Here is a 114166-nt window from a genome sequence, read left to right as displayed (position 1 = left end):
CTGACGCTGGACAAGACCGCGCCCAGCGAAGATCCGTGGAGCATGCCCGATTCCGCGCCGGAGGCCTTGCGCAAAGCGACGGTCGAGGCACGTGCGCATTCGCAGTTGGTCGATTTCGTCAGTCCGTCGTTGACGGCTTTCTGGGGGCGCCCCATTCATCTGCTGGGCCGCGTGCTGTTGCCGCCCGGTTATGACGCCGCTTCCAGCCAGCGTTATCCGACCGTGTATTACACACATGGTTTCGGCGGCAATAACGATCGATTCGCTGGTGTCATGGCTTATGTCGAAGCGGGCATGGCAAGCGGAAAGATGCCGCCGATGATCTGGGTGTTCCTCGACGAATCCAGCGCCACCGGGACGCACGAGTTCGCCGATTCGGTCAACAACGGGCCCTGGGGCCAGGCGCTGACGACCGAGCTCATCCCTTATCTGGAATCGCATTACAAGATGGATGGCGATGCGAAGGGACGCTTCCTCAATGGCCATTCGTCGGGTGGCTGGGCCACTCTTTGGCTGCAGACGAGATATCCGAAGATTTTCGGCGGCACGTGGTCGACATCGCCCGATCCAAGCGATTTCCACGACTTCACCGGGCCCGATCTCTACGCACCGCATGCGAACGTGTACCACAAGCCGGACGGTACGCCGTGGCCGCTGGTACGCGATCACGGCAAGGTTCTCGGCACCTTCGAGCAGTTTGCGAAAATGGAGCGCGTGCTCGGGCCGTACGGCGGTCAGATGGCTTCGTTCGAATGGGTGTTCTCGCCGCGTGGCAAGGATGGGCGGCCCGAACCGATGTTCAATCGCGATACGGGCGAAGTCGATCCCACGGTGGTCGCCTATTGGCGCGATCACTACGACATCGCCTACCGCCTGCAAAACAACTGGCCGGCATTGAAGCCTGATCTGGACGGCAAGATCCATCTGTTTGTCGGCACGGCCGACACCTTTTACCTGGACGGTGCGGCCCATCGGCTGCAAGCCGTGCTGGACGAGTTGAAGGCGCACTCCGAATTCCGTTTTATTCCCGGGCGCACCCACTTCGATTTGTATAAAGAGGGTGATGACCGCCACGGGTTGCTCAAGGACATCAGCTGGGCCATGTACGCGGTGGCCCGTCCGGACTCCAAGTTGAAGCCAAGCCTGAACTAGTCCTCAAAATCCTGTAGGGATTTTCCTTACCAGCGTGTCGGCATGATGGTTTTTCAGGCATAGTTACCGCCGCAGACGCTGTAGGTGACAGGCGTTTGGGAGTGCCGTCCCAGGTGGCGGCGGCACAGCGGGAACCCCGTTCATCAAGGACGGCGAGCTTCCTGTATCGGGGCACTCAAGCTGGAGGGAATCACGATGAAATCATTTGGGTTGATCGCAGTATTGGCGGCCGCGTTCATGGCTGCCCCTGGCGTGTATGCGCAGTCCGCCGCGCCGGCTGCCGGTAGCAGTAGCATGACGGTAACCTGCAAGGACGGTACGACGCAGACGGTCACCACCACCAAGGGTGCGTGCCACGGTCACAAGGGCATCAACAAGTCGGCGACGAGCGGTTCCTCCAGCTCGGGCAGCAGCGCAGCCAGCAGTTCGGCCGCCGCCGCCGCGCCTGCGGCAGCCGCTCCGGCAGCTGCCAGCAAGTCCACTTCCATGAGCAAGTCCGCTCCTGCCGCTACCCCGGCAGCCGGCGGTGGCCCGGGTCAGGTGTGGGTCAATACCTCGTCCAAGACCAAGGCTTATCACTGCCAGGGCAGCAAGTGGTATGGCACCACCAAGCAGGGCAAGTACATGAGCACGGCCGATGCGCAAGCAGCCGGCTACCACGCCGCCAAGGGTGAGAAGTGTTCGTAATACCCCGTTTCAAATAGGTAGATTCCGACAACGGGCCGGCCCATGCCGGCCCGTTTTTTTATTCAAGGCACCTGCCAGGGATCGTAGCTGCCGAACCACCACAGGTGGCCCTCCGGGTCGCGGCAACCGTAGCCTGCGCCGCCGTACTCCTTCTCCGCGTATTCGTCGAAGATGACGGCGCCAGCCGCCTTGGCGCGCTCATAGTGCGCCCTGCAATCGGCGACGGTAACGGCGGCGCACTGGGTCTCGCGCCCCTGAACTTCATCCGGCTGTGCCAAATACTGGCCGAAGCCATCGGGACTTGCGTCGCTGAGCATCACCATGCCCGCGCCAAGCGTCAGCTGGGCGTGCACCACGCGGCCCTGGTCGTCTTCGTAGACCGCGTGCTTTTCAAAGCCGAACGCTTTGCACAGCCAATCGATGGCTGCATGAGCGTTGCGGTAGCGCATGCAGGGGATGATGGTGCTGCCGCGTACGTGTGTGGTCATGAAAGGGCATCTCCGTGGCTGGTGGGAACAGCCTAAGGCCGCCTGCGGCGCCAGTCTTGTAGATTTTCTTGAGCCGGGGCGCGTATCGGTCTCAGAGCGGCAAGTGATTGAGGTATGGGCCGCGCTGGGCGGCGAATTCGGAAGGCGTGATGCCGGCGAAGCGGCGGAATTCGTGGCTGAGGTGCGCCTGGTCGCAATAGCCGCCCTCGACCGCAAGCGCGGCCCAATCCAGTCGCTGCATCGGATAGGCTGCGTCGACGATGCCCCGGAAGCGCATCAGCCTGGCGTATTGCTTGGCCGTCATGCCGACGTGACTGCGAAACAGCAAGGCAAAACGATGCGCCGAATAGCCGCTTTCGCGTTGCAGCTTTCCGATCGAAGGTACGTCCGGAGCGCGAGCCAGTACGCCGATCGCGTGCATGATGGCGGGATCCCACGTCGGCTCATTGGTCAGCCGTCGCAACCATTGTTCCAACAGCGCCAGCCGATGCGCTGGCGCGGATGTTTCCAGCAGGCGTTGACGCAACAGGCGCGCACCGGCGCCGAACAGATCTTCCAGATCGATATCGCGCAAGGCGAACTCGCAAGCATTCAGGCGCAGAAGCGCATGCGCGCCGCCTGGCCGGAAATTCACACCCATCACGCGCACCTGCTCGGCGGTATCGATGATCCAGCTTTGCCGATAGGGGCCGCCGATCACGCTGCCGGAAGAGCGCGTGCATTGGCGCGTTTGGTCGTCCCGGTAAACCCGGGTTTCGTCTTCCAGCAGATTGATGACCAGGCCGGTGCAGGGATCGGGCAGGATGCGCTCGTAGCGAAATTCCCCCGCCGGCATGTCCCAGTCCCAGATGGCCTCGATCGCGGAAGCCAGTGGCGGGGCAGGGACGATGCGCAGCAGGCCCATGGCGATCAGCCGGGAGCGGCCGGGCTGTCTTCGCCCAGCGGGCCGAGGTTGCGCACGATCATGCTCTGCGGCGTGGACAGCGGCAGCTGCGCTTTTTCCAGCCGCGCCAGCAGATCGAACAGCAGATCGCTTTTTACCGCCGACGCATCGCGCGGGCTGCGCACGTAGGCGACGCCGGAAAACGTCATGGCGCTGCCAGTGACGTCGTCCAGTCTTACGTAGGGGGCTGGCGTTTCGAGCGTGGACTCGTTGTCGTTGAGGGCCCCCAGCATGATCTCGCGCATCTTGGCGGCGTCGGTGCCCAGCGGCATCGGCAGGCTGACTTTGACTCGGCCCAGAGCGTTGCCGTGAGTGACGTTGCGCAGGTTCTGCGTGATGAACTGCGAGTTCGGCACGATCATGGTGGAACGGTCCCACAGCTGGATCTCGGTGGCGCGCACGTTGATGCGTTTCACGTCGCCTTCCACGCCGGACATGCTGACCCAGTCGCCGACTTTCACCGGCTGCTCGGCCAGCAGGATCAGGCCGGAAATGAAATTCGATACGATCGCCTGCAAGCCGAAGCCGATGCCCACCGACAAGGCACTGGCAATCCAGGTCAGGCTTTGCAGGCTGACGTCGGCGGTTTTCAGCGCCAGTGCAAAAACGATCACCACCGCGACGTAATTGAGCAGGGTGACGATCGACATCTGCATGCCGACGTCGAACTTGGTCTTGGGCAGCAGCTCTTCGGACAGCCAGCGCTTGATGACGCGCACCACCAGCAAGCCGGCGATGAACACCAGCAGCGCATTGAAGATGGCGCCCGGCTTGATGGTCAGTTCGCCTACCTTCAGCCCGACGAATACGTTGCCGATGTGCGAGAACAGATCGTTCGGGCCGCCGCCGAACGGCATCAGCAGGGTGCCGACTGCCACCAGCAACAGCAGTACCCGGCATACGGCTGAAAGAACGGTCGAGGATTGCTCCAGCGTGCCGGGCGAAATATTGAAGGCCGTTTGCAGCCGCTGTCCGCTGCGCCCCTTGGGGCTGAGCAAGGTCTCGAACAGGTCGTGCTGCAGATGCGTGAGCATGTACAGCGAGGTCACGATCATGCCGATCCAAAGCATCTGCCACGAAATGAAGAAGGCGAACGCAACGTAGCCGGCGAATACCGCGATCCAGGCCACGATCACTCCTGCCGTGGCGAGGCCGGCCAGGGCACCCACCCACAACGCGTGTTTTGTCTGCCGGTGTTCGTGATCCTGACTGCGCTTGATGCGCTTGACCCGCAGCAGCGCAGCGCCGATCAGGCCGCTGATGAGCAGCGCCAGCGCGGCGCGCGTGCACACGGCGGCGGGCAGGCTGCTGCCGGCGATGGCGTTCAGATGCTCGAGCGTGATGAGCAACAGGAAGGCGCCGCCGAGCAGCCACGGAAACCAGCGGAGCACCTTGGCGGTGGCATCCATCAGGTTGGGCAGGCGCCACGATGGATGATGGAACGAGATCAGTGCGCGGCCCAATCCGGCGACGAAGGCGGCGAAGAATGCTGCGCGGATGAGGGCCAGCATCAGCGCATCGATATCTTCGTCCAGCGTGCCGTTCCAGTTGAGCCCTTGATAGATCAGCCACACGGCCACGCCGATGGACAGCGTCACCGAAAGGGTGAACATCACCGCCAGTGCACTACGGCGGAAGTGCCCTTCAGGCATGTAGCGCAGTACCAGGGCAAATATCAGGCGTTCAATCAGTTTGCGTCCGGGCACGATCAGCAGCGCCGCACCAAGCATGCACAGGACGAACGGCATGCGGTTTTCCGCTTGCCACGCATCGGCAAAGCCGTCGGCCAGCAATCCCCGGATGCGCTTCAGGCGCGTACTGTCATCGGGAAAAGCGTGCGCAAGGTCCGACCAGAATTTGATGCTGAGCGGTGAGGCCGTGCGCGTGGCCAACTGCATCTGGAACTGCTCGCTGCGTGTCTCGGCGATTTCCGTAGTGAGTTTGGCCGCATCCTGGTTGAGCAACTGCGCCTGCTTGATCTCGCCGTCCAGCTTGCCCTGGTCGCGCGTGAGTTGGCGGCGCTGCTGGCTTACCGCGGCGGTTTCCGGCGGGGCGCCGGCGGTTGGCGGCGGTCCCAGCACGGTCAGGCGCGATTGCACGCTGTCCAATTGTGGCGTCAGGGTTTCCACCCATTGGCTTGCCTGCTGCTGCAGCGTGCCGGCCTGGGTGCGAAGGTCATTGAGCGGGGTGCCGTCGCTGGCCTTGGTGTTCAACGTGGTCTTGATGCTGTCGAGCTGTTTGCTGAGCGCAACCAGGGCCTGGGCCGGGTCTTGCGTGGAACTTGCGCTGGCCGGTGTCGCCGTGCTTGATGAGGGGCTTTGCGCACGTGCGGGCAATACGCCAAGGCCGAGCAGGGTCAGCGTGAGCGAAAGGGCAAGAAACGGTCTAGGAAAGGTTCGCATGGCGCGAATGATCCGAATGGCGCACCGGATGGTCAATGACCAGGGCCTTTATTGGCCTTTGAAGGGGAGTCGGCGTTCAGCCAACCCGTGCATACGAAAGGGCCGCGAAGAATTGTCGGTCTCAGCGAAACTTGTATAGTGGCCCGGCTCGACCCCATCCCCGATGGCCCGCAGGCGGGCAGGACGCCATGATATTCCGCTGGTTCGAATCGCTGATCGACGCCTTCAAGGAGCCGGTCGACAGCATGCCGCCCTCATCCGTGGGCCGGTTCTACGTGTTCTACTTGCGCCAGGTCTGGCCGGTTTTCGCCACTGCGATCGTGGTGGGCTTCGGCGTGGCGCTGGTGGAGGTGTCGCTGTTCGGCTTCATCGGCCGCATCGTGGACATGGCCAAGGGCGAACCCGGCAAGGCCTTTTTCCAAATCCACGGCCGAGAATTGTTGTGGATGGGGTTTGTGGCGCTGGTGTTGCGGCCGCTGTTCATCGGCATACACGATCTGCTGGTGAATCAGGCGGTGGTGCCCAACCTGACCAATCGGATTCGCTGGCAAAACCATCGCTACGTGATCCGGCAGAGCCTGGGTTTTTTCCAGAACGACTATGCCGGGCGCATTGCCAACCGCATCATGCAGACGGGCGCGTCGTTGCGCGAGTCGGCGGTGCAGATCGTTGATGCGATCTGGTACGTGGCGATCTACACCGGCAGCGCCATCGTGATGTTTGCGCAGGCCGACCTCTGGCTGGCAGCTCCCCTGGTGGTATGGCTGTTTGCCTATGTGGGCACCTTGTATTTCTTCATCCCGCGTACGCGCCAACGTTCCTGGCTGGCTTCCGAAGCGCGCTCCAAGTTGATGGGGCGCATCGTGGACGGCTACAGCAACGTGCTGACACTCAAGCTGTTCGCGCACACCCAGCGCGAAGAGGCGTACGTGGCCGAAGCGATGGAGGAGCAGACCGCCAAGCTGCGCAGCATGACCCGCCTGACCACCGGCATGGATACCACCATCACCACGCTCAATGGTTTCCTGATCGTGGGCACGTCGGCATTGGCCGTGTGGCTGTGGAGCGAAGGCAGGGTGACGGTCGGCGCCATTGCGCTGTGCACCGGCCTGGTGATTCGCATCAACAACATGTCCGGCTGGATCATGTGGGTGGTCAACGGCATCTTCGAAAACGTGGGCACCGTGCAGGACGGCATCACCACCATTTCCCAACCCAGGACGGTACAAGACCGTGAAGGCGCCTTGCCGCTGGCGGTGGTGACCGGCGAAGTGCATTTCGAAGATATCCATTTCCATTACGGCAAGCAGGGTGGCGTGATTGCCGGCTTGAACCTGCACGTGCGGCCCGGGGAAAAGATCGGCCTGGTCGGTCCTTCCGGTGCCGGCAAATCCACCCTGGTGAACGTGTTGTTGCGCTTGTACGACCTGGAGGGCGGCCACATCCGCATCGATCGGATGGATATTGCGCAGGTCACCCAGGAAAGCCTGCGTTCGCAGATCGGCGTGGTAACCCAGGACACTTCGTTGCTGCACCGTTCGGTGCGCGACAACCTGCTTTACGGCCGGCCCGAGGCGAACGAAGCGCAGTTGCTGGAAGCGATGCGCAAGGCGCGCGCCGACGAGTTCATTCCCAATCTGGTGGATGGCGAAGGACGCCGTGGCCTGGACGCGCACGTCGGCGAACGCGGCGTGAAATTGTCGGGCGGCCAGCGCCAGCGCGTGGCCATTGCACGCGTACTGTTGAAAGATGCGCCGATCCTGGTGCTCGACGAAGCGACGTCGGCGCTGGATTCGGAAGTGGAAGCGGCGATCCAGGAAAGCCTGGAGCTGCTGATGGAGGGGAAAACGGTGATTGCGATCGCCCACCGTCTATCCACGATTGCCCGGATGGATCGCCTGGTAGTGATGGACAAGGGGCAGGTGGTGGAGACCGGAACGCATGCGGAGTTGATCGCACGCGGTGGGCTTTACGCGCGGCTGTGGCAGCGGCAGACGGGGGGATTTGTCGCTGCGGACGATGCGTTGGCCTGAATGTGTGGCGTTTTGCTTCAGGGCTCGAGGGCCTGAACTTGCTTGGTGGTCAAGCATCGCCGCGATGAAGCAAACGGCATCTGCCGGCTAACAAAAACGCGAGAGCAAACCGCTCTCGCGCCGGCGGGCCGACCGCCACAAACCTTGCAACGCCATTTAACCGATCAGGAAGCCATCGCTTTCTTGCCCAGATGCCTGGACGCTTCGCGTGCTTCTTTCAGCCTTCGGGCATGGGCTGCCAGCAGATCTCCGCGCGTGATAATGCCGACCATGCGCTGCGATGCATCGCCGCTGACCACGATCAGGCGGCCGACTTCCGACTCCACCATGTGATCGGCGGCTTCGCGCAGCGTGTGGTCTTCGCGCACCACCAGGGGCGGCCGCGTCACCAGCGACTTCACCAGGGCGGTGCCGGCCAGCGAGTTGTCATAGAGCTGGCGGCGCGTCACCACGCCCAGCAGTTGCCCGTGGCTGTCGAGCACGGGAAAGCCCTGGTGCTTGGTCGCGGTGCAATCGGTGCCGAGCCAGGCGCGGGTTTCCGTGATGGTCTGGTCGCCGCGCAGGCTGACGAGGGCGCGGCTGCAGGCGTCGCGCACGAAGATCTGATCCAGATAATCGGCAGCGTAATCGGAAGGAACGCGTACACCACGGCGCACGATCTTCTCGGTCATGATCGTGTTGCGCATCATCAGGCCGGAAATCAGGTAAGCGGCTGCGCAAGCGCCCAGCAACGGCAGCAGGCCGTGCGGTTGCTGCGTGGTCTCGAACGCGAACACCACCGAGGTGAGGAAGGCACGCGAAGCGCCGGCAAAGATCGCCGCCATGCACACCAGCGCCGCCATGCGCGGATCAACCTGCAGCCAGGGCGCGGCGCTGGCCAGGAAGAGCCCGATCACCCCGCCAAGCGCACCGCCGATGGTGAACAGCGGCGCCAGGGTGCCGCCGGATGTACCGCTGCCCAGTGCCACCGACCACGACAGCAGCTTCAGCAGGCACAGCGAAAGCATGGCGGCCAGACCGATTTTTCCGGCCAGCACGGCAGCGATATTGGTGTAGCCCACGCCGAGCGTAAGCGGCATGAAATAGCCGACGATACCCACCACGATGCCGCCGATTGCAGGCCACCACATCCAGTGGATGGGGAGCTTCTCGAAGGCGTCTTCGATGGCATAGGTGATTTTGGTGATGCCGACGCTGACCACGCCGACGATCAAACCCATCACGATGTAGGCAACCAGGGCGATCAGGCTCGGGGTGGCGATGTCCGGCATGGGGAACATCGGCTGGTTGCCTTCCAGCAAATAGCGAAAGCCGGTGCCGACGGTGGCGCCCAGCGCGACCGGGATCAGCGAGCGTGCACGGCGTTCGAACAACAGCAATTCGATCGCCAGCAAGACGGCGGAGATCGGTGCGGAGAACACCGCCGCCATGCCGGCCGCGGCGCCCGCGGCTAGCAGCGTTTTACGCTCGTCGGCGGTGACGTGCATGAGCTGGGCGATCAGCGAGCCCAGCGCACCGCCGGTGGCGATGATCGGACCTTCTGCGCCGAACGGGCCGCCGGTACCGATGGCAATGGCCGAGGAAACCGGCTTCAGCCAGGTGATGCGCGGCGGAATGCGGCTCTCGTTGAGCAGCACCTGTTCCATGGCTTCGGGAATGCCGTGTCCGCGGATGGCGCGGGAACCCCAGCGGGCCATGACGCCGACGATCAAGCCGCCGATGGCCGGCACCACGATGACCCAGGCACCGAGGTGATTGCCGGCCGGGCTGCTGAAGTCATAGCTCCAGCGGCCGTGGAACGACAGGTTGGTGATCAGGCCGATCAGCGCGGTCAGGACTTTGGCGACCACCGCCACCACCGCGCCCAACAGCATGGCGACGAAACTGATCCACAGCACCCGGCCGTCGAGGGGCCGGAACTGCCGCGGCATGTGCGCGGCGGCGAGGGTGGGGTCCAGGGAGGGGGCTAACGGCAGGGATGCTCGTGTGTGTTGCTCGTTCTTTTCGGTCTGCACTGCCTTGGGTCCACCCTGATTGGTCGCGAAAGATTACTGGGATGGCGACATAATAGCTGGCTGGAAAATGAACGGCCGAAATTCACAGGGCGGACTTATCTGCTATAGAAGGGAGTTCCCTTGCCGGGAAGCATGGCGAAATTTCTTCATTCCTCGAACGGCAGGGCCGTTTGCCCGTCGCCGCGCATGCCAAACACGTTGAGTGTCATGGCCACCATGGCGTAATAGCCGAGCAGGCCGGTCAGGCCGACCGTGGCCGCCAGGCCGAATCGCTCAACGGCTTTTCCGTAGGTGGCATCCGACACCCGCCGCTGGTCGTAGAGTTCGCTAGCAAAGGCATGAACCAGCGCGTCGTCGTCCTGTTCGAACACGGGTACCCGGCCGGTGCGGATCGATTCGGCGGTCTCGGCCGGCAAGCCGGCTTCCAGGGCGATGGGGTGGTGGATGTACCACTCGGCCTGCGAACGCCAGCGCGCCGCGGTGACGAGAATGGCCAGCTCCGACAGGCGCAGCGGCAATCCGGTGCGATAACGACAGACGGCCCCGAGCCGTTGCGCATGCTGGGCGAGTTCCGGATGATGGATCCAGCCCAGGAACGGGCCGTTCAAGTTTCCGCGCGGTCCGCTGAGGATTTCGTCGAGCACCGCGCGCTGTTCCGGCGAGGCCTGGTTCGGGTCGAAGGCGGGCAGGCGGGACGGCTGCATCATCGCGCGCTCCCAACGGTGTCGATGGATGACAGGGCTCCGGCCAGTGCACGGTCGAATCGCTCGACGATTCTTTCGATGTCGCTTTCGCTGCAGATGAAGGGCGGGGCAAGCAATACGTGATCGCCGTGCACGCCGTCGATCGTACCGCCCATCGGATAGACCATCAGGCCATGCGCCATCGCTTCGCGCTTGATGCGTGCGTGCAATTTGAGCCCGGGCTCGAACGCCTGTTTGGTTTCGCGGTCGGCCACCAGTTCGACGCCGATGAACAGGCCGCGCCCGCGGATGTCGCCGACGTGCGGGTGCGATGCATGGCGCTCGCGCAAAAGCGTGCGCAACTGCTCGCCGCGCGCGCGAACGTTGTCCAGCAGGCGGTCTTCTTCGATGACGTGCTGCACTTCCAAGGCAGCGGCACAGGCCGTGGCATGACCGATGTAGGTGTGTCCATGCTGGAAGAAGCCCGAGCCGTCGACGATGGTGCGATAAATGCGATCGTTGACCAAGGTGGCGCCGATCGGCTGATAACCGCCACCGAGACCCTTGGCGATGGTGAGAAGGTCGGGCGCGATGCCGTCCTCGGTGCACGCGAAAAGATAACCGGTGCGACCCATGCCCGACATCACCTCGTCGAGAATCAGCAGCACGCCGTATCGGTCGCAAACCGCACGGATTTTCTTGAAGTATTCGCGCACCGGCGGCACGGCCCCCGCCGTCGCGCCGACCACCGTTTCGGCCACGAAGGCTGCAACCGTTTCCGGCCCCAGTTGCAGGATTTTCTGCTCCAGTTCGTCGGCAAGGCGTTGCGCGAACGCTTCTTCGGTTTCGTCGGCACGCTGTTCGCGATAGGCATAACAGGGGCTGACGTGATGGGCTTCGATGAGCAGCGGCAGAAACGGCTCCCGGCGCCACGCATTGCCGCCGATGGCGAGCGCGCCCAGCGTATTGCCGTGATAGCTCTGGCGACGCGCGATGATGTGCCTGCGCGAGGTTTCGCCGCGTTCGACAAAATACTGGCGAGCGAGCTTCAGCGCCGCTTCGACGGCCTCCGATCCCCCGGATACGAAATACACGTGGTCCAGGCCCTGCGGTGCACGCGCGCTCAGCCAATCGGCCAATTCCTCGGCCACTTGCGTGGTGAAGAACGAAGTGTGCGCATAGGCAAGTTGTTGCGCCTGCCGGGTAAGTGCGGCGACTACGCGCGGGTGGCCGTGGCCCAGGCAGGATACGGCCGCACCCCCGCAGGCATCGATATAACGCTTGCCGGCAGCGTCGATCAGCTCGATTCCGTCGCCGGAGACGGCAACCGGCAAGGTTTGTTTGGGAAGGCGATGGAAAACGTGGCTCATGGTGGTCCCGGCGGGTAGTGCGCAGTGTTACGCGCGTAACGGCCGCAGTTTATGGCAGGAATTTCCTATAACGTCATGTTTGTCATAGAAAAATAAGTAAATTTTGTAGGGCGATGCTGACATTGCCTAGGGGCTGCACGAGTGCTTGACTCTGGACCTTAATCAAGGCTCTAGACTTTACGCATGACCACCCAAGCCCCCTCCCTGACCATCGGCACTGTCGCCAAGCGCGCCGGCGTTCCCATCGACACCATCCGCTATTACGAGCGCGAGGGCTTGTTGCCCGCGCCGCTGCGGCGTGCTTCGGGCTACCGCAGCTACGACGAATCGGCCATCAGCCAGTTGCGTTTCATTCGGCGTGCCAAAGAGCTCGGTTTCACGCTGGAAGAAATCCGGGATCTGCTGGCCTTGTCGGCGGATCGCCACAGTGGCGTCAACGGCGTGAAGCAACGTGCGCAACAGCGCCTGGCCAGCATCGAGGCGCGCATCGCCGAATTGAACCGCATCCGCCACGGCCTGGAACAATTGATCGAAGCCTGTCCGGGGCACGGCGATCCGGAGCAATGCCCGATTTTGCGTGCACTCGCCGATGAGGAGCCGCAGGCATGAGCAGTTGCTGCCAGGCGATGAATGGCGAGGCGCGCGATCCGATTTGCGGCATGCAGGTTGATAAAGCCCAAGCCAGGCATCGCAGCGATTACCAAGGACGTACGTTCTATTTCTGCTGCGCCGGCTGCAAAGCCAAGTTCGATGCCGAGCCGGGGCGCTACGTGTCACCGCCGAACGTTACGGCGGGGCCTGGTCTGCATCGGATGCCGCTTGCCGCGCACGTGCATGGCGCGGACTCCGCGACGGTTGCCAAAGATCCCGTATGCGGCATGACGGTCGACCCGGCCGCCACGCCGTACCACGTCGAACGCGAAGGGCACGTCCATTACTTCTGCGCGGCAAGCTGCAAGCAAAAATTCGTGGCGCATCCTGCGATGTATTTGCAGGAGCGTCGGATGCCGGCGCCGGCAGTGCCCGGCGCCACGTACACCTGTCCGATGCACCCGGAAATCCAGCAGGAGGGGCCGGGCGATTGCCCCAAATGCGGCATGGCGCTCGAGCCGATGATGCCGAGCCTGGATGTGGACGACAGTGTGGAATTGCGCGCCATGCAGCGTCGCCTGTGGTCGCTGGCGGGATTGACCCTGCCCGTGTTCGTGCTCGCGATGCTGCCCCACGCGGGTATGCGCTGGCCAATGGCGTGGACGGCTGCTGTCGGGTGGATCGAAGCGGTGCTCGCCAGCATCGTGGTGCTGTGGGGCGGCGCTCCTTCCTTTGCGCGCGGCTGGCGTTCGTTGCGGCCGTGGCAACCGAACATGTACACGTTGATTGCGGTCGGCACCGGCGTAGCCTGGCTCTACAGCACGCTGGCGTTCCTGCTGCCGGCGCTGTTTCCATCCGCATTTCGCGACGGGCACGGGCAGGTGGCGGTGTATTTCGAATCCGCCGCCGTGATCGTCACCCTGGTGACACTGGGCGATTTTCTCGAATGGCGTGCACGCAGGCGCACTGGTGCGGCTCTGCAGGCATTGCTGGGCCTGGCACCGAAAACGGCGCGCCGCATATCGGGCGATGCAGAGCGCGACGTGCCGGTAGATGACGTGCACGTCGGCGACGTGCTGCGCATCCGTCCCGGTGAAAAGGTGCCCGTGGACGGTGTCGTGTTGAGCGGCAACAGCCAGGTGGACGAATCGATGCTGACCGGCGAGCCTATGCCGGTGGAAAAGGAAAGCGGCGATGCGCTGACGGGCGGCACGCTCAATCGCGACGGTGCCTTGACCATGCGCGTGGAAAAAACCGGTGCGTCGACCATGCTTGCGCAGATCGTGGCGCAGGTGGCGCAGGCACAGCGCAGCAAGGCGCCGCTGCAACGTGTAGCCGACCAGGTCGCTGCCTGGTTTGTGCCCGGCGTGATGGTCGTGGCCGCATTGGCTTTTGCGGCCTGGGCTTGGCTTGGGCCGGAGCCGCGGTTCGCGCATGCGCTGATCGCCGCCGTCTCGGTGCTCATCATTGCGTGCCCCTGTGCACTGGGGCTGGCGACGCCGATTTCGATCATGGTGGCCAGCGGCCGCGGTGCGCAGCAAGGCCTGCTGTTCAAGGATGCGGCAGCGATCGAGGCGATGCGCGAGGTCGATACGCTGGTGCTGGACAAGACCGGCACCTTGACGGAGGGCAAACCGTCGCTGGCAGCGATCGTCCCGCTGGGTGGACACAGCCGCAGCGAATTGCTGGCATTGGCTGCAAGTCTTGAGCGGTCGAGCGAGCATCCGCTGGCGAAGGCGATTTTGCATGCTGCCAAGGACGAGCAATTAGAAATCGTCGATGCTGCCGATTTCCGCGTGCTTGCCGGCGGTGGCGTGAGTGGACGCGTGGGCCAGCAGCACGTGGCTTTCGGCAATGCGCGCCTGATGCAAGAACTCGACATCGAATGGGATCAGGCGACCCAGGCCAAGGCCGATACCCTGCGCAGCGATGGCGCGACCGTCATGGCGCTTGCCGTCGACGACAAGCTGGCTGCGCTGTTTGCCGTGAGCGACAGGATCAAGCCGGATACGCCCAAGGCCATCGCCGGGCTCAAGGCCGCAGGCATGCGCATCGTGATGCTCACCGGCGACAATGCCATCACGGCACAAAGCGTGGCGCGCGCCCTGGATATCGACGAGGTGCACGCCGACGCGTCACCCACGGCGAAGGCAGAGGTCATCGCATCCTTGCGCAAGCAAGGGTTGCGCGTAGCCATGGCTGGCGATGGCATCAACGATGCGCCAGCGTTGGCTGCTGCCGATATCGGCATCGCCATGGGGCACGGTACGGATATCGCCATGGAAAGCGCGCAGCTGACGCTGGTGAAGGGGCGGCTGAGCGGCATCTTGCACGCGCGCAGCTTGTCGCAGGCGACGGTGCACAATATTCGGCAGAACCTGTTCTTTGCATTCGCCTACAACGCGCTGGGCGTGCCTGTGGCGGCAGGTGCGCTGTATCCGTTGTTCGGCATGACGTTGTCGCCGATGATTGCCGCACTGGCGATGAGCCTGTCATCGGTATCGGTCGTTAGCAATGCGTTGCGCTTGCGTAAAGGTGAGCGCGTGGCCGGCTAAGCAGGCGCGGGCCGCGATGCTTGGGCGTAATATCCGTTTCACGGCCGCCGCGCGAGGCAGCTGTCTGGTGATGATGTCGGCCGGGAGGCCTGTGTCATGTCACGGCGAGGATGGATCGTCTGGAGCGTTGCCGCGCTTGCGGTAATGACATTGGCGTGGGTGTCGCCCACGGTCGAAGCGCCCGTCGTTTCCAGCGCGCCGTTCGTTGCGCGCATCGAATTGAACGGGCCGATCGGTCCGGCTGCGGCGGAATATGTGCAGGGTGCCATCCGCCGGGCAAGCGACGACGGGGCGAAGGCGATCGTGCTTCAGCTCGACACGCCGGGCGGCTTGATCGAATCCATGCGCGGCATCGTGGCGGCCATTCTGGCCGCCAAGGTACCGGTACTCGGCTATGTTGCGCCGGCTGGCGCGCGGGCCGCCTCTGCGGGTACCTACATTTTGTATGCCTGCCCGTTGGCTGCGATGGCGCCGGCCACCCACCTGGGCGCTGCAACGCCGGTGGATTTGGGTGGCGGTACGCCCATGCCGTCACCGCTTGGCCATGCCGCGCCTGCTTCGGGTTCGACGAACAGGCCTGCGCCAAGTGTTGTGCCGGCCGGCGATGCGGAAGCCAACAAGGTGCTCAACGATGCGATCGCGACCATCCGTTCGCTGGCGCAGATGCATGGGCGCAACGCGGCATGGGCGGAGGAATCCGTGCGCGGCGCCGCCACGCTGACCGCCAGCGAAGCGGCGGCCCAGCACGTGATCGACTTCGTTGCTGCCGATCCGCAAGCCTTGCTGGCGCAAGCCGATGGACGCGTCGTGCGAGTAAACGATGCGACGGTAACACTGGCCGTGCGCGATTTGCCGATCCGCGATTATCCGCCCAATTGGCGTGCGCGCTTCCTGGGCGTCATTACCAATCCGACCATTGCATACGTCTTGCTGCTGGCGGGTGTCTATGGCTTGATCATCGAGGCGTTTCATCCCGGCAGCTTCTTTCCCGGCGTTACCGGCGGAATCTGTCTGTTGATCGGCCTGTACGCACTGCAATTGCTGCCGGTGAGTTATGCCGGCCTGATCCTGATGGCGCTGGGCGTCGCGCTGCTCATGGCGGAAGCTTTCATGCCTACGGCGGGTGTGTTGGGCATCGGTGGCGTGATTGCCTTCGTGCTCGGTTCGATCATGCTGTTCCGCACCGACGTACCCGGCTATACGGTGAATCTTGGCGTGATTGCCGGTATCGCCTGTTGTGCCGTAGTGATACTCGGGTTGTTGTTGCGCCTGGTCATGCGCGCGCGCCGTGCACGCGCTTTCAACGGCAATGAGCAGATGCTGCAAAGTACGGGCGAACTGCTCGATGCCATAGCGGCTGGCGGGCAGGGCTGGGCGCGCTTCGGTGGCGAACGCTGGCGCGTGCAATGCGAGGCGGCGCTTCCCGCCGGCGCTCCGGTACGCGTCGTCAGTCGCCACGGTTTGCTGTTGCAGGTGGCGGCAATGCGTATGGGCCAAGGAGAATCCTCATGATGGGCTTTGCTGGCGTCGTCGTATTGATCGTGATTGCGCTGCTTTTTTCGTCGATCAAGGTATTGCCTGAATATCAACGCGGCGTCGTGCTCACGCTGGGGCGGTATACCGGCACCAAGGGGCCGGGCCTGGTGGTGCTGGTGCCCATGGTGCAGCGGATGACGCGGGTGGACCTGCGCGTGACGGTCATGGATGTGCCGCCGCAGGATGTGATTTCGCGCGACAACGTATCGGTGCGCGTCAATGCAGTGGTGTATTTCCGGGTGGTGGAGCCGGACAAGTCGGTGCTGCAGGTGTCCGACTTTTTCCAGGCCACCAGCCAGCTCTCGCAGACTCGCCTGCGCTCGGTGCTCGGCCAGCACGAGCTGGATGAGATCCTGTCCCAGCGCGACTCGATCAATCACAGCCTGCAACAGATTCTGGACGAGGCCACCGACCCCTGGGGCATCAAGGTCACCAACGTCGAGATCAAGGATGTCGATCTCAACGACACCATGGTGCGCGCCATCGCCCGCCAGGCCGAGGCTGAACGCGAACGCCGGGCAAAGGTGATTCACGCCGAAGGCGAACTGCAAGCCGCGGAAAAGCTGCGCGATGCCGCCGGCATGCTTGCCCAGCAGCCGCAGGCTCTGCAGCTGAGGTACCTGCAAACCCTGGCCAGCATGTCCAGCAGCGGGCAATCCAGCACCATCGTGTTCCCGCTGCCGCTGGATCTGCTGAAGCCTTTGCTGGATAAGTGACGCTTGTCAGATGCGAAGGATGACGCCTGCGCCTGCCGCCCCGGAGGCTATCGGACGATGATTTCTCCCGCACCACCAAGGGTGCGGGAGGACAAAGCCATGAACGCCGTAAACGACACTCGCAGCACGTTCGAAAAATACCTGCCGCTGTTGGCTGGCGTGCTGATCGCTTTCCTGGCCGGCAAGGCGCTGAAGCGCATTTTCTGGACCTTGTTCGCCATGTATTGGGCCGTGCACGCCTCGGGGATGCATTTCTAAAGAAGACGGCATTTCCAAAGGATTGTGCGACGGGCTTGATGCCCGTATGGTGCGCGGGCCTGAATCGGGAGTCTCGCGTGAAACCAAGCACCCTTGCCGAATGGTTGGATTACCAGCAGCGCGTCCACGCGCTAGGTGTCGACCTGGGCTTGGAACGGGTACACGCCGTATGGGAAAGCATGAATGCCCCCAGGATCGCCCGCCACGTCATCACGGTGGGCGGCACCAATGGCAAAGGCTCCACGGTCGCCTTCCTGGAGGCGATGTTGACGGCGGCGGGGCAGAAGGTGGGTTGCTATACCTCGCCGCACCTCATCCGCTACAACGAACGCATCCGCATCGGCGGCGTCGACGCCGACGATGCGGAACTGATCGAAAGCTTCGAGCGCATCGAATTCGCTCGTGGCGAGATCCCCTTGACCTATTTCGAATTCGGCACGCTCGCCGCGTTCGATCTGTTTGCGCGTGCGGATCTCGATGTCGCCGTGCTGGAAGTAGGGCTTGGCGGGCGCCTGGATGCGGTCAACCTGATCGACGCCGAGGCGGTGATTGTGACCACGGTGGATCTCGACCACGTGGAGTGGCTCGGGCCGGATCGCGACAGCATTGGGCGGGAGAAGGCGGGCATCGCCCGCCGCGGCCGGCCGGCTATCGTCGGCGAGCTGCTTCCGCCAGCTGGCTTGCTGCAAGCGCTGTCTTCGCACGGGGCTGCGGTGGAACAGGCGGGGCTGGATTTTCACGTCGAACGCACCTCGCCAGGCTGGCGATGGCAGCATCGCGACGGCACGGCATTGAACCTCCCCGATCCCGAGCTTGCCGCACCGGTGCAATACGCGAATGCGTCGGCGGCCATCGCCGCGCTGCATGCGCTTGATCTGCTCGACCCGACCGAGCTTGAGCGCGTCGCGGCAGCCGGCATGCACCTGCCTCGTGCGCCGGCACGCTTGCAGTTCCTGGGCGGCGATCCGGCCTTGATCGTCGATGTGGGTCACAACCCGCAGGCGGCACGGGCCTTGGCCGAGTGGCTGGATGCTCAGCCTGGCCGGCGGGTGCATGCCGTGTACGGCGCACTTTCCGACAAGGATGTCGGGGGGGTGATGACGGCGTTGGGGACACGCATCGCACATTGGCACCTGGCCAGCCTGGAACAGGACACGCCGCGCGGATTGCCCGCTTCGGTGCTGGCGGGCGTGCTGCACCAGGTGTTGCCGCGGGCCGCCTGCGATACGCATCCCAACGTACAGCACGCACTTGCCGCCGCACGTGCCAGTGCCAGGCATGGCGACCGCATCCTGGCATTCGGATCTTTTTTCGTCGCGGCGGCCGTGCTTGAGGAATCGGCTGGCTGAACTTCTGGCCTATTTCCGTCATGTAGGGCGACCGGGACAGGTATAATCGCCGCCGTCACGCACAAGCTGGTTGTCTGGAGTCCATCTTGAATACCCGTCTGTTGGGAGCTGCCGTCCTCGTTGCTCTGGCCATACTGTTCGTGCCGATGATGTTCTCCAGCAAGCCGCCGTCGACCAGCGCCGCTACGGATCAATCGGTCAGCCTGGCCATTCCTGCCGCTCCCGACCGCGATCTGCAGACCAAGACCGTCAGCCTCACCGGCCAACCCGCCGCGGCAGGCAGCACGGTCGCACCCGCGACCACGGCAGCCCCCACTGCCAGCGGCATGTCCGCGGTAAATACAGCCAGCCAGCCTGCGCCGGCCTCGACCGCCCCGCTGATCCCGGCGCCAGCGCCGCAGCCTGTCATTCCCGCCACGCCTCCGAAAGCGGTCGCCGCGGCCAGCCGTCCTGTCATTGCGCCGCCGCCGACCACTCCGGCACCGGCGCTGCCGCCGGCCACGGCCGCGCGCGGCATCTACAGTATCAACCTCAGCGCCTACGCGCCGGATGGCGCCAATCGCCTCTCACAGCGGGTGCGCAGCCTGGGTTATCCGGTTCGCAGCGAGTCGATCCAGCGTGCCGGCAAAAGCCTGACCCTGGTCAGCGCGGGCCCGTTCGAGACCCGTGCCGCGGCGGAAGCCGCACGCCTGAAGATCGTGCAGACGGTGCCCGGCGTGCCGGCCCGGCTGGAAAGCGGCGCCACCACGCCCCAGGGCGACGTGCCTGCGCCTGCGGCTGGCAGTCCGGCGCGGGCCGGCGGCTGGGCGGTGCAGGTTGCCGCCATGGGCAGTCAGGCTGACGCGGTGGCGCTGCGGGACAAGTTGCGCGCCAGCGGGTTTGACGGTTTCGTAGATTCGGTCAACGCCGGCGGCAAAAAACTCTGGCGCGTGCGTGCGGGCCCGCAAACGCAGCGCAGCGATGCGGTGAGCCTGCGCGACCAGATCAAGACCAAGCTTGGGCTCGACGGCAACGTCGTCAGCGCCAACTGAGCTGCCGGACGAGCCCCAGGGGATGAACGCGGTCGACCTGATCATCATCGCGATACTGGGGCTTTCGGTCCTTGTGGGACTGTGGCGCGGCCTCATATCCGAGGTACTGGCGCTGGTCACCTGGGTGGCGGCGTTCTGGGTGGCATGGCGGTATGGTCCGATGGTGTCGGCCCATTTCGACCGGAGCGTCGAAAATCCGATACTGCGGCTGCTGATCGGCTACGGCATCTGTTTCATCGCCGTACTGATTGTCGGCGCACTGCTGCGGTTTGTTCTGCATCAGTTGGTGGATGGTACCGGCCTGGGCGGCACGGATCGCCTGCTCGGTATGATTTTCGGTTTTGCGCGCGGTGTATTGCTGGTGACGCTGGTGGTTTTTCTGGTGAACCTCACGTCATTCGCGCGTGAGCCGATGTGGCAACAATCGAGTTTGCTGCCGCAGTTCCAGGGCATGGCCGCCTGGCTCGAGCAGGAGATGCCGCCCAATGTGCGTGAGCACCTGCGGCCAGGCAATCTCCCGGAGCATCTGCAAAATCTGCAAAACGTGCTGCCGGCCGGATTGCCGCCCCACGAATCGAATTCTCCGGCTGCAGCTTCGAGCGCGGCCGGCGCAAGGCATTAACAGTAACGGGTAGCAACACCATGTGCGGAATCATCGGTATTGTCGGCACCACTGAGGTGGCATCGGCGCTTTATGACGGACTGACCGTCTTGCAGCATCGCGGGCAGGATGCAGCGGGCATTGCCACCGTGGATGGCGCGCGGCTGCGGCTGCACAAGGACAACGGCCTGGTGCGCGACGTGTTCAACCAGGCCTCGATGAGTCGCCTGCGCGGCCGCATCGGCATCGGCCATTGCCGTTATCCCACCGCCGGTTCGGAAGGGTCTTCCGAATCGCAGCCGTTCTATGTGAATTCGCCGTACGGCATTGCCTTCGCGCACAACGGCAACCTGGTGAACACCGAAACCTTGCGCCGCGAGATGTTCGAGGACGATCGCCGGCACATCAACACCGATTCGGATTCCGAAGTGCTGCTCAACGTGCTTGCGCACGAACTGCAGATCCAGGACCGCATGGCGCTGACGCCGGATCACATCTTCAAGGCGGTTGCCGGCGTGCACGCGCGTGCGCGCGGCGGCTACGCCTGCCTGGCCTTGCTGCTGGGTTACGGTTTGCTGGCATTCCGCGATCCCAACGGCATTCGCCCGCTGGTCCTGGGCGAGCGCATCACGCCGGAAGGCCGCGAATACGCCGTCACTTCCGAATCGGTGGCACTGGATATCCTCGGCTTCAAGCGCCTGCGCGACGTGGCGCCGGGCGAAGCGGTGTTCATCACCGACGACGGGCAGTTGCATACCCGCATGTGTGCCGACGCTGCCGTGCACGCACCGTGTATCTTCGAATACGTATACCTGGCCCGTCCCGATTCGATGATCGAGAATGTGTCGGTGTACAAGGCGCGTTTGCGCATGGGCCAGAAGCTGGCCGAAAAAATTCTGCGCGAACGCCCGGACCATGGCATCGAGGCTGTCATCCCGATTCCCGATACTGCGCGCACCGCAGCCAGCGCGCTAGCCGAGGCGCTGGGTGTGCCGTTCCGCGAAGGCTTCGTTAAAAATCGCTACATCGGCCGCACCTTCATCATGCCGGGGCAGGGCGAACGCGTGAAGTCGGTGCGCCGCAAGCTCAATCCGGTGGAGCTGGAATTCCGCAAGAAGAACGTGCTGCTGGTGGACGATTCCATCGTGCGTGGCACCACTTCGCGCCAGATCATCCAGATGGCGCGCGATGCCGGTGCCAGAAACGTGTTTTTCGCTTCGGCCGCGCCGCCGGTGCGCTATCCCAATGTCTACGGCATCGACATGCCGGCAGCTTCCGAACTGGTGGCCGCCGGCCACACCGTCGGTGAAGTGGAGAAGATGCTGGGCGCCGACTGGCTGATCTACCAGGATCTGCACGATCTGGTCTGGGCCGTGCAGGATGGCAATGAAAACCTGAAGCATTTCGATACGTCGTGCTTCAGCGGCGAATACGTGACCGGCCTGGATCAGCATTATCTGCAGCAGATCGAGATGCTGCGCTCGGATGATGCCAAGGCTGCACGCCGCAGCGCTTGATCTTCGCTTTTCCCCTCTCCCTTCGGGGAGAGGGCAGGGTGCGGGGCCGCTCTCGCGATAACTTCCATGACCGACCTCCACACCGCCGCCAAACGCTGCCTGGACGCCTGCGATCCCGCCGAAAAACTGCGCCTGACGCATGCCACCTGGGCGCTGCTGCAAGCAGGCGAGCTGCATCCCGATCCCGGCTCACCAGCATCCGAAACGATCGGCGCTCCCGGCCGCCCAGAACGTCCGCAACTCGTTCCGCAACGCCAGGTTCCACACCGCGGTCTCGGCACGCCCGAAGGCCGCGCTGCACTGGTGCACGCGGTAGCGCACATCGAATTCAACGCCATCAACTTGGCGTGGGACGCGGTCTACCGTTTCCGCGGCATGCCCGCCGACTACTACCGCGACTGGGCCAGTTGCGCCAACGACGAAGCCCGTCACTTCGCCTTGCTATCCGACCGGCTGGCCGAACTCGGCCACGCCTACGGCGATTTCGACGCGCACAACGGACTGTGGGAAATGGCCGAGAAGACCGCCCATCACGATACCGCGCGCATGGCACTCGTACCGCGCGTGCTGGAGGCGCGCGGGCTCGATGTCACTCCCGGCATGATTGAACGCCTGCGTGCCGTCGGCGATGAGCGGACCGTTGAGATATTGCACGTGATCCTGCGCGAGGAAGTCGCGCACGTCGCAGCCGGCACGCGCTGGTTCCGCTGGTGCTGCGAACGCGATCGCCTCGATCCGCGCGAGACCTTTCTCGACTTGTTGCGCGATTACATGGGGCGCAATCTGCGCGGGCCGTTCAATCGTCCCGCGCGACTGGAAGCAGGTTTTGACGAAGAAGAACTGGACCGGCTCACCGCGCTGGCCGCCGCGCTTTGATAGCCTTGGCGGCAGCCGGGTTCACAGCGGCTTGCGGAACTTGTAGATGAACTTGTCCGTGTGGCCTTTGATCGACGGGTCGAAGATCGCCTTGGTGTGGTCGTCCGCGGGATTGCTCAACACGTCGCTTTCGCCCACGAATTCGAAGCCGGCTGCAGTGACTTCCGCCTTCACGGCGGCCGGATCGATGCGATGCAGGCTGTCGGTCTTGGACGTACCCGTTCCAGCCGCAGCGGCGTGATCAAGCACGATATAAACGCCGCCCGGTTTCAATGCGTCGTAGATCGCCTTGTTAATACGTGCCATATCCGGCGAGCCCATGAACGGATCGTGCAGATCGTGGTAATTCTGCGAGGTCCAGACCATATCCACGCCCTTGGGCAGATTCAGTTGCGCAATCGGCGGCACCGTGACCGTCACGTTGGGATAGATCGAGGTGCCCGCAAAGCTGCGCAGTTTGGGCAGATTCTTCGGCGCGGCCTTGTCCATCTCGATCGGCTGCACGGCATATACGGCACCGTTGGTGCCCACCACCTTGCTGAACAGGCGCGTGTAATAGCCCGCTCCCGGCATCAGGTCGACCACCTTCCAGCCGCGCGTGATGCCGGTGAAATTCAAGACTTCGACTGGTTTGCGCTCAGCATCCTGTGCCCGTTGATCGGCAGGCCGATTCGGATCGGCCACGGCAAGCGCGGTATAGGAAGGGAGTGCCGGTACGGCGTTGGCGGGCACGCCGGCCAGGACGACCAGCGCAAAAGTGGCAGCAAACAGACCGTGGAGCTTCATCGGGGACCTCCTTAACCGTGGCAATGCAGATTGGCGTTCCGGGCGTATCGGGCGCGTGAGTGTCGGAGGCCTTCCTGGTGAACAAAGGAGTGCTGCCAACGCTGAAAATCGACCATCTTGCGCTGCGCGAGTTCAGCCGGGATCAAAGATTTTTGGTCAATAGACGTAGTTGACTGCCACGGCTGGCGTCACCGTATCGACCGAATGGTGACCGCCGAACGTGACACGCGTGCCGAGCAGCACGCCGATCGCCGACGACCAGTTGTATTCGACTGCCGGCGCCAATCCAAAGGCCGAGCTGGAGCCGGAATTCAGCCGCATATTTTGTGGGTAGGGAATGGCGCCGGCCGGATCAACCAGTTGTTCGCCCGCCGTGAGCGTGTTGGCATCGTGGCTGTAGGTAGCGTCGAGCGCCAGCACCCATCGTTCGGTAAGGCTGTATTCGAATGACAAATCGGCGAACGACGCGTTGCCGGGTTTGACATTGCCCTGGAAGTTCTGGCCGGTACCGTACACGCTCACGCCTTGAACGCGTGCGTGATTGGAAAACGCCTCCGATACATCGAAGCGCATGCGCAAAATGCGGCCATTCGGCAGCCAGAAATACATTTGTGAGTTGATCGCCAACGTGGTGGTGTAGGTGCCGCTGCCCAGGCCGTCGGCAGGGCGATCGCCCAGTTGATCGTACTTGCCGGTGGGCAGGGTTTCCTGCAGTTGAATGGCTGTCGTGGGGATCCACTTGCCCGGCTGGAATTCCGTCAGCCGGTATTGCGCTTGCAAGGTGATGTCGCCAACACCGACGCTGGAACTGCTCGGTCCGTTGCCGAGGCGGTTGTAGCCGAAGACGGGAATCAGCCCGACCGAGAGCCGGTTGGCCAGGCCATAAAGGATGTAGGTGCGCGAGCCGAAGCTGTCGGTATTCGGGCTGCGCACATCGTAGAGATAGGGCTCGAACAAAAAGTGTCCCGGCGGCAGGGTTTCGGCTGAATTGGCCAGCATCGGCCCCGTCCACCACGCATCGCTCATCGATTCCTCGGTGACCGAAGCGGGCGGCGTCGCTGGCGCTGTCTGCGCGAAAGCGGGGAATGACCACACGAGGCAGCCATGCAGACTCAGCAGACTTGCGATACCAGCGCGCCGCCTCGCATTCATCGCGAGATACGCGTCAGGTTGGCGACGAAGTTCGGTTCCCAGGTTTTGCCGTGGTCATCCGAATACGCTATCTCGAAGCGTTGCGAGTCGGGTTTGATGTCCGACCATGCGTTGCGGACCAGGATCGTGCGGCCGTTAAAGGGTTCCTGGTCGATCAGCTCGCCACGTCCGTCCTTGAACTCGCCGATCGCCGGCGTTTCCAGCGTGCCATCGCTTGTACTGGCAAAGGTCTGGCTCCATTGGTGCGATTGCGGGTTGTACAGAAACAGCGTCAACCCCTGCAAATGCCCACTGGGGCCACTGGCGTCGATTTCTTCCAGTTCCGCCTTGCCATCCATGATCTTGCGCACCGTTACCGTGCCATCGAGTTCGGTCCAGTCGTGGGAGCCGGAGAGCGGATGCTGGAGTGTCTTGATGTGCGTGCGCCAGGTGCCGACGTGGAAATCGAAATCGTGCGAGCCGTCGCGATAGCTGGGAGCGGCGGGCTTATTGCCAGTCTGGGCGTCGGTGGGGAGGCTGACGCAGGTCGTTCCTGCCATCGCCAATGCCGCGCACAAAAGAACCTTGCGAAAGCTCGTCATCGCAGAACCTCCTGAAAGCGGCCAGGGCGCCGCCTGCGATAAAAGTTAGGCCGGTCAGTGGTTGGCGAAAATAGCCACTTCGGTATGATTGGGCATGACCACTTTGGAGTTGCCACGTGAAACGGATCTCTGCTGGTTTCCTTCCGCCGGTCGTGCTCGATGCTGCTGGCAGCACGCCGATGTACGACCAATTGTCCGAATGGTTCCGGCGGGCCATCGTTGACGGCCGCCTGCGCCCCGGGCAGCGGGTGCCCTCCACGCGCAGTCTCGCCAAGGAGCTGAAGATTTCGCGCGTGCCGGTGCTCAGCGCTTATGAGCAACTGTATGCAGAGGGGTATCTGGAGACCTTCGTCGGAGCCGGGACCTGCGTGGCGCGTTCGATACCCGGCCAGGCTACCAAAACGGCCGGTGCCGCGGAGCGCCAGCCGCCAGTCGAGGTCACGCCATCCGCACCAAGAAAAATCGCCCGGCGCGTCGCCGGCATGCGCGGCCTCGTACAGACCTGGGCAAATAACCACGGGGCATTCCGGGTCGGGCTGCCGGCCATCGATCACTTTCCGATGACGGTCTGGTCCAAGCTCATCCAGCACCACGTACGCAAACCGCCGATCGAACACCTGGTGTACAGCGGTTCCATGGGATATCTGCCTCTGCGCGAGGCCATTGCGGAATACCTCGGCACGGTGCGCAGCGTGCGCTGCGATGCCTCGCAGATACTCATCACGACCGGCTCCCAGCAAGGCCTGCAGATTTGCGCGCATGCTCTGCTGGATGCAAACGATCGGGTGTGGATCGAAGACCCTGGGTACCCTGGAGCTCGCCAGGCGCTGCGAACGATGGGTGCGGAGATCGTTCCGGTGCCGGTCGATGAAGACGGCCTGATCGTGGAGGAGGGGATTCGTCTTTGCCGCAACGCACAGGCTGCCTATATTTCCCCTTCGCATCAATTTCCGCTTGGCGTCACCATGAGCGCCGCGCGACGCATGCAACTGCTCAACTGGGCTTCGCACAGCGGCGCCTGGATCATCGAAGACGACTACGACAGCGAGTTCCGTTTCGGCGGCCGTCCGCTTGCATCTCTGCAAGGCATGGATGCCGACGATCGGGTGGTTTATGTCGGCACCTTCAGCAAGGTGATGTTTCCGGCTTTGCGAGTGGGTTACGTGGTGGTGCCCAGGGATCTCGTTGCCGCCTTCGCCACGGTTCGGGATGCCCTCGATACGTTTTCTTCCACGCTTTATCAGGTGGCGCTCACCGACTTCATCCGCCAAGGACATTTCGCCAGGCACATACGCCGCATGCGCGCGCTGTACCTGGAGCGGCGGTCGGCTTTGCTGCAGGCCATCGACCAATACGTGGGCGACCGGCTCGACGTGATCGGCACCCAGGCGGGCATGCAATTGGCGGCCTTGCTCCCAGCGGGCGCAGATGATGTGGCGGTGTCGATCAAGGCAAAAGAGCAGGGTATTTCAGCCAGGCCGCTGTCCCAGTGCTATGTTGAGTCGCCTGGGAGAAGCGGCCTCATCCTTGGGTATTCCGGGGCGAATGTGCACGAGCTCCGCGAAGGTGTGCGCAAGCTCAGTACGTGCATTTAGAGTCGTCGATGGCCTTTCGCCATCGACGGCTGAACCGGTATCCGAGTTCCTTCCCTGTGATGGGTTTTCTTTATTGCCTGGGCTTTCTTTGCCAGGCGGGCGGCTCGTTGCGAATGTCCTTGTCTGTCATGCGCAATGCGCGAAGCTGGCCCCAGTAAGTGATGCCATGATCAAAAAGCAGGGCTTGCCCGTGTGCGGGATTTTCTTTCGCCAGGATCAAGGGCTTTTCGGTCTTCAGTAAATAAAGGAATTGGTTTTCATACGTAAAGCCGGCTTTCTTGTCGTCTTTGACGAGAACGGATTGCGGCATGGGGTCGAAATCGTCGGGGAAGCGCACCTCGACGAAATAGAAGAATTTTTCGAAATTGCCCTTTGAGACCTGAGTGAACAAGTTGCCGCCCAATTCTTCGAGGCCTAGATATTGGGCGTCGAAAAAAGGATCCAGCGAGCCAAAGTAAATGCCCTTTCCAAAATGAGTGTGCTCTTTTCCTTCTTGTGTCGAAGGAATGAGCATCATGGACTGAATGATCTTTTCGTAGCTCTCTTTGGTCGTGTAGTGATAGAGGTGTAGTGGCATGACGCGTTATTCCCTTGGGTCGTCCGTTTTGCTTCCTGGGTGTGCTGCCGCGCCCTGGGTCGAGCACAGGCAGTCATCGCCATCTCGTCAATCCAACGATGCGGCAGATGAAAGCCCGGTGAAAATCGGCACGCATGGATCGCGAATGGACAGTTCATTGTGCAGCTTGTGATTTCGCTCACGCCCGTCACCTCGTTGAAATAGTCACGGATGCAGGTCCCTGGGCAGCCTGGGCATTGGCGGCCGGGATTGATGGCGCGTGCCCGGGGGCAAAGAAGGGAGACGAGCAGATCCTGGCATCTTGAGCTTTTGGCCGGCCGATCCCTAAACCCGCTTGCCGAGCCGGCGTGACGTGGTTTCCAGGCGTTCGAATCGCACGGGAAGGGGGCGTGATTCGCAAATTGATACTGCGGTCGCGCTGGCCGCGGTGTTGCTCGTGACGGGTTGCATGGCTTTTTTGCAATAGGAGGCTGCTTCAAGACCGATGCCGGCGTGTATGCCCTGCGAAGACCCTGTACGATGCGGCCACGCGCTGAGGGATGAACGCCTCGCGTTTTCCGGTGAGCCCGAAGGTTACGATATGAAGAATGCGGTGGTTGTCGTTCCCGTCTACAAGACCGACCTCAACGACAATGAACTGTTATCGCTGAAGCGCTCGCTGCAGGTGCTGGCGAACCATCCTTTTGCCATTGCATGTCCCGAAGGCCTGGATCTTGGCCCGCTGCTGCCTCTTTTCGAGTCAGTCGACTATGCCGTGCGGCGTTTCCATCCCGATTTTTTCAAAGGACTTTCCGGCTACAACCAGTTGATGTTGTCGGAGGTTTTTTATCAGGCCTTCCAGAATTACGCATACATCCTGATCTGCCAGATGGATGTTTTCGTTTTCGAAGACAAGCTCGATGACTGGTGTGGGAAGGGTTACGACTATATCGGTGCGCCGTGGATGGCATCCAGGCAGACCTTTTTGAATCGTCTGTTCCTGCGTATCAACAACGCGTTCAAGAAGCGCAAAAAGAATACTGAACACTATTTCAAAGTGGGCAACGGCGGCTTTTCCTTGCGCAAAACCGAAACGATGCTGCGCGCCGTGCGTTGCCGCAAGGAGAAGTTGGACGGCGCGTCGCCGGAACTTGCCCGCTGGCATCCGCAGAATCTGTATATCGAAGACCTGTATTTTTCATTGGTCGCACCCACGCTGACCCACGTGAGCATTCCCGGATACGTTGAGGCGGTGGATTTTTGCGTCGACCGCAAGCCCGAGGCGGCCATAAAACTCAATTGCGGCCAACTGCCCTTCGCCTGCCACCGCTTTTACGATCCCAAGGTCGGTGCGTTCTGGCGACCGATCATTAGCAAGTATGCGGCCGGCCCGAGCGGCAGCTGAGCTGGCTTCGCGCCGTTCGATTTCGGCGTTCAGCGACTGCCGGCCAACAAAAAGGCCGGCGCAAGGCTGGCTTTTTCACAAAGCATTGGTCGGGGAGACAGGATTTGAACCTGCGACTTCTACGTCCAGCAACCTGTATACCTTGGGCTTATCGATAGCCCCGTCAAATTGACAGGGGGCAATCTGGCAGGGGAGCCCCTGACACCTGTGACAGGAGCCCCCTGTTACGGGTGTCACCGCATAGAACCACCATTACTAACCATCACCCATAATCCCCAAAGCCCGGTCAATGCCGCGCTACGTGGTGTGCGGCCACGTGGGTACTACACCCCTACAGGCTTGGTTGCGCGAGGCGCTTTTGGGGCCGCTAGTGAAGCCAAAAGCGGGTTTGGCGGGGAGGAGTGAGGTGAGTCGCTGGGAGTGTCCAGCGCAGCCCGCGGGAGCGGGCTGGGTGAGGCGTGCGGCGTCACCGACAGCAAAAGGGCGTATCCGCAGGGGCTTCGCCCCCACGCCCCCGCATGGCCAGGCGCGGTCAAGCACACTGAACACGTGAAAGCCGCCGTACGTTCCAAGGTGGAGCATCCGTTCCGCGTGGTGAAGCGGCAGTTCGGCTACCGGAAAGTGCGCTTCAAGGGGCTGCTCAAGAACAAAGCCAAGATACTGACGCTGTTCGCGCTATCGAATCTGTGGATGGCACGACGAACGTTGCTGGCCTCGACAGGCGGGTGCGCCTGTGAGGCAGAAAATCGAGGTGATTCGGGGTGCATCGACACGGCGGTGGCGGCGACCCACCTTCAAGGTCGCCCTTGTTTTCGTGGTAAGTTCAGCGCTTTCTCGCGGACGTCTGGATGGCTATTTCGAAATCAATAAATCAGAGCATCCCTAGTGCCAAATGAAGTTTCGCAATGCTCAAAAAGCCCTGACTACGTGTAACCATGCCCGCGCGGAGCTGCGCTTGCCGAGCAATGCGGGTGTGGCACCCACCGGCGTGGCCAGTTGCACCTGCGCCTGCCAATGGCGGGTGCCGACCCAGCTGAAGCCGATGCCGGCGCTATCGAGGTCGAATTGATTGCGGCTGGTGGTCCACGGGGAGGCATTAACGCTCAGGCTGCCATGGTCGACAAAAAGGCTTCCTTCGCAGTGGTCGGCACAGTTCCAGTCGAGGTCGTGGCGCAGTTCGATCGTGCCGAGCCAGCCGCTGGCGCCGGCGATGCTGGAGACGTCGTAGCCGCGCACGCTGTTCGGTCCGCCCAGCAAAAATTGTTCGGAGGAGTCGAGGTTGCGGTTGCTGTGCTGGCCGCCGAAGCTGACGTAGAGGCGGGTGGCGACGCTGAGGTTTTGCAGGCGGGCGAGACTGGCGTTCCAATGGGTGTAGCTACCTTGCGTGCGTGCGGTGGCAGCGTCGGCGGCCGCTGCCGCAGCGTCGTCGAAGCCGAGCCGGCCGTGGCCGACGCTGAGGCTGGCGCTGGTCAGGCCGCCACCGGCCCAGTCGTCGCCGTGCTGGCCGACGAGGCTGGCGGTCCAGTCGTTGCTGTGACGATCGTTGCGCAGGGCGGTGGTGTCGATGCGGTCGCTAAGCTGTTTGCGATCGAATTGCAGACGGACGTCCAGACGGCTGTTGCGCGTGCGCGCCAGCGGTTGCGCCAGCCACAGGCTGGAAACTCGCGCGGTGCCGTGCGCGTCCAGTGCATCGAGCGGGCCGCCCAGCGCATAGGCCAGCATCGAATACGCCGCGCCGAGGAGGGTGCCGTGACCGTTCAAGGTGAATTGATAGCCCAGTCGGCCGTAGCGCATGCCATCGCCGGAGGTGAGCGTATCCAGGCTGAGCTGGTCGCCGTGGTGCATCGGATTGTTGATGTCGAGATAGGCTCCCACGCGCAGGCGGCCGGTATAGCGGCTGCCTGCGGTGTCGGCGACCAGTTGGCCTTGCAGGGTGGGTTCGGCGTCGGCGTGCACGTCGAGGGTCGAGGTGCCGGCCTGTGTGCCCGGGCGCAGGGTGGCGTGGGGATTCACTCCGGGCAGATCGCCGAGCAGCAGCAGGCTGTTGTCGAGCGTGGCCTGGGTGACCGGCGCGCCGGAGCGTAGCGGCGCCAGCGTGGCGCGCAGCAGGCCGTCGCCGATGTGGCTGCGGTTGTCCAGTGTGATCTGGTCGTAGCGCGCCTCGACGATCTGCAGGCGCACGGTACCGTCGCTCAAGGTCTGCGCTGGCACGATCGCGCGGGCCAGCGGGTAGCCGTGGGCGTGGTAGTAGTCGGTGATGCGTTGGGCCAGTGCGTTGAGCTGGGTCAGGGTCTGTGTCTTGCCTTCGCCGTCGGCGACCAGCGCATGCAGGGTGGCGCTGTCGAAAGCGGTATTGCCTTCCAACTGCAACCGCGTCACTGCGAACGCCGTGGCGTCGTTCGTGGCGGCGGTGGTCGGCGATTCGATCGTCAGGCCGGGTTCGACAGGGGGTTTCTCCGTCGGTTTCGCCGGTACCTGCTGCAGGATCTCGCCGCTGTTGGGGATCGTCTGCGCCGGCGTGGTCAGTGGCAGGGCGAACAGCGCCAGCGCGAGCGGGGCGAGGCGGAGCGATGACGGCATGCGGCGATCCTTGAACGGGTTGTGCGGCGTGTGGCTCACGTGGTTCACGGCAGGCGCACCCCGCCGTTGACGATGTGCACATCCGGGGCATACGGCGCACGGGGCTTGCCGCTGTCGTCCGATTGCTGCAGCCCTGCGACGGTGCTGACGACAAGGCGTGGCGCACTGCCGTCGATCACTTGCAGCGCGGTGGCGTTGCTCGATGCCTGCACGAACACGTAGTTGTGCGCCGACAAGCCGCTGCCGTCGATGGCATACGCTCCGGCCGGGCTGGTCGCGGTGGCCGGCGTCTGCCATGCCAGTGTGCCGTCGGTGGCCGCGTCCAACGTATCGCCACCGACCAGCCCGGTCACGACGCCGCTCAAATCGCCCGGCATCTGTCCGATCTTGAAATGGGCGGTATCCGCACGGTATGTCAATGTCGCGGGGGTGATGTCGGCGGTCGTGGTCGCGCTGGTGTTGAAGCTGTAGTTGCCGGCGTCGATACCCGTGGCGGTGATGCCGCTGACGCTGACCGCCTTGCTAGTGCCGACATTCTTGTCGGCGAAGGCGCCGGTGCCGCGGAAGGCTACAGTGTCGCCGGTCAGGATGCCGCTGCTAGCCAGATTCACCGCGTCGACGGTGGTGCCGTCGTAGACGCGGTTGGTGCCAGTGGCATCGACGGTGATGCTGAGCGGGCTGATGTCGGCCGTCGTGTTCGCCGTGGTGTTGAAGCTGTAGTTGCCTGCATCGGCACCGCTGGCGGCGATGCCGCTGACGCTGACCGCCTTGCCGGTGCCGACATTCTTGTCGGCGAAGGCGCCGGTGCCGCTGAAGATCACCGTGTCACCGGCAAGGATGCCGGTGCTGGCCAGTTTCACCGCATCGGCGGTGGTGCCGTCGTAGACGCGGTTGGTGCCGGTGGCATCGACGGTGATGCTACGCGCGGTGATGGTGCTGCTGGTGTTGTCGACGTAGGTGACGGCATAGTTGCGGCCGCCGTTGCCATCGCTCACGGTGACGCCGTTGACGGTTACGTGCTTGCCAGTGCCGACGTTCTTGTCGGTGAAGGCGAAATTGCCGCCGCTGAGGGTGTCGCTGCCGAACAGCGTGCCGCCGCTCACTACCGCTGTGCCGATCGCGCTCAGGCCGCCATCGTAGGTTTTACTGACGTTGCTGCTGCTGATTTCCAGCGTGGCCTGATCCACCGTGAGGTTGCCGTTCTTGTAGGTGATGGCGTAGTTGCCGGCGGTGAGTCCGTCAGGAGTGATCGTGTAGCCGCCCGCGTTGATCGCTCCCTGCGAGTCGCCGGTATAGCCGAGCGTGCCGCCGAGTACCGAAGAGGTCTCGCCGTTGACGAAGCCGCTATAGGTGACGCCGTGGCCGCCCGCGTAAGCGAGGCCGTCGTAAGTCTTGCTGTCGTTGTTGGCTGTGATTGTCAGCGTGGCCGGGCTCACCGTCAGTGCGGTGGCGTTGCCTGCCGCTTGCGTGAACGTGTAGTTGCCGTCGTTCGCGGTCAAGCCGTTGCCGTCGATGGCGTAGTTGCCGACGTTGCTGGTGGCTGTGGCGCCGGTGGTGAAACTGGCCGTGCCAGTCGTGGCGTTGGCCAGGGTCTGGCCGTTGACGAAGCCCGTCACGGTGCCGGTCAATCCACTCGGCGTGCTGCCGTAGGTGCTGCTGGCCGATGTTGCCTGATAGGTCAGCGTGGCCGGGCTCACCGTCAGTGCGGTGGCGTTGCCTGCCGCTTGCGTGAACGTGTAGTTGCCGTCGTTCGCGGTCAAGCCGTTGCCGTCGATGGCGTAGTTGCCGACGTTGCTGGTGGCCGTGGCGCCGGTGGTGAAACTGGCCGTGCCGGTCGTGGCGTTGGCCAGGGTCTGGCCGTTGACGAAGCCCGTCACGGTGCCAGTCAATCCACTCGGCGTGCTGCCGTAGGTGCTGCTGGCCGATGTTGCCTGATAGGTCAGCGTGGCTGGGCTCACCGTCAGTGCGGTGGCGTTGCCTGCCGCTTGCGTGAACGTGTAGTTGCCGTCGTTCGCGGTCAAGCCGCTGCCATCGATGGCGTAGTTGCCGACGTTGCTGTTGGCTGTGGCGCCGGTGGTGAAACTGGCCGTGCCGGTCGTGGCGTTGGCCAGGGTCTGGCCGTTGACGAAGCCCGTCACGGTGCCGGTCAATCCACTCGGCGTGCTGCCGTAGGTGCTGCTGGCCGATGTGGCCTGATAGGTCAGGAGGGCTGGGGCGATGATCAGCGTGCCCGGCGTGAACTCGATGTCGTAACCCATCTGGCGGGAATACAGGTTGGCAGCCAGCGCGTAGCTGCCGGCGTTGGTCGCCGGGGTGCTGGTACTGGCGTTGGCGTCGCCCAGAATCAGGCTCGTATCCACGTTGTTCGACGGCAGCCAGTAGCCCGGCGTCAGCGTGCCGAAGATCAAGTTGCTGCTGCCAGCAAAGGCGGTGCCGTTGTAGATCGTGCCGAGATTCATGGCGGTGACCGTCAGGCCTACCATGAAGGTACGCAACAACGGCGCGGTGTCACCCGCGTAGATACGCCAGGTCGCGGAGCTGCCGCCGATTGCACTGATATCCATGCCCCAGGCCGCAAAACTGGCAGGGTCCATCATCTGCGCGGTGGTCAGGCCGGTGCCACCGGCGCTGGTGGATTGGCCTGTGGTTTGTGTGTCCCAGTAACTGTCGATGATGGTGTTGCCGGCCCCGACCCCGACCAATCCACCGAAATAGCTGCCGCCGCCGCTGACCGCCCCGGTGGCATAGGTGTTTGCGATCGTGCCGCCCGCGTCGAGGTAGCCAACCAAGCCGCCGACGTAGATGCTGCCGTTTACCGCTCCGGTGGCATAGGCGTTTGTGATCGCCCCAAGGTTGTCTCCGGCCAGGCCACCGACATACTCGCTGCCGTATACCGCTCCGGTGGCATAGGCGTTTGTGATCGTGCCTCCCGCGTCGTTGTAGCCAGCCAAGCCGCCATAATAGACGTCGTTGGCGCCGCTACTGTCGACCTCCCCTGTGGCATAGGTGTTCGTGATCGTGCCGCCGTTGTCTCCGACCAGACCGCCGACATAGCCTCCGCCGCTGACCGAACTGGTGACATAAGCCCGACTGATCGTGCCGTTGTTGTAGCCGACCAGGCCGCCGACGTAATTCTGGCCCGTAATCGATCCGCCGAGCAGACCGAGGTTGCGGATCGTGCTGCCGTTGCCGGTGATGCCGAACAGACCGACATAATTGGTGAGTGGTCGATTGATAGTCAGGTTGTCGATGGTGTGGCCAAGGCCATCAAAGACGCCGGTGAACGGTGCGCCTGGGCCGCCAATCGGCGTGAAGCCGTTGTCGAAGTGGGGCTTGCCGTTGGCGTCAAACTCCACGCCCTCCCATCCGAGCGTGGCGCTGGCGTCAATGTCGTTGCCAAGCACATAACGACCGGTGAGGCCGGTGCTCACGGCTTGCAACTGGTTCACATCCAGGATGACGGTGTAAAGGTTGGGCTGGTTGGTGCGCGTCACGGCGCCTATGGGCAGGTCATTGGTGTTGAATACCTGATTGCCGGACATGCCCAGCAGATATGGCGTGGTCTGGTTGCTTACGTTGCCCCAGCTGGCGGCCGTGAAACCTCCAGGCAGCGCTGCGATCAGTGCCTTGGTAGTCAGCCCCGTGCCGCCACCGATGCCGTCGTTGCCGCTGGTGGACTGACCGGTGGTTTCCGTGTCCCAGTAGCTATTGGTGATCGCGCCAGCAGAATTGGCCCCATCGAGTCCTCCGACGAAATTGCCGCTGCCGCTGACCGCACCAGTGGCATAGGCTTGGTCGGTCGTGCCGCCGTTGTCTCCGACCAGACCTCCGACGAAACTGCCGCTGCCGGTGCCGCTGACCGCACCGGTGGCATAGGCTTGGCTGATCGGGGCTGCAATGTTGTATCCGAGCAGGCCGCCGACGTCCTGGCTTCCGCTGACCGTACCGGTCGCATAGGCTTGGCTGATCGGGCCGCCGTCGTTGATCCCGATCAGACCGCCGACATCACCGCCGCTGCTGCTGACCGTAGCGGTCGCATAGGCTTGATTGATCGAGCCGCGGTTGTTGTACCCGATCAGGCCACCGACAGTGCCCGGGCCGCTGACCGCACCGCTGGCATAGGCTTGGCTGATCCGGGCGCTGTCGTTGAATCCGACCAGGCCGCCGGCGTTGGCACCGACGCCGTTGCCGTTGATCGCACCGATGGCGTAGGCCTGACTGATCGTGCCGTAGTTGTACCCGACCAGGCCGCCGACGTCGCTTTCGCCCTCGATCGATATGCCGACCAGGCCGACGTTACGAATCGTAGCCGTGGTGCTGGTGTAACCGAACAGGCCAACATTGTCGGAGCCGGGCAGGTTGATGGTGAGGCCACTGATGGTGTGGCCGAGGCCGTCGAAGGTACCGGCGAACATATTAAAATCGGTAGGGTTGAACTGGTGACCGATCGGCACGAAGCCGGAGCCGATTTGGGAGCCGAAGGCGGAGTTCCCCCAATTGGCCGTGGCGCTGGCGTCGATATTGGCGCCCAGCGCGAAATAGCAAGCGCAGTTGAGGGCGCCGTTGATGCCTTGCAGGTCCGTTCCGGTCGTGCTGCCGGGGGCACCCAGCGTAGTGATGATGGTGTACGGCTGGCCATTGATTTGCAGTGTATTGCTGCTGCCGGTGAAATCCACCCGGCCACCCTGGCCCGGCATGGCATCGACCATGTTGACCTTGACGGTGCCGCCGCCTATCGCCGCATCGCCGCCGTTGGCGGTGCTCGGGTTCAGCGCGAGGCCGGCGCTGCCGGCGGCCGTCATCACGGCGTTGATATCGACATCGTGCGCGGCGGTGAGCGTGAGCGTGTTGGCGCTCCAGGCCACTGCATCGTTGATGATGATGTCGCCGCTGCCGCTGGCGTTGGCGCCTTTGCTGGACAGGATAGTGATATTGCCGCCGAGCAGTTGGCTGGACAGTGTGTTGCCGCTCATGTCGCCACCGCTGACGGCGATGGTGAAATCGTGCGGATCGATCAACCAGGTGCCGCTGTTTCCCGAGGCGGACAGGGTGGAGATCTTTGCGTCGTCGGCTACATGCACGTGGGCCGCCGAGGTTTCGATGAAGCCGCCATCTCCGCCGTTCGGCGCGCTGGCATCCAGCGTGCCGGCCGTCTGCGTGGTGCCCGCTTCCATGCCACCGAGCAGCACGATTTTTCCTGCACGGTTTTCGACCGTCTGCGCCTGGATTGTGCCGGTGTTGTTGACCACGCTGGCCAGCAGGGAATCCTTCGCGCCGGCGCTCATCAGCACCTGGCCGCCATCGGCGACGATCAGCTGCTTGTTCTCGGCCAGCGCGTTCATGGTGCTGGCGTCGATCTGCATGTCGAGCAGATGGTTGCCGTCGAAACTCAAGGTGACCGCGCTGCCGCCGGCCAGCGCCACGCTGCCGGCGGGCACGTGGATCGCCCCCTGATTGGACACGGCGTGGCCGAGCAAGGCCACGTAGCCGCCGGGCGCGGCGGTGATTGTGGCTCGATTGGTCACGCTGCCGCCGCTCGCGCCGGCAAAATGCAGCGTGCCGCGACCCAGCTCGTCGTCGCTGACGTCGAGCGTGCTGGCGACCAGCCCGCCTACGTTGACCTGCGCGCCTTGTCCAAACAGCACGCCGTTGGGATTGATCAGGAACACCTGGCCGTTCGCGTTCAGGTGGCCGAGGATCACGCTGCCGTTGGGGTCGGCGATGCGGTTGACGGCGATCGCCTGCGCGTTGGGCTGTACGAAATTGACCGTATCCTGCGCGCCGATGTTGAAGCTCAACCAGTTTAGCGACAGGTTCTGGCTGTGCTGTTGGATGGTGGTGAGGTGATCGCCGTAGTCGATACTTCCGCTACCAGCGGTGACCTGGCCTTCGGTGGGATGGGCTGAAGAAGCTACCGACGCGATGACCGTTGGCGCGAGCGCAGGGCCCGCGGCGACGATCGCCGCAGTCGGACGGGCGGTATCGATCGCCGTGATGCCGGCCGGTGCGGCAGCGAGGGCCAGCATGGGGAGGCTCAGGGGTAGTGCGGCCCACCAAGCCGAACACGCGCGGCGCGGGGTCAATGTACGCCCTGCCTTGCCGCGACCGCGGGCGAGTTCGGACACGACCAGCCAAGTGCGACGAAGCTGGCTCCAGACCAACCTGTAGATGTGATTCACGCGATTCCCCTGTGGTGCAACGCAGACATCCCCGGCCCAAGCTCTTCGTGGGGAGGCTCGGATTACCGGGTTGGTTAGCGGAGAATTTTGCGCGTGAAAGCACAGGAGACTTGATCGACCGTCTCACTTGAGAAGGGAGGGAATCTCGAATAACAGCAATTTGATCGTCATTCCCGCGAAGGCGCGCTGCTGTCCGGAATAAATCCCGTGGTCAGTGGTTCGCTCAGCTTCACGCCGAACGGGTTCATACGAACAGCCCTGGCCGCCACGGTTCGCCAGTGCAGGCGGATCTTCGTCGCTCGCCGCGTCTGCGTCGACGTGCTTCGGGGGTGTAGCCCCCCAACCGTTGGCTGCAACGCTTCTCTCTTCCTCGGCTGAATTTATTCCGGACAGCAGTGCGCCTTCGCGGGAATGACGATATGGGGGACGAGGTTTTTCGTGGGCAAGACGGCAGGCGGTAGCTAGCCGGCACGCCGGGTCTGGCGCTAGCTCGATCCGCCAGCAAGCCTGGGGCCAGCGCGAGAGGTGGTTACGACAGGCGGCGACAAGAGGGGATAAAAGCGGGCGCACGTCCTGTAGCATGGGCGCGAGCGGAGGGAGCCCGGGATGACCAGTAGCAATACAAGCCATGTCGAAGTAGAGGCAAACGCTTCCGGGCCGATCCACCACCATTTCGGCACATGCGACATCGCACGAACGCAGCAACTGGTGGCGTGGCGCGATCGGACCTCCTCCTATCTCGACATCGCGGTTTCGCACGCGCAGGTGGCCGATGGGTTTCGCGCCACGCTCGACCGTTACCGGATCGATGGCATGACATTTCTCCACGCCTGCACCGACCCGATCACGCAGGCCCGCACGGTGGCGCGCATTTCAACGGACAGCATGCGCGATTATGTTTTCCACGTGCTGGTGGAGGGGGGCATCGAAACCGCGACGGGCCTGTATCCGCGGCGCAAGGCGCGGCAATCCCGGCCGGGCATCCTGGTTCTGGACATGAACCAGCCGATGCGCATGGAGCGGGAGTGCAGGAGCCAGGTCATGGCCTTGTTCCTGCCGCGCGCCGTGGTGGAATCGGTGCTGCCGGATGCGGAATCGTTGCATGGCCGCGTGATCGACTACGGATCGCCCCTGGCGTGCATGTTTCTCGGCGAACTGGAGGCGCTTGCCGGCAGCATCGGCACGATGAGCGGGGCTGAAGCCCGCGGCGCGATGGCCGCGTGCGGGCATCTGATCGTCGGGGCCTTCGCCAGACAGTGCGGCCTGAGTGGCAACGCGCGCGCCGCAGTTCGCGCGACGGTGTTCGGCAGCGTACGACGGTATGTGGAGCAACACCTGCACGAGCCGGAGCTGTCGATGGAAAACATCATCGGCGCGTCGCGACTGTCTCGCGCCACGTTGTACCGCATGTTCGAGCATGAGGGCGGCCTGGTCACCTATATCCGAAACCGCAGGCTGCGCGAGGCCGCGCACGAACTCATCCGATTCCCGCAGGCACCGGTCGTGGAGATCGCCTACGGGCTCGGGTTCAGGAGCGCGGTAGACTTCAATCATGCGTTCCGCCGCGCGTATGACATGCCACCCCGAGACTTCCGCGCCCTGGCCGGCTCGCGCGAAAGCCAGGCATCAGGCCAGTAGTCCGTCGCTTCCATCACGCCGCGAATGGCAAGGGCCCGACACTTGCGGGCCGACGGACATGCGTCGCCCTGCCAGTGGCGGGCGACGCCCAGCGACTTCCTGAAATGGCGCACGGTGCATGCCTACTTCCAGATATGGAGCGAAGTGGATGAGGACGTCCAAGACCTTCCGCACCAAAGCCGAGGCTGAAGCCTGGGGGGCAAGCAAGGGACGGGACGTTCACCGCCGCCAGCAGCGCGACTGTCGCACAGCCGAAAAGCTGCTGTTCCGGAATTTGCTCGAACGGTACGAACGGGAGAAGGCCAGCACCTTGAAATCGGCCGAGGTGCTGCACAACCACCTTGCCCGCTTGCATGAAGACTTCGGCCATCTGCGCTTCGCCGCACTGACGCCGGAGACGTTGACGGCCTGGCGCGACGAACGCCTGCGAGCGGTGCGGCCGCCACGGTACGCCGCGAGCTGCAGACGCTGGGCGGTGTCATCACGTGGGCACGGAAGGATCTCCTGATCGCGTTGCCGGAGAATCCGGTGGCCGCGATCCGGTTACCACTGCCCAGCAAGGCCCGTGATCGCCGGTTGGATGCCGACGAGGCGCGCGGCGTCACCGACAGCAAAAGGGCGTATCCGAGGGGGCTTCGCCCCCACGCCCCCGCATGGCCAGGCGCGAGCAGGCCAACTTCAGGCCGCACACGCAGACCATCCGCAGTGATGTGGAGAAATGCGGAAAAATCTGTAGGCCAAATCTAGGCCACTCCGTTACGAAAAAGGCCCGCTTTTGACGGCAGGCCTGTTTCGTAACTCTTTGAGTTTGGTCGGGGAGACATGATTCGAACATGCGACTTCTACGTCCCGAACGTAGCGCTCTACCAGGCTGAGCTACACCCCGTGGGAGCCGCGTATCTTAACGGGGCTTGATGGGCTTGGCAACAGGTTCGCTCGCCGGATTTGGTGGGAAATCGTACCTGCCGGCCCGGCGGGCCGCACCGGCCCATCTGTTACGCTATGCGGCTGCCGAGACACGGCTTTTTTCCATTCGCTCAAGAGGATTCCATGGCGCTTACCCAGGCCCGCACCATGCCCGGCGTGCTCGAGCTGCTGCCGCTCGATCAGATCGCTTTCCAGCGCATGCTCGACGTGATCCGTCGCAATTACGAGCGCTTCGGTTTCCTGCCGGTGGAGACGCCGGTGATGGAATATTCGGACGTGCTGCTGACCAAGACCGGTGGCGAGACGGAGCGCCAGGTGTATTTCGTGCAGTCGACCGGCGCGCTGGAGCAGGGCGAGAAGCCCGAGCTGGCCTTGCGCTTCGATCTCACCGTGCCGCTGGCCCGCTACGTGGCCGAGCACGAGCACGACCTCAGCTTTCCCTTCCGCCGCTACCAGATGCAGCGCGTGTATCGCGGCGAGCGCGCCCAGCGCGGCCGTTTTCGCGAGTTCTACCAGTGCGACATCGACGTGATCGGCAAGGACAATCTGTCCATCCGCTACGACGCCGAGCTGCCAGCGGTGATCTACAGCGTGTTCCGCGAGCTGAACATCGGCGCATTCACCATCCAGCTGAATAACCGCAAGTTGATGCGCGGCTATTTCGAGAGCCTGGGCGTGACCGACCCGGAGTTGCAGACCCTGGTGCTGCGTGAGGTGGACAAGCTGGACAAGCGCGGTGCCGATTACGTGCGCGAAACGCTGACCGGCGACGCCATCGGCATGACGAAAGAGGCCGCACAGAAGGTGCTCGACGTCGTGCAGGTGCGCTCCACCTCCTTGCAGGATGCCTACGACAAGCTCGATGCGCTGGGCCCTGGCCCGGAGTCGATGGAGCAGGGTCGGGTGGAACTGAAAGAGGTGCTTGGCCTGATCCATGCCTATGGCGTGCCGGAAAGCCATTACGTGCTGAACCTGTCGATCGCCCGCGGCCTGGATTACTACACCGGCACCGTCTACGAGACCACGCTGAACGACCATCCGCAGATCGGCTCGATCTGCTCCGGCGGCCGTTACGAGAACCTGGCCGGCCAATACACCAAGTCGCATCTGCCGGGCGTAGGTATCTCCATCGGTCTTACCCGCCTCTACTGGCAGCTGCGCGATGCTGGGCTGGTCGGCACGGCACGCAGCACCGTCGATGTGCTGATCACCCAGATGGACGCGGCGCAACTGCCTGCCTACCTGGCCCTGGCCGGCGAGCTGCGCGCAGCGGGTATCGCTACCGAGGTGGTGCTGGACGGCGGCAAGCTGGGCAAGCAGTTCAAGTACGCCGATCGCGCCGGCATTCGCTTCGTGATCGTGCTGGGCGAAGACGAGCTCGCCAAGGGCGTGGTGACGGTGAAGGATCTGCGCCGCGAGGATCAGTTTGAAGTGTCGCGTAGCGAGTTGATCAAAACGCTTCGCGTCGAACTGGCGCAGGCTGAAATCAGCACCTGAGCGCCATGCACGGCATTCAGGATTTCGAATAACCTCATCCGCCTGTTTGGCGGGTGAGAGCAGGGATGCAACGCATCGACAACGGGCTCCGGCGTGCGCCGGAGCGACTGCGTCACCGGTTTTCGTGGCACGCGTCGCCGTCCCCACCGGCAACGTGATTAGCAACCAGAATGCCCTCAAGGGCACGGAGTACGCATGACTGCCAATTCGATTCTGCTGGATGGCAACAGCCTCAGCCGTCAACAACTCGTTGCGGTGGCACGCCAGGGTTACGGTGTTCGCCTCGATCCCGAGCAGCTCAAGCGCGTGCAGCGCGCGGCGGATTTTCTGGCCGACAAGGTAAGCTGCGGCGAGCCGACCTACGGCGTCACCACCGGCTTCGGCAGCAACGCGGACAAATTGCTCGGCGCCTACCGCTTGCGTGACGAACTGCCGGGCGGCAATCCGCACAAGCCGGAAGGCACGCTGCTGGAAGAGCTGCAGCACAACCTGATCACCACCCACGCGGTGTGCGTAGGCAAGCCGTTCTCCGCGGAAGTGGTGCGCGCGATGTTGGTGATCCGCATCAATACGCTCATGCGCGGCCATTCGGGCATTCGCATCGCCACCCTGGAAGCGCTGACGGCGCTGCTCAATAACGACGTGATTCCGGTGGTGCCGGAGAAGGGTTCGGTGGGCGCCAGTGGCGACCTCGCGCCGTTGTCGCACCTGGCCATCGTGCTGCTTGGCGGCGGCGAAGCGTTCTACCAGGGCGAGCGCCTGCCTGGCGCCGAAGCGCTGAAGCGCGCCGGCCTGCAGCCGATCCGGCTTTCCTTCAAGGAGGGCCTGGCGCTCAACAACGGCACGGCGCAGATGCTGGCCACGGCAGTGCTGGCGCTCGATACGCTGGGATACCTGCTCGACACGGCCGACCTGGCTGCCTCGATGACCCTGGATGCGTTCGCCGGCCGTAGCGGCGCGCTGCGTCCGGAAGTGCACGCGCTGCGTCCGCATCCCGGGCAGGTGCAGGTAGCCGGTCACGTGCGCGAGCTGTTGAGCAGCTCCACGCTGGTCGATATTCCCTATCACCTGGTGCCGCGCTTCAAGCAGTGGAGCGCCGAGGCGTGGAGCACGCCGGAAGACCAGGCGCTGAGTTTCGATATCAGCTGGGACTGGGTGCCCGCCAACCAGCGCCACGGGCGCGAGGCGTTCTACAACCGCTTCCTGCCGTTCAAGGGCGGCAAGAAGCATCAGCCGCAGGACGCCTATTGCCTGCGCTGCATGCCGCAGGTGCATGGCGCAGTACGCGATGCGTGGGCGCAGGCTTGCCGCGTGATCGACGTCGAGCTGAATGCCGTCACCGACAATCCGCTGATCTTCCCCGATAACGCCGAGGCTGAGCACATCGAGGAGCAGGTGATTTCCGCCGGCCACTTCCACGGCATGCCGCTGGCGCTGGCCATGAGCTATGTGAAGGCGGCCATTCCGGTGCTGGCTTCGATTTCCGAGCGTCGTCTCAACAAGCTGGTCGATCCGGCCACCAACGATGGCCTGCCGGCGTTTCTGACGGGCAACGAAGACGGTACCGATTCCGGCTTCATGATCGTGCAGTACACCGCAGCAGCGCTGGTCAATGACCTGGCTACTCGCGCGCATCCGGCCAGCGTGTATTCCGTGCCGACCAGTGCGAATGCGGAAGATCACGTCTCGATGGGCGCCAACGAGGCGCGCCACGTGCTGGAGATGGTCGAGGATCTCAGCCACGTGCTGGCGCTGGAGTTGTACACCGCTGCGCAGGCCCTGGATTATCGCCAGGAAATGCTCAATGCCGCCCGTCGCCTGGCTGCGCGCGGCAACTGGCAGGCGCTCGCTTCCAAGGTGGCCAATGCGCCGCGCGAAGACAGTCCGCATTACGCCCAGTTCGTGGAAGAGGTGAAGCAGCTCACCGCGGCGTTGGCCGGGGTGGGCGATTTCCACGCGGGCGAGGCCGTGCGCAAGGCGCATGCGGCGCTGCGCGAGAAAATCGGCTTCATGCATCGCGACCGTGCGATGGACGGCGAAGTGCACACCATGTGCGAGCTGGTGCAAAAGCGCGCATTTGCCGGATGACGCGCGAGGTTGCCCCGGATCGAGTCCGGGGCAATCCGTCCTATGGAATGCGGCGGCCGGCCACGCGGAGATGGCGCGCGGCCCAGCCCAGCCACAGCAGAATCAGCACGATCGCCAGTTTTTCCATCAGGCCGTTCGGCAATCCCTTCACGAGCACCTGAAACCACAAGACCAAGGTAGCCACCCAGGCCAGCAGCAGGCCGGGCTGGTTGCCATGTTTCAGGCGAGCATCGCGCCGCCAGCGGTCGCACAGCAGCAGCATGCCGAAACTCAGCCACAGGAACGTGGCCGGGGCGCAGATTTTGTGCGTCATGCGAGCCAGTTCTTCGTACCGTGTGCCGTGGAACAGCTCGGTCAGCGCCACCACCGGCAGGGCCGTACCGGCGGCCGCGAATAGCGCCGAGCCCAGTACCGTTCTTTGCGTGGGGGCGGTGGCGGCGAAACTTGCCCAGGCAAAGCCGAACAGGGCGGCAGCCATCAGGTAATAGACCCCGCGCACGTAGGCGCCGCCCGGGCCGAACAGGTAGGTGCTCAAAGGAATCGCCATCCAGTTCAAGTCGTTGCGCCAGAACTGCGCGGCGGTGCAGACGCCGATAAAAGCAATTACGGCGATCGTCATCAGGTGGCAAAGCTGGCGGACGAGCGGTGAGCAGTTCATGGGGCGCCGGATTCCTTGGGCGGTGAAATCGACATTGTACGGGCGCGGACGGGCTTGCCGTGGGCGTCAGCGTCGCGTATGATCCGATCCATTGTATTAACGCATTAGTACATTATGAAGCGCCGATCGATCGATCCAGAGATGCCCGACGAGTCCGCCAAGGCCAGCCTGTGCCGTGCGCTGCTCTCGCTGAAGAACGCCGAGGAAATGGACGCCTTTCTCAACGACCTGTGCACGCCGGCCGAGTTGGAGGTGCTGGTGGATCGCTGGCGCGTGGTGCCCTACCTGCTGGAAGGGGTGTCTTACCGCGAGATCCACGAGCGCACTGCGGTAAGCATCACCACCATCGGCCGCGTCGCCCGTTATCTGAATCAAGGCAATGGCGGCTATCTGGCGGCTGCTGCCCGCGCATCGCGCAACCGCGCCGCTGCAAAAAGGACCAAGGCATGAAACCTCGCGATCGCCTGCGTATCGCCATGCAGAAGTCCGGACGGCTGACCGAGCCGGCGCTGGATGTGCTCAAGCGCTGCGGCCTCACTTTCCGCCAGAGCCGCGACAAGCTGTTCTGTTTCGGCGAAGGCGAGCCGGTGGACTTGCTGCTGGTCCGCGACGACGACATCCCCGGGCTGATCGCGCAAGGCGTGTGCGATCTGGGCATCGTCGGCCGCAACGTGTTGGACGAATTCAAAGGCGTTGCCGGCGATGCCGCTGCTGCGCTCACCGAATGGCGTCCGTTGGGGTTCGGCCGATGCCGCCTGTCGATTGCCGTGCCGCAAGACGTGGATTACACCGTGCCGAAGGATCTCGACGGCTTGCGTATCGCCACTTCGTATCCCGGGCTGCTTGGTCAATGGCTGCGGCGCAACGAGGTGGATGCGGCCGTGGTGACCTTGGCCGGCTCGGTCGAAATCGCGCCCAAGCTGGGGACGGCCGATGCCATCTGCGACCTGGTGCAGAGCGGCGGCACGTTGGTGGCCAACCAGTTGCGCGAGACCGACGTGTTGCTGCAAAGCGAGGCGGTGCTGGCCGGTCCCGACACACTGCCCACCGATGAGCGCGGCGACATGATCGAACTGCTGCTCAAGCGCCTGGACGGCGTGATCCAGGTGCGCGAATCGCGCCTGCTGTTGCTGCAAACCTCGCGCACCTCTTTGGACGCCGTCACCCGCTTGTTGCCCGGCGGTCCGCAACCGACCTTGTTACCGGTCGCCGGGCAGCCCGATCAGCTGATGCTGCAGGCGTTGTGCGCGGGCGAAGTGAGCTGGCGTCAATTGGAAGAAATCAAGAAGGCCGGCGCGCGCGAAATGTTCGTCTTGCCGGTCGAAAAAATGCTTGCGTAAAGAGTGGCCTGGAATGAAGCGAATCGATTGGAACACGCTTGGTGAAACCGAACGCGATGCCGCGCTCGCACGGCCTGCACAGGCGCGTGCACAGGAGTTGCGCGCAGGTGTCGAGCGAATCATTGCCCAGGTGCGCAGCAAGGGCGATGCGGCATTGCGCGAATTGTCCGCGCGTTACGACCGCTGCACCCTGCAAGTCATTGAAGTCGACGAGGCAGAGTTTGCCGAGGCCGAGGCCAGGCTCATGCCGGAGCTCAAGGCCGCCATCCGCGAAGCGGCCGCACGTATCGAGGTTTTTCACCGCGCCGCCGCGCCGCAGCCGGTTGGCGTGGACACGGCTGAAGGCGTGCGCGTTGAGCGCATGCTGCGGCCCATTCAGCGCGTAGGACTCTACGTACCTGCCGGCAGCGCTCCGTTGCCGTCCACGGCTTTGATGCTTGGTGTGCCGGCGCACATCGCCGGCTGTCGTGAAGTGGTGCTGTGCTCGCCCGCGCGTGCCGACGGCACCTGCGACGAAGCCGTGCTGTTTGCCGCGCGGGTGGTGGGTGTGCATCGCGTGTTCAAGCTGGGCGGCGCGCAGGCGATTGCCGCGATGGCCTATGGCACCGGGAGCGTGCCCCGCTGCGACAAACTGTTCGGCCCGGGCAACGCGTGGGTGACCGAAGCAAAGCTGCAGGTATCGGCCGATCCCGGCGGTGCTGCCATCGACATGCCGGCCGGCCCGTCCGAGGTGCTGGTGATTGCCGATGCGCAAGCCAATGCCGCCTTCGTCGCCGCCGATCTGCTGTCGCAGGCCGAGCATGGGCCGGATTCACAGGTGATCCTGGTCAGCCCATCGCCTGCGTTGCTGGATAAAGTTGCTGCCGAAGTCGATCGGCAATGTGCGGAGTTGCCGCGTGGCGCGATTGCAGAACAGGCACTGGCACAGAGCCGGCTGATCGAAGTCGACTCGTTGCCGCAGGCCGTCGAAGTCAGCAATCGCTACGCGCCGGAGCATCTCATCCTGCAGGTGGATGCCGCGCGCGATCTGCTCGACGGCGTCGAAAGTGCGGGGTCGGTGTTCGTCGGCGCCTGGACCCCCGAATCCGTCGGGGACTATTGCAGCGGCAGCAATCACGTACTGCCGACCTACGGTTATGCGCGCAGCTACAGCGGAGTATCGGTGGCCAGCTATCAGAAACAGATCACGGTGCAGGAACTCAGCCCTGCGGGCTTGCGTGCGATCGGGCCATGTACGGCTACCCTGGCGGCCGCCGAGCAGCTTGAAGCGCACCGGCGGGCGGTAACATTGCGCCTGGCAGCGCTGGAGGATCGGACGTGAGCGTGCTCGATCTCGCCCGGCCGGAAATCCGCAGCATGCAGCCGTATTCGTCCGCTCGAACCGAAGCCGGCGGTGGCCAGATCATGCTCAATGCCAACGAGTCGCCGTGGGCACCGAATGGCGACGAGGGACTTGGTTGCAACCGTTACCCGGACCCACAGCCGGAGGCCTTGTTGCAGACCCTGGCTGCACTGTATGGCGTAAGGCGCAACCAGTTGTGTGTGGGCCGCGGCAGCGACGAGATGATCGATCTGCTGATACGTGCGTTCTGCCGGGCGGGTGAAGACGCCATCGTGATTCAGCCGCCGACGTTCGGCATGTACTCGGTGTGCGCACGCATACAGAATGCGGCCGTGATCGAGGTGCCACTGGCCGAGGATTTCAGCCTGGATGTGGATGCCTTGCTGGCAGCGGTAACGCCGGCCGTCAAGCTGGTGTTCCTGTGCACGCCCAATAATCCCAGCGGCCGCTCGATTCCGCGCGCCGAGATCGAGCGTGTCGCGCAGGCTCTGGCTGGCAGGGCCTTGTTGGTGGTGGATGAGGCCTATGTGGAGTTTTCCGATCAGCGCAGCGTGGTCGATTTGATCGACCGTTACGAACACCTTGCGGTATTGCGCACGCTGTCCAAGGCCTGGGCACTGGCCGGTGCGCGCATCGGTAGCCTGCTCGCCAATGCTGAAGTGATTGAGCTCATTCGCCGCATCATGCCGCCTTATCCGCTGCCTTTGCCCTGCGTGGCAGCAGCATTGGTCGAACTATCCCCGACGGGGCAGGCGTCGGCCAACGAGAAGATCGGCATCGTGCGCGCGCAGCGCCTGCTGATGAGCAAAGCCTTGGCGCAGGTTCCCGGTGTGCGCGAGGTGCTGCCTTCGGCTGCCAATTTCCTTGCCGTGCGTTTTGACGATGCTGCATCGGTTTACCGGCAATTGCAGCAGGCGGGCATCGTGGTGCGCGACATTCGTCGCTATCCCAACTTGCACGACGCGCTGCGGATAACGCTTGGCACGCCTGCCGAGAATGCCCGCGTCCTGTCCGTTTTGAAAAGTCCGGCCGTGGATGGCCGGGGTGTTGCCGATGGATCGGCATAATTTGAAAAGTCCGGCCATGGATGGCCGGGATCTTGCCGATGGATCGGCATAAGGAACCTTACCCATGAGCCGCAAGATTCTCTTTGTCGATCGCGATGGTTGCCTGATTCACGAGCCGGCCGACGAGCAGATCGACAGCTATGAAAAGCTCGACCTGCTTCCGGGCGTGATCGCCGCCTTGCTGCGCATCGTCGGAGCCGGTTACGAGCTGGTGATGGTCACCAACCAGGATGGCCTGGGTTCGGAGCGTTTCCCGCAGGAGCATTTCGATGGTCCGCACGATTTGCTATTGCGCATTTTCGCTTCGCAGGGCATTCGTTTTCGCGAGGTGCTGATCGACCGCAGTTTCCCGCAGGACGGATTGGACACGCGCAAGCCGGGTGTTGGCATGATGCGCCAATATCTCGCTGACGACGGTTGGAGTCGTGCCGCCTCGGCCATGGTGGGCGATCGCGAGACCGATCTGCAATTTGCCGCCAATATTGGCGTGCGCGGCTTTCGTGTCGGAGCGCAGGGTATCGGCTGGGATGAGATCGCTCATCAGTTGTTGGATCGTCCGCGTATTGCCGAAGTGGTGCGCAACACCAAGGAAACCCGGATCAAGGTTCGCGTGGATCTGGACCGTGCAGCCGAGCCGGTCGTGCATACCGGGTTGGGTTTTTTCGACCACATGCTGGAACAGATCGGCAAGCACGGCGGCTTTTCCCTGCAACTGGAATGTCACGGCGACACCAAGGTGGACGAGCATCACACCATCGAGGATTGCGCTCTCGCGCTGGGTCAGGCTTTGCGTCAGGCCATGGGCGACAAGCGCGGCATCGCTCGCTACGGTTTCACCTTGCCGATGGACGAGGCACAGGCCAGCGCGGCACTGGATTTGTCCGGACGCCCTTACTTCGTCTTTGAAGGACACTTCCCGCGCGAGCGCGTAGGCGACGTGCCTACCGAGCTGGTGCCGCATTTCTTCCACTCGCTGTGCGACACCCTGGGCGCGAACCTTCACCTGGCTGTCAAAGGCGAGAATGCCCATCACGAGGTGGAAGCCTGCTTCAAGGTGACGGCGCGCGTATTGCGCCAGGCCATCCGTCGCGAAGGCGATGAGTTGCCGAGCACGAAGGGAGCCTTGTAATGAGCGTGGTGCTGGTCGATGCCGGTGGCACCAATATCGGCTCTGTGCGCTATGCCTTGCAGCGCTTGGGTGTGGATGCCGCGCTGACCGCGGATGCTGCGCAAATTCGTCAGGCCGACAAGGTGATCCTGCCCGGCGTCGGCGCAGCCGCGCCGGGCATGGCGCGGCTGCGCGAGTTGGGCCTGGTCGAGGTGATCCGTTCCTTGACGCAACCGGTACTCGGCGTATGCCTGGGCATGCAGTTGCTTTGCGAGCACTCCTCCGAAGGAGACACGGCGTGCCTTGGCGTGGTTCCGGCGCAGGTTCGCCGTTTTGAGGAAGCCCCCGATCGCTGCGTGCCGCACATGGGTTGGAACCGTTTGACGCCCGTGGTGGAGCACTCTTTGCTGAAAGGTTTGCAGGAAGGCGATTGGGCCTATTTCGTGCATAGCTACGCTGTGCCGCTTGGTGCTTACACCCTGGCCAGCAGCGATTACGGCGACGGCTTTTCGGCCGTCATCGCCAAGGACAATTTTCACGGCATGCAATTTCACCCCGAGCGCTCGGCGAGTGTCGGGGCCAAGCTATTGAAGAATTTTCTCGAGCTATGACGATAGAAATCATCCCGGCGATCGATCTGCGCGGCGGCCAGGTGGTGCGCCTGAAGCAGGGTGACTACGCGCAGGAAACCCGCTACGCCAGCGATCCGCGCGAATTGGCTGCGCGCTACGCCGGTGCCGGTGCACGCTGGCTCCACGTGGTGGATCTGGACGGTGCGAGGGCAGGCGACCTGGCCAACCTGGGCGTTATCGAAGCATTGGCCAGGGCCGGCATGCAGGTGCAGGCGGGCGGCGGCGTGCGTTCCGAAGACGATGTGCAGCGCCTGTTCGACGTGGGTGTGGTGCGCGTGGTGGTGGGCAGTGTGGCGATCCGAGCACCGGAACAAGTGGCAGGATGGTTGAAGGTTCATGGCGCCGAGCGCTTCACGATTGCGCTCGATACGCGCCTGCGCGACGGGCGCTGGACCTTGCCCAGCGCCGGCTGGATCGAAGAAGAGGCGCGTACGCTGGACGAGCTTGCGCCCTGGTACGCCCAGCGCGGTGCGCGCCATCTTTTGTGTACCGATATCGAACGCGACGGCATGCTGGCGGGGTTCAACCTCGACTTATACCGGCATCTGGCGCAGACCGTGCCGCAGCTTGCGGTGCAGGCGTCGGGCGGAGTGCGTTCGCTTGAAGACATTCGTGCCGCCGGTGCTGCGGGTGCCCGTGGCGTGATTCTCGGCCGGGCCCTGCTCGAAGGCCGCTTTACCCTTGAAGGGGCGCTGGCATGTTGAGCCGCCGCATCATTCCCTGCCTGGACGTGCGCGAGGGCAAAGTCGTCAAAGGCGTGCGTTTTCGCGATCACGTCGTGATGGGCGAGATCGTCGACCTGGCCTTGCGCTATCGCGATGAGGGGGCCGACGAGCTGGTGTTCTACGACATCACCGCCAGCCCCGAGGGGCGCAGTGTGGACCGGACGTGGGTAGAGCGCGTAGCAAGGGTCATCGATATTCCATTTTGCGTGGCGGGCGGCATCCGTTCGGTCGAGGAGGCGCGGCAGGTGCTGCATGCCGGCGCCGACAAGATTTCGGTGAACTCGCCGGCGCTGGAGCGGCCGGAACTGATCGACGAGCTGGCTGCGGCATTCGGGGTGCAGTGCGTGGTCGTGGGGATCGATTCGATGCGCGATGCCGACGGCGAATGGCGTGTCCGCCAATACACCGGAGACCCCTCCAAAACGCGATCGCTGGCGCGCCGCACGATCGATTGGATGGTCGAGGCGCAGCGGCGCGGAGCCGGTGAGATCGTGCTCAATTGCATGGACAGTGACGGTGTGCGCAAGGGTTATGATCTGGTGCAGTTGGGCGAGGCGCGCAAGGTATGTACTGTTCCCTTGATTGCTTCGGGCGGTGCCGGTTCGATGGAGCATTTTCTCGACGCTTTCACCTGTGCGCGGGTGGATGGTGCATTGGCAGCCAGCGTTTTCCACAGTGGTGCCATCGCGGTGCCGGAGCTCAAACGTTACCTGCAGCGGCAGGGCGTGGTGGTTCGCCTGCAAGAGAGTGACAACCGTGACTGACGCAAATACAACGGCAAGCCGAACCGACCTCAGCCGACTCGATTGGAGCAAGTCCGGTGGATTGCTGCCGGCAATCGTGCAGCACTGGCTGACCGGCGAAGTATTGATGCTCGGCTACGTCAATGCCGAGGCGCTGGCGCAAACGGAAGCGATCGGCAAGGTAACGTTCTACAGCCGCAGCAAACAGCGCTTGTGGATGAAGGGCGAGAGCTCCGGCCACGTGCTGGACGTGAAATCGATCCGGGCGGACTGCGACTCGGATACGGTATTGATACTGGCCAACCCGCAGGGGCCGACCTGCCACCTGGGAACCAGCAGTTGTTTTGGCGACGACGTACGGCCGCCGCTAGGCTTTCTGGCCGAGCTGGATGCGCTGGTGGAGCAGCGCAAGGCGTTGCTGCCCGAAGGGAGTTATACGACACGCCTGTTCCAGGGCGGCACGCGCCGTATTGCGCAGAAGGTAGGAGAGGAGGGCGTCGAAACGGCGCTCGCCGCCGTGGCGCAGGGTGACGAGGAATTGCTCGGTGAAGCCGCCGACCTGATTTTTCACCTGACCGTGTTGCTGCGCGCGCGCGGTTACGGGCTTGCCGATGTCGCGCGTGTGTTGGTCGAACGGCACGGCTGATCCAGCCCGCGTTTATTGTGAGCTGGCCGGCGCGCTGTTGGTGGAAGGCGGCGGAGGCGTGAACGGCACGGCCGGACCGGGTTTCACTTCCTTGCGCCAGCTTGCCAGTTGCTGCGCAATGCCTTCGCCGATATCGATCTGCGGTTCGGAAGGCGTCAACTTCTGGTCGTTTTCCCAGCCGGCAATGTCGTCCTTGGCGAGCTTGAACGCATCGACGAAGTTGTCGGTCTTGTTCAGTGCATCAACCAGCCAAGCTTTGCCGAAATACGTGATGTCGGAGTCGCTGCCGCAGCCGAAGGAGCTGCGATCGGCTCGCGCGGCGGTCAGCACCAGCGTGCCGGGACCTTTCACGTCCGGCACGAATCCGCCGGAGTAGCACGCGTTCACCACCACCACTTTCCACTTGAACGGTCGCTTCTTCAGGATGCCGGCCAGATCGGATGCGCCGATCTGATCCAGCGGCAGAGGGTCCATATCGACCAGCAGGTTGTGGTCTTCGTCGCCGTGCGAGGTGACGTAAAGTACCAGGATGTCCTCATCGGGCTTCATCACGCCGGACAACTGGCCGAGGGTGTCCTCCAGGTTGCTCCAGTTGGCCAACGGATGCGATTGCAGCGTGCTGGGATTGTTTTCCAGCACCACGGCGTGTGCCGTCGGTCCGAACCGCTTGGTGAACAGTTGCGCAGCGTATTCGGCCTCGTTGCGGAACACATCCTCGCCGCCATCGCCGGCAAACGTGACCAGATACAGATTGGTCTTGCCGGCTTCGCGGGGCGTCAGATGGGCAATGGCCTGGCGCACCATTCCCGGCTGGGCGTAGATGACTTGCTCGGGCGACGGGGCCTGGTTGGGCCAGCTGTCGCCATCGTCGCCGTCGTCGCCGTCGCTGCTGCTCGCGCTGGCCGGGGCGGATGTGCTGCTGGATGCCACGCTCGGGGGAGCTTGCTGGGGTTCAGACGGGCGTGGGTGTCGGACCAGCAGCAGCATGAGCAACACGCCGGCGGCGAAAGCGAGCAGGGCAGTCAGTACGGTGCGCATGCGTGCTGGGCTCAGGGCTGGATAGTGTCGAAGCTGGCGTGGGCCGGGTGCTTGGGGTGCGCCGGCAGGTCAAGCGGCGGGCGTAGCAACCAGGCGGTTTTGAAGCCCGCGGCGCTGGCGGCGTCCAGTTCTTCCGCGATATCGGAAAGGAACAGGATGTGCTCGGGGCGTTCGCCGATGGCTTCGGCAATGAGGCGATAAGACTCCGTCTCGCGCTTGGGGCCTGTCTCGGTGTCGAAATAGCCGGCAAACAGCGGGGTGAGGTCGCCCGATTCGCTGTAGCGGAAAAAAAGCTTTTGCGCGGGTACCGACCCGGAGGAATACACGTACAAGTGCAGTCCCTCGCCGCGCCAGCTGTGCAGGCGTGCAGCGACTTCCGGGTATACGTGGGCGCGGTATTCGCCCTCCTCGTAGCCGTCCTTCCAGATCATGCCCTGCAAGGCCTTCAGCGCCGTGGATTTGCGGTCCTCATCGATCCAGCGCAGGAGCAGTTCGATCACTTCCTGGCGGCTGGCTTCGATCAGTCCCGCTTCTTTCGCGGCCTCATGCAGCCAGTGCTGCACCTCGGGACGATCGGCGTGAGTCTCGACGTAGGCCGGCATGCGCTTGCGCGCATAGGGGAACAGCACGTCCTTGACGAAGCTGATCGAACTGGTGGTCCCTTCGATATCGGTGACGATGGCGCGGATGGATGTCATGTGAGTGCTGGGGAGATCGGGCTCCCAAGCTTAACCTGACCCCGGGCGCACGCAAGCGCCCAAGTCGTTGAAATGTGTGAAAAGCTCCGCACCGGTGTGGTCGACGGAGCGGAGCAGGGAGGGACAATCAGGCGGCGGTGAAGGCCAGGGGCTGCATGCGGGGGAAGTGCTGGGCGATGTCGGAGCCGGTGAAGTTGGCAACCCATCCATCCTTGTTGGTGAACAGGCGGATGGCAACGAAGTAGGGCGCCTCGCTCATGTCGAACCAGTGGCGGGTGCCGTCGGGCACGCCGATCAGGTCGCCCTGTTCGCACAGCACGTCGTAGACCGCATCCCCGATGTGCAGGGTGAACTGGCCCGCACCGGCCACGAAGAAGCGCACTTCGTCTTCGCTGTGCGTGTGTTCGCTGAGGAATTTCTGGCGCAGGGCGGCGCGATCGGGGTGATCGGGCTTGAGGCTGATCACGTCGACGGCCTGGTAGCCTTCTTCGCGCATCAGGCGGTCGATATCGCTGCGGTAGGCGGCGATGACCTCTTCCTGGCTGGCGCCGGGCGCCAACGGCTGGTTGGCTTCCCATTGTTCGAATCGCACGCCCACCTTGGCCAGTTCGCGCGCGATGTCCGCATGCTCCTGGTGAATCGAGGGCGGGGTCTGCGGTTGTTCCGCGTTGAAGATGCGCAGGCGGCTCACGAGGTCAGTCTCCGTAGGTCAAGCTCGCAAGCGAGCAGGAATTCCAGCGCTTCCAGATGGCGTCGCGCCTCGGCCATGTCTCGTCCCCACGTATAGATGCCGTGGCCGTTGATCAAGTAGGCGTGGAGCGGCTTGCCGCCATCGATCCAGGCATCGACCTGGGCGACCAGTTCGGGCATGTGCTGGGTATTGGGGAAGACCGGAAGGTCGAGCACGTCTTCGTGCGTGGTGTGGCCGCGAATCGCCTTCTGCAGTTCCCAGCCTTCGAGCTTGATGACGCCGTCTTTGGCAAACAGGCGCGAAGCAACGCTTTGCGTCCGTGAATGCGTATGCAACACCGCGTTCACGTCCGGCCAACGTCGATAAACCTGGGTGTGCAGTTCAGTTTCGGCGCTGGGACGCGACGCCGTGCCGACGGCCTTGCCTTGCATGTCCACCAGCATGATGTCGGCGCGTCCGAGCTTGCCTTTGTCGCGACCGGAAATGGTGATGGCCGCGTGATCGGCATCCACCCGCATGGAGAAATTGCTGCTGGTGGCAGGTGTCCAGCCATGCTGCGCGAGTTCGCGCGCTGCATCGGCAATGGCATCCGCACGCTCGTTGAACAGGGCGGCGGGAATGTTGGCGGGCAATTGTTGGCTCATGGTAAATGGACGTCCAAACGATGTGAAACTATAGCATGCGGTTAAATGCGAGTAATTCGCGAAAAGGACCGAGACCGTCCCGCCGGAGTAGGATGCGGGGGAATTCGTCGCATTCGGCGGCGGACACCCGCGATGAGGATGGTTATGTCTGGGCATGAAGATATCGAGTCACGCCGTCGCTTTCTGAAACTTGCGGCCGGTACCGCTGCCGCAGCGGTGGTGATTGGCGGCTTGCCGCGCGTCGCGCGTGCGGACGATCTGCCGCATTTGTCAGATGCCGACCCCACGGCCAAGGCGCTGGGTTACGTCGAAGATGCATCGACCACCAAAGATCCCAAGCACAAGGCCGGCGATGCGTGTTCCAACTGCCAATTCTATTCCGGCGGCGCGACGGGTTTCGGCCCATGCCAACTGTTCCCAGGCAAAGCGGTGAGTTCGAAGGGCTGGTGCATTTCGCACACGCCGAAGAAAGCTTGACACGCCGTATCGCGTTTTGCGGAGGCCGGCCTTGCGCCGGCCTTTTGCTGTGCGGCGTTCAAAAAAAACGCCTGCATCTGCAGGCGTTTGATGAAAACGAAGGGGTATTGCTGAAAAGTGCTACCCGGACGCGTCAGGCTGAGGAGCTGACTCGCCTGACGCGCCGGGTCGCGATCCGGGGCCCACTGCCAAGTGATCAACCCACGGGCCATGGATAATACTCCGGTTGTTCGAAGTGGGGCGAACCGCGACGGGAAATTTCTGAGAGTGAAATTTTATCTATATAAAAATCAATAAGTTAAAGCGAAATCTCAATGTGCTACGTTCGAAACATTAAAAGTCCGTTTACGGCAAGATTTTGACTGTTCGATGCCGTTGTCGGATTTTTGACGGAGATCGCTGAAGATCATGGCTTTGCGGAGCGATTGGCAAGACGCAGGTGACTATGCCGAACTCCATAGGTGAAATAAATCGCAAAGCCGATCAGGGTCCAGGCCCCCATCAGGGCCCAGTTGAACCAGTCCATGGTGGATAGCAGGGCGAGGCAGCTCAGTACGCCGCAGGTGCAGATCACCGGCGCCCACGGCACGCGGAAGGTGCGCGGCAGCTCCGGCGAGGTGTAACGCAGGATCAGCACGCCGGCGCAGACGGCGACGAAAGCGATCAGCGTGCCCATGGAGGTGAGGTTGGCCAGCAAATCGAGCGGAAAGATCGCGGCGAGTATCGCGATGCCGACACCGGTGATGATGGTGTTCAGATGCGGGGTGCGGTGCTTGGGGTGGATGCGGTTGAACACCTTTGGCAACAGGCCGTCGCGAGACATGATCATGAAGATGCGCGGCTGCGCGATGATCATCACCAGGATCACCGAAGACAGTCCGATCAGCGCGCCGACCTCCACGATCAGGCGCAGCCAACCCAGCTCCGGATGCGCCTTGATGGCGGTCACCACTGGTTCGTCAGTGCCCAGCTGTGTGTATGAGATCAGGCCGGTCAGCACGGCAGCCATGGCCAAATAGAGCACCGTGCAGATCACCAGGGACACCAGGGTGCCAAATGGAAGATCGCGCTGCGGGTTTTTACATTCCTGCGCAGCCGTGGAAGTGGCCTCAAAACCTATGTAGGCGAAAAACACCATGGCGGCACCGCGCATGATGCCGTCCCAGCCGTATTTGTGATTGCCCTGTGCGGCAGGGATGAACGGGTGCCAGTTGGCCGGATCGATATAGCGATAGCCGGCGACGACGACAATTATGATCAGACCGACCTTCAGCGCCACCATCATGAGGTTGATGCCAGCTGATTCGCGGATGCCGACATAGCAGAGCCAGGTAAGCGCGAGCACGATGGCGACGGCGGGCAGGTTGATCAGGTGTCCTGTCGCGACCAGTGCGCCATTGGTATACGCAAAGGGGGCGTCGGTCAGGGTGACAGGCAGGTGAATGCCCACGTGGTCGAGCAGGCTGGTGAAGTAGCCGGTCCAACTGGCAGCCACGGCAGAGGCGGAGATACCGTATTCCAGCACCATGTTCCAGCCGATGAACCAGGCCACCAACTCACCCAGCGTTGCATAGGCGTAAGAGTAGGAGCTGCCGGAAATCGGAATCAGCGTGGCGAATTCCGAGTAGCACAGCGCGGTAAAGCCACTGCAGATAGCCGCAAGAATGAAGGAGATCAATACCGCGGGCCCGGCGTGGTCCGCGGCGGCCTGGCCCGTGACGACGAAGATACCCGTGCCGATCACCGCGCCGATGCCTAGCGCGGTAATCCCCCACGGTCCAAGCGTGCGCCGCAGACTGGGGCCGTGTGCGCCGTCTTCGTTATCGGAAAAATCGGTTTTGACCGCGAATAACTGCTTCAGCATAGGTTTCCCTGAAATAAAGCCGGCACGGTGTGGGCACCGTGCCGGACAGGATTCACTCGTTCAGCGCGGCGCGCAACCTCAGGCGGGTTCGGTGCCGTTGGCCAGGTGGCTCTTGCGGTGACCGTATAGGTAGTAGACGACCAGGCCGACGACGCCCCAGCCGAAGAATACTTTCAGCGTCACGGGCGGCAGATTGATGAACAGCAGCAGGCAGCCCAGTACGGCCAGCGGGCACACGATCCACACGGCTGGCGTGCGGAACGGACGCTTGCGGTCCGGTTGCGTCACGCGCAGCACCATCACGCCGACGGCCACCATCATGAAGGCGAACAGGGTGCCGGAGTTCGTGATGTCGGCCAACTGGCCCACCGGATACAGCGCGCCGAAAATGGAAACGAAAACACCGGTGATCAGCGTAATCACGTGCGGTGTATGGAAGCGCGGATGGATTTTTGACAATCCGCTGGGCAGCAGGCCATCGCGCGCCATGGTGAAGAAGATGCGCGTCTGACCGTACGTCATGGTCAGAATGACTGAAGGCAGTGCGATACCGGCAGCAAGTCCGATCAGATTGCCCAGCTCGTTGTGGTTGAGTACGCGCAGTACGTGCGCCAAAGCTTCCCGGCTGCATACGAGTGCTTCGGATGCTTTGCATGCGGCGGCCATTTCCGGCGTGCCGGGTTGCAGCGCGACGCCGTTGGGGCCGAGCATGGGCTGGCTGCCGATCGAGCCGATGGCGCTGTAGCTGACCAGCAGGTAGTAGATGGTGCACACGCCGAGAGAGGCGATCAAGCCGATCGGGATGTTGCGATTGGGATTCTTGGTCTCTTCGGCGGCGGTGGATATCGCGTCGAAACCAACGTAAGCGAAGAATATGGATGCTGCGGCGCCAAGCACGCCGATGCCTCCCATGGGGCTGCCCCATCCGGTTGGCATGAACGGTTTGAAGTTCGGATCCTTGACGGCTGGGAACGCCACGAAAATAAAGGCCGTCAACGCGAGCACTTTGATGATCACCAGTACGGTATTCACCTTGGCTGATTTCGAGGTGCCTATCACCAACAGGAAGGTGACGGCCATGCCGATCAGAAAGGCCAGGAGGTTGAAGGTGCCTCCGTCCATCGGGCCAGTGCGAAGAAAATCAGGCAGGCCGTATCCAGCGTGCGCAAGCAGGCCGTTGACATAGCCGGACCAGCCCACGCAAACCGTGCTGGCCGCAATCGTGTATTCCAATACCAGCGCCCAACCGACCACCCAGGCCATGCCCTCGCCGAGAACACCGTACGTATAGGTGTATGCCGAGCCGGCTACGGGAACCATGGCCGCAAGCTCGGCGTAGGCCAGCGCGGCCAGCGCGCAGACGATGGCCGCGATGACGAAGGAAATCATCATGCCTGGGCCGGCTTTCTGTCCCGCTTCAGCGGTGAGTACGAAAATGCCGGTGCCGATGATGGCGCCGATACCCAACATGGTGAGCTGGAACGCGCCGAGCTGTCGGGTGAGTGCCTTTTTTTCGGCTGTGGCCAGAATCTGGTCGAGTGGCTTGACGCGCTTGAATAGCATTGAGTGCTCCCCGTGAGAACTGACGTTTCGCTCATCGAGGTTGCGACAAAGTGGACGCGACGAGCTAACGCATCAGCCAACCATAGCCTAGCGGCGGGCGAGGGGACAAGCTGCATTGCGGGCAAACGGCCGGATCTAGGAAAGATCCGGCCGTCTTGGGTCTTGGAGTCATCTTTTTACGAAGTCGGATGGCACTTGCAGGAGCCGGCTTTTTCCCCGGCGGCTTGCTTAGAACACCATGTTGAATGCGGCCATCGGCGTCACGAAAGCATCGTTGTTGCGTCCGGCAAAACTGAATTGCACGCCGCCAATCAGGCCGAAGCGATCGTTGAAGTTGTATTCGACTGCAGGTGCAAGGCTGTAGACGTTGCGCGACGGACTGCGCTTTTCGAATGCGGCGGGCGCATCACCGCTTTCCCGCACCCCCTTGAGTTGGGAAGCGCCAGTGCGATCGTAGGCCAGATCCATCGCAAGCACCCATTGCGGGTTGATGCTGTATTCGACGGACGTGGAGATGCCGAACGCGTTGCCCAGTCGAACATTGCCGCGGAAATCCTGCGGCGTGCCATAGGCGCTGGCCCCCTTCACGTCGACACGGCCCGGCGGAAGGCTGTAGGAGGCGACCGCGCGGAAACGCAACGGGCGACCGTTCGGCAGCCAGACGTATTGCTGCGCCATCAGCGAGAACTTGTCGACATTCGCACCGCTGCCGATGGCATTGAGCGGGGTCTCGTTGAGGCGATCGTAGGTGCCGGTCGGAAATCGGTGCGAATAGTTCAGCGAAACTGCCGGGCCCTTGCGATCCGCACCGGGCGACAGCAGCAGATATTGAGCGCCGAGGGTGGTGTCGGTAACGCCCCAGCCGTCGGTGCTGGCGCCGCCCGACATCGCATGCGCCGCACCGAACGTGGCCTGCACCTGAAAGCGGTCAGTGACGCCGTAGAACATCGGCACCAGTGTTTGCCATTGGCGCACGCCTGGTTGGGAGGTCTGCTCGTTCCCCTGGCTGTCGTAGGCGGAATCGCTCTTGTAGTACATCAAATAAGGTTCCACGACGAGCGTGCCCTGGGGTACGGTCATGGGGTTGGGTGTAAGCAGTGGTCCGGTAAAATTGGCCGTGGAATCGGTCGCCATCGCCTGGCTGCACCATAGTGCGGGAGCCAGCAGCAAGGCCAGTGCGCTGAATTTGCGGTTAGAGCGTGTCATGGGAGCGCGCCTTAATCGAGTCGAGGGAAAAGGTGTCGACTCGATCAGGGAGAGCCGACACGCACGACTCAAACTAATCACCGCCTGGGATGCGATCTATCGTATAAATCTTAAAACTGTGGCTTAGTCCATTCGCGATGGTTTGTTTTCAGTGATCTAAAAGATTTGTTCAATTTTTCCGCCGTCTTTCCCGCGGCTTTTCTGATGCTCAAGCAGGTATCCAGGAGTTCTTTTGTGAAGTTGCACGACTCGCTGCATCGTTACGCCGACCGTTGTGGTTCTGATCCCCACGTCGTCGCCTGCCTCGCTTTTTTGTGCGAGGCGGAGCGTCCTTTTGAGCGCGAGCAGAAGGACGGCCATTTCACCGGATCCGCCTGGCTGGTCGATGCCGATGGCGAACGGGTTCTGCTTACCCATCACCGCAAGTTGAACCGCTGGCTGCAATTGGGCGGGCACGCGGACGGCGATAGCGACCTGGCGGCCGTTGCGCTGCGCGAGGCGGGCGAAGAATCCGGCCTCGCCGGCCTGGTGGTTGAGTCCGATATTTTCGACGTGGACAGACACTGGATTCCGGAGCGTAAGAGAGAGCCGGGGCATTGGCATTACGATGTGCGTTACGTCGTGCGGGCGGGCAAGGGCGATGCCTTCGTCATCAGCGAAGAGTCGCTGGAGTTGGCGTGGGTGTCGATCCGGAGCATTGCTGGCGACGATGGAGCGGATGAATCGCTGCGCCGCATGGCGCGCAAATGGTTGGCGCGCGGCTAACCGTAGCGCGCCGGTGCAGGATTGAGGTGGCCGCAAGCGCTGCAAGTTCGCTTGTCACGTGAGGCATAGAAGCGGTCGAAAACCGGGGGGAAGTCCGTTTCGATGCTTTGCAGGGTGAAATATTCTTCGTAAAGCTTCTGGTTGCATTGTTCGCAAAACCACAGCAGGCCATCCTTTTCGTCAGGAAGGCGGCGGCGCTCGATAACCATGCCGACGGAGTTGGGCATGCGTTGCGGGGAGTGCGGAACGCGCGGCGGCAGGTAGAAGATTTCGCCGGCGCGGATCGGGATGTCCTTGGCGACGCCATCGTCCTGCACTTTCAGCACCATCTCGCCTTCGATCTGGTAAAAAAATTCCGGACCTTCGTCGTGATGATAGTCGGTGCGCGCATTGGGCCCGCCTACGATCATGATGATGAAGTCGCCGTCGACGATGCACTTGTTGCCGACCGGCGGCTTGAGCAGGTGCCGGTGTTCTTCAATCCAGCGCTTGAGGTCGAACGGCGGCAGCAGGGACATGTGGCGGGTCCGGCAAGCAGGAGGTGCCATCCACGATAGCGCCGGCGGCACGTCAATGAAAGCGCGGGGCGCCTATGAGGCGTCGGTGATGACACCGAACAATCGGTCGAAACTCAAACTTTGATCTTGCGCGACGATGGCATTGGATGCCGGCAGTGGTTGCCCTTGGGCGACCGCGCGTTGCATCAGCAGCCGCAAAGCAATTTCAACGTTGCGCGTCGCGTTGTAGACCTATTGGGCATCGAGTCCGTTGATCGATTGGAAGTTGCGGCGTCACGCGATGATCGACAGCGCGAGCAGTGGCTGCGAGCGTTTCTTCATGCCGAGCCATACCATCCATGGATGTGAAAACGCGCCTCCCGGAGGCGGCGCGTGCATGGATGGTATGTCAGTGGTGCGGCTCAGCTTTTGTCTTCATTGAAGGCAAAGGCTGTCAGACTTCCAGTGTGGCGAGGTCGCCTTTTTCTTCCAGCCAGCTCTTTCGGTCGCTGGAGCGCTTCTTGGCCAGGAGCATGTCCATCAGCTTGGCGGTGCCTTCGCTGTCTTCCACCGTCAGCTGCACCAGTCGGCGCGTATCCGGATAAATGGTGGATTCGCGCAACTGGGAGGGGTTCATTTCGCCCAGGCCCTTGAAGCGCGTGACGGTGACCTGGCCCTTGATCTTTTCACGCTCAATGCGTTGAAGCATGGCGGCCTTTTCGTTTTCATCCAGGCAATAGAACACCTGTTTGCCCACGTCGACGCGGAACAGCGGCGGCATTGCCACGAAAATGTGGCCTTCGCGCACCAGTGCAGGGAAGTGGCGCAGGAAGAGCGCACTAAGCAAAGTGGCGATGTGCAGGCCGTCGGAATCGGCGTCGGCCAGGATCACGACCTTGCCGTAGCGCAGGCCGGTCAAGTCGTCTTTGCCCGGATCGCAGCCGATCGCTACGGCGAGATTGTGTACTTCTTCCGATGCGAGCACCGAAGTGGATTCCACTTCCCAGGTGTTCAGGATCTTGCCGCGCAACGGCAGGATGGCCTGGAATTCCTTGTCGCGCGCCTGCTTGGCGCTGCCGCCGGCCGAATCGCCCTCCACCAGGAACAGCTCGGTGCGGGTAAGGTCGGTAGCCGTGCAGTCGGCGAGCTTGCCGGGCAGGGCGGGGCCTTGGGTGATCTTCTTGCGCACGACCTGCTTGGCGGCTTTCAGGCGCGCGCTGGCGCGCTCGATCGCCAATTGCGCGATGCGCTCGCCCAGATCCACGTGCTGGTTCAACCACAAGCTGAAGGCATCGTGCACCACGCCTTCCACCAGGGCGGCGGCGTTGCGCGAGGACAAGCGTTCTTTGGTCTGTCCGGCAAACTGCGGGTCTTGCAGCTTGGCTGAAAGCACGAAAGCGAGGCGTTCCCACACGTCTTCCGGCGCCAGTTTCACGCCGCGCGGCAGCAGGTTGCGGATGTCGCAGAACTCTCGCACCGCATTGGTGAGGCCGGTGCGCAGGCCGTTGACGTGCGTACCGCCCTGCACGGTGGGAATGAGGTTGACGTAGCTTTCCTGCACCAGCTCGCCTTCCGGCAGCCAGGTGAGGGCGACATCGAGGCCTTCCGTGTCGCGCGCGACGTGGTGCACGAACAGGTCGGCAGGCAGGCATTCGGCACCGTCGAGTTCGCCGCGCAGATAATCGCGCAGCCCATCTTCGAAATACCACTCGCTGACTTCACCGGTCGCCTCGTCGGTGAGCTTGACGTTGAGACCGGCGCAAAGCACGGCCTTGGCGCGCAACAGGTGCTTGAGCTTGGAGAGCGAGATTTTCGGCGTATCGAAGTATTTCGGATCAGCCCAGAAGCGCACGGTGGTGCCGGTTTTCTTCTTCGGCACCGTGCCGATGGTTTCCAGCGGACTGATGCGGTCGCCGTCGGCGAAAACCATGCGGTATTCGTTGCCGTCGCGGCGGATGGTGACCTCCACCTTGCTCGACAGCGCATTCACCACCGACACGCCCACGCCGTGCAGGCCGCCGGAGAAGTTGTAATTCTTGCCGGAGAATTTGCCGCCGGCATGCAGGCGGGTCAGGATCAGCTCGACACCCGGGATGCCTTCGTCCGGGTGAATGTCCACCGGCATGCCGCGACCGTCGTCGGAGACTTCCACCGAGCCGTCGGTGTGAACGATCACCTCGATCGACTTGGCGTGGCCGGCCAGGGCTTCGTCCACCGAGTTGTCGATGACCTCTTGCGCCAGATGGTTCGGGCGCGTGGTGTCGGTGTACATGCCGGGACGGCGCTTGACCGGGTCAAGGCCGGAGAGGACTTCGATGTCGGCGGCGTTGTAGCGACTGCTCATGCTGGAAAAGTCATATAGGCTGGCGCGGGAGAATGGTCGGCTGGACCTGGAAGGTCAAGATGCGTTGATACTTTCGGCGGCGCAACTGGTGAGCCGAGTCGGCCTGGCTGCTCGCCCCGGCCGTCTTTCCGGGGCGATGCGTTCAAAGCGGCGCGCAGTGTTTTTCCAGCCATGCCAGGTCTGCGTCCTCCAGCAGCGGCGAAAGCGCCGCGCGCACGGAGGCATGGTAATCGTCCAGCCAGGCGCGTTCATCGGGGTTGAGCAGGCCCGGTTCCAGCGCCCGGCGGTCGAACGGGCACAGGGTGAGGGTTTCGAAAGCGTAGAACTCGCCAAACTCGGTCTGGTCGGCCTCGACCACCACGGCGAGATTTTCGTGGCGGATGCCGTGGCGGGCAGGCTTGTATAGGCCCGGTTCGATCGAGCTGATCATGCCGGGCTCCAGTGGCACCAGGGCGCCGCCGGCAATAGGCGGTCGGATGCCCTGCGGGCCTTCGTGCACATTGAGGAAATAACCCACGCCGTGCCCGGTGCCGTGCCCGTAGTCCATGCCGGCCGCCCATAAGGGCGCGCGGGCCAACGCATCGAGCTGCGGGCCGCTCGCGCCCTTGGGGAAGCGCGCGCGCGACAGGGCGATCATGCCCTTCATGACCAGTGTGGCGTCGCGCCGTTGTTCGGACGTGGTCGGTCCCAATGCCAGTACGCGGGTGATGTCGGTGGTGCCGCCAAGGTATTGGCCGCCCGAGTCGATCAGCAGCAGGCCGTGGCGTTGCAAGGTGTTGTGCGCTTCGGGCGTGGCGCGATAGTGCGGCAGGGCGCCGTTCTCCATGTAGCCGGCGATGGTGGAAAAGCTCTCGCCGATGAAATCGGGCTGGGCAGAGCGCTCTTCGCGTAGCAACGTATCGACATCCAGCTCGGTCTGCGTCATGCCTGCTGCAAGCCGTTCCTCCAGTCGGCGGAAGGCGCGCACCAAGGCGGCACCGTCGCGACGCATCACCTCGCGGATGTGCGTGAGCTCGGTCTTGCTCTTGATTGCCTTGAAGGCGGTCGAGGGATTGGCGCCTTCGATGCGCTTCACCTCCGGCTTCACCGATTGCAGGACTGCGCTGACCACCCGGCCCGGATCAAACAGCAGCGCATCATCGCGGCCGAGTTCGCCCAGGGCATCGCCGAGCGTGGCGTAATCGGCAATGCGGATGCGGTCGCCAGCCAGGGCGGCCACCAGGTTGTCGTTGAGCTTGCCGCGATCGACGAGCAGTGTCGCGGCGCCGGCCGTTTCGACCAGCAGGTGTGCAAGAAATACCGGATTGCACTCCACGTCGCTGCCGCGAAGGTTGGTCAGCCAGGCGATATCGTCCAGGCTGGAGATCAGGTGGTGGGTGGCGTGCTGTTTGCGCAGCGCATGGCGAAGCTTGTTGAACTTCTCTTCGCGCGACGCACCAGCATAGCTCAAGGCGTGTTCGGTGACCGGTGCCTTCGGCAAGGTGGGGCGCTCGGGCCAGATCGTCGCGGGAAGATCCTGGTCCACGCGCAGCGTGATGCCGGCGCCGCCAAGCAGGCGTTCGATCTGACGCTGCATAGCGAGCGAGACGCTGTCGCCAGCCACGGCTACCACATCACCGTGGTGCAGGTGTTGCTGCAACCAGTTGAGGTGCTCCGGCGCATGCGAAACCTTTTGTTTCATCAAGGCGATGCCGCTGCCGGCCAATTGTTGTTCGGCCTGTGCGAAATAGCGCGAGTCAGTCCATACGCCGGCATCGGTGGCCGTTACCAGCAACGTGCCGGCCGAACCGTTGAAGCCGGACAGCCACTCGCGAGCCTGCCAGTGCGCGGGCAGGTATTCGGACAAATGCGGATCTGCAGTAGGAACGAGGCAGGCGGCGACACCGTGGCGAGCCATGGATTCGCGCAGGGCGGCAATGCGGGCGGGGATGGGCGTGGTCATTGCCGCATGTTAGCAGTTGCGCCTAGCGTATGTGCGTCAAAAAATCCAGGGGTTGCAGTGGTTTTGCTCGCTTTCTGGTTCGCCTTCGCAGGCGATGGTTGACATCGGACGCGAGGTATTACGCGGCCGCGACAGCCGCGGCATTCTGTCTCGGGCTAGTCACGACTTGCTGCGGCGCGATATCCTTGTGAAGTCGTCCCCACGACAAATCCCAATTCGTCTTCCTCATTTTAAGAGTCGTTCGTGAACAAGCGTTCCCTCGTCTCGGCCTTGCGCTGGGCATGTGTAGGCATGACCGTATTTCTCGGCGGTTGCAACTTGGAAGTCCTGTCCCCGAAAGGTGACGTAGGCATGCAGGAGAAGTCTCTGATCCTGATTGCCACGGGCTTGATGCTGCTGGTCGTGGTCCCCGTCATTTTCATGACCCTGTTTTTCGCCTGGCGCTACCGCGCCTCCAACACCAAGGCGACCTACGCCCCGAAGTGGTCGCATTCGACCGCCATCGAGGCGGTGGTGTGGACCATTCCGTGCATCATCATCGCGATTCTCGCGACGATCACCTGGCGCACCACGCACGACCTCGATCCGTACAAGCCGCTGCAGGCGCAAGCCAAGCCGATCACGGTGCAGGTCGTGGCAACGGATTGGAAATGGGTTTTCATTTATCCGGACTACGGCGTGGCCAGCGTCAATGAACTGGCGTTTCCGGCCAACGTTCCGGTGAATTTCCAGATCACGTCCGATTCGGTGATGAATGCCTTCTTCATCCCGCAGCTCGGCAGTCAGATCTACGCCATGGCCGGCATGGAGACGAAGCTGCACCTGATTGCGAACGAGCCTGGCAGTTATGCGGGGCTGTCCAGCAATTACAGTGGCGCGGGCTTCTCCGACATGCATTTCACGGCGATTGCGACGTCTCAGCAGGGCTTCCAGGATTGGATCAATAAGGCCAAGGCCAGCCAGCTCAACCTCGACGATCAGTCCTACCACGCATTGGCACAGCCCAGCGAAAAGGTTCCGGTGACGTATTACGCCAACGTCAAGCCTGGCCTGTTCGACAGCATCATCGCCCAGTACATGGGCGACATGAAGATGGACAAGATCGGCTCCGAGCCTGCGCAAGCCAACGCCATCCCCTCGCACAACGATCACGCCAAGGCTGCGGAGTAGGCCATGTTCGGAAAACTTTCTCTATCGGCTATCCCTTTCGATCAGCCGATCATCATGGGTACCGGCCTGGTCGTAGCCCTTCTCGGCGCGGCGCTGCTTGGCTGGCTGACTTTCACGCGCAAGTGGGGCTACCTGTGGAGTGAATGGTTCACCACGGTGGACCACAAGCGCATCGGCATCATGTACGGCATCCTGGCGACGGTCATGCTGCTGCGCGGCTTTGCCGACGCCATCATGATGCGCGCGCAGCAGGCGATGGCCGCCAACGATGCGGCCGGCTTCCTGCCGCCGCACCACTATGACCAGATCTTCAGCGCCCACGGCGTGATCATGATCTTCTTCGTGGCCATGCCGTTCGTGGTGGGCCTGATGAACCTGGTCGTGCCGCTGCAGATTGGCGCGCGCGACGTGGCGTATCCGTTCCTGAACTCGCTCAGCTTCTGGCTCACCGCTTCGGGCGTGGTGCTGGTGATGCTGTCGATGTTCATCGGCGACTTCGCCGCCACCGGCTGGCTGGCCTATCCGCCGCTGTCGGAGCTGAAGTTCAGTCCATCGGTAGGTGTGGATTACTACATATGGGCCTTGCAGCTATCGGGCCTGGGAACGACGCTGAGCGGTATCAACTTCGTCGTCACCATTTTGAAGATGCGCACGCCGGGCATGAAGCTGATGCAGATGCCGGTGTTCACCTGGACGGCGCTGGTCACCAACATCCTGATCGTGGCGGCCTTCCCGGTGCTAACGGTGGCGCTGGCGCTGCTGGCGGCCGACCGCTACCTGGATATGCACTTCTTCACCAATGAGCTTGGCGGCAACGCCATGCTGTACGTCAACCTGATCTGGATCTGGGGCCACCCCGAGGTGTACATCCTGATCCTGCCGTGCTTTGGCGTGTTCTCGGAAGTGGTCGCTACGTTCTCCGGCAAGCCGCTGTTCGGCTACAAGTCGATGGTGTACGCCACGGCCGGTATCGGCGTGCTGTCGTTCATCGTGTGGCTGCATCACTTCTTCACCATGGGCTCGGGCGCCGACGTGAATGCCTTCTTCGGCATCACGACGATGATCATCTCGATCCCGACCGGCGTGAAGCTGTTCAACTGGCTGTTCACCATGTACCGCGGCCGCATCCGCTTCACCTTGCCGATGATGTGGACGGTGGCGTTCATGGTCACCTTCACCATCGGTGGCATGACCGGCGTGCTGATGGCGGTGCCGGGTGCGGACTTCGTGCTGCACAACAGCCTGTTCCTGATCGCGCACTTCCACAACGTGATCATCGGCGGCGTGCTGTTCGGCCTGTTTGCTGCGATCAACTACTGGTGGCCGAAGGCTTTCGGCTTCAAGTTGGAAGAGCGTTGGGGCAAGGCTTCGTTCTGGTGCTGGGTGGTCGGTTTCTACATGGCCTTCATGCCGCTGTACGTGCTTGGCCTGATGGGCATGACCCGCCGCATGAACCACTATGCGAATCCGGCCTGGCAGCCTTACCTGATCGTGGCGGCCGTTGGCGCGGGCATCATCGCGCTGGGCATCGGTTTCATGCTGCTGCAGTTCGCCGTGAGCATTCGCAACCGCGCTGCCAACCGCGATCTGACCGGCGACCCGTGGGGTGGCCGTACGCTGGAATGGGCCACCAGTTCGCCGGCTCCGTTCTACAACTTTGCCGTGTTGCCGGAAGTGGAAGAGCTGGATCAGTTCTGGGCCGACAAGGAACACAAGCGCGCCTACAAGCAGCACCAGCACTACGCCGACATCCACATGCCGCGCAACACCGGCGCCGGCTTGATCATGGCGGCGTTCGGCACGGTGATGGGCTTTGCGCTGATCTGGCACATCTGGTGGCTTGCGATCGTCGGCCTGGTGGGCATGGTCGGCACGTTCGTCGCCCGCGCCTACAACACGGACGTGGATTACTACGTGCCGGGTGCCGAAGTCGAAAAGATCGAGCGCGCACGCCTGGTGCCGCTGCACAAGCTGATCGAAAACGTGGATCCGGCATCGGCCGGCCAGAAGGTGGCTTAATCCATGAGTACCTCTATTACCGCTAACCACGGCGTCGCGCACGGCGACGCCCATGGGCACGAGCATCACGACGACGGCTCCAAGACCCTGCTGGGGTTCTGGATCTATCTGATGAGCGACTGCCTGATTTTCTCGGGCCTGTTCGCCACCTTCGCGGCGTTGTCGCATGCCACGGCAGGTGGCCCGTCGGGCAAGGAATTGTTCGACCTGAAATACGTGTTCGGCGAAACCATGTTGCTGTTGATCAGCAGCTTCACCTTCGGCCTGGCCATGCTCAACGTGCGTGCCGGCAGTCGCGGCAAGGTGATCGCCTGGTTGTTCGTCACGTTCCTGTTCGGTGCCGGCTTCGTGGGCATGGAAGTCTACGAATTCCATCACCTGATCACGGTCGAGAACGCGGGCCCCAGCCACAGCGCCTTCCTTTCGGCTTACTTCACCCTGGTTGGCACGCACGGCCTGCACGTGACCAGCGGCCTGATCTGGCTGGTGGCAATGATGCACATGGTGGGCAAGTTCGGACTCAATGACGTGGTGCAGCGCCGCCTGTCGTGCCTGAGCCTCTTCTGGCACTTCCTGGACCTGGTGTGGATTTGCGTGTTTAGTTTCGTGTATCTGTTGGGAGTGCTCTAACCATGGCCAGTCAACACGGTCACTCTGATGCCCACGCGCATGGCGCCCATGGCAGCCTGAAGACCTATGTCATCGGCTTCGTGCTGTCGCTGATTCTCACGGTCCTGTCGTTCGGTTGCGTGATGAGCGGGGCGGTGCCCCAGCATCTGGTCATGCCGGGCATCGTGGTGTTTTGCGTTGCTCAGCTGCTGGTGCAACTGGTGTTCTTCCTGCACATGAGTGCAGCGCCGGGACAGCGCGACAATCTTTCCATCGGTGTGTTCACCTTGCTGATCATCGCCATTGTGGTGGTCGGTTCGCTCTGGGTGATGCACAACATGAACGCGTACATGATCCCCTCGTCCATGCAGATGTCTTCCGGCAGCATCGGTTGAGAAGCCCTCCGAGACGCCGCCCCTCACCGGGGCGGCGTTTTTTTTGAGATGCCTGCGGCGCCCTGGGGGCTTTGGCTCAGGGACTTGACCGGACGACCCCGCCGGGCGGCCAGGGGCAGGGCGGCCTCTACGACGGCGCTGATGAAATAATTTTCGACATTGTTCATGGAATACCTCGCGGCTGGAGCGATCTGCCGCTAAAATGCCGATTTCCAGCACGGCTGCTTTCCATGACCCCCCTGATTTTCGTCACTGGCGGTGTGGTGTCCTCACTTGGCAAGGGCATCGCGGCGGCTTCGCTCGCGTCCATCCTCGAGGCGCGCGGCCTCTCGGTCACCATGATGAAGCTCGATCCGTACATCAATGTGGATCCGGGCACCATGAGTCCCTTCCAGCACGGCGAGGTCTATGTGACCGACGACGGCGCTGAGACCGACCTGGACCTCGGCCATTACGAGCGTTTCGTCCACACCCGTCTGACCGGCAAGAATTCCATTACCACCGGCAAGATCTATGAATCGGTGATCCGCAAGGAGCGCCGGGGCGACTACCTGGGCGCCACCGTTCAGGTCATCCCGCACATCACCGACGAGATCAAGCACTGCATCCACGAGGCCACCCGCGGCTTCGACGTGGCCCTGGTCGAGATCGGCGGCACGGTGGGCGATATCGAATCCCTGCCGTTCCTTGAGGCGATCCGCCAGTTGCGCATCGAGCACGGCCCGGAGAAGTGCCTGTTCATGCATCTCACCCTGGTGCCCTATATCAAGGCGGCCGGCGAGATCAAAACCAAGCCGACCCAGCATTCGGTGAAGGAGCTGCGCTCCATCGGTATCCAGCCGGATATCCTGCTGTGCCGCTGCGAACAGCCGCTGCCCGACGGCGAGCGCCGCAAGATCGCTTTGTTCACCAACGTCCCGGAACAGGCAGTGATCAGCGCGGCCGACGTGGACATCATCTACAAGCAGCCGTTGTGGCTGCACCAGCAGGGACTGGACGACATCGTCGTCAAGAAGCTCGGCCTGGACGCCAAGCCGGCCGACCTTTCGGGCTGGCAGCGCACGGTCGAGGCAGTGGAGCATCCGAAGGATGAAGTCACCGTCGCCATCGTCGGTAAATACGTCGAACACAAGGATGCCTACAAGTCGTTGGGCGAGGCCTTGCGCCACGGTGGCATCAAGCAACAGGCGCGGGTGAACCTGAAGTGGATCGATTCCGAGCAGATCGAGGCGGACGGTGCCGCCAACGTGCTGGGCGGTGTCGACGCGATCCTGGTGCCCGGCGGCTTCGGCAAGCGCGGTTTCGAGGGCAAGATCCTCGCCGCCAAACATGCGCGGGAGCACGGCGTACCGTATTTCGGCATCTGCTACGGCATGCATGCGGCGGTGGTGGATTTCGCCCGCAACGTGGCCGGCCTGGGCGACGCCGATTCCAGCGAGAACGATCGTCATACGCCCAATCCGGTCATCGGGCTGATCACCGAATGGACCACCGCTACGGGTGAGGTCGAAACGCGCAACGAGCGCTCCGACCTGGGCGGCACCATGCGTCTGGGCGCGCAGGAATGCCGCCTGAAGGCCGGTACGCTGGCACGCCAGCTGTACGGCCAGGACGTGGTGCGCGAGCGCCATCGCCATCGCTACGAATTCAACAATCGTTACCGGCAGTCCTTCGAGGACCTGGGCATGGTGATCTCCGGCAAGTCGATGGACGATCTGCTGGTGGAAATCGTCGAGCTGCCCTTGCAGAAGCACCCGTGGTTCCTCGGTTGCCAGGCACATCCGGAATTCACCTCCACGCCACGCGACGGCCATCCGCTGTTCATCGGCTTCGTGCGCGCCGCACGGGAATACAAGGCGGTGCGCGACGGCCAGAAGCTGGCACAGGAGTCCGCAGCATGAAGTTGTGCGGTTTCGAGGTCGGCCTGGACAAGCCGCTGTTCCTGATCGCCGGCCCCTGCGTGGTGGAGTCGGAGCAACTGCAGATCGATACGGCGGGCACGCTGAAGGAAATCACCGGCAAGCTCGGTATTCCCTTTATCTTCAAATCAAGCTTCGACAAGGCCAACCGTTCTTCCAGCGGCAGCTTTCGCGGCCCTGGCATGGAGGAGGGGTTGCGCATACTCGGTGAGGTGAAGCGCCAGCTCGGCGTGCCCGTACTCACCGACGTGCACGAATACACGCCGATGAACGAAGTGGCCGCCGTGGTCGACGTGCTGCAGACGCCGGCATTTCTTTGCCGCCAGACCGATTTCATCCAGAACGTCGCCCGCGCCGGCAAGCCGGTGAACATCAAGAAAGGCCAGTTCCTCGCCCCCTGGGACATGAAGAACGTGGTGGCCAAGGCCAAGGAGGTCGGCAACGACGACATCCTGGTGTGCGAACGCGGCGCCAGCTTCGGCTACAACAATCTCGTGTCGGACATGCGCTCGCTGAGCGCAATGCGCGACACGGGCTGCCCGGTGGTGTTCGATGCCACCCATTCGGTGCAGCTGCCGGGCGGGCAGGGCACCAGTTCGGGCGGGCAGCGCGAGTTCGTGCCGGTATTGGCGCGCGCGGCGGTCGCCGTGGGCATCGCCGGCCTGTTTGCCGAGACGCATCCGGATCCTTGCAAGGCGCTCAGCGATGGACCCAATGCCTGGCCGCTTGGCAAGATGGAAGCCTTGTTGCACACGTTGCTGGAACTGGATGCCGTGACCAAGCGGCACGGTTTCCTGGAACAGACCGTTTAATCGCGCTGCGCGCCTGTCGCGCGGCGTGTCTCTTTTTTCACCTTCTGAACCGGATACGCCATGAGCACCCAAATCACCCGCATCCATGCCCGTGAAATTCTCGACTCCCGCGGCAATCCCACGCTCGAAGCGGAAGTCACGCTGGCGGACGGCGCGTTCGGCCGCGCAGCGGTGCCCAGCGGCGCGTCGACGGGCACTCGCGAAGCGGTTGAGCTGCGCGACGGCGACAAGTCGCGTTACCTGGGCAAGGGTGTCAAAAAGGCTGTGGCCAACGTCAACGACGAAATCTTCGGTGCTCTGAAAGGTTTCGACGCGGCCGACCAGAAAGGCCTCGACGGCAAGCTGATCCAGCTCGATGGCACGCCGAACAAGGGTCGCCTCGGTGCCAACGCGCTGCTGGGCGTTTCGATGGCCGCAGCGCATGCGGTGGCCGCTTCGCGCCGCGAGCCGTTGTGGAAATACCTTTCCGACGGTAAGCCGGGTGCGTTGCCGCTGCCGATGATGAACATCATCAACGGTGGCGCCCACGCCGACAACAACGTCGACGTGCAGGAATTCATGGTGCTTCCGGTCGGCCTGCCGAGTTTTGCCGAAGCACTGCGTGCGGGTACCGAGATATTCCACGCGCTGAAGAGCGTGTTGAAGGGCAAGGGCCTCAATACCGCCGTGGGCGACGAGGGCGGTTTTGCTCCCGACCTGCGCTCCAACATCGAAGCGCTGGACACCATTCTCGAAGCGGTGAACAAGAGCGGCTACAAGATCGGCAGCGATATTTTGCTGGGTCTTGACGTGGCCAGCTCCGAATTCTTCAAGGACGGCAAGTACGATCTGGAGGGCGAGGGCAAGGTCTATACGTCGGCGCAGTTCGTCGACCTGCTGGCCAGCTGGGCGCAGCAGTATCCGATCGTCACTATCGAAGACGGCATGGCCGAAGGCGATTGGGACGGTTGGAAGCTGCTTACCGACAAGATCGGGGACAAGGTGCAGTTGGTAGGCGACGATCTGTTCGTCACCAATCCGGCGATCTTCCGCGAAGGTATCGACAAGAAGATCGCCAACGCGATCCTGATCAAGGTCAACCAGATCGGCACCTTGTCCGAAACGCTGGAAGCCATCGCCATGGCCGATGCCGCCAAGTATGCGGCGATCGTCTCGCATCGCTCCGGCGAAACCGAAGACACCACCATTTCCGACATTGCCGTGGCCACCACTGCGACCCAGATCAAGACCGGCTCGCTGTCCCGTACCGATCGCGTGGCCAAGTACAACCAGTTGCTGCGCATCGAAGAACAACTCGGTGCCGCCGCTCGTTACGCTGGCCGCAATGCCTTTCCGAACCTGAGCAAGTTGCCGGGCTGACGCGAGGTTATTTTTATCCATGTTGCGTTGGGTCGCCTTGATCCTGCTGCTCGCGCTGATTGGGCTACAGCTCAAGCTGTGGTCCAGCCATGGCGGCATGTCCGAGGTGACCAGCCTGCGCACGCAGGTGAAAAAGCAGCAGGATGAGAACGCCAAGCTCACTCTGCGCAACCAGGCACTTGCCGCGGATGTCAGCGATCTCAAGCACGGCGAACAGGCCGTGGAGGCACGCGCGCGCGCCGAATTGGGTCTCATCAAGCCGGGCGAAACGTTTTATCAAGTCGTGCCGAAATCGGGCGCCAGTGCGCCGGATCCGGCGGCTTCGGGTACCAGCGGCAATTAGCCTGCCGGCTGGATTTGCCGCGGTGGCCTGGGTGCCAACGAGTGGCCATGCCGCTTGGCGTGCCTGCGTCTTTTGAGGTGTTCCATTTAATGTCCACGACCGAACTCGAATTGCCCAGAGCTTACGGCACGCCGCCGCTGACGGCTGAAATGCGGCGTACGCCCGAGGATTTTCGCGTTGACGAAATCCTCGGTTACGACGCCGACGGCGAAGGCGAGCACGCCTTGCTTTGGGTGGAAAAGCGCGGTGCGAATACGGACTGGGTTGCACGGGAATTGGCGCGCTTCGCGGACGTGTCGCCTGTCAATGTCGGTTATGCCGGGTTGAAAGATCGCCATGCGGTAACGCGCCAGGCCTTTACCGTGCAATTGGCGGGCAAGCCCGATCCGGACTGGACGGCTTTCCCGCACGACGAGGTGAAGGTCCTGGCAAGCACGCGACACAAGCGCAAGCTCAAGCGCGGAGCGTTGCGCGGCAACCGCTTCATTCTGGTATTGCGTGAGGTGCGCGGCGATCGTGCTCGCGCCGAGGAAATATTGCAGGCGATTGCCAAGCGCGGCGTACCGAACTATTTCGGCGAACAGCGTTTCGGCCGCGAAGGCGGCAATGTGGCACAGGCGCGCGCCATGTTCGCCGGGCGGCGGGTGGATCGCGAAAAGCGCTCCATGCTGCTTTCCGCTGCACGTTCCCACATTTTCAACAGCGTGCTCGCTGCCCGTGTCGACGGCGGCACCTGGGACAATCCACTGGAAGGGGAAATCTGGTCGCTTGCCGGGTCGCGTTCCTGGTTTGGACCCGAGCCCTTCGACGATACACTTGCTGCACGACTGGCGCAGGGGGATATTCATCCCTCCGGGCCACTGTGGGGGCAGGGCGAGCCGCCGACGACTGCTGTCGCAGGTACATTGGAACGCGACACGGCTGCTGGTTTTCTGGATCTCGCGGAAGGCGTGGCGGCTGCGCGCATGGAACAGGAGCGTCGCCCGCTGCGCTTGCTGCCGAGGGATTTGCGCTGGCGATGGATGGACGATGAATCGCTGGAGCTTGGTTTCGAGCTGCCTGCCGGTGCCTACGCCACGGTCGTTGCGCGTGAATTGATCGCCTAGTTTTTCAGCAACACGACCACGGCGCCGGTGCCCCCTTGCATGGGCCTTGCCGAGGCAAAGGCAATCACGTCGTCGCGACGGCGCAGCAGGCGGTCGGTCAGTACCTTCAATACGGGGCCGGCGGATTTGGACCGCAGTCCTTTGCCATGCACGATCCGCACGCAATGCAGGCCGCGCTCCGCCGCTTCCGCCAGGAAGGCCGAGATGGTGGCCTGCGCCGCGGCCGCATTCATGTGGTGGAGGTCGATATCGTCCTGCACGCTGTATTGGCCGCGCTTGAGCTGGCGCAGCAGTTTGGGCGGATAACCGTCGCGCAGGTAGCTCAGTTCCTCGCCGATTTCCATCAAGCCTGGGTCAAATGCGGTGTCGAGCAGTTCTCCGGGCACGGCCGCCTCGTCTGCTTCGAGCATGTAGGGATGCGGCTCCGGCTTGGGTATCGCAGGGGGCGGTGCGACGGGAGCGAATTCTTTCACTTCGCCGATCGCATCGCGGAACAGGCGACTGTCCTCTTCGTTGACGGTGGTGGGAACGCGGCGCTTCATGCGTCAATCCTAGCGAATGGCAGGTGCTCGAGGTGAGTATTTGCCGGTCTGTGGTGCGGATGCGGAAACGGCGGTGAAACCCGCGGTCCGCTCGGTTAGACTCCATGGATCTAGGGAGCGTACGTAGCCAGCAGAAGCTGCGCGCGCTGGCAATCGGCTTTGAACGGATCATGATGCGAGTTCTGGTTTCTAATGACGATGGCGTGGACGCCCCGGGCATCCGCGTGCTTGCCGACCGCCTGGGTGCAGTCGGTGAGGTAACGGTGGTGGCCCCGGACCGGGATCGCTCCGGTGCGAGCAATTCACTCACCCTCGACGCGCCGATTCGCGCGCTGCGCATGGAAAACGGCTACTACCGCGTTGCCGGTACGCCGACCGATTGCGTGCATCTGGCCTTGGCCGGCATGCTGGACGAGGAGCCGGATATCGTGGTTTCCGGCATCAACAACTCCGCGAATCTGGGTGACGACGTCATTTATTCCGGCACCGTCTCCGCGGCGATGGAGGGCCGGTTTCTGGGCCTGCCGGCGATTGCGGTCTCGCTGGTCAGCAAGGATCACAAGGGCGAGCATTACGATTCGGCGGCCAAGGCCGTGCTGCTGTTGATGGAGCGCTTGCTGGTCGATCCGCTGCCGGCCGACACCATTCTCAACGTCAACGTGCCGGATCTGCCCTGGGACCAGATTCAAGGTTTTGAAGTGACCCGGCTGGGCAAACGGCATCGTTCCGCCCCATGCATCAAGCAGACCGATCCGCGTGGCAAGACGATCTGGTGGATCGGCCCTGCCGGCGACGTCGACGACGCCGGTCCCGGCACGGATTTTCACGCGGTACAGCGCGGTTTTATTTCCGTCACGCCCATTCACGTCGATCTCACCCGTTTCCAGGCATTGGAAAAGGTGAGCAGTTGGGTGCATGCGTTGCGCGACGGAATGCTCGGCAAACCCGATGGCAAGGCAGCGTGAGGTGAACGTGCATCCATTGCCGCCATCTGCATTGAAGGGCGAGGGCATGACCTCGCAGCGCGCGCGCGACCGACTGGTCGCCAAACTCAAGGAAGACGGGATTCGCGACCAGCGCGTGATCGACGTGATGCGCAATTTGCCGCGCCACCATTTCATCGACCAGGCGCTGCACTCACGCGCCTACGAAAATACCGCGTTGCCGATCGGCCACGGGCAAACCATTTCGCAGCCGTGGGTGGTGGCACGCATGACCGAGGCGCTGCTCGAACCTTTCGACAGCAAGTCGGGCCGTCCGCAAAAGGTGCTGGAAATCGGTACCGGTTCCGGTTACCAGGCCGTCGTGCTGGCCAGCCTGGTGCCGCAGGTTTATACGGTGGAACGCATCGAAGAACTGCTTCGGCAAGCGCGTCGGCGCTTCCGTCAGTTGGGTATCGAGAACATCCGCTCGCGCCACGACGATGGCAAGCTTGGCTGGGCCGCCGAAGCACCGTTCGACGCGATCATCCTCACCGCTGCAGGCGATGCGATTCCCACGCAGGTGCTGGATCAATTGAGTCCGGACGGTGTGCTGGTTGCGCCGGTCGGCTCCCCCAGCAGCCAGACACTGATCCGCATGCGCGGCGACGGCAAGGGAGATTTCGTGCAAGAAGAACTGGCGGCCGTGAGTTTCGTGCCTTTGTTGGGCGGCATCGGCTGATGCGCCTGTTTGGAGCACTCTATGCGCGCGTTCTGGTGTGGGCGCGCGATCGCAAGGCGATCTATTACCTGTGCGGCTTGAGCTTCGTCGAAGCCTTCATCTTTCCAATCATGCCGGAAGTGATGCTGGCGCCGATGATGCTCGGCAAGCGGCACCGGGCGTTTTTTTACGCCAACATCAGCCTGCTGTTTTCCCTGCTTGGATCGTTGGTGGGTTATGCGCTGGGCCATTGGGCCTTTCATGCACTGACGCCCATGCTGCAATCGCTGCATCTCTTCGACCCGATTCAAAAGGGTGTGGAGAACCTGCGCACGCAGATGCATCAGCATTGGCTGGAGCTGATGCTGGTGCTGATGCTGGCGGCGCTGCAGCCGGTCGTACCGATGAAGTTCGTCACCTGGGCGGCCGGCATCGTCGGTGTGCCGGTGATTCCGTTCCTGGTCTGCGTGCTGCTCGGACGCGGCAAGCGCGTGTGGCTGCTGGCCTTGCTGATCCGCCTGTTCGGCGAGCGCGCCGAGCGGATCCTGCACAAGCACATCGAGTGGATCGGATGGGCTGCCCTGGCGGTGCTGGCTGCACTGGCGGGGTGGTGGATCCTCAAGCATTAACCGTGGGCAATCTTTTTGGGCGGGGTCGTATGAAAACCTCGTGCGGCCCCGCTATGCTCACGCGCATGAATGGATTGATGCGATGGTCTGCCTACACCTCAATTGCGATGCTCATGGCCGGCTGCACCAGCACGGTCGTGGTTCAACCGCCTGCGGGCGGGCAAACGGTTGTGCGACCGGCGCAAGCCGCTAACGCGGCGGGAACCTATACGGTTACCAAGGGCGACACGCTCTACTCCATCGCTTTTCGCAATGGCACCGATTTTCGCGCACTCGCCCAGTTGAACGGTATCGCCGCGCCCTACACGATCTGGCCAGGACAGGTGCTGAAGTTGCCAGGGCATGGCGCGTCATCTCCGGTCCATGCATCGGCGCCGGTTGTCGTTGCCAAGGCGCCGCCGACTTCGGCATCGGCTCCCGTGTTCCAGACTTTGCCGAAACCGGCAACCGGTAGTGCGCCGCCGCCAGCCCAGCCGCCTGCGACAACGACGGTGGTACCGGTTGCGGGGGTTCCCACGCCTGCGGTCCCCGCTAATAATCCGCCACCCGTGATGCCGCCAGCGGCCGCTCCCGTGGTGGCCGCCAGTGGCGGCACGCGCACTGCCGGAGGCGTGAAGTGGCGCTGGCCGGCGGTCGGTTCAGTAGTGGGACGCTTCCAGGCAAGTGCCGCCATACCGGGGATCGATATCGCCGGCAAGGCAGGCGACCCGGTCGTGGCCGCGGCTGATGGCGTGGTGGTGTACAGCGGCAACGGCCTGGTGGGTTATGGCGAGCTGGTCATCATCAAGCACAACGACAGCCTGCTTTCCGCCTATGGCCACAATCGCAAGCGTCTGGTCACCGAAGGCCAGCAAGTGAAGGCCGGACAGCAGATCGCCGAGATGGGATCGAGCGGAAGCACGCGCGATGAGCTGCAGTTCCAGATCCGCAAGGACGGCAGTCCGGTCGATCCGCTCGATTACCTGCCGTCGCGGTGACAGGCCGGAAATCGTAAGTCGGGAATTGCAACTCTCCCGATTGCTTACGCCGGCAGAATGAATGCGGCCACCACGCGTCGCCCTTCGCTTGCCAATAGGTCGTAAGTGCGCGCCGCAGCGGCGTTGTCCATCACTTCGACCCCGATGCCGCGGCGCAGGAACCCGGCCAGGAAGGCCGCCGGCGGGAATTGCTGGCGCGTACCGGTCCCAAGCAATACCAATTCGGGTTTCAGTGCCAGGATGCTGTCGACCTGGCTTTCATCCAGGGCGGCCGCGCTCGTGACCGGCCAGTGCTCCACGGCGCGTTCCGGCGCCAGCAGAAAGCTCGCGGTGATCTCACGGTCGACGACAGTAATGGCGTTGTTGGCGACCCGGCGCACAAACAGGAAATCGCCCGGGCGTTCCAGCGACAAGTCCATGGTCGATACTCAGCGAGGAAGGGCCAGGCGGGGATCGTCTTCGTTGCGCCGGAACAGCACCACGATGTGACCGATCTGCTGCACGTTCTCCGCGCCGGTGCCCTGGATCAGGGTGTCGATCTGCGCTTCGCGCTCTTCCTTGTCTCCGCCGGACAGTTTCACCTTGACCAGCTCGTGATGCGACAGCGCCAGGTCCAACTCCTTCACCACCGCTTCGGTGGCGCCTTTGGCGCCCAGCAGAATCACCGGGTGGAGATCGTGGGCAAGACTGCGCAGATAGCGCCGTTGGGAAGGGGAGAGGGCCATGTGTTCAGTTTCGTATTCGCGACGGGATGACCTTAAAGGGTATCATGGACGCCTCTGTTCCCGGCCTTACATACCATGCCTCGCAGCAAGAGCAGTTCCCGCTGGCTGCGGGAGCATTTCGACGACGTTTATGTGAAAAAAGCCCAGGCCGAAGGTCTGCGCTCCCGTGCCGTGTTCAAGCTGGAAGAGCTGATCGAGCGGGATCACCTGCTAAAGCCCGGCATGCGCGTGGTCGATCTAGGGGCAGCTCCCGGCGGTTGGTCGCAGTTGGTCCGGCAGCGCCTGGGCGACAGTGGTACTGTGGTGGCGCTGGATATCCTGCCTATGCAGGGTATCGCCGGGGTGGATTTTCTGCAGGGCGATTTTCGTGAAGAAAGCGTCCTGCGTGAGCTGGAGTCGCGCCTTGAGGGCCAGAAGCTCGATCTTGTGCTGTCGGACATGGCCCCCAATATGAGTGGTGTGGCACTGGCCGATCAGATCCGGGCGATGGATCTGGCCGAACTGGCGCTTGATTTCTCGCGACACTGGCTCAAACCGGGCGGAGCGTTTCTAATCAAGTTGTTCCAGGGAACGGGCTTCGATGATTACTTGCGCAGCTTGCGCGCGGAGTTTTCGCGCGTAAGTATGCGTAAACCTAAGGCCTCCCGCGCGCGTTCGCGTGAGGTGTATGCGCTGGCTACCGGGTTCAAACCGGCTGGTCGGCAAACTGGCGAGAACCGCGCATGAACGAGACATGGAAAACCCTGTTGCTCTGGCTGGTGATTGCGGTGGTATTGATCACCGTATTCCAGAGCTTCAACCCGCACGGGGGCGCCTCATCGGATCTGCCTTACAGCAGCTTCGTGCAGAGCGTGGATAGCGGCAATGTCGCTACCGCGACGATCAGCGCCGAAAATCCCGCCACGATCAGCGGCAAGCTGAAGGATGGCAGCAACTACCGCACGGTCGCTCCCGTACTCGGCTTCTCCACCAACTCGGTGGTCAAGCAGATGCAGGACAAGAACGTCACCGTTTCGCAGGATTCCGGCACCGGCTTCTCACTGATCGGCCTGCTCATCAACTGGCTGCCGGTGATCCTGATCGTCGGCGTGTTCATCTGGTTCATGCGCCAGATGCAGCAAGGCGGCGGTGGGCGCGGTGCCATGAGCTTCGGCCGTTCGCGTGCCAAGCTGCAGGGCGAAGACCAGGTCAAGGTGAATTTCAGCGACGTCGCCGGTTGCGACGAAGCCAAGGAAGAAGTCGGCGAACTGGTCGAGTTCCTGCGCGACCCGGGCAAGTTCCAGCGCCTGGGCGGCAAGATCCCGCGCGGCGTGCTGATGGTCGGCCCGCCCGGTACGGGTAAAACGCTGCTCGCCAAGGCGATTGCCGGCGAGGCGAAGGTGCCGTTCTTCTCGATCTCCGGTTCCGATTTCGTTGAAATGTTCGTCGGCGTCGGTGCCTCGCGCGTCCGCGACATGTTCGACCAGGCCAAGAAACACGCGCCGTGCATCATCTTCATCGACGAAATCGATGCGGTGGGTCGCCATCGTGGCGCAGGCCTTGGCGGCGGCCACGACGAGCGCGAACAGACGCTCAATCAGCTGCTGGTCGAAATGGACGGTTTCGAAGGCACCGAAGGCATCATTGTCATCGCTGCGACCAACCGTCCCGACGTGCTCGACCCGGCGCTGCTGCGCCCGGGCCGCTTCGATCGCCAGGTGGTGGTGGGCTTGCCGGACGTGAAGGGGCGTGAGCAGATCCTCAAGGTGCATCTGCGTAAGGTACCCACGGCGAGCGACGTGGACGCGATGGTCATTGCGCGCGGTACGCCTGGCTTCTCCGGTGCGGATCTGGCCAACCTGGTGAACGAGGCTGCGCTGTTCGCGGCACGTGAGAATGCGCGCGAAGTGCGCATGAACCACATGGACAAGGCGCGCGACAAGATCCTGATGGGTACCGAGCGTCGCTCGATGGCCATGAGCGAAGACGAGAAAAAGCTCACCGCCTATCACGAAGCCGGCCACGCCATCGTCGGTCGCGTAGTACCCGAGCACGACCCGGTCTACAAGGTCACCATCATCCCGCGCGGCCGCGCGTTGGGTGTCACCATGTACTTGCCGGAAGGCGATAAGTACAGCATGAACAAGGTGGCGATCGAATCGCAGCTCTGCTCGCTTTACGGCGGGCGCGTGGCCGAAGAATTGATCTTCGGTACGGACAAGGTCACCACTGGTGCCTCCAACGACATCGAGCGCGCGACCAAGATGGCGCGCAACATGGCCACGAAGTGGGGCCTTTCCGATGCCCTGGGTCCGGTGACCTATGGCGAGGAAGAGGATGAAGTGTTCCTGGGCCGCTCGGTCACGCAACACAAGAACGTCTCCAACGAGACGGCGCGCAAGATCGACGAAGTCGTACGCGACATCCTCGACCGCGCTTATGCCCGTACCACGCAGATCCTGACCGACAACATCGACAAGCTGCACGTCATGGCCGATGCCTTGCTGCAGTACGAAACCATCGATGCTCGCCAGATCGACGACATCATGGCCGGTCGCGTTCCGGGACCTCCCGCGGACTGGTCCAAGACTTCGTCTTCGGGCTCGTCGTCGGTACCGCCGCCGCCGCCGCGCGGTGATGCGGGGGCGAAGGTCGGCGATCCGGCGACCCAAAGCCGAATCTGATCCCGCCTCAAGCCGTCAATGAAAGGCCGCCCTTCGAGGCGGCCTTTTTCTTGGGTATGGGTCCGGATCTAAATTTACCCGGATAATATTGACGGATTTTTTTTTACCCGGGTATTATTCGTGGACCAAGACAGGAGTCCACGAATGACTGATTCAACCCCGCCTCGTTCCTATACCGGGTTCCAGGGCCACTGGCGCCTCGCCTCTGGGCCGCTGCACGTCGTGGCGCTGGCGGTCAAGCTGGCGGCTGAGCGCGATAGAGCCGAGCCGATTCTGATCTTCGATGACAGCACGGGCCGTTCGATCGATATCGACACGCGCGGTACGGATGAGGACATCTTTGCCCGTTACCCTGCCGAGCCGGCGGGGAGTGAAGGCCGCTCGCCATCCATCGCCGATGCGCCGCGCGGCCGGGGGCGCCCAAAGCTTGGGGTGGTCGCTCGCGAAGTAACGTTGCTGCCCAGGCACTGGGAATGGTTGGCGTTGCAGCCCGGTGGTCCCTCCGTGGCCCTGCGCAAACTGGTGGAAGAGGGACGGCGTAAATACGGCGAGCGCGATCAATCACGCGCGGCACAGGAACGCGCTTATCACTTCATGTCAGCGATGGCTGGCGATCTACCCGGGTTCGAAGAAGCAAGTCGGGCCTTGTTCGCGAACGAAGAGGCGAAGTTCGACGAATGTATGGCGGCGTGGCCGGCCGATGTGCGGGTGCACGCTACGTGGCTTGCTTACGGTGAAGGCAGGCATGAGGTTCAACCGTGAGCGCGAATTCCGACAAGCACTACCTCGAAGTAACGCAGGAGGCGGGACGAGCTTTTGTCCAGCGCGACATGCAGGGTTCGATCGTCATGCTCAACCTGCTTCGCTTCCGTCGAACGGCGGATTATTCGCATGCCCCCGAACTGGCCCCGGAGACTCCCATTACAGGTGCGGCGGCTTATTTCCGCTACATCGAACATAGCCTGCCTCACTTGCGAGAATCCGGTGGCGAACTGCTGTTTCTGGGCGCCGCTGATGCATTTCTCATCGGGCCGCCGGGTGAGCGATGGGATATGGCCATGCTGGTACGGCAGCGCAGCACCGAGTCTTTTCTGGCGTTCGCTTCGCACGAGGCGTTTCTGGCTGGGGCAGGGCACCGGGCCGCGGCGCTGGAAGATTCCCGCCTGCTGCCGCTCGCTGAAATAGATCTCGGTGTCTAGGCCGGGTCACTCCGGACTTGATCCGGCGTAACCCGGCAGACATCGCATGAAAACGTCGGGTTACGCTGGTCTACAAAATATCCAGCACGACTTCGGGCGGGCGACCAATCACCGCTTTGCCATTGGCGACCACGATCGGGCGTTCGATCAGCTTGGGGTATTTCGTCATGGCGTCGATCAATGCATCGTCGTCGAGCGAGGCATCGTCCAGGTGCAATGTCGCGTAGGCATCTTCGCTGCTCCGCAGCAGCTGACGGGCGGTGATGCCCAGTTGGGTCAGCAACGTCCGCAGCTCGGCCGCGCTGGGTGGCGTCTCGAGGTAGTTGATGACCTCGAAAGGCTTGCCGTGTTGTTCCAGCAAGGCCAGTGCGCTGCGCGATTTCGAGCAGCGCTGATTGTGGTAGATGCGAATCACGGTTAGCGTGAACGATCAGCGATTGCCGCCGCCGCGGTTGCCGCCACCTTGGGGACGACCACCGCCACCTTGCGGACGATTGCCGCGTCCTTGCGGGCGGCCACCTGCGCCTTGCGGGCGACCACCCTGGCCGGGACGTCCGCCGCCGCCGCTGCGATTGCCGCGATTGGCATTGCCGCCTGCATTGGCATTGCCGTAAGGGCTCGCGTTGCCGGTGCCGCCACGGCGATTGCCATAGGCGCTTGCGCCACCACTGGCACCAGTACCGCCAGCGCTGCGTCCGCCACCGCCCGCGCGTCCACCGCGACCGCCCTCGCGGGTTTCGCCGGCAAACCAGGTGCGTGCCGGCGGCAACTCCTGCCCCGGACCGATGCCGCGCTTTTTCTTGCCGCGGGGGTTGGCGGGGCGCTCGGGCCTGGCGACATTGCCATTCACATCGCCGGCCGGGCGACGGCGCTGCTGCTTGCCGCGCACGGGTTCTTCGCGGATACGATCAAAGGCGCGCAATTCGCGGGCTTCATCGTGATAGCCGCCGCTCCAGGCTGCGCCGGCGCCGCGTTCGGGGCGATATTCGACCACGTTGCGCTGGGCGCGGCGCTGGTGCAGGACCGGGCTGAGCGTGAGCACCGGCTGCGGGGCGCCCAGACCGGCGACCTTGCGCAACTCCTTGACCAATTCTTCGTTGAGCGCTTCGCAATCGCCACGGCGCAGCATGCGCGGCAGTTCGATGTTGCCGTAACGGATGCGCTTGAGGCGGCTGACCAGGAAGCCCTGCGAATCCCACAGTCGGCGGACTTCGCGGTTGCGGCCTTCGCGGATCACCACGCGGAACCAGCTGTGGCTGCCGCCGCGGCTGATGATGGCAATTTCGTCGAAGCGTGCCGGGCCGTCTTCCAGCTCCACGCCGGCTTTCAGCTTTTCGATGATTTCGTCGGGCACTTCGCCGTGCACGCGGCACAGGTATTCGCGCTCCAGCCCGCTGCGCGGATGCATCAGCGCGTTGGCCAGTTCACCGTCGGTGGTCAGCAGCAGCAGGCCGGTGGTGTTGATATCCAGGCGACCCACGGCAACCCAGCGCGCGCCTTTGAGTCGCGGCAACTGTTCGAACACGGTGGGGCGGCCTTCGGGGTCTTCGCGGGTGGTCACCACGCCTTCGGGCTTGTGGTACACCAGCACTTCGGCATCGTCGCGGTTGTCGGTGGCGACTACGAACTGCTTGCTGTCCAGCGTTACGCGGTCGCCCGCGCGAACGCTGGCACCAATGTTGGCGGCACTGCCGTTGACTTCGACTTCACCCGCCTGGATACGCTGTTCCAGCATGCGTCGCGAGCCGAGGCCGGCGTTGGCGAGCACTTTGTGCAGGCGTTCTTCAATCTGGGGGGCGTTTTCAGGCGGCGTTGCGCGCTTGAGGCTCAATACGGATTTTTGCGGCGCATTCATGCGCGGTACTCCTCGGTGTCTTGCTCGGCGGAACCTTCATCGGCTTCCGCGTGGTCCGCTGCCTCGTCGGCAGTGGAAGGGGATTCGGTAACGGCGTCCGTTGCGGTAACGGGTGCGTCGTGTTCGGTTTGGTGGTGGTCCGCGTGTTGCTGCGGTTCCGGATGTTCGTTTGTTTCTTCGGTCGGTGTTTCGCCGGCCCGTTCTTCGTCGACCGGCGCGGCAGTGCCACGTTCCTCGTGGGCGTGAACTTCCCCGGCCTGCTTTTCTTCGGTTTGTTCTTCCTGCGTCTGCACTTCTTCGGAGTGCTCTTCGCGTTCCTCGTTGGCGGCTTCGCTTTCGGCGTCCTCGGCATCCGGATCGATCGGCAGATCCTTGATGACGCGCGGCGGAAACGGTTCGTTATCCAGGCGAAGCTGCGGGTCTTCCATGTCCCGGATTTCGGAGAGCGGCGGCAATTCGTCCAGCGACTTCAGGTTGAAGTAGTCGAGGAAAATGCGCGTGGTGCCATAGAGCGCCGGCTTGCCGGGCACGTCGCGATGACCCACGACGCGGACCCACTCGCGCTCTTCCAGCGTCTTGACGATGTTGGACGAGACCACCACACCGCGAATCTGTTCGATTTCCGGACGAGTGATCGGCTGGCGGTAAGCGATCAAGGCCAGCGTTTCGAGCAGGGCACGCGAATAGCGGCTGGGTTTCTCCGACCACATGCGCGACACCCAGGGGTGTACGTCTTGCCGAACCTGGTAGCGGAAACCGGAGCCCACTTCTTTCAGCTCCACGCCGCGCCCCTGGCTGTCGGCGGCCAGCAGCTCCAGCGCTACGGCGATTTGCGCACGATCGACTTCGTCTTCCTCGATGAAAAGCTCGTCCAGTTGCATCACCGTCAGCGGTTGGCTGGCGGCAAGCAGCGCGGCTTCGATAATCGCTTTCAGTTGCTCGATCTGCATGGTCTTAGGATCGGGTGTCCATGACGGTTGTGCGCCCCTGTTCCAGCTTTACTCGGTGCCGGACGCGGCGTTTTGTTCTTCGAAGGCGTCATCGCCGGCGACGATTTCCGCTTCTTCCCTGGCTGAGCCGGCATTGGCCTTCACGTAAATCGGCGCCAATGGTTCTTCCTGCACGATGTTGACCAGAAACTCCTTGGCCAGCTCCAGCATGGCCAGGAAGGTGACCACCACGCCCAGTCGCCCTTCGGTGACGTCGAACAGGCTCTCAAAACGATGAAACTGATCGTCGTCGAGGCGGCTGAGCAATTCGCCCATGCGCTGGCGCACACTTAGCGCCTCGCGCTTGATGGCGTGATGCCCAAACAGTTCGGCCCGGTGCAGCACGTCCTTGAGGGCCAGCAGCATTTCCTTCAAATCCAGCGGCGGCGGCAGCTTCACCACGTTGCGCTCGCCGGCGTCGGCCTGCACCACTACCGTATCGCGCTCCAGGCGGGGCAGGGTATCGATGTCCTCCGCGGCCTTCTTGAAGCGTTCATACTCTTGCAGGCGGCGCACCAGTTCGGCGCGCGGATCTTCCTCGAGGCCTTCTTCCATGGGTGGCCTGGGCAACAGCAGCCGCGATTTGATTTCAGCCAGGATCGCGGCCATCAGCAGGTATTCGGCGGCCAGCTCCAGGCGCATTACGTCGCGCATCATGTCGATATATTCCATGTATTGCCGGGTGATTTCGGCAATGGGGATATCGAGAATGTCGAGATTCTGTCGACGAATCAGGTAAAGCAGAAGATCCAGCGGTCCCTCGAATGCTTCCAGGATGACTTCCAGCGCATCCGGGGGAATGTACAGGTCTTGCGGCATCTGCAGGATCGGTTCTCCGCGCACCACGGCTAGCGGCATTTCCTGCTGCTGCGGTACCCCGGCAAACGCGTCTTGCGTTGCTTGTACAGGCTGAGGCTCGGTTGGCTCAGTGCTCATTAATGCATGTCATTGGGCCGCCCGGCAGGGCTGGCAATTCGTTCTGTTGACGATCAAAACCCGCTCCGATCCACGACTTTTCGATGCTTGATCGAAGAAGGGTTCATGCCCTGGTATGCCTCGGTCGCACAGGCACCCTGATAAAGCCAATCACTTTGCACGATGCCCAGCCGGAGCGTGCGGTTTCCCGCAAATTAAACATCCTGATGAAGCCACTCGGTGCGGTTCGATCAGGTGGGCGGTCGCTGGATGCCAGGTCGCGGTCTCTGAAAACAATTCAGGCAGAAAACGATCAGGCAGGATCCGTGCGTGACGCCGCTGGCGTCGCCCGCGATTCGTAAGGTCGGCTGAGTACATCGGGTGGAGGCCATTCCAGCCGGGGCTCCCGGCGGCCGTCCTTGCATGGCTCCACACGCGGGTTACAGATTAACGGCAGGATGGCGGCATGTCCAGTAAGCCCTTCAGCTTCCGTAAGGGCAGGTGAAACCCTTTGACGCCGGCGCTGCGCGGGCTGCGGCAGCATGTGACCCATTACGTCCTATCGGCCAGCCTCGGGTTTGCCTGAAATATGCCGCGTAGCTGCCTGCAACGTAGCTGTAGCAGTGGCACGTGGCTTGCTTCATCATATGGAGTTATCCGGGGACGTCGGCCGCCGGCGGGTCGATGCTGACGGGCACGAGGGATGTGCCGAAGGCACAGGCTTTGTTGCCGGCAGTGGGATCTGGGCCTGTGGCGAGAAGGCTGTGCGGGAGACGAAGGGCATGACAATGGGTAACGATGCCATGGATGGTTCCGACAAAGAGCATCTGCGCCCGGCGCGCATGCGCATCAAGACCACGGTATTGATGAGCCATGGCGACGAGTCGCACCCGACCGACCTGATCGATATTTCGGCCACGGGCGTGCTGCTGCGCCGGCCGCGCGAATGGGGCGGGAAGGCCGGCGAGAGCTGGGTGCTGGATATGATTTTCGGCAGCGACCTGCACATTCACCTTGAGGCGAAAGTGGCGCGTGTGTCGGAGCGACACATCGGTTTCGCCTATACCCGCATTCCCGAGGACAAGCAGGTGCCGCTTTGGAATCTGCTAGGCGGCTATGCCGATATCCTGGAGATGTGGCACGACGAATAAGCGGAAATGGGGAATGGAGAATCGGGAATAGTTGAAGCGCTTCGCGCCTCGCTGTTCACCCTTCCCGATGCTCGACTCCCGATTCTCGACAGTTAGCCGGCTGCGGCGGCTTTCTTCTCGTCGCGCAATTCGCGGCGCAGGATTTTTCCCACGTTGCTCTTGGGCAAGGCGTCCCGGAATTCGATCACCCTCGGCCGTTTGTAGCCGGTAAGGTTTTCGCGGCAGAACTCCTTGAGCTGCTCCACCGTCAGGTTCGGATCCTTGCGCACCACGAACAGCTTTACAGCCTCGCCGGAATGTTCATCGGAAATGCCGATGGCGGCGACTTCGGCGACGCCCGGGTGCTTCATCACGATATCCTCGATTTCATTCGGATACACGTTGAAGCCGGAGACCAGAATCATGTCTTTCTTGCGATCGACGATGTAGACGTAGCCGTTTTCGTCGATCTTGGCGATATCGCCCGTATGCAGCCAGCCGTCCGGCGTGAGCACCTTGGATGTCTCGTCCTGGCGCTGCCAGTAGCCTTTCATCACCTGCGGGCCGTGCACCATCAACTCGCCGACTTCGCCCTGCGGCAATGCCTGGTTGTCTTCGGACCATATCTCAATGTCGGTGGAGGGGATCGGCAGACCGATCGACCCGTTGTAATCCTTCAGGTCCAGCGGATTGATGCATACGGCCGGTGATGCTTCGGTCAAGCCGTAGGCTTCTGCCAGCGTGCAGCCGGTGACTTTCTTCCAGCGTTCGGCCACGGCACGCTGCACGGCCATGCCGCCGCCCAGGCTGAGACGCAGCTTGGAGAAATCGAGCTCGCTGAAACCCGGCGTATTGAGCAAGCCGTTGAACAGCGTATTGACGCCGGTCAGCGCAGTGAAACCCGACTTGCGCAGCTCTTTAACGAACGCGGGCATGTCGCGCGGATTGGTAATCAGCCAGCTCAGGCCGCCGAGGCGCATGAACACCAGTCCGTTCGCCGTCAGCGAAAAGATGTGATACAGCGGCAATGCCGTGATCACCACTTCCTGGCCTTCCTTCAGGTTGGCGCCGATCCACGAACCGGCCTGCAACATGTTCGCGATCATGTTGCCGTGCGTAAGCATGGCGCCCTTGGCCACGCCGGTCGTGCCGCCGGTGTATTGCAGGAACGCGATATCGTCGTGACCGATGTTCGGCTGCGTCAGCGGATGATGTGCGCCGCGCGACAACGCTTCGTTGAAGCGCACCGCCTGCGGCAGATTGAACGGCGGCACCATCTTCTTGACGTGTTTCACCACCAGGTTCATCACCGCACCCTTGGCGCCAAGCAGGTCGCCGATGCCCGTTGTGATGATGTGCTTCACTTCGGTTTCGGCGACTATCTGCTGCAAGGTCGCGGCGAAGTTGTCGAGCACCAGGATGGCCTTGGCGCCGGAATCCTCGAGCTGATGCTTGAGCTCGCGCGCGGTGTACATCGGATTGGTGTTCACCACCGTCAGGCCGGCACGCAGCGCGCCGAACAGGGCCACCGGGTACTGCAGGCAGTTGGGCATCATGATCGCGATGCGATCGCCCTTGACCAGTTTAAGCTCGCCGGTGAGGTAGCCGGCAAACTGGCGGCTCAGCTTGTCCGCTTCGCCATAGGAAAGTTGCTTGCCGAAACTATGGAAGGCAGGGCGCTGGCTGAAGCGCTCGAATGCTTCTTCGATCACCGCGGTCACCGACGCGTATTGATCGAGATCGATCTCGGCTGGCACGCCAGCGGGGTAGTGATCCAGCCAAGGACGCTCTTTGCTCATGTTCGATCCCAACCTCCATTAGTGACGTGCCCATGGTGGCGACGACTGGCATCGTGCATCATGCGGGCGAGGCATTGGAGCATACGCCCGCGTATAGCGGCAAGCGGCGTCGCAGCGATGGTTCTACGGCCTGTTCGCACTATTTTCGTGGCCTGGCAGGTGGGTGATGAAACGCGTGTACCGATTCGGCGGCCTGGTGATTATGCTGGCGTTTGCGCTGGCCGGGTGTCACCGCAAGCCGGACGATGTTTTGATTCGACAAGGTATCGATGCCGCCTCCCAGGCGACCGAGCAGTTGGATGCGTCGGCCTTGCTTGGCCAGCTTACGGATGATTTCGACGGCAATGGCAACGCCATGAGCCGGCAGGACATCGGCAACCTGTTGCGAATGGCCAAGTTCCGCGGAGAGACCCTGCACGCGGTGCTCGGCCCGGTGGATGTCGAGCCGCGTGGCGAGCGCTACGTGGCCGATTTCACCCTCACGCTGACCAGCGGCGGCAAGCTGTTTCCGTCGCAGTTGGGCGTTTTCAAGGTGGAGACGGCCTGGCGCAGGGAAGGCCGCGATTGGCGATGCTACGAAGCGACCTGGACGCAACAGCTTTGATCCAACGCCCCTCTCTCCATAAGGGAGAGGGGCGATGTGGGGTCAGGCAACCTTCTTGCTGGCGAGCTGGCGCAATACGTACTGCAGGATGCCGCCATGGCGGAAGAACTCGCGTTCCTTCGGTGTAAGCAGCAGCACCTTCACCGTGAACTTCTTCTCGCCGCCATCGCCCTTGGCGACCACGGTGGCTTCCTTCGATTCGCCATCCTTCAGGCCGGTGATCTCGAAGGTCTCCTTACCGGTCAAGCCCAGCGACTTGGCGTTCTCACCATCCTTGAACTGCAGCGGCAGCACGCCCATGCCCACCAGGTTGGAGCGATGGATGCGCTCGAAGCTCTCAGCGATCACCGCTTTCACGCCCAGCAGCAAGGTGCCCTTGGCGGCCCAGTCGCGTGACGAACCGGTGCCGTATTCCTTGCCGGCAATGACGATCAACGGCGTGTTGTCGGCTTTGTACTTCATGGCGGCATCGTAGATGGCCATCTGTTCGCCGCCCGGCACGTACATCGTATAGCCGCCTTCCACGCCATCCAGCATCAGGTTCTTGATGCGGATGTTGGCGAAGGTGCCGCGCACCATGACGTCATCATTGCCACGGCGCGAACCGTAGGAGTTGAAGTCCTTCGGCTCCACACCCTTGGAGATCAGGAAGCGGCCAGCAGGGCTGTCCTTCTTGATAGAGCCTGCCGGCGAGATGTGGTCGGTGGTGATCGAATCGCCAAACAGGCCCAACACGCGTGCGCCATGGATATCTTCGATCTTGCCTGTCTCCATGGTCATGCCTTCGAAGTAGGGCGGATTCTTGATGTAGGTGGAATCGTCCCACTTGTAGACCGAGCCATCGGGCGAAGCGATGTGATTCCAGCGACTGTCGCCCTTGAACACATCGGCGTAGCTCTTCTCGAACATCTGCGGATTGATCGCGCCGGCAATCACATCCGAGATTTCCTTGTTGCTCGGCCAGATGTCTTTCAGGTACACCGGTTTGCCATCGCTGCCTTCGCCGAGCGGATCATTGGTGAGATCGGTATCCAGCGTACCGGCCAACGCATAAGCCACGACCAGCGGCGGCGAAGCGAGATAGTTCATCTTCACTTCCGGATGCACTCGGCCTTCGAAGTTGCGGTTGCCGGAAAGCACGGACGCCACCGCCAGATCGCCTTCGCCAATGGCCTTGCTGATTTCCTGCGGCAAGGGACCTGAGTTTCCGATACACGTGGTGCAGCCATAACCCACGATATAGAAGCCGACCTTCTCCAGTTCTTCCAGCAGGCCGGTTTTCTTCAAGTAGTCGGTGACGACCAGTGAGCCAGGGCCGATCGAGGTCTTCACCCACGGCTTGGCCTTCAGGCCTTTGGCCGCGGCTTTCTTCGCCAACAGTCCGGCGCCAAGCATGACCGCAGGATTCGACGTGTTGGTGCACGAGGTGATCGCCGCGATCACCACCGCGCCATCATCGACGTGAAATTCCTGCCCGTTCATGGATACGCGCTGGCCCTTGGCCAGTGTGCTGGCATCGTGCCCCACCGAGGTGCCGCCGCCTTCGTTGGCAAAGCGTGCCTCGGCGCCGTTGCGGCTGGCGGTGAGCGCGCTGAGGCTGTCCTCGAAGCTCTTTTTCACATCGCCCAGCAACACGCGGTCCTGTGGGCGCTTGGGGCCAGCCATGGACGGCTTCACGTCGGCCAGGTCGAGTTCGAGCGTGGTGCTGAATTCGGCGTGCGGCGTGTGTTCGTCGTGCCACAGGCCCTGGGCCTTGGCATACGCTTCGACCAGCTTGATCTGCTCATCGCTGCGGCCGGACAAATGCAGATAGTTGAGCGCTTCCTGGTCGACCGGGAAGATGCCGCAGGTCGCACCGTATTCCGGTGCCATGTTGCCGATGGTGGCACGGTCGGCCAGTGGCAGATGCTTCAGGCCATCGCCAAAGAACTCCACGAACTTGCCGACCACGCCGAGCTTGCGCAGCATCTGCGTCACGGTCAGCACCAGGTCGGTAGCGGTAACGCCTTCCGCCAGCTTGCCGGTGAGTTTGAAGCCGACCACCTGCGGAATCAGCATCGAAGAGGGTTGACCCAGCATCGCCGCTTCGGCCTCGATACCGCCCACGCCCCAGCCCAGCACACCGATACCGTTGATCATGGTGGTATGCGAGTCGGTGCCGAACACGGTATCCGGATACAGCCATTTCTGGCCGTCTTTCTCGCCAGCAAACACTACGCGCGCCAGATGCTCCAGATTGACCTGATGCACGATGCCGGTGCGTGGCGGTACCACCTTGAAGTTGTTGAAGGCTTTCTGGCCCCAGCGCAGGAACGAGTAGCGTTCCTGGTTGCGATGGAATTCGATCTCGACATTCTTTTCCAGCGCCGACTCGGAGCCGTAGACATCCACCTGCACCGAGTGATCGATCACCAGTTCGGCCGGCGCCAACGGATTGATCTGCTTGGCATCGCCACCCAGCTTCACCACGGCGTCGCGCATCGCGGCCAGGTCCACCACGCAGGGCACGCCGGTGAAATCCTGCAGCACCACGCGGGCGGGCATGAAAGAAATTTCGGTATCCGGCTCGGCCTTGGCGTTCCAGTTGGCGACCGCCTCGATTTCCTTCTTGGTGACGTTCACGCCGTCCTCGTGGCGCAACAAGTTCTCCAGCAGGATCTTCATCGAGTAGGGCAACCGCTTGATGTCGAAGTGCTGGCCCAGCTTGGTCAGGCTGGCGATCTGGTAGGAGCTGCCGTTGACGTTGAGGGTGTCGCGGGTGGCGAATGAGTCCAGCATGGGGATAACTCCTGTAGCGTGAAATCTGGCGGACGCACGGGGCGTAACAGGGTGATGCTAGTGCAGCAAACGTTAGGGGAATTGCAAAAAACACCTTCCACGTTCGGGGATGCCGCAAAGTTTGGGACAAAACGAAGAGCGTGCAAGCCACTTTGGAGTCATTTGGCTACGTCCACATTGCAAGATTTCGAACGCAGCCGGAAACACCTTGTCGTTGCTGGGCTCATGGGCTGGCTGGCAAAATAGGCGGCTGACAGAACCGCTTTATCGCGATTTGCCCCCCGCAAACTGCGCTATGGCTCCTTCCCTCGCTTGAGGGGAGGGCAGGGATGGGGTCGTGTCTGGCCCTTCTCCCGGCCTCCTCTGCCAGCAGGGGAGCAAACCACCAGCCACAGGACGAGATCACATGCTCAACGCCTATCGCCAACATGCCGCCGAGCGCGCCGCGCTGGGTATCCCCCCGCTGCCGCTGACCGCCCAGCAGACCGCCGACCTGGTCGAACTGCTGAAGAACCCGCCCGCTGGCGAAGAAGCGTTCCTGGTCGACCTGATCACCAACCGCGTGCCGGCCGGCGTGGACGATGCCGCCAAGGTCAAGGCTTCCTACCTGGCCGCCGTAGCGTTTGGTACCGAGAAGTGCGCACGGATCACCCGCGAGAAGGCGACCGAACTGCTCGGCACCATGCTGGGCGGCTACAACATCCACCCGCTGATCGAACTGCTCGACGATGCGCAGGTCGGCGGCATCGCTGCCGATGCATTGAAGAAAACGCTGCTGATGTTCGACTCCTTCCACGACGTGAAGGAAAAGGCCGACAAGGGCAATGCGCACGCCAAGGCGGTGCTGCAGAGCTGGGCCGATGCCGAATGGTTCACCAGCCATCCGGAAGTGCCGCAGAGCATGACCATTACCGTGTTCAAGGTGCCGGGCGAAACCAATACCGACGACCTGTCGCCGGCGCCCGATGCGACCACCCGTCCGGACATTCCGCTGCACGGCCTGGCCATGCTGAAGAACAAGCGCGAAGGCGCACCGTTCCAGCCGGAAGAAGACGGCAAGCGCGGCCCGATCCAGCTGATCCAGGATCTCAAGCAGAAGGGCCACTTGGTGGCCTACGTCGGCGACGTGGTCGGTACCGGTTCCAGCCGCAAGTCCGCCACCAACTCGGTGCTGTGGTGGACCGGCGAAGATATCCCCTTCATCCCGAACAAGCGCTTCGGCGGTGTGTGCCTGGGCAGCAAGATCGCCCCGATCTTCTACAACACCATGGAAGATGCCGGTGCGCTGCCGATCGAGCTCGACGTCTCGCAGATGGAGATGGGCGATGTGGTCGAGCTGCGTCCCTATGAAGGCAAGGCGCTGAAGAACGGCCAGGTGATCGCCGAGTTCCAGGTGAAGTCCGAGGTGCTGTTCGACGAAGTGCGCGCCGGTGGCCGCATTCCGCTGATCATCGGCCGCGGCCTCACCGCCAAGGCGCGCGAAGCGCTGGGCCTGCCGCCGTCCACCCTGTTCCGCTTGCCGCAGAGCCCGGCCGACAGTGGCAAGGGCTACACGCTGGCGCAAAAGATGGTCGGCCGCGCTTGCGGCCTGCCGGAAGGCCAGGGCGTGCGCCCGGGTACCTACTGCGAACCGAAGATGACCTCGGTGGGCTCGCAGGACACCACCGGTCCGATGACCCGCGATGAGCTGAAGGACCTGGCCTGCCTGGGCTTCTCGGCCGACCTGGTCATGCAGTCGTTCTGCCACACCGCCGCCTACCCGAAGCCGGTGGACGTGAAGACCCATCACGAACTGCCCGCCTTCATCTCCAACCGCGGCGGCATCAGCCTGCGTCCGGGCGACGGCGTGATCCACTCGTGGCTCAACCGCATGCTGCTGCCCGACACCGTCGGCACCGGCGGCGACAGCCATACGCGTTTCCCGATCGGCATTTCGTTCCCGGCCGGTTCCGGCCTGGTCGCGTTCGCGGCGGCCACCGGCGTGATGCCGCTGGACATGCCCGAGTCGGTGCTGGTCCGCTTCAAGGGTCAGTTGCAGCCGGGTGTCACCCTGCGTGACCTGGTCAATGCGATTCCGCTCTACGCCATCAAGCAGGGTCTGATGACCGTTGCCAAGCAGGGCAAGAAGAACATCTTCTCCGGCCGCATCCTGGAAATCGAAGGTCTTCCGGAGCTGAAGGTGGAGCAGGCGTTCGAGCTGTCCGACGCATCCGCCGAGCGTTCGGCCGCGGGCTGCACCGTGCACCTCAACAAGGAGCCGATCATCGAGTACCTCAACAGCAACATCACGCTGCTGAAGTACATGATCGCCCAGGGCTACCAGGACGCCCGCAGCCTGCACCGCCGCATCAAGGCGATGGAAGCATGGCTGGCCAATCCGCAGTTGCTGGAGCGCGATGCCGACGCCGAATACGCCGCGGTGATCGAGATCGACCTGGCCGACGTGCACGAGCCGATCGTCGCCTGCCCGAACGATCCGGACGACGTGAAGACCTTGTCCGACGTGGCCGGTGCGACCATCGATGAAGTGTTCATCGGTTCGTGCATGACCAACATCGGTCACTTCCGTGCCGCCTCGAAGCTGCTGGAAGGCAAGCGCGATATCCCGACCCGCCTGTGGGTGGCCCCGCCGACCAAGATGGACCAGCAGCAGCTCACCGAGGAAGGCCACTACGGCGTGCTCGGTACCGCTGGCGCGCGCATGGAAATGCCGGGTTGCTCGCTGTGCATGGGCAACCAGGCGCAGGTGCGCGAAGGTGCGACGGTGTTCTCCACCTCCACCCGCAACTTCCCCAACCGCCTGGGCAAGAACTCCAACGTGTACCTGGGTTCGGCCGAACTGGCGGCGATTTGCTCGCGTCTGGGCCGCATCCCGACCAAGCAGGAGTACATGGCCGACATCGGCGTGATCAACGCCAATGGCGACAAGATCTACCGCTACATGAATTTCGACAAGATCCAGGACTTCAAGCAGGTTGCGGATACCGTCGAGGCCTGAGTCATCAGATAAGCAACACCCGAAGCCCGGCCCTGCGCCGGGCTTCGTCGTTTATGCTTTGCAAAAGCAAACCGCAGGCGCACGGATGATCTCCACCCACTTATCGGTAGTTTCCCTGCGCGACCTGATCCTGGTGCAGGCGGTGCATCGCCATGGCAGTTTCAACAGCGCCGCGCGCGCGATGCACATCAGTCCGTCCGGTCTGTCGCATCAGGTGCAGAAAGTGGAGCAGGCGTTGGGCGCGCCGTTATTCGAGCGGGGCGGCCGGCGCGTAGTGCCGACAGCTGGTGGGCAGCGTTTGCTGGAGCAGATCGATGCCGTGCTGCTGGCGGCCGAGCATTTGCAGCAGACGGCGCGTGCCGGCGAAACCGCTTTCGGCGGCGAGCTGCGCCTGGGCGTGCTGGCGACCCTCGGGCCTTATCTCCTGCCGCACCTGATTGCTCCCTTCCCGCAGCACTTCCCGCAGGCCCGCCTCAGCCTGTCCGAAGGCAAGCCGCGCGGCCTGTTGCGGCGTTTGCACGAGGGCGAGCTGGACGCGGTGCTGGCACCGCCGGCGGCGCCGATCAGCGGCATCACGATGCAACAGTTGTTCTTCGAGCCGTGGGAAGTGCTGATGCGCGCCGACCACGCCTTGGCCGGCAAGCGCACCGTTGCGCTGGATCAATTGCTGGCGGACGAGGCCATCCAGATGGCTGAAAGCCACGCGGACGGCAAAGGCTATGTGCAGGACGTCAGCCTGGAAAGTCTCGCCGCCCTGGTCACCTTGCGCGGTGGATATGCGCTGGTGCCGGCGCTTGCGCACGATCGCCTGGCTTCCATGCCGGACATCGTCCTGGCCAAGATCAAGGGACCGCAGGTGCCAGGACGGGACATTGCGTTGTATTGGCGCGAAGCCTCGCCGTGGCATGCCGATCTGCAGGCATTTGCCGATTTGCTGCGCAAGCTGGCGCGTCAGCGGCCAGGGCTGAAAGTGATCGAAGGTGACTGAGCCGCGCGGCATTTCGTATCATGGCGTATTGCATTGCAACAAGCTGAGTGTGAGCGTTGCGGGCTCGCCGGGTTGTCCCTCCATCGGTCGTCCGAAGCGGAGCACTCATTCTTTGTTCCCCAAGGAAGAAATCCCCGATGCATCGCGTTGTTATCGTCGGAGGCGGCGCAGGCGGCCTCGAACTGGCGACCAGGCTGGGCAAAACGCTTGGACGTAGCGGGCGCGCCAGGATCACCCTGGTCGATGCCAACCTCACCCACATCTGGAAGCCTTTGCTGCATGAAGTGGCGGCGGGTTCTCTGGACGCGGCCAATGACGAGCTGAGCTATCTCGCTCAGGCCAAGTGGAATCACTTTGATTTCATCTACGGGCGAATGACCGGCCTGGACCGGCGTCGCCACGTCATCCAACTGGCCGGATGGAAGGGTATGTATGCGCCCGGCGAGGTGCCGCCGACCGAAGTGCGCTACGACACCTTGGTACTGGCAGTCGGCTCCGTCTGCAACGATTTCGGCACGCCGGGCGTGCGCGAGCACTGCATCTTTCTCGATTCCCGCCACGACGCCGAACGCTTGCGCCGTGAAATGCTGGAACGCCGCCTGGCTGCGGTGACCGAAGGGCGTTCGCATCGATTGCGCGTGGCGGTCATCGGTGGTGGTGCCACGGGCGTGGAACTCAGTGCGGAGCTGTGCGATGCGCAGCGCAAGCTGGCGCAATACAACCATCAGCAAGGCGCAGAGGATCTCGACATCACCTTGATAGAGGCGGGGCCGCGCCTGTTGCCGGCGTTGCCGGAGCAGATCGGCGCCTCGGTGGAAAAAGAATTGCGCAACAAGCTAGGCATTCGCGTGCTGACCGGAACGCCGGTGAAGCGCGCCGAAGCCGACGGCCTTTTTGACGCACAAGGCAACAAGATCGATGCGGAAATGATGGTGTGGGCAGCCGGCATCCGTGCCCCGGGGTTCTTGCGCGAGCTGGACGGGCTGGAGAGCAATCACCTTGATCAGTTGCTCGTGCGGCCGACCTTGCAGACCACTCGCGACGACGACATTTTTGCCTTCGGCGACTGCGCTTCGTGTCCGCTAGGCGGCGATGCAACAGGCAATGTGCCTCCGCGTGCGCAGGCGGCTCATCAACAAGCGGAACTGCTTGCACAAAATGTAGCATCGCGTTTGGAAGGCAAACCCCTGCGGCCGTTCCAGTATCACGATCACGGCTCGCTGGTTTCGCTGGCCTCCTACAACACGTTCGGCAACCTGTTGGGCAACCGGGTGATTGAAGGCTGGGTGGCCCATTTCTTCTACGCGTCGTTGTATCGCATGCACCAGTCGGCGCTATACGGTCACTGGCGAACCACGCGCCTGATGGTCGGCGGCTTCATTGCCAAGAACACGCGGCCGTTGCTGAAACTGCATTGATTGAGAGCGGGGAACGTGCAGGTAGCGCAAGATTGATTTTTTCGCTCTGGAATGAGCGCAAAGGAAAAGCTTGACGAGAGGGATGACTACGACGCGCTTCCCCGTTCCCGCTTTTCAGCGATTGTCCAGCGTGGTGCCCGTCAAAAGGCCTCTCGCCAGCATGCTGCACTGGCGGCGATGAAACAGCAGTTGCCACTGCCTGCCGCCGATCTGTCGCCACAGTACGGCCGAGCGCACGGCGGCCAATAGACTGGCGCGCACACGCTCCACCAGCACCGGTTGCTGCAGCCACTGGGGGTTGCCGGTGACCATCACGCGGGGGCGCAAGGTGGAAAGCGTGCCTGCGTAGAGTTCGGCCAGCCGGCTGAAAACCTGCGGCGAGCCCAGGCCGAAATGCTCGACTTGCCGCTTGGCTGACACGATGCCCTGCTGCAACTGGTCGAGCAGATCCTGGCGGTGGGCAAGGGCGCGCTCAAGGCGCATCACCGTAACCACCATGCGCGTGATCGCGATGTCCCGGCTGCTTTCGTCCAGTTGCCCGATCAACGCCCGCAGGCCTACGCGCAAGCCGGAAACGTTGCCATACACGCCGATGACCGACGGTGCGTCGATGCGAAATACGCTGGCGAGGCTGGCATCCAGCGCCAGGTCGTCGCAACGGCCTTCGTTCGCCAATTGATGAGCCAGGGAGGACGCCTGAAACAGGCCGGCCAGGGCCAGGACGCGTTCTTCGTTGATGGCAAAAGCTTCAAACACGCTGCGTTACTCTCTTCGTTGTTGCTTCTTTCAGGCCGCCAAAGGCGGCATCCGTGGCAGAAATGACCGCACCGCCCAGGCATTCCTCGCCGGCATAGAACACCACCGACTGGCCAGGCGTGACGGCGCGTTGCGGTTCGTCGAAGCGCACCTCGACGCTATCGCCACAAAGGGAGACCACGCATTCCTGGTCATGCTGGCGATAACGCGTCTTGGTCGTGCACCGGAACACCTCCGAAGGTGCGGCGCCGGCAACCCAGGTGGGGGATTCGGCAACCAACCGGTTTGAGTAGAGCCATTCGTTCTCGCCGCCTTGGGCGACGAACAGCACATTGGACGAGACGTCCTTGCCGACCACGTACCAGGGATCGCCGCCAGCGCCCTGGCGCCCGCCGATACCCAGCCCGTTGCGCTGCCCCAGGGTGTAATACATCACGCCCTGGTGTTCGCCGATGCGGCGGCCGTCCGGGCTGCGCATCTCGCCGGGGCGGGCAGGGATGTATTGCGTCAGAAACTGACGAAAATCGCGCTCGCCGATGAAGCAGATGCCGGTGGAATCCTTTTTGGCGTGCGTGGGCAGGGCGGCTTCGCGCGCCATCTCGCGCACCAGCGATTTTTCGATCTCGCCGACCGGAAACAAGGTGGCCGACAGCTGCCGCTGCCCCAGCGCATGCAGGAAGTAAGTCTGGTCTTTGCCGGTGTCGACGGCCCGCAGCAGGCGATAGCGGCCCTCCAGCTCGTCGACCCGCGCATAGTGCCCGGTGGCGATCTTTTCCGCGCCCAGGGCCTGGGCCTCCTCCAGGAAGGTCTTGAACTTGATCTCGCGGTTGCACAGCACGTCCGGGTTGGGCGTGCGGCCGGCCCGGTATTCGGCCAGGAAATGCTCGAACACCCCATCCCAGTATTCGGCGGCGAAATTGCGGGCGTGGAAGGGGATGCCCAGCCTGCCGCAGACCGCCACGGCGTCCTTGCGGTCCGCGTCGGCGGTGCAGGGACCGCTGCGGTCGTCTTCCTCCCAGTTCTGCATGAACAGGCCTTCGACGTCATGCCCCGCTTGTTGCAGCAGCAGGGCGGCGACCGACGAATCGACGCCGCCGGAGATGCCCAGCATCACCTTCATGGGTGGCCACCGCCCGGCATGAGGTCGGAGACGATCGACAGCGGCAGGCGCTGGCCGGCGAGCCAGGCATCGATGCTCATCAAGACCATGGGGCTGCGCAGGCGATCGCCGAGATCCTCGATTTCGCTGCGCTTCAGCCACAGCGCCCGGCGCACGCCGGTATCAAGCAGTTGCTGAGGATCGTGGCTCAAGGGCTTGGCGGCAAAGCTGAAACGCACCACCACGTCGCCGTGCTCGTGGCTGCGCCACTGGTGCACGCCAATCAGGTGAGTAAGCGCCACCCGCCAGCCCGTCTCCTCCTGGGTTTCACGCACCGCGGCTTCTTGCAGGCTCTCGAAGTCGTCCAGATGCCCAGCGGGCTGGTTATAGGCGATGCGGCCGCCGACCTCCTCCTCGACCATCAGGTAGCGGTCGCCGTCGGCCACCACACAGGCGACGGTGACGTGGGGTCGCCACACGTCTTTGTTGTCACGGGAGTTGTCGGTGGCTGTCATGGGAGGATCAAAAAGGACCGGGGAGGGCACTGGAAATGGCGTTATTGTGCCATTACCTCAAGCACTCCCGCCCGGATGCGTGATTCGTCCGGGCGTATACTGGACTTGAACAAACCCACATTCTAAAAGCATGGCGAACGAACCCGAACACGAACAACACAACGGTGGACACGGTCTCGCCGTTGAAGTATCCAAGCCTGAAGTGGCGCGCCCCCCGCTGTTTCAGGTGCTGCTGCTGAACGACGATTTCACGCCGATGGACTTCGTAGTCGAGGTATTGCGCAGTTTTTTTGGGATGGATCAGGAAAAAGCCGTACAGATCATGTTGCACGTACACACCCGCGGTAAGGGCGTGTGCGGGGTGTTTACCCGCGAAGTGGCCGAAACCAAGGTCACTCAGGTGAACGAGTATTCACGTGCCAACCAGCATCCTCTGTTATGCACGATGGAAAAGGTTTGAAGTCCGTTCAACATTTCAGCGTGACAGCCGTTATGCAGAGATATTGATCAGGCGTTTTTGGCCCCCATCTTGCATCCAACGCGGTAGAGCCGCCCCATCATCGCAGCGGAGAAGGTCCGGATGTTCAGCAAGGATCTCGAAGTCACCATCGGCCAGTGCTACAAGCAGGCCCGCGAACAACGCCATGAGTTCATGACGGTCGAGCACCTGTTGCTCGCCCTCACTGAGAACCAGTCGGCGCTGGGAGCCCTGCGAGCCTGCGGCGCGGATCTTCCGCGACTCACCCACGAGCTGGAAAAGATCATCGCCGAGACCGTGCCGGTACTGCCGCACGGCGACGAGCGTGATACTCAGCCCACGCTGGGATTCCAGCGCGTGCTGCAGCGCGCGGTCTACCACGTGCAATCTTCCGGCCGGAAGGAAGTAACCGGTGCCAACGTGCTGGTGGCCATCTTCGGCGAGAAGGATTCGCACGCGGTGTATTTCCTGCACCAGCAGGAAATCACTCGTCTGGACGTAGTCAATTACATCTCGCACGGCATCGCCAAGATCGGCGACGAGCCGTCTTCGGGCATGCCCGGCGTCGATCGGGATCCCGAGGAAGGCGGCGATGGCAAGGGCAATCCGCTCAGCGAATACGCCTCCAACCTCAACGAGTTGGCGCTGGAGGGCAAGATCGATCCGCTGATCGGCCGCCAGGACGAAATCGAGCGCACCATCCAGGTGCTGTGCCGCCGCCGCAAGAACAACCCGCTCTATGTCGGCGAAGCCGGCGTGGGCAAGACCGCGCTGGCCGAAGGTCTGGCCAAGCGCATCGTCGACGGCGAAGTGCCCGAGGTGCTGGAAAGCGCCACCATCTGGGCGCTGGATCTGGGCGCACTGGTGGCCGGTACCAAGTATCGCGGCGACTTCGAGAAGCGCCTGAAGGCGGTGATCGCCCAGCTCAAGAAGCAGCCGGGCGCCATTCTCTTCATTGACGAGATCCACACCATCATTGGTGCGGGTTCGGCATCCGGCGGCACCATGGACGCCAGCAACCTGATCAAGCCGATGCTGGCGTCGGGCGAGCTGCGCTGCATCGGTTCCACCACCTTCCAGGAATTCCGCGGCATCTTCGAAAAAGATCGCGCGCTGGCCCGCCGCTTCCAGAAGATCGACGTGGTCGAGCCCACCGTGGCCGACAGTTTCGAGATCCTCAAGGGTCTGAAGTCGCGCTTCGAGGAGCACCACAGCGTCACCTATACGGTGGAAGCGCTGAAGGCCGCCGTGGACCTGTCCGTGAAGCACATCCCCGATCGCTTGCTGCCCGACAAGGCCATCGACGTGATCGACGAGGCCGGTGCCCGTCAGCGCCTGTTGCCGGTCGACCAACGCACCGGCAAGGTGGACGTGCCGGAAGTGGAGTATATCGTCGCCAAGATGGCGCGCATCCCGGCCAAGCAGGTTTCGGCCTCGGATCGCGATGTACTAAAGAATCTGGAACGCAACCTCAAGATGGTGGTGTTCGGTCAGGATCCGGCGATCGAGGCGCTGGCCGCATCGATCAAGATGGCGCGTTCCGGCCTGGCCGATCCGTCCAAGCCCATCGGCTGCTTCCTGCTCGCCGGTCCTACCGGCGTGGGCAAGACCGAGGTCACCAAACAGCTGGCGATGCAACTGGGCATCGAGATGATCCGCTTCGACATGTCCGAATACATGGAAGCGCACTCCGTCTCGCGCCTGGTCGGTGCACCTCCGGGCTATGTCGGCTTCGACCAGGGCGGCTTGCTCACCGAGGCGGTCACCAAGCATCCGCACGCGGTGCTGCTGCTGGACGAAATCGAGAAGGCGCATCCGGATGTGTTCAACATCCTGCTGCAGGTGATGGACCGCGGCGTGCTTACCGATACCAACGGCCGCGAAGCCAACTTCAAGAACGTCATCGTGGTGATGACCACCAACGCTGGTGCCCAGCAGGCTTCGCGCCGTGGCATCGGCTTCGTCAAGCAGAACCATTCGATGGACGCGATGGAAGTGATCCGCCGCAGCTTTACGCCGGAGTTCCGCAACCGCCTGGATGCGATCATCCAGTTCAACGCGCTGGACTTCGAGCACATTCTGCGTGTGGTCGACAAGTTCCTGATCGAGCTGGAATCGCAACTTGGCGAGAAGCACGTCAGCCTGGATGTCGACGCCGACGCCCGCCGCTGGCTGGCCGAGCATGGCTTCGACCCGCAGATGGGTGCCCGACCGATGGCCCGGGTGATCCAGGAGAAGGTGAAGCGCGTGCTGGCCGACGAGCTGCTGTTCGGCAAGTTGGCGGACGGTGGCAAGGTGATTCTGAGCGTTCGCGAAGGCGAGCTGCGGGTGGATACCGAGGCCGCCGAGCCGGTGCCGGCAACGGTCTCGTAATGAGGCCGTGACGCCCGGGAACGAAAAAGCCGCGCATTGCGCGGCTTTTTTTTGGATCGGCGCGGCGCGCCCGACCCGCGGGGTCACTTCATGCGGTAGGTAATACGGCCCTTGGTCAGGTCGTAGGGGGTCATTTCCACCTTGACCTTGTCGCCGGTCAGGATGCGGATGTAATGCTTGCGCATGCGGCCTGAAATGTGGGCGATGACTATGTGGCCGTTTTCCAGCTGCACACGAAACATGGTGTTAGGCAGGGTTTCCACCACCGTGCCTTCCATTTCAATGACGTCGTCTTTGGCCATGCGTTCCGGAGTTCGCGCAGGCCACCATGGCCGCGTAAGCCCTCGATTATGCCACGAATCGCGCCCCGGTCAAAGAAGCGTTAAGCGAAGTGCTCATCCAGCTTCCGGCGGATTTCCTGCTCGATCATGTTCTTGAGCGGGGAAAAAAGCATGCCGAGCTGTGCGCTCACGTAGATTTCATCGCTGCCGATGGTGATTCTGCCGCTGATACCGGGGCGCTCGAAAGCCAGGGCATCGTTCTGCCACTGCGTTTTCACCTCGAATTTCTCGCGCATGCGCGCGGCAACCTTGTCGATGACCGCGTGGGCCTCGGATTGGGAAAGACGGTGGGGGCGGCGGATTTCGATGCTGGCCATGACGAAACTCTGAAAGCGAACCGCGCATGATAATGCGTAATCTTTGCCGATAGTTCCTACGCATCTGATAGAGTCGCGCCGTCACGCAGTCGGTCACTTCATGCGCATTGAGTTCCCTCATTCCAACCGCACCGGTTTCCAGTGGAACCAGGCACTGCTGCGCATCGGCAGCGATCCCGGCAACGATCTCGTCCTGGCAGCGAGCCAGGCTGCGCCGCACCATCTGTCCATCAATCTCGATCGCCGGGGTTGGGTACTGGAAGTGTTGCCCGAGGTCACCCGCGTCTATGTGAATGCACGTCCCGTGCGCGAGCGGGCCATCCTGCGTCCCGGCGACACCTTGAGCGTGGGCGATTGCCGCATGCTGCTCTGCACAGACGAAACCCCTGGTGGCAGGCCGTCGCCGGATGTTCCGGGACCCGAGCGCTGCACCGTCGCCTTGCGTGCCATCGCCGGGCCGCTTTCCGGGCAGGTGCTGCCGCTGGCAGACCGTCTGGAATTGGGGCCGCAGGGCAGGGTTTTGCTGGATCTTCCGCAGGGGGAATCGGCAAGCCTGGAAATTTTCTGGCGGGACGGGCAACTGCGCATGGAGACCAGCCAGGCTCCGGAATCGCGTTACCCGGTACGCATCAACGGAAACGTGGTCCAACGGGCGGAATTGTTGCCGGGGGATCAGGTCGGCATCGGCATGCATCGTTTTCTGATCGATGCCCCGGGCCTGGAACCCGAGCCGGAAATCGTGCTCCCCGAGCCGCCGGCCGAACCCCTGCCCGAAGATTCAGCCGGCCCGCGCGGCGAAGTCTGGTGGCTGATTGCCACGGCTGCGGTACTGGCTCTGGGCATCGCCTTGATGTTGCTGATGCGTTTCTGACCAGTTCGGGGCGTTGGCTCGTTTCCCGTTGACGATGTGTTGCTGCGGCGCGGCATAATGCATCGATCATCCAGCACGGGAATCACAGCGCGTGAGCAGGGTTTGGAACTTCAGTGCGGGGCCGGCGGCCCTGCCATTGCCGGTACTTGAGCGCGCACAGCGCGAACTGCTGGATTGGGAGGGGAGCGGTGCCTCGGTGATGGAGCAATCCCATCGCGGCAAGCGCTTCATTGCCATGGCCGCGCAGGTCGAAGCAGACCTGCGCGAGCTGATGGGCATTCCCGCCGATTGCGCCGTGCTGTTCGAGCAAGGTGGCGCCACCCAGCACTTCGCCCAGATCCCCATGAACCTGGCGGGCGAGGGTGACAGTGCCGACTACATCGTCACCGGGCACTGGAGCGAGAAGGCCGCCAGCGAGGGTGCACCTTATGTACGGGTGAACGTGGCGGCGAGTAGCAAAACCGAGAACTACCTGCGCATGCCTGCGCGCGACACCTGGAAACTCGACCCCGCTGCCGCCTACGTGCACCTGGCCACCAATGAAACGATCCACGGCGTCGAGTTCCAGGACATCCCTGATGTCGGCGACGTACCGCTGGTGGCCGACATGTCTTCTGACATCCTCTCCGGCCCGATCGACGTCAGCCGTTTCGGCCTGATCTACGCCGGTGCGCAGAAAAACATCGGCCCGTCCGGCCTGGTGCTGATCATCGTGCGCCGCGATTTGCTGCAACGAGCGGTGCGCCCGATGGCGCGCATTTTTCGCTACGCCGAACACGCCGCCAACGACTCCATGCTCAACACCCCCAACACCTGGGGCTGGTATCTGGCCGGGCTGACGTTCCAGTGGCTGAAAGAGCAGGGCGGACTGGCGGCGATGGATGCGCTCAACCGGCAGAAGGCGGCGCTGTTGTACTCGACCATCGACGGTTCGGGCGGTTTCTATCGCAACCCCATCGACCCGTCCGTCCGCTCGCGCATGAATGTGCCTTTCACCCTGCACGACAGCGCACTCGATGCAGCCTTTCTCAAGGAGTCCGAAGCGGCCGGCTTGCTGGCGCTGAAAGGCCACAAGGCGCTGGGCGGCATGCGTGCTTCGCTCTACAACGCCGTGCCGCTGGAGGCCGTACAGGCACTGGTCGCTTTCATGCACGACTTCACCAACCGGCACGGTTGACGGCCGCGAAGGCAATACGGACATTCCCCGCGGTTTCAGGCACTATGGGCTTTCCATTCAGACATCTTTACGCTTGGACATCCAACGCATGAACGATCCCAAGTCATCGCTGGCCGAGGTGCGCGATCGCATCGACAGCATCGACCGGCAGATCCAGGAACTGATCTCCGAACGCGCCAACTGGGCCCGCGAAGTGGCGCGTGTAAAAGGTGAGGGGTTGTCGGCGATTGACTATTACCGTCCCGAGCGCGAAGCGCACGTGCTGCGCATGGTGGTCGACCGCAATCACGGTCCGCTGTCCGATGGGGAAATGGTCCGGCTGTTCCGCGAGATCATGTCGTCCTGCCTTGCCCAGGAAGACCCCCTCAAGGTCGGTTACCTCGGGCCAGAGGGTACCTTCAGCGAACAGGCTGTGCGCAAACACTTCGGCCACGCTGCCTACGGCTTGCCGTTGGGCAGCATCGAGGAAGTGTTTCAGGAGGTAGTCGCCGGCCACGCGGACTTCGGCATCGTGCCGGTGGAAAATTCCGGACAGGGCATGATCCAGATCACCCTGGACATGTTCCTTACCTCCGAGGCACGCGTTTGCGGCGAAGTGGAGCTTCGCGTGCACCAATGCCTGCTTTCGCAGAGGGACTCGCTGGAAGACATCAAGCGCGTCTACGGCCATGCGCAATCGCTGCAGCAATGCAAAACCTGGTTGCGCGTGAACCTGCCGGATGCCGAATGCATCGCCGTGACCAGCAACGCCGAAGGCGCGCGCCTTGCGCGCCACGCGGACGATTCAGCCGCGATCGCCGGCGAGACTGCCGGCAAGATCTATGGCCTCAAGACCGTGGCCAATGCCATTGAAGACCGCGCGGACAACACGACGCGCTTCCTGGTGATCGGCCGCTCGCTGTTTCCGGCTTCCGGCAACGACCGCACCTCGCTGCTGATTACTGTCAACGACAAACCCGGCGCGCTCTACGACGTATTGAGCCCGTTCGCCAAGCATGGCGTAAGCATGAATCGCATCGAGTCGCGTCCGGCGCACACCGGCAAATGGCAATACGCCTTTTTTATCGACGTGTCCGGCCACATCGACGATGCGCCGCTGCAATCGGCTTTGAAAGACATGGGGCCGGTAGCGACCCAGGTACGCGTGCTCGGCTCCTACCCGGTGGCCCTGCCATGAGCGGCACACGTCACCTGGATTGGGTCAGTCGCCCCGTGGATGCCGTGCATGGTGCTTGTTTGCATGGGGATGTCGTGGTTCCCGGCGACAAGTCGGTATCCCATCGCTCGATGATGCTGTCGGCCATCGCCGAAGGCACTTCGCACATCCGCGGCTTTCTCGAAGGCGAGGACACCCGCGCCACGGCAGCTGTGCTCGCGCAGTTGGGCGTTTCGATCGAGGCGCCGTCGGACGGCGAACGTATCGTTCGGGGCGTCGGCTTGCATGGCCTGCGCGGATCGCACAAACCGCTCGATTGCGGTAATGCCGGTACCGGCATGCGCCTGCTCGCCGGTCTGCTGGCCGGGCAGTCTTTCGACAGCGTCCTCGTCGGTGACGAATCGTTGTCCAAGCGCCCGATGCGCCGCGTCACCGATCCGCTTGCCCGCATGGGCGCGCAGATCGACAGCCAGGATGGCCTGCCGCCACTGCACGTGCGCGGCGGTCGTCCGCTGCAAGGCATTCGCTACGAGTTGCCGGTGGCCAGCGCGCAGGTGAAATCCGCGCTGTTGCTGGCCGGGTTGTATGCCCAGGGCAGCACGGAAGTCATAGAACCTCATCCCACGCGCGACTACACCGAGCGCATGCTCGCGGCCTTTGGCTGGCCGATCGAATTTTCGCCCGGCCATGCCAGGCTCGAAGGCGGTCATCGCCTGCGCGCCACGGATGTGGTCGTGCCGGCCGATTTTTCCTCGGCGGCGTTCTTCCTGGTTGCGGCCAGCATCGTGCCGGGTTCGTCGTTGCGCTTACCTGCCGTAGGCTTGAACCCGCGCCGTACCGGCCTGCTGGAAGCCTTGCGCCTGATGGGCGCCGACATCCGCATCGAGAACCAGGGCGAAAGCGGCGGCGAATCGATCGGCGACCTGGTGGTTCACCACGCCCCCTTGCATGGCATCGAGCTGCCCGAGGCACTGGTGCCCGACATGATCGACGAATTCCCGGTCTTGTTCATTGCCGCGGCGTCCGCGCAAGGGCGCACCGTGGTGCGTGGTGCCGCCGAGCTGCGGGTGAAGGAGTCGGACCGGATCGCCACCATGGCTGCCGGCATGCGCGCCCTGGGGATACGCATCGAAGAAACCCCGGACGGCGCGATCATCGATGGCGGCGCGATCGGGTCCGGTACGGTGCACAGCCATGGCGACCATCGCATCGCCATGAGTTTTGCGGTGGCAGGGCTGGTGGCGACCGGTGCAGTGACCATTGGCGACTGCGCAAACGTGGCCACCTCGTTTCCGGGTTTCGTGAAGCTTGCGAACGGCTGCGGGTTTGCGCTGAGCTGAAGGCGAGCTTGCGGGGCTGATGTCGGCGCAGTGGCGAAGTCCCGCCCAAGCCGTCAATATCGCTGTTCAAGGAACCCCACGCCCCAAGCCCCCTTTTTGCAGATGGGATGAGGGGGCTGATAGCGAGCGCCGCATGTCGTCTGCTGTACCTGAGTTTATCGTTGCCATTCCAGCCCGTTATGGCTCGACTCGTTTACCGGGCAAACCATTGCGCAGCATTGCCGGTGTGCCGATGGTCGTTCGCGTCGCTCAAAGGGCTTTGCTTGCCGGCGCATCGCAGGTAGTCGTGGCTACGGACGATCAACGCATCGTCGACGCGCTGGCAGGACAAGGCGTGGATGTATGCCTGACTCGCGCCGATCACGCTTCCGGCAGCGATCGCCTGGCGGAATGCGCCGCGCATTACCGCTGGCCGGCGGATGCCATTGTGGTAAATCTCCAGGGCGACGAGCCTTTTGCGCCGGCTGCCGGCATCTGTGAAGTGGCCAAGGCCCTGGCGCAGGACGATGCGCCGATGGCAACCCTGGCCACACCGATCAGCGACGCGCACGAGCTGTTCGATCCCAATGTGGTGAAGCTGGTACGCACCGCTCAGGGACGTGCCCTTTATTTCAGTCGTGCACCGCTGCCCTGGGCACGCGATGCCTTTGCGGCACCCCGCGAGACGCTGCCGCAAGACCTGCCGTTTCTTCGGCACATCGGCATCTATGCGTATCGCGCAGGTTTCCTGCAGCAATACACCGGTCTGGCGCGCACGCCGCTGGAGCAGGCCGAATCCCTCGAGCAACTGCGTGTGCTCGAGCACGGTTATCCGATCGCCGTGCACCTTACTCCCGAACCCTTTCCGCCGGGAATCGATACCGAAGCCGATCTGCAGCGCGCCGAAGCGTGGCTGAGCAAGCAATCGTGAGCGTGCAGACCATCCTTTTCGTGTGCCTGGGCAATATTTGCCGTTCGCCTTTGGTGGAGTCGGTGGCGCGCAAGCGCCTTGCCGAAGCGGGCCTGAAAATCAAAGTGGCATCCTGTGGCACCGGCGGCTGGCACGCGGGCGAGCAGGCCGATCCGCGCATGCGCGCCGCGGCGGCCGGAGCGGGCTACGACCTGGGTCCGCATCGTGCGCGCCAGCTGAGCCTGGAGGATTTCGAGCGCTACGATCTGCTGCTCGCCATGGACAGCGACAACATGCGGGAAATGCGCCGCATGGTCGGGGAAGAAGTGGCCAGGCGCACCTGCCTGTTCCTGGAATGGGCCAGGATGGCGCCGCCCCACGAATTTCCCGATCCCTACTTCGGGGAACTCACCGGTTTCGTGCAATCCATCGTGCTTGCCGAGCAGGGTGTACGCGGCTTGATCGGGCGGCTGCGCGACGGCGGATAAAGCAGGCGCGGACGTCGCGCCAACCGGCTAAAATCGTTCGCATGCAGCCCGCATCCTCCCAGGCCTTCGACGGCAAGGCCTTTGTCAGCACGCTTACCACGTCGCCCGGCGTCTACCGTTACTTCAACGAAGACGGCGAACTGCTTTACGTAGGCAAGGCCAGCAACCTCAAGAAACGCGTCGGCAGCTACTTTTTGAAGCCGCGCATGGAGCCACGCATCGCCGCGATGGTGGCGCAGATCGTGCGCGCCGAAATCACCGTCACCCGCACCGAGGCGGAAGCGTTGCTGCTGGAATCGCAGCTGATCAAGGCGCTCAAGCCGCGCTACAACATTCTGTTGCGCGACGACAAAAGCTATCCGTATATCTATTTGTCGGGCGGCGAAGATTATCCGCGGCTGGCCTTCCATCGCGGTGCGCGCAACCAGGCGGGGCGGTACTTTGGCCCGTTCCCCAGCGCCTTTGCGGTACGCGAAAGCCTCAACCTGATGCAGAAGCTGTTCAAGGTACGCCAGTGCGAAGACAGCTACTTTCGCAATCGCTCGCGGCCCTGCCTGCAATACCAGATCGGCCGCTGCACCGGCCCCTGCGTGGGCTTGATCAGCACCGAGGACTACCGCAGCGACGTGCGTCACGTGGAGATGTTCCTGGACGGGCGCAGCAGTGCGGTGATCGATGAGCTGGTCGGTTCGATGGAGCAGGCCAGTGCCGCGCTGAATTTCGAACGCGCCGCCGCATTGCGCGACCAGGTGGCGGCATTGCGCAAACTGCACGCACAGAACCACGTGCAGGGCGCCACGGCCGACATGGACGTGATCGCCTGCCGCATCGAATCGGGCATCGCCTGTGTCAGCGTGCTGTTCTTCCGCAACGGCATCAGCCTGGGTACGCGCGATTTCTATCCGCGCCTGCCGCTGGACGCCGAACCGGCCGACGTGCTGGCGCAGTTCGTCGCGCAGTATTATCTGGACCGCCCGGTGCCGCGTGAAATCATCCTGGGCGAAACCATCGCCGACGAGCAGTTGCTCGGCGAGGTGCTGGCTCAGCAATGCGGTCACGCAGTGGAACTCAAGTCGCGCGTGCGCGGCGATCGCGCGCAGTTCCTGCAAATGGCCGAGCGCAACGCGCAAGCTTCGCTCACCTCGCGCATTGCCAGCCGGCAGACGCTGGGTACGCGCTTCGAAGACCTGCAGAACTTGCTGGGTTTGGACGAGCCGCCGCGCCGCATCGAATGTTTCGACATCAGCCACACGCGGGGCGAGGCCACCGTCGCCTCCTGCGTGGTGTTCGGCCCGGAAGGGCCCGAGAAATCGCACTACCGCCGTTTCAACATCGCCGGCATCACGCCCGGCGACGATTACGCCGCCATGCATCAGGCGCTTACCCGACGCTTCCGCAAAGTGGCCGAAGGCGAGGGCGTCCGGCCGGACGTGCTGCTGATCGACGGCGGCAGCGCCCAGGTGGCGCAGGCGCTGGATGTCCTGCGCGAGCTGGGTGTTGCCGGCATCGAGGTGGTGGGCGTGGCCAAGGGGCCGGGCAGGCGCGCCGGCGAGGAGACGCTGATCCTGGCCGGGTCGAACCGGGAGATTCATCCCGGCCCCAGTTCCCCGGCCCTGCACCTGGTGGCCGCGGTACGCGACGAATCGCATCGCTTTGCCATCAGCGGGCATCGCAAGCGGCGCGAAAAGGCCCGGGAGCGCAGCGTGCTGGAAGATGTGCAAGGCGTGGGCGCCCGCCGCCGCACGGCCCTGCTCAAGGCGTTCGGCGGCCTGGCTGGCGTAGAGGCCGCGGGGGTCGAAGAGTTGATGCAGGTGAAAGGGATTGATCGCGGCCTGGCCGAACGCATCTATGACGCACTTCACGCCTGACGGCTCAAACTCCTCCTTGTGCGGAGAGCGGGCACTCTTGCGACAAGTTTTCCCGCTGCATTCCGCTCCTAACGTGCGACACTGACAAAAAACGGAAAGGCCCCATGCGCATCAACTTGCCGACCTGGCTAACGCTGTTCCGCGTAGCGCTGCTGCCGGTCATGGTGATGGCGTTCTATCTGCCGTTCAGGGGGCACAACATCACCGCCGCCATCGTTTTTGCGCTGGCCGGCGTTACTGACTGGCTGGACGGCTACCTGGCCCGCCGGCTGAACCTCACCTCCCAGTTCGGTGCGTTCCTCGACCCGGTAGCCGACAAGCTGATGGTCGCGGTGACGCTGTTCATGCTGGTCGAAACCCACCGTGGCGGCTGGCCCGGCGTGGTCATGGCCATTACGTCGGCCATCATCGTTGGGCGGGAGATCAGCATCTCGGCCCTGCGCGAGTGGATGGCCGAGATCGGCATGCGTGCCACTGTGCGGGTGGCGTTTCTGGGCAAACTGAAAACGGCCATGCAGATGGTGGCCCTGATCGTGCTCATCCTGCAGCATGAAAAGGACGCCGAAGCCCTGCGCCTGTACCACATCGGCGAGGGGCTGCTGGTGATCGCCGGGGTGCTGACCATCTGGTCGGGCCTGCACTATCTGCGTGCGGCGTGGCCGGCCCTGCATGGCGATACCTCGCCGCTGAGATCCGATCAAGACAGAAACGCTTGACGGTTTCGTTTCAGCCGCTAAAATGCGCGGCTCCGATGCGGGAATAGCTCAGTTGGTAGAGCACGACCTTGCCAAGGTCGGGGTCGCGAGTTCGAGTCTCGTTTCCCGCTCCAGTTTTCAGACGAGGCCCCAGGCCAATGCCCGGGGCCTTGTTGTATGGGTACTTCAAGCACGTGTGGCAAGTTGCTTGAATCACTGGAAAAAAGCAGGGCAACCTATTCACATTGGTACAGGTTCTGCTATAGTTGCACGCTCCGATGCGGGAATAGCTCAGTTGGTAGAGCACGACCTTGCCAAGGTCGGGGTCGCGAGTTCGAGTCTCGTTTCCCGCTCCAGATTCACGCAAAACCTCGGTGAGCCGAGGTTTTGTTTTTTTAAGGAAGTCTCGATCCGCTAAGATCGAGCATTCCAGCAATGGCCGGG

General features: G+C 62.9%; 100 protein-coding genes, 4 tRNA genes and 2 pseudogenes (2 of these 106 running past the window's edge). 67 read left to right on the top strand and 39 right to left on the bottom strand.

The window, feature by feature from the left end:
* Both ISS99_RS17945 and ISS99_RS17940 read left to right on the top strand, forming a co-directional pair.
* Positions 1-1152, top strand: the 3' portion of a protein-coding gene (locus ISS99_RS17945; protein ID WP_204632983.1) for an alpha/beta hydrolase. Its footprint begins 480 nt before the window's first position; 1152 of the gene's 1632 nt are visible here — the last part of the coding sequence; its start codon lies off the left edge, out of view; its stop codon occupies positions 1150-1152.
* A 195-nt stretch (positions 1153-1347) separates the two neighbouring features.
* Complete coding sequence (locus ISS99_RS17940; protein WP_204632982.1) at positions 1348-1839, top strand: hypothetical protein; 492 nt, start codon at positions 1348-1350, stop codon at positions 1837-1839.
* Positions 1840-1901: 62 nt separating this feature from the next.
* Here ISS99_RS17940 and ISS99_RS17935 read toward each other — a convergent pair whose 3' ends face one another.
* From ISS99_RS17935 to ISS99_RS17925, 3 genes are all read right to left on the bottom strand, one after another.
* The gene (locus tag ISS99_RS17935) at positions 1902-2327 is read right to left on the bottom strand and encodes a VOC family protein (RefSeq protein WP_204632981.1); all 426 of its coding nucleotides are present in this window, start codon (positions 2325-2327) and stop codon (positions 1902-1904) included.
* A gap of 91 nt (positions 2328-2418) precedes the next feature.
* Positions 2419-3231, bottom strand: a complete 813-nt coding sequence (locus ISS99_RS17930) for a helix-turn-helix domain-containing protein (protein WP_204632980.1) — start codon at positions 3229-3231, stop codon at positions 2419-2421.
* Positions 3232-3236: 5 nt separating this feature from the next.
* Positions 3237-5672, bottom strand: coding sequence for a DUF3772 domain-containing protein (locus tag ISS99_RS17925; protein WP_204632979.1), 2436 nt, complete (start codon positions 5670-5672; stop codon positions 3237-3239).
* Between the two features lie 191 nt (positions 5673-5863).
* Here ISS99_RS17925 and ISS99_RS17920 point away from each other — a divergent pair, with 191 nt between their 5' ends.
* Entirely contained in the window at positions 5864-7705 is a 1842-nt protein-coding gene (locus ISS99_RS17920; protein WP_204633965.1) for an ABC transporter ATP-binding protein, read from the top strand.
* Positions 7706-7869: 164 nt separating this feature from the next.
* On the opposite strand, the gene ISS99_RS17915 is transcribed toward ISS99_RS17920, so the two are convergent.
* The 3 genes from ISS99_RS17915 to ISS99_RS17905 all read right to left on the bottom strand — a co-directional run bounded on the left by ISS99_RS17915 (position 7870) and on the right by ISS99_RS17905 (position 11773).
* Positions 7870-9636 carry a chloride channel protein gene (locus ISS99_RS17915; protein WP_204633964.1) on the bottom strand — a complete coding sequence of 589 codons (1767 nt, stop codon included), beginning with the start codon at positions 9634-9636 and terminating at the stop codon, positions 7870-7872.
* Between the two features lie 230 nt (positions 9637-9866).
* A complete protein-coding gene (locus tag ISS99_RS17910; RefSeq protein WP_204632978.1) occupies positions 9867-10427 on the bottom strand; it encodes a carboxymuconolactone decarboxylase family protein in 561 nt (186 codons plus the stop codon).
* Entirely contained in the window at positions 10424-11773 is a 1350-nt protein-coding gene (locus tag ISS99_RS17905; RefSeq protein WP_204632977.1) for an aspartate aminotransferase family protein, read from the bottom strand. The genes ISS99_RS17910 and ISS99_RS17905 overlap by 4 nt, the downstream gene beginning before the upstream one ends.
* A gap of 183 nt (positions 11774-11956) precedes the next feature.
* Between ISS99_RS17905 and ISS99_RS17900 the strand changes: the two genes are divergently transcribed.
* The 10 genes from ISS99_RS17900 to ISS99_RS17855 all read left to right on the top strand — a co-directional run bounded on the left by ISS99_RS17900 (position 11957) and on the right by ISS99_RS17855 (position 22803).
* On the top strand, positions 11957-12382 hold the full coding sequence (locus ISS99_RS17900; RefSeq protein WP_204632976.1) for a heavy metal-responsive transcriptional regulator: 426 nt from the start codon (positions 11957-11959) through the stop codon (positions 12380-12382).
* On the top strand, positions 12379-14919 hold the full coding sequence (locus tag ISS99_RS17895) for a heavy metal translocating P-type ATPase (protein WP_204632975.1): 2541 nt from the start codon (positions 12379-12381) through the stop codon (positions 14917-14919). The genes ISS99_RS17900 and ISS99_RS17895 overlap by 4 nt, the downstream gene beginning before the upstream one ends.
* Before the next feature lie 96 nt (positions 14920-15015).
* A complete protein-coding gene (locus ISS99_RS17890; RefSeq protein ID WP_306482326.1) occupies positions 15016-16431 on the top strand; it encodes an NfeD family protein in 1416 nt (471 codons plus the stop codon).
* Complete coding sequence (locus tag ISS99_RS17885) at positions 16428-17171, top strand: slipin family protein (RefSeq protein WP_204632974.1); 744 nt, start codon at positions 16428-16430, stop codon at positions 17169-17171. The genes ISS99_RS17890 and ISS99_RS17885 overlap by 4 nt, the downstream gene beginning before the upstream one ends.
* A gap of 99 nt (positions 17172-17270) precedes the next feature.
* The gene (locus ISS99_RS17880) at positions 17271-17429 is read left to right on the top strand and encodes a hypothetical protein (RefSeq protein WP_204632973.1); all 159 of its coding nucleotides are present in this window, start codon (positions 17271-17273) and stop codon (positions 17427-17429) included.
* A 77-nt stretch (positions 17430-17506) separates the two neighbouring features.
* Entirely contained in the window at positions 17507-18778 is a 1272-nt protein-coding gene (folC, locus tag ISS99_RS17875) for a bifunctional tetrahydrofolate synthase/dihydrofolate synthase (protein ID WP_284343700.1), read from the top strand.
* An 86-nt stretch (positions 18779-18864) separates the two neighbouring features.
* Complete coding sequence (locus ISS99_RS17870; RefSeq protein WP_204632972.1) at positions 18865-19809, top strand: SPOR domain-containing protein; 945 nt, start codon at positions 18865-18867, stop codon at positions 19807-19809.
* A gap of 22 nt (positions 19810-19831) precedes the next feature.
* Positions 19832-20431, top strand: a complete 600-nt coding sequence (locus ISS99_RS17865) for a CvpA family protein (RefSeq protein WP_204632971.1) — start codon at positions 19832-19834, stop codon at positions 20429-20431.
* A gap of 20 nt (positions 20432-20451) precedes the next feature.
* Positions 20452-21927 (top strand): amidophosphoribosyltransferase, encoded by a 1476-nt coding sequence (gene purF / locus ISS99_RS17860; protein WP_204632970.1) that lies wholly within the window; start codon positions 20452-20454, stop codon positions 21925-21927.
* Between the two features lie 66 nt (positions 21928-21993).
* Positions 21994-22803 carry a ferritin-like domain-containing protein gene (locus tag ISS99_RS17855; RefSeq protein WP_204632969.1) on the top strand — a complete coding sequence of 270 codons (810 nt, stop codon included), beginning with the start codon at positions 21994-21996 and terminating at the stop codon, positions 22801-22803.
* A 21-nt stretch (positions 22804-22824) separates the two neighbouring features.
* Here the strand turns inward: ISS99_RS17855 and ISS99_RS17850 are convergent, their stop codons facing one another.
* The 3 genes from ISS99_RS17850 to ISS99_RS17840 all read right to left on the bottom strand — a co-directional run bounded on the left by ISS99_RS17850 (position 22825) and on the right by ISS99_RS17840 (position 25322).
* Positions 22825-23589 (bottom strand): class I SAM-dependent methyltransferase, encoded by a 765-nt coding sequence (locus tag ISS99_RS17850; protein WP_239538165.1) that lies wholly within the window; start codon positions 23587-23589, stop codon positions 22825-22827.
* 156 nt (positions 23590-23745) lie between these two features.
* On the bottom strand, positions 23746-24615 hold the full coding sequence (locus ISS99_RS17845; RefSeq protein WP_204632968.1) for a transporter family protein: 870 nt from the start codon (positions 24613-24615) through the stop codon (positions 23746-23748).
* Between the two features lie 122 nt (positions 24616-24737).
* On the bottom strand, positions 24738-25322 hold the full coding sequence (locus ISS99_RS17840) for a hypothetical protein (RefSeq protein ID WP_204632967.1): 585 nt from the start codon (positions 25320-25322) through the stop codon (positions 24738-24740).
* A gap of 116 nt (positions 25323-25438) precedes the next feature.
* Here ISS99_RS17840 and pdxR point away from each other — a divergent pair, with 116 nt between their 5' ends.
* Positions 25439-26917, top strand: coding sequence for a MocR-like pyridoxine biosynthesis transcription factor PdxR (gene pdxR, locus ISS99_RS17835; RefSeq protein WP_204632966.1), 1479 nt, complete (start codon positions 25439-25441; stop codon positions 26915-26917).
* Positions 26918-26987: 70 nt separating this feature from the next.
* Here pdxR and ISS99_RS17830 read toward each other — a convergent pair whose 3' ends face one another.
* The gene (locus tag ISS99_RS17830) at positions 26988-27494 is read right to left on the bottom strand and encodes a hypothetical protein (RefSeq protein ID WP_204632965.1); all 507 of its coding nucleotides are present in this window, start codon (positions 27492-27494) and stop codon (positions 26988-26990) included.
* Positions 27495-27990: 496 nt separating this feature from the next.
* On the opposite strand from ISS99_RS17830, the gene ISS99_RS17825 reads away from it, so the two are divergent.
* The gene (locus tag ISS99_RS17825; protein ID WP_204632964.1) at positions 27991-28878 is read left to right on the top strand and encodes a DUF5672 family protein; all 888 of its coding nucleotides are present in this window, start codon (positions 27991-27993) and stop codon (positions 28876-28878) included.
* A 543-nt stretch (positions 28879-29421) separates the two neighbouring features.
* Positions 29422-29601 (top strand): annotated as a pseudogene (locus ISS99_RS17820) (transposase); the annotation flags it as partial.
* A gap of 186 nt (positions 29602-29787) precedes the next feature.
* On the opposite strand, the gene ISS99_RS17815 reads toward ISS99_RS17820, so the two are convergent.
* Positions 29788-31458: a ShlB/FhaC/HecB family hemolysin secretion/activation protein gene (locus ISS99_RS17815; RefSeq protein WP_204632963.1), complete on the bottom strand. Its 1671-nt coding sequence runs from the start codon at positions 31456-31458 to the stop codon at positions 29788-29790.
* 44 nt (positions 31459-31502) lie between these two features.
* Positions 31503-37637 (bottom strand): MBG domain-containing protein, encoded by a 6135-nt coding sequence (locus ISS99_RS17810; RefSeq protein WP_204632962.1) that lies wholly within the window; start codon positions 37635-37637, stop codon positions 31503-31505.
* 606 nt (positions 37638-38243) lie between these two features.
* Between ISS99_RS17810 and ISS99_RS17805 the strand changes: the two genes are divergently transcribed.
* From ISS99_RS17805 to ISS99_RS17795, 3 genes and pseudogenes are all read left to right on the top strand, one after another.
* Complete coding sequence (locus tag ISS99_RS17805; RefSeq protein WP_204632961.1) at positions 38244-39275, top strand: helix-turn-helix domain-containing protein; 1032 nt, start codon at positions 38244-38246, stop codon at positions 39273-39275.
* A gap of 69 nt (positions 39276-39344) precedes the next feature.
* A pseudogene (locus ISS99_RS17800) lies at positions 39345-39428 on the top strand (IS5/IS1182 family transposase); the annotation flags it as partial.
* Positions 39424-39783, top strand: a complete 360-nt coding sequence (locus ISS99_RS17795) for a hypothetical protein (protein ID WP_204632960.1) — start codon at positions 39424-39426, stop codon at positions 39781-39783. The pseudogene ISS99_RS17800 and the gene ISS99_RS17795, both read left to right, overlap by 5 nt.
* Before the next feature lie 301 nt (positions 39784-40084).
* Here ISS99_RS17795 and ISS99_RS17790 read toward each other — a convergent pair.
* Positions 40085-40161, bottom strand: a tRNA-Pro gene (locus ISS99_RS17790).
* A 164-nt stretch (positions 40162-40325) separates the two neighbouring features.
* On the opposite strand from ISS99_RS17790, the gene hisS reads away from it, so the two are divergent.
* Both hisS and ISS99_RS17780 read left to right on the top strand, forming a co-directional pair.
* Positions 40326-41699 carry a histidine--tRNA ligase gene (gene hisS, locus ISS99_RS17785; RefSeq protein WP_204632959.1) on the top strand — a complete coding sequence of 458 codons (1374 nt, stop codon included), beginning with the start codon at positions 40326-40328 and terminating at the stop codon, positions 41697-41699.
* A 195-nt stretch (positions 41700-41894) separates the two neighbouring features.
* On the top strand, positions 41895-43787 hold the full coding sequence (locus ISS99_RS17780) for an HAL/PAL/TAL family ammonia-lyase (RefSeq protein ID WP_204632958.1): 1893 nt from the start codon (positions 41895-41897) through the stop codon (positions 43785-43787).
* 40 nt (positions 43788-43827) lie between these two features.
* Here the strand turns inward: ISS99_RS17780 and ISS99_RS17775 are convergent, their stop codons facing one another.
* On the bottom strand, positions 43828-44445 hold the full coding sequence (locus ISS99_RS17775; protein WP_204632957.1) for a DUF998 domain-containing protein: 618 nt from the start codon (positions 44443-44445) through the stop codon (positions 43828-43830).
* 114 nt (positions 44446-44559) lie between these two features.
* Between ISS99_RS17775 and ISS99_RS17770 the strand changes: the two genes are divergently transcribed.
* The 9 genes from ISS99_RS17770 (at position 44560) to hisIE (ending at position 52048) form a co-directional block, all read left to right on the top strand.
* Entirely contained in the window at positions 44560-44895 is a 336-nt protein-coding gene (locus tag ISS99_RS17770; protein ID WP_204632956.1) for a YerC/YecD family TrpR-related protein, read from the top strand.
* The gene (gene hisG / locus ISS99_RS17765; RefSeq protein ID WP_204632955.1) at positions 44892-45785 is read left to right on the top strand and encodes an ATP phosphoribosyltransferase; all 894 of its coding nucleotides are present in this window, start codon (positions 44892-44894) and stop codon (positions 45783-45785) included. Before ISS99_RS17770 ends, hisG begins: the two co-directional genes overlap by 4 nt.
* Before the next feature lie 13 nt (positions 45786-45798).
* Positions 45799-47106, top strand: coding sequence for a histidinol dehydrogenase (hisD, locus tag ISS99_RS17760; protein ID WP_204632954.1), 1308 nt, complete (start codon positions 45799-45801; stop codon positions 47104-47106).
* Positions 47103-48194, top strand: a complete 1092-nt coding sequence (gene hisC, locus ISS99_RS17755) for a histidinol-phosphate transaminase (protein ID WP_204632953.1) — start codon at positions 47103-47105, stop codon at positions 48192-48194. The genes hisD and hisC overlap by 4 nt, the downstream gene beginning before the upstream one ends.
* Positions 48195-48258: 64 nt before the next feature.
* The gene (gene hisB / locus ISS99_RS17750; protein WP_204632952.1) at positions 48259-49323 is read left to right on the top strand and encodes a bifunctional histidinol-phosphatase/imidazoleglycerol-phosphate dehydratase HisB; all 1065 of its coding nucleotides are present in this window, start codon (positions 48259-48261) and stop codon (positions 49321-49323) included.
* Positions 49323-49913: an imidazole glycerol phosphate synthase subunit HisH gene (gene hisH, locus ISS99_RS17745; protein ID WP_204632951.1), complete on the top strand. Its 591-nt coding sequence runs from the start codon at positions 49323-49325 to the stop codon at positions 49911-49913. The genes hisB and hisH overlap by 1 nt, the downstream gene beginning before the upstream one ends.
* Positions 49910-50638: a 1-(5-phosphoribosyl)-5-[(5-phosphoribosylamino)methylideneamino]imidazole-4-carboxamide isomerase gene (hisA, locus tag ISS99_RS17740; protein ID WP_204632950.1), complete on the top strand. Its 729-nt coding sequence runs from the start codon at positions 49910-49912 to the stop codon at positions 50636-50638. The genes hisH and hisA overlap by 4 nt, the downstream gene beginning before the upstream one ends.
* A complete protein-coding gene (hisF, locus tag ISS99_RS17735) occupies positions 50632-51423 on the top strand; it encodes an imidazole glycerol phosphate synthase subunit HisF (RefSeq protein ID WP_204632949.1) in 792 nt (263 codons plus the stop codon). Before hisA ends, hisF begins: the two co-directional genes overlap by 7 nt.
* Positions 51416-52048 carry a bifunctional phosphoribosyl-AMP cyclohydrolase/phosphoribosyl-ATP diphosphatase HisIE gene (gene hisIE / locus ISS99_RS17730; RefSeq protein ID WP_284343784.1) on the top strand — a complete coding sequence of 211 codons (633 nt, stop codon included), beginning with the start codon at positions 51416-51418 and terminating at the stop codon, positions 52046-52048. The genes hisF and hisIE overlap by 8 nt, the downstream gene beginning before the upstream one ends.
* A gap of 12 nt (positions 52049-52060) precedes the next feature.
* Here the strand turns inward: hisIE and ISS99_RS17725 are convergent, their stop codons facing one another.
* From ISS99_RS17725 to ISS99_RS17710, 4 genes are all read right to left on the bottom strand, one after another.
* Positions 52061-53086 (bottom strand): C13 family peptidase, encoded by a 1026-nt coding sequence (locus ISS99_RS17725; RefSeq protein ID WP_204632948.1) that lies wholly within the window; start codon positions 53084-53086, stop codon positions 52061-52063.
* Positions 53087-53097: 11 nt separating this feature from the next.
* Entirely contained in the window at positions 53098-53784 is a 687-nt protein-coding gene (gene mtnC / locus ISS99_RS17720) for an acireductone synthase (RefSeq protein ID WP_204632947.1), read from the bottom strand.
* A 127-nt stretch (positions 53785-53911) separates the two neighbouring features.
* A complete protein-coding gene (locus ISS99_RS17715; protein ID WP_204632946.1) occupies positions 53912-54475 on the bottom strand; it encodes a 1,2-dihydroxy-3-keto-5-methylthiopentene dioxygenase in 564 nt (187 codons plus the stop codon).
* Entirely contained in the window at positions 54472-55119 is a 648-nt protein-coding gene (locus ISS99_RS17710) for a methylthioribulose 1-phosphate dehydratase (protein WP_204632945.1), read from the bottom strand. The genes ISS99_RS17715 and ISS99_RS17710 overlap by 4 nt, the downstream gene beginning before the upstream one ends.
* A 144-nt stretch (positions 55120-55263) precedes the next feature.
* Here ISS99_RS17710 and ISS99_RS17705 point away from each other — a divergent pair, with 144 nt between their 5' ends.
* Positions 55264-55596, top strand: coding sequence for a high-potential iron-sulfur protein (locus ISS99_RS17705; RefSeq protein WP_204632944.1), 333 nt, complete (start codon positions 55264-55266; stop codon positions 55594-55596).
* 406 nt (positions 55597-56002) lie between these two features.
* Here ISS99_RS17705 and ISS99_RS17700 read toward each other — a convergent pair whose 3' ends face one another.
* From ISS99_RS17700 to ISS99_RS17690, 3 genes are all read right to left on the bottom strand, one after another.
* Positions 56003-57460 carry an amino acid permease gene (locus ISS99_RS17700; RefSeq protein ID WP_204632943.1) on the bottom strand — a complete coding sequence of 486 codons (1458 nt, stop codon included), beginning with the start codon at positions 57458-57460 and terminating at the stop codon, positions 56003-56005.
* Between the two features lie 78 nt (positions 57461-57538).
* A complete protein-coding gene (locus ISS99_RS17695) occupies positions 57539-59023 on the bottom strand; it encodes an amino acid permease (RefSeq protein ID WP_204632942.1) in 1485 nt (494 codons plus the stop codon).
* Between the two features lie 228 nt (positions 59024-59251).
* Positions 59252-60229, bottom strand: a complete 978-nt coding sequence (locus ISS99_RS17690; RefSeq protein ID WP_204632941.1) for a transporter — start codon at positions 60227-60229, stop codon at positions 59252-59254.
* 204 nt (positions 60230-60433) lie between these two features.
* Between ISS99_RS17690 and ISS99_RS17685 the strand changes: the two genes are divergently transcribed.
* On the top strand, positions 60434-60994 hold the full coding sequence (locus ISS99_RS17685) for an NUDIX hydrolase (protein WP_204633959.1): 561 nt from the start codon (positions 60434-60436) through the stop codon (positions 60992-60994).
* Here ISS99_RS17685 and ISS99_RS17680 read toward each other — a convergent pair.
* The 3 genes from ISS99_RS17680 to ISS99_RS17670 form a co-directional block, all read right to left on the bottom strand.
* The gene (locus tag ISS99_RS17680; protein ID WP_204632940.1) at positions 60991-61512 is read right to left on the bottom strand and encodes a 3-hydroxyanthranilate 3,4-dioxygenase; all 522 of its coding nucleotides are present in this window, start codon (positions 61510-61512) and stop codon (positions 60991-60993) included. The genes ISS99_RS17685 and ISS99_RS17680 overlap by 4 nt on opposite strands.
* 433 nt (positions 61513-61945) lie before the next feature.
* Complete coding sequence (gene parE, locus ISS99_RS17675) at positions 61946-63835, bottom strand: DNA topoisomerase IV subunit B (RefSeq protein WP_204632939.1); 1890 nt, start codon at positions 63833-63835, stop codon at positions 61946-61948.
* Positions 63836-63977: 142 nt separating this feature from the next.
* The gene (locus tag ISS99_RS17670) at positions 63978-65777 is read right to left on the bottom strand and encodes an aminopeptidase P family protein (RefSeq protein WP_204632938.1); all 1800 of its coding nucleotides are present in this window, start codon (positions 65775-65777) and stop codon (positions 63978-63980) included.
* Positions 65778-66068: 291 nt separating this feature from the next.
* Between ISS99_RS17670 and cyoA the strand changes: the two genes are divergently transcribed.
* Genes cyoA through cyoD form a run of 4 tightly spaced genes read left to right on the top strand, consistent with a single transcriptional unit; the run spans position 66069 to position 69970 of the window.
* The gene (gene cyoA, locus ISS99_RS17665) at positions 66069-66947 is read left to right on the top strand and encodes a ubiquinol oxidase subunit II (RefSeq protein ID WP_204633958.1); all 879 of its coding nucleotides are present in this window, start codon (positions 66069-66071) and stop codon (positions 66945-66947) included.
* A gap of 3 nt (positions 66948-66950) precedes the next feature.
* Positions 66951-68966: a cytochrome o ubiquinol oxidase subunit I gene (gene cyoB / locus ISS99_RS17660; RefSeq protein WP_204632937.1), complete on the top strand. Its 2016-nt coding sequence runs from the start codon at positions 66951-66953 to the stop codon at positions 68964-68966.
* A gap of 3 nt (positions 68967-68969) precedes the next feature.
* Positions 68970-69596, top strand: a complete 627-nt coding sequence (gene cyoC, locus ISS99_RS17655) for a cytochrome o ubiquinol oxidase subunit III (RefSeq protein WP_204632936.1) — start codon at positions 68970-68972, stop codon at positions 69594-69596.
* Positions 69597-69598: 2 nt separating this feature from the next.
* Positions 69599-69970 (top strand): cytochrome o ubiquinol oxidase subunit IV, encoded by a 372-nt coding sequence (gene cyoD, locus ISS99_RS17650; protein ID WP_204632935.1) that lies wholly within the window; start codon positions 69599-69601, stop codon positions 69968-69970.
* 23 nt (positions 69971-69993) lie between these two features.
* Here cyoD and ISS99_RS17645 read toward each other — a convergent pair whose 3' ends face one another.
* Positions 69994-70137 carry a hypothetical protein gene (locus ISS99_RS17645; RefSeq protein ID WP_204632934.1) on the bottom strand — a complete coding sequence of 48 codons (144 nt, stop codon included), beginning with the start codon at positions 70135-70137 and terminating at the stop codon, positions 69994-69996.
* A gap of 63 nt (positions 70138-70200) precedes the next feature.
* On the opposite strand from ISS99_RS17645, the gene pyrG reads away from it, so the two are divergent.
* From pyrG to truD, 5 genes are all read left to right on the top strand, one after another.
* The gene (pyrG, locus tag ISS99_RS17640; RefSeq protein WP_204632933.1) at positions 70201-71871 is read left to right on the top strand and encodes a CTP synthase; all 1671 of its coding nucleotides are present in this window, start codon (positions 70201-70203) and stop codon (positions 71869-71871) included.
* Positions 71868-72701 (top strand): 3-deoxy-8-phosphooctulonate synthase, encoded by an 834-nt coding sequence (kdsA, locus tag ISS99_RS17635; RefSeq protein ID WP_204632932.1) that lies wholly within the window; start codon positions 71868-71870, stop codon positions 72699-72701. Before pyrG ends, kdsA begins: the two co-directional genes overlap by 4 nt.
* Before the next feature lie 60 nt (positions 72702-72761).
* Positions 72762-74060, top strand: a complete 1299-nt coding sequence (gene eno, locus ISS99_RS17630; protein WP_204632931.1) for a phosphopyruvate hydratase — start codon at positions 72762-72764, stop codon at positions 74058-74060.
* Positions 74061-74079: 19 nt separating this feature from the next.
* Entirely contained in the window at positions 74080-74403 is a 324-nt protein-coding gene (ftsB, locus tag ISS99_RS17625) for a cell division protein FtsB (RefSeq protein ID WP_204632930.1), read from the top strand.
* A gap of 89 nt (positions 74404-74492) precedes the next feature.
* The gene (gene truD, locus ISS99_RS17620; protein WP_204632929.1) at positions 74493-75509 is read left to right on the top strand and encodes a tRNA pseudouridine(13) synthase TruD; all 1017 of its coding nucleotides are present in this window, start codon (positions 74493-74495) and stop codon (positions 75507-75509) included.
* Here the strand turns inward: truD and ISS99_RS17615 are convergent.
* Positions 75506-76051, bottom strand: a complete 546-nt coding sequence (locus ISS99_RS17615; RefSeq protein WP_204632928.1) for a Smr/MutS family protein — start codon at positions 76049-76051, stop codon at positions 75506-75508. The genes truD and ISS99_RS17615 overlap by 4 nt on opposite strands.
* Before the next feature lie 173 nt (positions 76052-76224).
* Between ISS99_RS17615 and surE the strand changes: the two genes are divergently transcribed.
* From surE to ISS99_RS17595, 4 genes are read left to right on the top strand one after another with little or no spacing between them, the layout of a single operon-like run.
* Positions 76225-77016 carry a 5'/3'-nucleotidase SurE gene (gene surE, locus ISS99_RS17610; RefSeq protein ID WP_204633957.1) on the top strand — a complete coding sequence of 264 codons (792 nt, stop codon included), beginning with the start codon at positions 76225-76227 and terminating at the stop codon, positions 77014-77016.
* Positions 77000-77713: a protein-L-isoaspartate(D-aspartate) O-methyltransferase gene (locus ISS99_RS17605; protein ID WP_239538163.1), complete on the top strand. Its 714-nt coding sequence runs from the start codon at positions 77000-77002 to the stop codon at positions 77711-77713. Before surE ends, ISS99_RS17605 begins: the two co-directional genes overlap by 17 nt.
* Positions 77713-78321, top strand: a complete 609-nt coding sequence (locus tag ISS99_RS17600) for a YqaA family protein (RefSeq protein WP_204632927.1) — start codon at positions 77713-77715, stop codon at positions 78319-78321. Before ISS99_RS17605 ends, ISS99_RS17600 begins: the two co-directional genes overlap by 1 nt.
* 53 nt (positions 78322-78374) lie before the next feature.
* Entirely contained in the window at positions 78375-79298 is a 924-nt protein-coding gene (locus ISS99_RS17595) for a peptidoglycan DD-metalloendopeptidase family protein (RefSeq protein WP_204633955.1), read from the top strand.
* A 44-nt stretch (positions 79299-79342) separates the two neighbouring features.
* Here ISS99_RS17595 and ISS99_RS17590 read toward each other — a convergent pair whose 3' ends face one another.
* Together ISS99_RS17590 and yhbY are read right to left on the bottom strand one after the other, a co-directional pair.
* Positions 79343-79717 carry an Mth938-like domain-containing protein gene (locus ISS99_RS17590; protein ID WP_204632926.1) on the bottom strand — a complete coding sequence of 125 codons (375 nt, stop codon included), beginning with the start codon at positions 79715-79717 and terminating at the stop codon, positions 79343-79345.
* A gap of 9 nt (positions 79718-79726) precedes the next feature.
* Positions 79727-80023 carry a ribosome assembly RNA-binding protein YhbY gene (yhbY, locus tag ISS99_RS17585; RefSeq protein ID WP_204632925.1) on the bottom strand — a complete coding sequence of 99 codons (297 nt, stop codon included), beginning with the start codon at positions 80021-80023 and terminating at the stop codon, positions 79727-79729.
* Between the two features lie 75 nt (positions 80024-80098).
* Between yhbY and rlmE the strand changes: the two genes are divergently transcribed.
* From rlmE to ISS99_RS17565, 4 genes are all read left to right on the top strand, one after another.
* Complete coding sequence (gene rlmE, locus ISS99_RS17580; RefSeq protein ID WP_204632924.1) at positions 80099-80749, top strand: 23S rRNA (uridine(2552)-2'-O)-methyltransferase RlmE; 651 nt, start codon at positions 80099-80101, stop codon at positions 80747-80749.
* The gene (gene ftsH, locus ISS99_RS17575; protein ID WP_204632923.1) at positions 80746-82686 is read left to right on the top strand and encodes an ATP-dependent zinc metalloprotease FtsH; all 1941 of its coding nucleotides are present in this window, start codon (positions 80746-80748) and stop codon (positions 82684-82686) included. The genes rlmE and ftsH overlap by 4 nt, the downstream gene beginning before the upstream one ends.
* Positions 82687-82830: 144 nt before the next feature.
* Positions 82831-83448, top strand: coding sequence for a DUF2239 family protein (locus ISS99_RS17570; protein WP_204632922.1), 618 nt, complete (start codon positions 82831-82833; stop codon positions 83446-83448).
* Positions 83445-83885: a DUF1330 domain-containing protein gene (locus ISS99_RS17565; protein WP_284343786.1), complete on the top strand. Its 441-nt coding sequence runs from the start codon at positions 83445-83447 to the stop codon at positions 83883-83885. Before ISS99_RS17570 ends, ISS99_RS17565 begins: the two co-directional genes overlap by 4 nt.
* A gap of 70 nt (positions 83886-83955) precedes the next feature.
* Here the strand turns inward: ISS99_RS17565 and arsC are convergent, their stop codons facing one another.
* Genes arsC through ISS99_RS17545 form a run of 4 tightly spaced genes read right to left on the bottom strand, consistent with a single transcriptional unit; the run spans position 83956 to position 87587 of the window.
* A complete protein-coding gene (gene arsC / locus ISS99_RS17560; RefSeq protein WP_204632921.1) occupies positions 83956-84300 on the bottom strand; it encodes an arsenate reductase (glutaredoxin) in 345 nt (114 codons plus the stop codon).
* A gap of 15 nt (positions 84301-84315) precedes the next feature.
* Positions 84316-85740, bottom strand: a complete 1425-nt coding sequence (locus ISS99_RS17555; protein ID WP_204632920.1) for a pseudouridine synthase — start codon at positions 85738-85740, stop codon at positions 84316-84318.
* Positions 85737-86690: an SMC-Scp complex subunit ScpB gene (gene scpB / locus ISS99_RS17550; RefSeq protein ID WP_204632919.1), complete on the bottom strand. Its 954-nt coding sequence runs from the start codon at positions 86688-86690 to the stop codon at positions 85737-85739. The genes ISS99_RS17555 and scpB overlap by 4 nt, the downstream gene beginning before the upstream one ends.
* 48 nt (positions 86691-86738) lie before the next feature.
* On the bottom strand, positions 86739-87587 hold the full coding sequence (locus ISS99_RS17545) for a segregation and condensation protein A (RefSeq protein WP_425490493.1): 849 nt from the start codon (positions 87585-87587) through the stop codon (positions 86739-86741).
* A gap of 839 nt (positions 87588-88426) precedes the next feature.
* On the opposite strand from ISS99_RS17545, the gene ISS99_RS17540 reads away from it, so the two are divergent.
* Positions 88427-88795, top strand: coding sequence for a PilZ domain-containing protein (locus ISS99_RS17540; RefSeq protein WP_204632917.1), 369 nt, complete (start codon positions 88427-88429; stop codon positions 88793-88795).
* A gap of 92 nt (positions 88796-88887) precedes the next feature.
* Here ISS99_RS17540 and ISS99_RS17535 read toward each other — a convergent pair whose 3' ends face one another.
* On the bottom strand, positions 88888-90573 hold the full coding sequence (locus tag ISS99_RS17535) for an AMP-binding protein (RefSeq protein WP_204632916.1): 1686 nt from the start codon (positions 90571-90573) through the stop codon (positions 88888-88890).
* A 166-nt stretch (positions 90574-90739) separates the two neighbouring features.
* Here ISS99_RS17535 and ISS99_RS17530 point away from each other — a divergent pair, with 166 nt between their 5' ends.
* Positions 90740-91177 carry a hypothetical protein gene (locus ISS99_RS17530; protein ID WP_204632915.1) on the top strand — a complete coding sequence of 146 codons (438 nt, stop codon included), beginning with the start codon at positions 90740-90742 and terminating at the stop codon, positions 91175-91177.
* Between the two features lie 42 nt (positions 91178-91219).
* Here the strand turns inward: ISS99_RS17530 and acnA are convergent, their stop codons facing one another.
* Positions 91220-93955, bottom strand: coding sequence for an aconitate hydratase AcnA (acnA, locus tag ISS99_RS17525; protein ID WP_204632914.1), 2736 nt, complete (start codon positions 93953-93955; stop codon positions 91220-91222).
* A gap of 406 nt (positions 93956-94361) precedes the next feature.
* Here acnA and acnB point away from each other — a divergent pair, with 406 nt between their 5' ends.
* The 3 genes from acnB to ISS99_RS17510 all read left to right on the top strand — a co-directional run bounded on the left by acnB (position 94362) and on the right by ISS99_RS17510 (position 99359).
* Positions 94362-96953 carry a bifunctional aconitate hydratase 2/2-methylisocitrate dehydratase gene (gene acnB, locus ISS99_RS17520; RefSeq protein WP_204632913.1) on the top strand — a complete coding sequence of 864 codons (2592 nt, stop codon included), beginning with the start codon at positions 94362-94364 and terminating at the stop codon, positions 96951-96953.
* Between the two features lie 85 nt (positions 96954-97038).
* Complete coding sequence (locus ISS99_RS17515) at positions 97039-97941, top strand: LysR family transcriptional regulator (protein ID WP_204632912.1); 903 nt, start codon at positions 97039-97041, stop codon at positions 97939-97941.
* Positions 97942-98078: 137 nt separating this feature from the next.
* Complete coding sequence (locus ISS99_RS17510; protein WP_204632911.1) at positions 98079-99359, top strand: NAD(P)/FAD-dependent oxidoreductase; 1281 nt, start codon at positions 98079-98081, stop codon at positions 99357-99359.
* 114 nt (positions 99360-99473) lie between these two features.
* Here the strand turns inward: ISS99_RS17510 and hflD are convergent, their stop codons facing one another.
* The 3 genes from hflD to ISS99_RS17495 are packed head-to-tail and all read right to left on the bottom strand — an operon-like array spanning position 99474 to position 101729.
* Positions 99474-100097: a high frequency lysogenization protein HflD gene (gene hflD, locus ISS99_RS17505; RefSeq protein ID WP_204633953.1), complete on the bottom strand. Its 624-nt coding sequence runs from the start codon at positions 100095-100097 to the stop codon at positions 99474-99476.
* Positions 100098-100107: 10 nt separating this feature from the next.
* Positions 100108-101235, bottom strand: coding sequence for a tRNA 2-thiouridine(34) synthase MnmA (mnmA, locus tag ISS99_RS17500; protein WP_204632910.1), 1128 nt, complete (start codon positions 101233-101235; stop codon positions 100108-100110).
* Entirely contained in the window at positions 101232-101729 is a 498-nt protein-coding gene (locus ISS99_RS17495; protein ID WP_204632909.1) for an NUDIX hydrolase, read from the bottom strand. Before ISS99_RS17495 ends, mnmA begins: the two co-directional genes overlap by 4 nt.
* A 130-nt stretch (positions 101730-101859) precedes the next feature.
* Between ISS99_RS17495 and clpS the strand changes: the two genes are divergently transcribed.
* Together clpS and clpA are read left to right on the top strand one after the other, a co-directional pair.
* Positions 101860-102189 carry an ATP-dependent Clp protease adapter ClpS gene (clpS, locus tag ISS99_RS17490; RefSeq protein WP_204632908.1) on the top strand — a complete coding sequence of 110 codons (330 nt, stop codon included), beginning with the start codon at positions 101860-101862 and terminating at the stop codon, positions 102187-102189.
* 120 nt (positions 102190-102309) lie between these two features.
* Positions 102310-104580, top strand: a complete 2271-nt coding sequence (gene clpA / locus ISS99_RS17485) for an ATP-dependent Clp protease ATP-binding subunit ClpA (RefSeq protein WP_204632907.1) — start codon at positions 102310-102312, stop codon at positions 104578-104580.
* An 83-nt stretch (positions 104581-104663) separates the two neighbouring features.
* Here the strand turns inward: clpA and infA are convergent, their stop codons facing one another.
* Together infA and ISS99_RS17475 are read right to left on the bottom strand one after the other, a co-directional pair.
* Positions 104664-104882 (bottom strand): translation initiation factor IF-1, encoded by a 219-nt coding sequence (gene infA / locus ISS99_RS17480; protein ID WP_115476254.1) that lies wholly within the window; start codon positions 104880-104882, stop codon positions 104664-104666.
* An 80-nt stretch (positions 104883-104962) separates the two neighbouring features.
* A complete protein-coding gene (locus tag ISS99_RS17475; protein WP_204632906.1) occupies positions 104963-105238 on the bottom strand; it encodes a polyhydroxyalkanoic acid system family protein in 276 nt (91 codons plus the stop codon).
* Positions 105239-105338: 100 nt separating this feature from the next.
* Between ISS99_RS17475 and ISS99_RS17470 the strand changes: the two genes are divergently transcribed.
* The 11 genes from ISS99_RS17470 to ISS99_RS17420 all read left to right on the top strand — a co-directional run.
* The gene (locus ISS99_RS17470; RefSeq protein ID WP_204632905.1) at positions 105339-106109 is read left to right on the top strand and encodes an FHA domain-containing protein; all 771 of its coding nucleotides are present in this window, start codon (positions 105339-105341) and stop codon (positions 106107-106109) included.
* 91 nt (positions 106110-106200) lie between these two features.
* Complete coding sequence (gene serC, locus ISS99_RS17465) at positions 106201-107286, top strand: 3-phosphoserine/phosphohydroxythreonine transaminase (RefSeq protein WP_204632904.1); 1086 nt, start codon at positions 106201-106203, stop codon at positions 107284-107286.
* A gap of 88 nt (positions 107287-107374) precedes the next feature.
* On the top strand, positions 107375-108463 hold the full coding sequence (pheA, locus tag ISS99_RS17460; protein WP_204632903.1) for a prephenate dehydratase: 1089 nt from the start codon (positions 107375-107377) through the stop codon (positions 108461-108463).
* The gene (aroA, locus tag ISS99_RS17455; RefSeq protein WP_204632902.1) at positions 108460-109782 is read left to right on the top strand and encodes a 3-phosphoshikimate 1-carboxyvinyltransferase; all 1323 of its coding nucleotides are present in this window, start codon (positions 108460-108462) and stop codon (positions 109780-109782) included. The genes pheA and aroA overlap by 4 nt, the downstream gene beginning before the upstream one ends.
* A gap of 133 nt (positions 109783-109915) precedes the next feature.
* Positions 109916-110692 (top strand): 3-deoxy-manno-octulosonate cytidylyltransferase, encoded by a 777-nt coding sequence (gene kdsB, locus ISS99_RS17450; RefSeq protein ID WP_204632901.1) that lies wholly within the window; start codon positions 109916-109918, stop codon positions 110690-110692.
* 2 nt (positions 110693-110694) lie between these two features.
* Entirely contained in the window at positions 110695-111159 is a 465-nt protein-coding gene (locus ISS99_RS17445) for a low molecular weight protein-tyrosine-phosphatase (RefSeq protein WP_338081590.1), read from the top strand.
* 41 nt (positions 111160-111200) lie between these two features.
* Complete coding sequence (gene uvrC, locus ISS99_RS17440) at positions 111201-113027, top strand: excinuclease ABC subunit UvrC (protein WP_204632900.1); 1827 nt, start codon at positions 111201-111203, stop codon at positions 113025-113027.
* A gap of 104 nt (positions 113028-113131) precedes the next feature.
* Positions 113132-113743, top strand: a complete 612-nt coding sequence (gene pgsA, locus ISS99_RS17435; RefSeq protein ID WP_204632899.1) for a CDP-diacylglycerol--glycerol-3-phosphate 3-phosphatidyltransferase — start codon at positions 113132-113134, stop codon at positions 113741-113743.
* Positions 113744-113780: 37 nt separating this feature from the next.
* Positions 113781-113856: transfer RNA gene (locus ISS99_RS17430), tRNA-Gly, on the top strand.
* Between the two features lie 146 nt (positions 113857-114002).
* A tRNA-Gly gene (locus ISS99_RS17425) sits at positions 114003-114078 on the top strand.
* 81 nt (positions 114079-114159) lie between these two features.
* Positions 114160-114166 (top strand) — tRNA-Cys (locus tag ISS99_RS17420) (it continues 67 nt past the right edge of the window).

This window comes from Dyella mobilis (genome assembly GCF_016904945.1).
GTDB classification, from domain to species: Bacteria; Pseudomonadota; Gammaproteobacteria; order Xanthomonadales; family Rhodanobacteraceae; genus Dyella_B; species Dyella_B mobilis.
Note: the sequence above shows the minus strand (reverse complement) of the source record. Positions and strands in the feature narration are given on the sequence as shown.

Excerpts from the sequence above, each read along its gene's own strand:
- ISS99_RS17940 (WP_204632982.1), top strand. The coding sequence starts at position 1,348 with ATGAAATCATTTGGGTTGATCGCAGTATTGGCGGCCGCGTTCATGGCT.
- ISS99_RS17935 (WP_204632981.1), bottom strand. The coding sequence starts at position 2,327 with ATGACCACACACGTACGCGGCAGCACCATCATCCCCTGCATGCGCTAC.
- ISS99_RS17930 (WP_204632980.1), bottom strand. The coding sequence starts at position 3,231 with ATGGGCCTGCTGCGCATCGTCCCTGCCCCGCCACTGGCTTCCGCGATC.
- ISS99_RS17925 (WP_204632979.1), bottom strand. The coding sequence starts at position 5,672 with ATGCGAACCTTTCCTAGACCGTTTCTTGCCCTTTCGCTCACGCTGACC.
- ISS99_RS17915 (WP_204633964.1), bottom strand. The coding sequence starts at position 9,636 with ATGCCGCGGCAGTTCCGGCCCCTCGACGGCCGGGTGCTGTGGATCAGT.
- ISS99_RS17910 (WP_204632978.1), bottom strand. The coding sequence starts at position 10,427 with ATGATGCAGCCGTCCCGCCTGCCCGCCTTCGACCCGAACCAGGCCTCG.
- ISS99_RS17905 (WP_204632977.1), bottom strand. The coding sequence starts at position 11,773 with ATGAGCCACGTTTTCCATCGCCTTCCCAAACAAACCTTGCCGGTTGCC.
- ISS99_RS17900 (WP_204632976.1), top strand. The coding sequence starts at position 11,957 with ATGACCACCCAAGCCCCCTCCCTGACCATCGGCACTGTCGCCAAGCGC.
- ISS99_RS17895 (WP_204632975.1), top strand. The coding sequence starts at position 12,379 with ATGAGCAGTTGCTGCCAGGCGATGAATGGCGAGGCGCGCGATCCGATT.
- ISS99_RS17890 (WP_306482326.1), top strand. The coding sequence starts at position 15,016 with ATGTCACGGCGAGGATGGATCGTCTGGAGCGTTGCCGCGCTTGCGGTA.
- ISS99_RS17885 (WP_204632974.1), top strand. The coding sequence starts at position 16,428 with ATGATGGGCTTTGCTGGCGTCGTCGTATTGATCGTGATTGCGCTGCTT.
- ISS99_RS17880 (WP_204632973.1), top strand. The coding sequence starts at position 17,271 with ATGAACGCCGTAAACGACACTCGCAGCACGTTCGAAAAATACCTGCCG.
- ISS99_RS17865 (WP_204632971.1), top strand. The coding sequence starts at position 19,832 with ATGAACGCGGTCGACCTGATCATCATCGCGATACTGGGGCTTTCGGTC.
- purF (WP_204632970.1), top strand. The coding sequence starts at position 20,452 with ATGTGCGGAATCATCGGTATTGTCGGCACCACTGAGGTGGCATCGGCG.
- ISS99_RS17855 (WP_204632969.1), top strand. The coding sequence starts at position 21,994 with ATGACCGACCTCCACACCGCCGCCAAACGCTGCCTGGACGCCTGCGAT.
- ISS99_RS17850 (WP_239538165.1), bottom strand. The coding sequence starts at position 23,589 with ATGAAGCTCCACGGTCTGTTTGCTGCCACTTTTGCGCTGGTCGTCCTG.
- ISS99_RS17845 (WP_204632968.1), bottom strand. The coding sequence starts at position 24,615 with ATGAGCGATGCGTGGTGGACGGGGCCGATGCTGGCCAATTCAGCCGAA.
- ISS99_RS17840 (WP_204632967.1), bottom strand. The coding sequence starts at position 25,322 with ATGACGAGCTTTCGCAAGGTTCTTTTGTGCGCGGCATTGGCGATGGCA.
- ISS99_RS17830 (WP_204632965.1), bottom strand. The coding sequence starts at position 27,494 with ATGCCACTACACCTCTATCACTACACGACCAAAGAGAGCTACGAAAAG.
- ISS99_RS17825 (WP_204632964.1), top strand. The coding sequence starts at position 27,991 with ATGCCCTGCGAAGACCCTGTACGATGCGGCCACGCGCTGAGGGATGAA.
- ISS99_RS17815 (WP_204632963.1), bottom strand. The coding sequence starts at position 31,458 with ATGCCGTCATCGCTCCGCCTCGCCCCGCTCGCGCTGGCGCTGTTCGCC.
- ISS99_RS17805 (WP_204632961.1), top strand. The coding sequence starts at position 38,244 with ATGACCAGTAGCAATACAAGCCATGTCGAAGTAGAGGCAAACGCTTCC.
- ISS99_RS17795 (WP_204632960.1), top strand. The coding sequence starts at position 39,424 with ATGAGGACGTCCAAGACCTTCCGCACCAAAGCCGAGGCTGAAGCCTGG.
- hisS (WP_204632959.1), top strand. The coding sequence starts at position 40,326 with ATGGCGCTTACCCAGGCCCGCACCATGCCCGGCGTGCTCGAGCTGCTG.
- ISS99_RS17780 (WP_204632958.1), top strand. The coding sequence starts at position 41,895 with ATGACTGCCAATTCGATTCTGCTGGATGGCAACAGCCTCAGCCGTCAA.
- ISS99_RS17775 (WP_204632957.1), bottom strand. The coding sequence starts at position 44,445 with ATGAACTGCTCACCGCTCGTCCGCCAGCTTTGCCACCTGATGACGATC.
- ISS99_RS17770 (WP_204632956.1), top strand. The coding sequence starts at position 44,560 with ATGAAGCGCCGATCGATCGATCCAGAGATGCCCGACGAGTCCGCCAAG.
- hisG (WP_204632955.1), top strand. The coding sequence starts at position 44,892 with ATGAAACCTCGCGATCGCCTGCGTATCGCCATGCAGAAGTCCGGACGG.
- hisD (WP_204632954.1), top strand. The coding sequence starts at position 45,799 with ATGAAGCGAATCGATTGGAACACGCTTGGTGAAACCGAACGCGATGCC.
- hisB (WP_204632952.1), top strand. The coding sequence starts at position 48,259 with ATGAGCCGCAAGATTCTCTTTGTCGATCGCGATGGTTGCCTGATTCAC.
- hisH (WP_204632951.1), top strand. The coding sequence starts at position 49,323 with ATGAGCGTGGTGCTGGTCGATGCCGGTGGCACCAATATCGGCTCTGTG.
- hisA (WP_204632950.1), top strand. The coding sequence starts at position 49,910 with ATGACGATAGAAATCATCCCGGCGATCGATCTGCGCGGCGGCCAGGTG.
- hisF (WP_204632949.1), top strand. The coding sequence starts at position 50,632 with ATGTTGAGCCGCCGCATCATTCCCTGCCTGGACGTGCGCGAGGGCAAA.
- ISS99_RS17725 (WP_204632948.1), bottom strand. The coding sequence starts at position 53,086 with ATGCGCACCGTACTGACTGCCCTGCTCGCTTTCGCCGCCGGCGTGTTG.
- mtnC (WP_204632947.1), bottom strand. The coding sequence starts at position 53,784 with ATGACATCCATCCGCGCCATCGTCACCGATATCGAAGGGACCACCAGT.
- ISS99_RS17710 (WP_204632945.1), bottom strand. The coding sequence starts at position 55,119 with ATGAGCCAACAATTGCCCGCCAACATTCCCGCCGCCCTGTTCAACGAG.
- ISS99_RS17705 (WP_204632944.1), top strand. The coding sequence starts at position 55,264 with ATGTCTGGGCATGAAGATATCGAGTCACGCCGTCGCTTTCTGAAACTT.
- ISS99_RS17700 (WP_204632943.1), bottom strand. The coding sequence starts at position 57,460 with ATGCTGAAGCAGTTATTCGCGGTCAAAACCGATTTTTCCGATAACGAA.
- ISS99_RS17695 (WP_204632942.1), bottom strand. The coding sequence starts at position 59,023 with ATGCTATTCAAGCGCGTCAAGCCACTCGACCAGATTCTGGCCACAGCC.
- ISS99_RS17690 (WP_204632941.1), bottom strand. The coding sequence starts at position 60,229 with ATGACACGCTCTAACCGCAAATTCAGCGCACTGGCCTTGCTGCTGGCT.
- ISS99_RS17685 (WP_204633959.1), top strand. The coding sequence starts at position 60,434 with ATGCTCAAGCAGGTATCCAGGAGTTCTTTTGTGAAGTTGCACGACTCG.
- ISS99_RS17680 (WP_204632940.1), bottom strand. The coding sequence starts at position 61,512 with ATGTCCCTGCTGCCGCCGTTCGACCTCAAGCGCTGGATTGAAGAACAC.
- parE (WP_204632939.1), bottom strand. The coding sequence starts at position 63,835 with ATGAGCAGTCGCTACAACGCCGCCGACATCGAAGTCCTCTCCGGCCTT.
- ISS99_RS17670 (WP_204632938.1), bottom strand. The coding sequence starts at position 65,777 with ATGACCACGCCCATCCCCGCCCGCATTGCCGCCCTGCGCGAATCCATG.
- cyoA (WP_204633958.1), top strand. The coding sequence starts at position 66,069 with ATGACCGTATTTCTCGGCGGTTGCAACTTGGAAGTCCTGTCCCCGAAA.
- cyoB (WP_204632937.1), top strand. The coding sequence starts at position 66,951 with ATGTTCGGAAAACTTTCTCTATCGGCTATCCCTTTCGATCAGCCGATC.
- cyoC (WP_204632936.1), top strand. The coding sequence starts at position 68,970 with ATGAGTACCTCTATTACCGCTAACCACGGCGTCGCGCACGGCGACGCC.
- cyoD (WP_204632935.1), top strand. The coding sequence starts at position 69,599 with ATGGCCAGTCAACACGGTCACTCTGATGCCCACGCGCATGGCGCCCAT.
- ISS99_RS17645 (WP_204632934.1), bottom strand. The coding sequence starts at position 70,137 with ATGAACAATGTCGAAAATTATTTCATCAGCGCCGTCGTAGAGGCCGCC.
- pyrG (WP_204632933.1), top strand. The coding sequence starts at position 70,201 with ATGACCCCCCTGATTTTCGTCACTGGCGGTGTGGTGTCCTCACTTGGC.
- kdsA (WP_204632932.1), top strand. The coding sequence starts at position 71,868 with ATGAAGTTGTGCGGTTTCGAGGTCGGCCTGGACAAGCCGCTGTTCCTG.
- eno (WP_204632931.1), top strand. The coding sequence starts at position 72,762 with ATGAGCACCCAAATCACCCGCATCCATGCCCGTGAAATTCTCGACTCC.
- ftsB (WP_204632930.1), top strand. The coding sequence starts at position 74,080 with ATGTTGCGTTGGGTCGCCTTGATCCTGCTGCTCGCGCTGATTGGGCTA.
- truD (WP_204632929.1), top strand. The coding sequence starts at position 74,493 with ATGTCCACGACCGAACTCGAATTGCCCAGAGCTTACGGCACGCCGCCG.
- ISS99_RS17615 (WP_204632928.1), bottom strand. The coding sequence starts at position 76,051 with ATGAAGCGCCGCGTTCCCACCACCGTCAACGAAGAGGACAGTCGCCTG.
- surE (WP_204633957.1), top strand. The coding sequence starts at position 76,225 with ATGCGAGTTCTGGTTTCTAATGACGATGGCGTGGACGCCCCGGGCATC.
- ISS99_RS17605 (WP_239538163.1), top strand. The coding sequence starts at position 77,000 with ATGGCAAGGCAGCGTGAGGTGAACGTGCATCCATTGCCGCCATCTGCA.
- ISS99_RS17600 (WP_204632927.1), top strand. The coding sequence starts at position 77,713 with ATGCGCCTGTTTGGAGCACTCTATGCGCGCGTTCTGGTGTGGGCGCGC.
- ISS99_RS17595 (WP_204633955.1), top strand. The coding sequence starts at position 78,375 with ATGCTCACGCGCATGAATGGATTGATGCGATGGTCTGCCTACACCTCA.
- ISS99_RS17590 (WP_204632926.1), bottom strand. The coding sequence starts at position 79,717 with ATGGACTTGTCGCTGGAACGCCCGGGCGATTTCCTGTTTGTGCGCCGG.
- yhbY (WP_204632925.1), bottom strand. The coding sequence starts at position 80,023 with ATGGCCCTCTCCCCTTCCCAACGGCGCTATCTGCGCAGTCTTGCCCAC.
- rlmE (WP_204632924.1), top strand. The coding sequence starts at position 80,099 with ATGCCTCGCAGCAAGAGCAGTTCCCGCTGGCTGCGGGAGCATTTCGAC.
- ftsH (WP_204632923.1), top strand. The coding sequence starts at position 80,746 with ATGAACGAGACATGGAAAACCCTGTTGCTCTGGCTGGTGATTGCGGTG.
- ISS99_RS17570 (WP_204632922.1), top strand. The coding sequence starts at position 82,831 with ATGACTGATTCAACCCCGCCTCGTTCCTATACCGGGTTCCAGGGCCAC.
- ISS99_RS17555 (WP_204632920.1), bottom strand. The coding sequence starts at position 85,740 with ATGAATGCGCCGCAAAAATCCGTATTGAGCCTCAAGCGCGCAACGCCG.
- scpB (WP_204632919.1), bottom strand. The coding sequence starts at position 86,690 with ATGCAGATCGAGCAACTGAAAGCGATTATCGAAGCCGCGCTGCTTGCC.
- ISS99_RS17545 (WP_425490493.1), bottom strand. The coding sequence starts at position 87,587 with ATGCCGCTAGCCGTGGTGCGCGGAGAACCGATCCTGCAGATGCCGCAA.
- ISS99_RS17540 (WP_204632917.1), top strand. The coding sequence starts at position 88,427 with ATGACAATGGGTAACGATGCCATGGATGGTTCCGACAAAGAGCATCTG.
- ISS99_RS17535 (WP_204632916.1), bottom strand. The coding sequence starts at position 90,573 with ATGAGCAAAGAGCGTCCTTGGCTGGATCACTACCCCGCTGGCGTGCCA.
- ISS99_RS17530 (WP_204632915.1), top strand. The coding sequence starts at position 90,740 with ATGAAACGCGTGTACCGATTCGGCGGCCTGGTGATTATGCTGGCGTTT.
- acnA (WP_204632914.1), bottom strand. The coding sequence starts at position 93,955 with ATGCTGGACTCATTCGCCACCCGCGACACCCTCAACGTCAACGGCAGC.
- acnB (WP_204632913.1), top strand. The coding sequence starts at position 94,362 with ATGCTCAACGCCTATCGCCAACATGCCGCCGAGCGCGCCGCGCTGGGT.
- ISS99_RS17515 (WP_204632912.1), top strand. The coding sequence starts at position 97,039 with ATGATCTCCACCCACTTATCGGTAGTTTCCCTGCGCGACCTGATCCTG.
- ISS99_RS17510 (WP_204632911.1), top strand. The coding sequence starts at position 98,079 with ATGCATCGCGTTGTTATCGTCGGAGGCGGCGCAGGCGGCCTCGAACTG.
- mnmA (WP_204632910.1), bottom strand. The coding sequence starts at position 101,235 with ATGAAGGTGATGCTGGGCATCTCCGGCGGCGTCGATTCGTCGGTCGCC.
- ISS99_RS17495 (WP_204632909.1), bottom strand. The coding sequence starts at position 101,729 with ATGACAGCCACCGACAACTCCCGTGACAACAAAGACGTGTGGCGACCC.
- clpS (WP_204632908.1), top strand. The coding sequence starts at position 101,860 with ATGGCGAACGAACCCGAACACGAACAACACAACGGTGGACACGGTCTC.
- clpA (WP_204632907.1), top strand. The coding sequence starts at position 102,310 with ATGTTCAGCAAGGATCTCGAAGTCACCATCGGCCAGTGCTACAAGCAG.
- infA (WP_115476254.1), bottom strand. The coding sequence starts at position 104,882 with ATGGCCAAAGACGACGTCATTGAAATGGAAGGCACGGTGGTGGAAACC.
- ISS99_RS17475 (WP_204632906.1), bottom strand. The coding sequence starts at position 105,238 with ATGGCCAGCATCGAAATCCGCCGCCCCCACCGTCTTTCCCAATCCGAG.
- ISS99_RS17470 (WP_204632905.1), top strand. The coding sequence starts at position 105,339 with ATGCGCATTGAGTTCCCTCATTCCAACCGCACCGGTTTCCAGTGGAAC.
- pheA (WP_204632903.1), top strand. The coding sequence starts at position 107,375 with ATGAACGATCCCAAGTCATCGCTGGCCGAGGTGCGCGATCGCATCGAC.
- aroA (WP_204632902.1), top strand. The coding sequence starts at position 108,460 with ATGAGCGGCACACGTCACCTGGATTGGGTCAGTCGCCCCGTGGATGCC.
- kdsB (WP_204632901.1), top strand. The coding sequence starts at position 109,916 with ATGTCGTCTGCTGTACCTGAGTTTATCGTTGCCATTCCAGCCCGTTAT.
- uvrC (WP_204632900.1), top strand. The coding sequence starts at position 111,201 with ATGCAGCCCGCATCCTCCCAGGCCTTCGACGGCAAGGCCTTTGTCAGC.
- pgsA (WP_204632899.1), top strand. The coding sequence starts at position 113,132 with ATGCGCATCAACTTGCCGACCTGGCTAACGCTGTTCCGCGTAGCGCTG.